Origin of the sequence: Hoylesella buccalis ATCC 35310 (genome assembly GCF_000177075.1) — a bacterium.
In the GTDB taxonomy this organism is placed as follows: Bacteria; Bacteroidota; Bacteroidia; order Bacteroidales; family Bacteroidaceae; genus Prevotella; species Prevotella buccalis.
Genome location: NZ_ADEG01000016.1, coordinates 1 through 88,363, shown reverse-complemented (window position 1 = coordinate 88,363; position 88,363 = coordinate 1). Strand labels below are relative to the sequence as shown.

The 88,363-nt window shown below is 42.4% G+C and carries 73 protein-coding genes, 2 tRNA genes and 1 pseudogene; 46 read left to right on the top strand and 30 right to left on the bottom strand.

Annotated features, from left to right (window positions below; all coding sequences use genetic code 11):
- The 4 genes from HMPREF0650_RS13220 to HMPREF0650_RS13685 all read left to right on the top strand — a co-directional run.
- Window positions 1–392: hypothetical protein (locus HMPREF0650_RS13220; RefSeq protein WP_040562057.1), on the top strand; the 392-nt coding region annotated here is incomplete at its 5' end.
- Window positions 367–2,496: an RHS repeat-associated core domain-containing protein gene (locus HMPREF0650_RS01620; protein ID WP_004347773.1), complete on the top strand. Its 2,130-nt coding sequence runs from the start codon at window positions 367–369 to the stop codon at window positions 2,494–2,496. The genes HMPREF0650_RS13220 and HMPREF0650_RS01620, both read left to right, overlap by 26 nt.
- Window positions 2,497–2,570: 74 nt before the next feature.
- Window positions 2,571–3,206, top strand: coding sequence for a hypothetical protein (locus HMPREF0650_RS01615; RefSeq protein ID WP_227960911.1), 636 nt, complete (start codon window positions 2,571–2,573; stop codon window positions 3,204–3,206).
- A 102-nt stretch (window positions 3,207–3,308) separates the two neighbouring features.
- A complete protein-coding gene (locus HMPREF0650_RS13685) occupies window positions 3,309–3,494 on the top strand; it encodes an IS1/IS1595 family N-terminal zinc-binding domain-containing protein (RefSeq protein WP_081454833.1) in 186 nt (61 codons plus the stop codon).
- 75 nt (window positions 3,495–3,569) lie between these two features.
- On the opposite strand, the gene HMPREF0650_RS01610 is transcribed toward HMPREF0650_RS13685, so the two are convergent.
- Together HMPREF0650_RS01610 and HMPREF0650_RS01605 are read right to left on the bottom strand one after the other, a co-directional pair.
- Window positions 3,570–3,989 carry a plasmid mobilization protein gene (locus HMPREF0650_RS01610; RefSeq protein WP_004347770.1) on the bottom strand — a complete coding sequence of 140 codons (420 nt, stop codon included), beginning with the start codon at window positions 3,987–3,989 and terminating at the stop codon, window positions 3,570–3,572.
- A gap of 345 nt (window positions 3,990–4,334) precedes the next feature.
- Entirely contained in the window at window positions 4,335–4,646 is a 312-nt protein-coding gene (locus tag HMPREF0650_RS01605; protein ID WP_040562066.1) for a helix-turn-helix domain-containing protein, read from the bottom strand.
- A gap of 184 nt (window positions 4,647–4,830) precedes the next feature.
- Between HMPREF0650_RS01605 and ileS the strand changes: the two genes are divergently transcribed.
- The 5 genes from ileS to HMPREF0650_RS01580 all read left to right on the top strand — a co-directional run bounded on the left by ileS (window position 4,831) and on the right by HMPREF0650_RS01580 (window position 12,309).
- The gene (gene ileS / locus HMPREF0650_RS01600; protein WP_004347768.1) at window positions 4,831–8,502 is read left to right on the top strand and encodes an isoleucine--tRNA ligase; all 3,672 of its coding nucleotides are present in this window, start codon (window positions 4,831–4,833) and stop codon (window positions 8,500–8,502) included.
- Window positions 8,503–8,573: 71 nt separating this feature from the next.
- Window positions 8,574–8,954, top strand: a complete 381-nt coding sequence (locus tag HMPREF0650_RS01595) for a TraR/DksA family transcriptional regulator (protein ID WP_004347767.1) — start codon at window positions 8,574–8,576, stop codon at window positions 8,952–8,954.
- 37 nt (window positions 8,955–8,991) lie between these two features.
- Window positions 8,992–9,645 (top strand): lipoprotein signal peptidase, encoded by a 654-nt coding sequence (locus HMPREF0650_RS01590; RefSeq protein ID WP_040562064.1) that lies wholly within the window; start codon window positions 8,992–8,994, stop codon window positions 9,643–9,645.
- Window positions 9,626–10,576 carry a DUF4296 domain-containing protein gene (locus HMPREF0650_RS01585; protein WP_004347765.1) on the top strand — a complete coding sequence of 317 codons (951 nt, stop codon included), beginning with the start codon at window positions 9,626–9,628 and terminating at the stop codon, window positions 10,574–10,576. The genes HMPREF0650_RS01590 and HMPREF0650_RS01585 overlap by 20 nt, the downstream gene beginning before the upstream one ends.
- A 101-nt stretch (window positions 10,577–10,677) precedes the next feature.
- Complete coding sequence (locus tag HMPREF0650_RS01580) at window positions 10,678–12,309, top strand: dipeptidase (RefSeq protein WP_040562055.1); 1,632 nt, start codon at window positions 10,678–10,680, stop codon at window positions 12,307–12,309.
- 885 nt (window positions 12,310–13,194) lie between these two features.
- On the opposite strand, the gene HMPREF0650_RS01575 is transcribed toward HMPREF0650_RS01580, so the two are convergent.
- The 5 genes from HMPREF0650_RS01575 to HMPREF0650_RS12970 all read right to left on the bottom strand — a co-directional run bounded on the left by HMPREF0650_RS01575 (window position 13,195) and on the right by HMPREF0650_RS12970 (window position 18,716).
- Complete coding sequence (locus HMPREF0650_RS01575; protein WP_004347763.1) at window positions 13,195–14,283, bottom strand: hypothetical protein; 1,089 nt, start codon at window positions 14,281–14,283, stop codon at window positions 13,195–13,197.
- Between the two features lie 80 nt (window positions 14,284–14,363).
- Window positions 14,364–14,828 carry a hypothetical protein gene (locus HMPREF0650_RS01570; RefSeq protein WP_004347762.1) on the bottom strand — a complete coding sequence of 155 codons (465 nt, stop codon included), beginning with the start codon at window positions 14,826–14,828 and terminating at the stop codon, window positions 14,364–14,366.
- A gap of 11 nt (window positions 14,829–14,839) precedes the next feature.
- Complete coding sequence (locus tag HMPREF0650_RS01565) at window positions 14,840–16,498, bottom strand: major capsid protein (protein WP_004347761.1); 1,659 nt, start codon at window positions 16,496–16,498, stop codon at window positions 14,840–14,842.
- Window positions 16,499–16,501: 3 nt separating this feature from the next.
- Complete coding sequence (locus HMPREF0650_RS01560; RefSeq protein WP_004347759.1) at window positions 16,502–18,250, bottom strand: rolling circle replication-associated protein; 1,749 nt, start codon at window positions 18,248–18,250, stop codon at window positions 16,502–16,504.
- Between the two features lie 193 nt (window positions 18,251–18,443).
- Window positions 18,444–18,716 (bottom strand): hypothetical protein, encoded by a 273-nt coding sequence (locus tag HMPREF0650_RS12970; protein ID WP_155813544.1) that lies wholly within the window; start codon window positions 18,714–18,716, stop codon window positions 18,444–18,446.
- Between the two features lie 305 nt (window positions 18,717–19,021).
- On the opposite strand from HMPREF0650_RS12970, the gene rplU reads away from it, so the two are divergent.
- Window positions 19,022–19,339, top strand: coding sequence for a 50S ribosomal protein L21 (rplU, locus tag HMPREF0650_RS01555; protein WP_004347757.1), 318 nt, complete (start codon window positions 19,022–19,024; stop codon window positions 19,337–19,339).
- Between the two features lie 20 nt (window positions 19,340–19,359).
- Complete coding sequence (gene rpmA / locus HMPREF0650_RS01550; RefSeq protein WP_040562051.1) at window positions 19,360–19,650, top strand: 50S ribosomal protein L27; 291 nt, start codon at window positions 19,360–19,362, stop codon at window positions 19,648–19,650.
- A 324-nt stretch (window positions 19,651–19,974) separates the two neighbouring features.
- Here rpmA and HMPREF0650_RS01545 read toward each other — a convergent pair whose 3' ends face one another.
- From HMPREF0650_RS01545 to HMPREF0650_RS01530, 4 genes and pseudogenes are all read right to left on the bottom strand, one after another.
- Window positions 19,975–21,324, bottom strand: a complete 1,350-nt coding sequence (locus HMPREF0650_RS01545; protein WP_050774823.1) for a DUF5016 domain-containing protein — start codon at window positions 21,322–21,324, stop codon at window positions 19,975–19,977.
- Window positions 21,325–21,326: 2 nt separating this feature from the next.
- Complete coding sequence (locus HMPREF0650_RS01540; RefSeq protein ID WP_004347753.1) at window positions 21,327–22,880, bottom strand: endo-1,6-beta-glucanase; 1,554 nt, start codon at window positions 22,878–22,880, stop codon at window positions 21,327–21,329.
- A 29-nt stretch (window positions 22,881–22,909) separates the two neighbouring features.
- Window positions 22,910–24,433, bottom strand: coding sequence for a RagB/SusD family nutrient uptake outer membrane protein (locus HMPREF0650_RS01535; protein WP_040562049.1), 1,524 nt, complete (start codon window positions 24,431–24,433; stop codon window positions 22,910–22,912).
- A gap of 20 nt (window positions 24,434–24,453) precedes the next feature.
- Window positions 24,454–27,440, bottom strand: a pseudogene (locus tag HMPREF0650_RS01530) (SusC/RagA family TonB-linked outer membrane protein).
- Window positions 27,441–27,723: 283 nt separating this feature from the next.
- Here HMPREF0650_RS01530 and susR point away from each other — a divergent pair.
- Together susR and HMPREF0650_RS01520 are read left to right on the top strand one after the other, a co-directional pair.
- Window positions 27,724–29,391 carry a SusR family glycan utilization regulator gene (susR, locus tag HMPREF0650_RS13405; protein WP_040562047.1) on the top strand — a complete coding sequence of 556 codons (1,668 nt, stop codon included), beginning with the start codon at window positions 27,724–27,726 and terminating at the stop codon, window positions 29,389–29,391.
- A gap of 144 nt (window positions 29,392–29,535) precedes the next feature.
- Entirely contained in the window at window positions 29,536–30,714 is a 1,179-nt protein-coding gene (locus HMPREF0650_RS01520; RefSeq protein ID WP_050774822.1) for a glycosyltransferase family protein, read from the top strand.
- An 83-nt stretch (window positions 30,715–30,797) separates the two neighbouring features.
- On the opposite strand, the gene HMPREF0650_RS01515 is transcribed toward HMPREF0650_RS01520, so the two are convergent.
- Entirely contained in the window at window positions 30,798–31,865 is a 1,068-nt protein-coding gene (locus tag HMPREF0650_RS01515; RefSeq protein ID WP_004347744.1) for a mannose-1-phosphate guanylyltransferase, read from the bottom strand.
- Window positions 31,866–32,056: 191 nt separating this feature from the next.
- Between HMPREF0650_RS01515 and HMPREF0650_RS01510 the strand changes: the two genes are divergently transcribed.
- From HMPREF0650_RS01510 to HMPREF0650_RS01495, 4 genes are all read left to right on the top strand, one after another.
- On the top strand, window positions 32,057–34,075 hold the full coding sequence (locus HMPREF0650_RS01510; protein ID WP_169308978.1) for a transketolase family protein: 2,019 nt from the start codon (window positions 32,057–32,059) through the stop codon (window positions 34,073–34,075).
- A 7-nt stretch (window positions 34,076–34,082) separates the two neighbouring features.
- On the top strand, window positions 34,083–34,523 hold the full coding sequence (gene rpiB, locus HMPREF0650_RS01505; protein WP_004347742.1) for a ribose 5-phosphate isomerase B: 441 nt from the start codon (window positions 34,083–34,085) through the stop codon (window positions 34,521–34,523).
- Between the two features lie 61 nt (window positions 34,524–34,584).
- Window positions 34,585–35,346 carry a copper homeostasis protein CutC gene (locus HMPREF0650_RS01500; protein ID WP_040562061.1) on the top strand — a complete coding sequence of 254 codons (762 nt, stop codon included), beginning with the start codon at window positions 34,585–34,587 and terminating at the stop codon, window positions 35,344–35,346.
- 12 nt (window positions 35,347–35,358) lie between these two features.
- The gene (locus tag HMPREF0650_RS01495) at window positions 35,359–37,953 is read left to right on the top strand and encodes a transglutaminase-like domain-containing protein (RefSeq protein WP_040562043.1); all 2,595 of its coding nucleotides are present in this window, start codon (window positions 35,359–35,361) and stop codon (window positions 37,951–37,953) included.
- A gap of 303 nt (window positions 37,954–38,256) precedes the next feature.
- Here the strand turns inward: HMPREF0650_RS01495 and HMPREF0650_RS01490 are convergent, their stop codons facing one another.
- Complete coding sequence (locus HMPREF0650_RS01490) at window positions 38,257–39,024, bottom strand: SDR family NAD(P)-dependent oxidoreductase (protein ID WP_004347739.1); 768 nt, start codon at window positions 39,022–39,024, stop codon at window positions 38,257–38,259.
- A gap of 101 nt (window positions 39,025–39,125) precedes the next feature.
- On the opposite strand from HMPREF0650_RS01490, the gene sppA reads away from it, so the two are divergent.
- The 7 genes from sppA (at window position 39,126) to HMPREF0650_RS01455 (ending at window position 46,196) form a co-directional block, all read left to right on the top strand.
- Window positions 39,126–40,895: a signal peptide peptidase SppA gene (gene sppA, locus HMPREF0650_RS01485; RefSeq protein ID WP_004347737.1), complete on the top strand. Its 1,770-nt coding sequence runs from the start codon at window positions 39,126–39,128 to the stop codon at window positions 40,893–40,895.
- Between the two features lie 92 nt (window positions 40,896–40,987).
- Window positions 40,988–42,166: a tetraacyldisaccharide 4'-kinase gene (gene lpxK, locus HMPREF0650_RS01480; RefSeq protein WP_004347734.1), complete on the top strand. Its 1,179-nt coding sequence runs from the start codon at window positions 40,988–40,990 to the stop codon at window positions 42,164–42,166.
- Window positions 42,048–42,857, top strand: a complete 810-nt coding sequence (locus HMPREF0650_RS01475) for a purine-nucleoside phosphorylase (protein ID WP_081454832.1) — start codon at window positions 42,048–42,050, stop codon at window positions 42,855–42,857. The genes lpxK and HMPREF0650_RS01475 overlap by 119 nt, the downstream gene beginning before the upstream one ends.
- A gap of 135 nt (window positions 42,858–42,992) precedes the next feature.
- Window positions 42,993–44,099 carry a thiamine-phosphate kinase gene (thiL, locus tag HMPREF0650_RS01470; protein WP_004347732.1) on the top strand — a complete coding sequence of 369 codons (1,107 nt, stop codon included), beginning with the start codon at window positions 42,993–42,995 and terminating at the stop codon, window positions 44,097–44,099.
- A 170-nt stretch (window positions 44,100–44,269) separates the two neighbouring features.
- Window positions 44,270–44,342, top strand: a tRNA-Phe gene (locus HMPREF0650_RS01465).
- Window positions 44,343–44,586: 244 nt separating this feature from the next.
- Complete coding sequence (locus tag HMPREF0650_RS01460) at window positions 44,587–45,819, top strand: site-specific integrase (protein ID WP_004347731.1); 1,233 nt, start codon at window positions 44,587–44,589, stop codon at window positions 45,817–45,819.
- Between the two features lie 2 nt (window positions 45,820–45,821).
- Window positions 45,822–46,196 carry a virulence RhuM family protein gene (locus HMPREF0650_RS01455; RefSeq protein WP_005645956.1) on the top strand — a complete coding sequence of 125 codons (375 nt, stop codon included), beginning with the start codon at window positions 45,822–45,824 and terminating at the stop codon, window positions 46,194–46,196.
- 346 nt (window positions 46,197–46,542) lie between these two features.
- Here the strand turns inward: HMPREF0650_RS01455 and HMPREF0650_RS01445 are convergent, their stop codons facing one another.
- Window positions 46,543–46,848, bottom strand: a complete 306-nt coding sequence (locus tag HMPREF0650_RS01445; protein WP_004347728.1) for a helix-turn-helix domain-containing protein — start codon at window positions 46,846–46,848, stop codon at window positions 46,543–46,545.
- A 46-nt stretch (window positions 46,849–46,894) separates the two neighbouring features.
- A complete protein-coding gene (locus tag HMPREF0650_RS01440) occupies window positions 46,895–47,206 on the bottom strand; it encodes a helix-turn-helix domain-containing protein (RefSeq protein ID WP_004347727.1) in 312 nt (103 codons plus the stop codon).
- Window positions 47,207–47,794: 588 nt separating this feature from the next.
- Here HMPREF0650_RS01440 and HMPREF0650_RS01435 point away from each other — a divergent pair.
- From HMPREF0650_RS01435 to HMPREF0650_RS01380, 12 genes are all read left to right on the top strand, one after another.
- Window positions 47,795–48,262 (top strand): DUF3408 domain-containing protein, encoded by a 468-nt coding sequence (locus HMPREF0650_RS01435; RefSeq protein WP_005645960.1) that lies wholly within the window; start codon window positions 47,795–47,797, stop codon window positions 48,260–48,262.
- Between the two features lie 279 nt (window positions 48,263–48,541).
- Complete coding sequence (gene mobA, locus HMPREF0650_RS01430) at window positions 48,542–48,964, top strand: conjugal transfer protein MobA (protein ID WP_004347723.1); 423 nt, start codon at window positions 48,542–48,544, stop codon at window positions 48,962–48,964.
- 267 nt (window positions 48,965–49,231) lie between these two features.
- On the top strand, window positions 49,232–50,053 hold the full coding sequence (locus tag HMPREF0650_RS01425; protein WP_004347721.1) for a response regulator transcription factor: 822 nt from the start codon (window positions 49,232–49,234) through the stop codon (window positions 50,051–50,053).
- Between the two features lie 80 nt (window positions 50,054–50,133).
- Window positions 50,134–50,754 (top strand): CatA-like O-acetyltransferase, family 2, encoded by a 621-nt coding sequence (locus HMPREF0650_RS01420; RefSeq protein WP_004347720.1) that lies wholly within the window; start codon window positions 50,134–50,136, stop codon window positions 50,752–50,754.
- Between the two features lie 97 nt (window positions 50,755–50,851).
- Window positions 50,852–51,691: an AraC family transcriptional regulator gene (locus tag HMPREF0650_RS01415; protein WP_004347718.1), complete on the top strand. Its 840-nt coding sequence runs from the start codon at window positions 50,852–50,854 to the stop codon at window positions 51,689–51,691.
- An 8-nt stretch (window positions 51,692–51,699) separates the two neighbouring features.
- Window positions 51,700–52,473: an N-acetyltransferase gene (locus HMPREF0650_RS01410; RefSeq protein WP_004347717.1), complete on the top strand. Its 774-nt coding sequence runs from the start codon at window positions 51,700–51,702 to the stop codon at window positions 52,471–52,473.
- Window positions 52,470–53,318, top strand: a complete 849-nt coding sequence (locus HMPREF0650_RS01405) for an RteC domain-containing protein (RefSeq protein WP_004347716.1) — start codon at window positions 52,470–52,472, stop codon at window positions 53,316–53,318. The genes HMPREF0650_RS01410 and HMPREF0650_RS01405 overlap by 4 nt, the downstream gene beginning before the upstream one ends.
- 280 nt (window positions 53,319–53,598) lie before the next feature.
- Entirely contained in the window at window positions 53,599–54,888 is a 1,290-nt protein-coding gene (locus HMPREF0650_RS01400) for an MATE family efflux transporter (RefSeq protein WP_154398054.1), read from the top strand.
- A 12-nt stretch (window positions 54,889–54,900) separates the two neighbouring features.
- Window positions 54,901–55,527 (top strand): CatB-related O-acetyltransferase, encoded by a 627-nt coding sequence (locus HMPREF0650_RS01395; RefSeq protein ID WP_005645966.1) that lies wholly within the window; start codon window positions 54,901–54,903, stop codon window positions 55,525–55,527.
- Window positions 55,524–57,833: a hybrid sensor histidine kinase/response regulator gene (locus HMPREF0650_RS01390; protein ID WP_004347712.1), complete on the top strand. Its 2,310-nt coding sequence runs from the start codon at window positions 55,524–55,526 to the stop codon at window positions 57,831–57,833. Before HMPREF0650_RS01395 ends, HMPREF0650_RS01390 begins: the two co-directional genes overlap by 4 nt.
- Window positions 57,826–59,148, top strand: a complete 1,323-nt coding sequence (locus tag HMPREF0650_RS01385) for a sigma-54-dependent transcriptional regulator (RefSeq protein WP_004347711.1) — start codon at window positions 57,826–57,828, stop codon at window positions 59,146–59,148. The genes HMPREF0650_RS01390 and HMPREF0650_RS01385 overlap by 8 nt, the downstream gene beginning before the upstream one ends.
- A gap of 204 nt (window positions 59,149–59,352) precedes the next feature.
- The gene (locus tag HMPREF0650_RS01380; protein WP_004347709.1) at window positions 59,353–59,592 is read left to right on the top strand and encodes a hypothetical protein; all 240 of its coding nucleotides are present in this window, start codon (window positions 59,353–59,355) and stop codon (window positions 59,590–59,592) included.
- Window positions 59,593–61,886: 2,294 nt separating this feature from the next.
- Here HMPREF0650_RS01380 and HMPREF0650_RS01375 read toward each other — a convergent pair.
- The 3 genes from HMPREF0650_RS01375 to HMPREF0650_RS01365 form a co-directional block, all read right to left on the bottom strand.
- Complete coding sequence (locus HMPREF0650_RS01375; RefSeq protein ID WP_004347707.1) at window positions 61,887–63,230, bottom strand: AAA family ATPase; 1,344 nt, start codon at window positions 63,228–63,230, stop codon at window positions 61,887–61,889.
- Window positions 63,231–63,627: 397 nt separating this feature from the next.
- Window positions 63,628–64,098, bottom strand: a complete 471-nt coding sequence (gene rlmH / locus HMPREF0650_RS01370; protein ID WP_004347706.1) for a 23S rRNA (pseudouridine(1915)-N(3))-methyltransferase RlmH — start codon at window positions 64,096–64,098, stop codon at window positions 63,628–63,630.
- Window positions 64,099–64,177: 79 nt separating this feature from the next.
- Complete coding sequence (locus HMPREF0650_RS01365; protein ID WP_004347705.1) at window positions 64,178–64,495, bottom strand: DUF4491 family protein; 318 nt, start codon at window positions 64,493–64,495, stop codon at window positions 64,178–64,180.
- A gap of 153 nt (window positions 64,496–64,648) precedes the next feature.
- On the opposite strand from HMPREF0650_RS01365, the gene HMPREF0650_RS01360 reads away from it, so the two are divergent.
- Window positions 64,649–66,397, top strand: coding sequence for a phospho-sugar mutase (locus HMPREF0650_RS01360; RefSeq protein ID WP_004347703.1), 1,749 nt, complete (start codon window positions 64,649–64,651; stop codon window positions 66,395–66,397).
- A 232-nt stretch (window positions 66,398–66,629) separates the two neighbouring features.
- On the opposite strand, the gene HMPREF0650_RS01355 is transcribed toward HMPREF0650_RS01360, so the two are convergent.
- The 11 genes from HMPREF0650_RS01355 to dinB all read right to left on the bottom strand — a co-directional run bounded on the left by HMPREF0650_RS01355 (window position 66,630) and on the right by dinB (window position 78,013).
- Complete coding sequence (locus tag HMPREF0650_RS01355) at window positions 66,630–67,070, bottom strand: Fur family transcriptional regulator (RefSeq protein ID WP_040562038.1); 441 nt, start codon at window positions 67,068–67,070, stop codon at window positions 66,630–66,632.
- A gap of 112 nt (window positions 67,071–67,182) precedes the next feature.
- Complete coding sequence (hisS, locus tag HMPREF0650_RS01350; RefSeq protein WP_004347699.1) at window positions 67,183–68,556, bottom strand: histidine--tRNA ligase; 1,374 nt, start codon at window positions 68,554–68,556, stop codon at window positions 67,183–67,185.
- Window positions 68,557–68,574: 18 nt separating this feature from the next.
- Complete coding sequence (locus HMPREF0650_RS01345) at window positions 68,575–69,849, bottom strand: adenylosuccinate synthase (protein WP_004347698.1); 1,275 nt, start codon at window positions 69,847–69,849, stop codon at window positions 68,575–68,577.
- 1 nt (window position 69,850) lies between these two features.
- Window positions 69,851–70,336 (bottom strand): Fur family transcriptional regulator, encoded by a 486-nt coding sequence (locus HMPREF0650_RS01340; protein ID WP_004347697.1) that lies wholly within the window; start codon window positions 70,334–70,336, stop codon window positions 69,851–69,853.
- Window positions 70,337–70,409: 73 nt separating this feature from the next.
- The gene (locus tag HMPREF0650_RS01335; protein ID WP_004347695.1) at window positions 70,410–71,018 is read right to left on the bottom strand and encodes a DNA alkylation repair protein; all 609 of its coding nucleotides are present in this window, start codon (window positions 71,016–71,018) and stop codon (window positions 70,410–70,412) included.
- Window positions 71,011–72,984: a dipeptidyl-peptidase 3 family protein gene (locus tag HMPREF0650_RS01330; RefSeq protein WP_004347693.1), complete on the bottom strand. Its 1,974-nt coding sequence runs from the start codon at window positions 72,982–72,984 to the stop codon at window positions 71,011–71,013. Before HMPREF0650_RS01330 ends, HMPREF0650_RS01335 begins: the two co-directional genes overlap by 8 nt.
- Before the next feature lie 18 nt (window positions 72,985–73,002).
- Entirely contained in the window at window positions 73,003–73,485 is a 483-nt protein-coding gene (locus tag HMPREF0650_RS01325) for a helix-turn-helix domain-containing protein (protein WP_040562060.1), read from the bottom strand.
- Between the two features lie 535 nt (window positions 73,486–74,020).
- Window positions 74,021–74,194: a hypothetical protein gene (locus HMPREF0650_RS13305; protein WP_004347690.1), complete on the bottom strand. Its 174-nt coding sequence runs from the start codon at window positions 74,192–74,194 to the stop codon at window positions 74,021–74,023.
- 36 nt (window positions 74,195–74,230) lie between these two features.
- On the bottom strand, window positions 74,231–75,208 hold the full coding sequence (locus HMPREF0650_RS01315) for a Gfo/Idh/MocA family protein (protein WP_004347689.1): 978 nt from the start codon (window positions 75,206–75,208) through the stop codon (window positions 74,231–74,233).
- Between the two features lie 31 nt (window positions 75,209–75,239).
- Complete coding sequence (pyk, locus tag HMPREF0650_RS01310; RefSeq protein ID WP_004347687.1) at window positions 75,240–76,706, bottom strand: pyruvate kinase; 1,467 nt, start codon at window positions 76,704–76,706, stop codon at window positions 75,240–75,242.
- A 218-nt stretch (window positions 76,707–76,924) separates the two neighbouring features.
- On the bottom strand, window positions 76,925–78,013 hold the full coding sequence (dinB, locus tag HMPREF0650_RS01305) for a DNA polymerase IV (RefSeq protein WP_040562059.1): 1,089 nt from the start codon (window positions 78,011–78,013) through the stop codon (window positions 76,925–76,927).
- A gap of 172 nt (window positions 78,014–78,185) precedes the next feature.
- Between dinB and HMPREF0650_RS01300 the strand changes: the two genes are divergently transcribed.
- The 4 genes from HMPREF0650_RS01300 to HMPREF0650_RS01285 all read left to right on the top strand — a co-directional run bounded on the left by HMPREF0650_RS01300 (window position 78,186) and on the right by HMPREF0650_RS01285 (window position 82,292).
- Entirely contained in the window at window positions 78,186–78,593 is a 408-nt protein-coding gene (locus tag HMPREF0650_RS01300) for a DUF4332 domain-containing protein (protein WP_004347685.1), read from the top strand.
- 493 nt (window positions 78,594–79,086) lie between these two features.
- Window positions 79,087–79,365 carry an HU family DNA-binding protein gene (locus HMPREF0650_RS01295; protein WP_004347684.1) on the top strand — a complete coding sequence of 93 codons (279 nt, stop codon included), beginning with the start codon at window positions 79,087–79,089 and terminating at the stop codon, window positions 79,363–79,365.
- A 289-nt stretch (window positions 79,366–79,654) separates the two neighbouring features.
- On the top strand, window positions 79,655–81,229 hold the full coding sequence (locus HMPREF0650_RS01290; RefSeq protein WP_004347683.1) for an Rne/Rng family ribonuclease: 1,575 nt from the start codon (window positions 79,655–79,657) through the stop codon (window positions 81,227–81,229).
- 97 nt (window positions 81,230–81,326) lie between these two features.
- Window positions 81,327–82,292, top strand: coding sequence for a C10 family peptidase (locus HMPREF0650_RS01285; RefSeq protein ID WP_040562032.1), 966 nt, complete (start codon window positions 81,327–81,329; stop codon window positions 82,290–82,292).
- Between the two features lie 230 nt (window positions 82,293–82,522).
- On the opposite strand, the gene HMPREF0650_RS01280 is transcribed toward HMPREF0650_RS01285, so the two are convergent.
- Window positions 82,523–84,835 carry a penicillin-binding protein 1A gene (locus tag HMPREF0650_RS01280; RefSeq protein WP_040562030.1) on the bottom strand — a complete coding sequence of 771 codons (2,313 nt, stop codon included), beginning with the start codon at window positions 84,833–84,835 and terminating at the stop codon, window positions 82,523–82,525.
- A 121-nt stretch (window positions 84,836–84,956) separates the two neighbouring features.
- Here HMPREF0650_RS01280 and pyrB point away from each other — a divergent pair, with 121 nt between their 5' ends.
- The 5 genes from pyrB (at window position 84,957) to HMPREF0650_RS12960 (ending at window position 88,278) form a co-directional block, all read left to right on the top strand.
- Window positions 84,957–85,904, top strand: coding sequence for an aspartate carbamoyltransferase (gene pyrB / locus HMPREF0650_RS01275; RefSeq protein WP_004347679.1), 948 nt, complete (start codon window positions 84,957–84,959; stop codon window positions 85,902–85,904).
- A gap of 28 nt (window positions 85,905–85,932) precedes the next feature.
- Window positions 85,933–86,388, top strand: coding sequence for an aspartate carbamoyltransferase regulatory subunit (pyrI, locus tag HMPREF0650_RS01270; protein ID WP_004347677.1), 456 nt, complete (start codon window positions 85,933–85,935; stop codon window positions 86,386–86,388).
- 119 nt (window positions 86,389–86,507) lie between these two features.
- Window positions 86,508–87,788: a serine hydroxymethyltransferase gene (gene glyA / locus HMPREF0650_RS01265; protein WP_004347676.1), complete on the top strand. Its 1,281-nt coding sequence runs from the start codon at window positions 86,508–86,510 to the stop codon at window positions 87,786–87,788.
- A gap of 161 nt (window positions 87,789–87,949) precedes the next feature.
- Complete coding sequence (locus tag HMPREF0650_RS13215; protein WP_081454830.1) at window positions 87,950–88,147, top strand: FeoB-associated Cys-rich membrane protein; 198 nt, start codon at window positions 87,950–87,952, stop codon at window positions 88,145–88,147.
- Window positions 88,148–88,207: 60 nt separating this feature from the next.
- Window positions 88,208–88,278 (top strand) — tRNA-Cys (locus HMPREF0650_RS12960).
- The last annotated feature ends 85 nt before the right edge of the window (window positions 88,279–88,363 follow it).

The following is an 88,363-nucleotide window of genomic DNA, read 5'->3' as shown; positions in this document are numbered from 1 at the left end:
ATTTATGCAATCCTGAAATACGTTTTTTTTCTGGAGGAGGAATAGAACCAGGACTGGATGGCATATACAATAATATGGAAGATTTGGAGATTTATGACAAGACTGGAAGAAATATTACAGATCTGTTTAAAGGATGGTGTATGAATAATAGTGGTATTATAACTGATGGAGTTGATACTTTCGAAGTATTTTCTTCTCCCTTTATTTCTTCTTTTATAGAATCGATTAATTCACATGATTATCAAACTAGAGGAACTAAGGTGGAGAGTTATAGGATTTTTTATGTAAATGTTAATTCTTCAAATAAGTTTGTTGCAAAAAAAATACAATTCAAAAACAGAATAGAAAATGTTGTGGAAGACACTAATGTTATATACAAAGTTAGATGGTGATGTTCCTGATTGGGAGTTAATTTTTTATGTCGGCATTGTATCCAATTGGAATTGTCAAAAGCGGAAAAGTGCAATAATAAAGAACGCCAAGGCAGGCACCATCATGGACAATGCCTACAGCTATGATGCCGTGAGCAACGTGCTGGGCATTCAGAACAACGCCCCGCTCCCGCAGAGCGGCAAGGCAGGCGGACAGATAAGCCACAGCTACACTTATGACCCACTGTATCGTTTGTCAAGCGCAACAGGTACTTACAAGGGTGCGGACAATAAGACGGCATCTTACACCCTTGCCATGGGCTATGACAACATGCACCGCATCACGAGCAAGAAGCAGCACCTCACGCAAAGTAACGTGCAGTTCAACGGTACCCTCAATGCAGGCTATGACCTCACCTATACATATAATAATGATGAGGGCAAGAAATTCCAACTGGCCAGTGTCCGTGACATCAACTACCGCACGGAAGAAACCCCGACGGACAGCACGAACATCAACAACGGACACAAGTACACCTATGATGCCAACGGAAACCTTGTCTACATCAACACCAGCCGTGTAAAGCATGATGGCAAGGAAGATGAAAAGGCAACCGAGCAGAAGTACAAGTGGGACGAAGAAAACCGACTCCTTGCAGCCGACGAGAATGGTTTTGTGAGCAACTACTGGTATGATGCCGATGGTGAGCGCACGGTGAAGACTAGTGGTGAGAATGAAGCTATCTTTGTCAATTCCGAGTTCTCGGGTGGCAACACCGGTACGGCACGCTTCAGTCTCTATGTCAGCCCATACCTCGTTGCTGGGCAAGGTGGCAAATATACCAAGCACATCTATGTGGGTAGCCAGCGTATCGTATCTAAACTCGGCGACCTCGCAAGCTACGGTGCGGACCCGAGACGCATCCCGTATGCAGGAAATGAGGCAGATGGCTTGACTATCAATTACAAGGATAAGTACAATCAGCAGTTACAATCCATTAAAGACAATTACAAAACGTTTGACTTACCTTATTCTGGAAAGGACAATGACGACTATGTCAATGGCAAAGGCTTTAGTAGTGATGACGACACGCCGGAGACTTCACAGGCAAGGGCGATGGTCAAGACGAGGGCTGGCGAAGCTGGCACTAACGAGCGGCTGCAGTTCTACTATCACCCCGATCACTTGGGCAGCAGTAGTTACATCACCAACTTAGACGGAGAAGTGTCACAGCACATTGAGTATGTGCCGTTTGGCGAAGTATTCATAGAAGAGCGCAACAACACTTGGAACACGCCTTACCTCTTCAACGCCAAGGAATTAGATGAAGAAACCGGGCTATACTATTACGGAGCCAGGTACATGGACCCAAAAATCTCCATGTGGTTAGGGGTAGATCCATTAATGGAGAAATATCCAAGTGTTACTGGGTATTGCTATACGATGGATAACCCAATAAGATTTATTGATCCTGATGGGAGAGATGGCATGGTTACAGGAAATGGGACAGAAACAGACCCATATATTATTACTGCAAAGTATTTCTATAAAAAAGGTACATTAGATGAAAGTCAAAAACAAGGTTTAAATGATGCGATTAATGCATACAATAACTTAGGAGGCGGTAGCGGAATTAAAGTCAAAGAGCAGAATAGAACCTTTTATGCTAAATACAATCTAAGTGCCGAAGAAGTAAAAGATGTGAACGAAGCAAGGCTTAATACATGCTTTGAGACAACCTCCGGGGAGCCACGATATTATGGAAATATCGTTGGAACTGAAGTTTATAATGGAAATGAATATGGTTCTGCCAATAATTTTAGAATAGACTTCAATGTAGAAAACATTAAAAAAGGTATTGAAGAGGGTATTGACTCAAGAGATATTAATACAAGTACAGCAATTCATGAAATTGGACATAATTTGGGTGCAGAACATTCTGATAAGACATCTGTCATGAAGCTATTGGATACAATAGAAAGAACTTCTATAGAAGGAAAGACTTTGAAAACGTACGATTTTCCTAAAGTAGATAAAAACTCTATAAAGGTACTCTTTAATAAGCGGGACACTCCTAAAGCAGATACGAGCAATGGTAGGCTTTGGACAAAGAAAGTGAATTAATAAAAAATACTTATCAATGGAGTATAGCATATATTGCTCCATTGATAAGTTAAAGTTTTGATTTCCTCTATTAGATGATAAAGACAATTATATTATTGGTAATAGTTTTCTATACATTTCCATGCTGGAAGATAAATGCTCAAAGCAGAGATACCTCAAATATCTTTGCAGGATATTACATAGCTGTTTACAATAAGAGCGATTTATCACATAAAAAGATAAGAAGACATCATAAACATTCTTATAACACAGCTGTTGATAGCAGATACAGAACTTATTTTATTCCGATAAAAATTGGAAAAAATAATATTAATCAAAAAAATATATGGAAAGAGGTAACGGACAATAAAAAAGAAAGCGATACAATCTTTATTTTTCCGGACTCTACGGATATAAAGCTATTCAAACAAATTGGGCTGATCGATAGCAATATCTCTGATAAAAAACATCTCTTGCTTCAAGAGATAAAATCCTTACCCTATTATAATACCGCATCAAACAAAGCATATCTATTCAAATGTCTTTATGTCAAAGGAACCTTTTTGCAACTAAGGATAGACACTATAGACAAGAATTGGCAAGATTATTTGTTAGATATATATTCTATTTCAACAAAGAAAAAGAAAAAACTACTTCTTGTTACAGGCATAGATAGTTTGCATTCTATAAAAAGCGATGGAACAGGTAATGCTCCAGATTGGGAGTTGTGAAAATTGGGTCTTGATTATCAGGACTATCTGATAAGTTAAAAATGCGAAGGCAGGAATTAGCGCTTTGCCTTCGCATTATTTTCGCAATTATAGCATAAGCAAATGAAGCAACAGGATAGTTTTGGAACTTTATGCTCCAGATTGGGAGTTGAGTTTCAATGTCCGCATTGCCACTCAAACAATATTATCAGAAGTGGTAAAAGTAGTACAGGTAAACAACGCTACCGATGTAAGAATTGCCAGAACAGTTTTATTACCGTCTACAACATACAAAGCCTATCTTCCTAACATTGATAACTGACCAAAGATGGATTGGACAATCACAGCACGATGCTAACGTTGGGTGTTATGATTTATCAGCATTCATTCTTGTTTACTCTCAAGGGATTTTGTCAGTTGTACTGCTTGTTGTTGAAGTCTAATAAGAAGTTGGGAATAGGTTTCGAGTTTGCTGAGCAGTTGTTGAGCAGTGGCGACAGAATGATAAGTATTGAGGGCTTTCACGGCTTCGTTGTATAGCACGCCTATCTTATGAGTCATGGCAACGATTTCGGAGAGTTTCTCCAAGTAAGGTTCTTTTGCAGGGTCTTGGGTGATGACCTTAAAGGCTTCACCTAAAAGTCTTGCTCGGACAAAATCACTTTTCGTTTTTGCTCCCGACTTGCGGTAGAGTCTGATAAGCTTCTGCTGGTCTTCAGAATTAGGTATCCTGATGTGCCATCTGTCCCATCTTGGGCAGGTGGCACATCTGCCGTCTGGCTTCTTTTGTTTCTGCTTTTTCATTGCTTTCTAATCACGACTTGGGAGTGATTTAATCCCCCTTTGGGGCAAGGGTCTTTGTGGTACAAATGGCAATTTGTGGTACAAAGACACACCTTGCCAGTATAAAGAAAGAGATAGTTTGTTATGTTCCATAAAGTAACCTTTCTGGGGTGCTTTTGATAGACGAGAGTTCAAAGTTCAAGAAGTAAGTCAAGAGATAAGTTTAGACTAATTTCTTGACTTACTGACTTTATGAGCTGACATATTTTTGACTAAAGTTAATTTTGACTTAGGTCGAAACTAATTTCTTGACCAAAGTCATAACTGACCATTTGACTTAAGTCGCGACTGAGTTCTTAACTTAACTCATAACTTACCTGTTTGCGGTATTGGATTATAATGCCTTTCAAGCATAGCTTGTATGTCGATCTGCCTGTAGAGTATCTTTCCTCCGATTTTGAAATAGGCAATCGTGCCATTGTCCCGATAGTCCTGAAGTGTGCGAGGACTCAACCGTAAAAGTTTGCACACCTCCTCGCCTGTCAGGTAAACCTCTCCACCCAACATCGGACGGGCAGTAGCGCAATACCGCTCCAATTTCTTCAATATTCCTTCCATCAGTTGTGAAAACAACTGCATCTGAGGGTCTTGCTGTGTAATGATTTCGTTCTCTGCCATAGTTCGTTCTGTGTTTGATTTCATTCATTGTTTGCATTCAGTAACTCTGCGATGTCGCTCTCCTTGTAATAGCACTTAACAAAAACATTGCAGCGAATTCAAAATATTCTATAATTTTGTGCATCATAAGATTTTTTGTTACCTTTGCGCTTTAAATAATAACATACTCTAACAGAATATACTTATGGCTAAAAAATTTGCCGAACATCAAGGGCTAGACTTGACCCATACAAACAAGGAAATCTTAGCAAAGTGGGAGGAACTGGATATATTCCACAAGTCTATCGATGAGCGTGAAGGTTGTGAACAGTTCATCTTCTTTGAAGGTCCTCCATCGGCAAACGGTCATCCCGGTATTCACCATGTATTGGCTCGCGCCATCAAGGACACGTTCAACCGGTACAAAACCATGCAAGGGTTTCAAGTGCTGCGCAAGGCTGGATGGGACACACATGGATTGCCCGTGGAGCTGGGTGTTGAAAAAGAACTGGGTATCAATAAGAAAGATATCGACAATAAGGATTCTGAACATTATATCTCGGTAGAAGACTATAACCGTAAATGTCGTGAAAACGTCATGAAGTTCACTGAAGAGTGGCGGACACTGACCGAAGAAATGGGTTATTTCGTAGATCTTGACCATCCTTACATAACCTACGACAACAAATACATTGAAACGCTGTGGTGGCTTTTGAAGCAACTTTACAACAACGGATTGATGTACAAGGGCTACACCATTCAGCCATATTCGCCTGCTGCGGGTACAGGTTTGAGTTCGCATGAGTTGAATCAACCCGGCTGTTATCGTGACGTAAAAGACACCACCGTTACGGCAATGTTCAAGACGGATAACGATACGCTGGCTAAGCTCGATGCCGAGTTGGCAGCAAGCACCTGGGGAGCAACTTATTTGGTGGCATGGACCACCACGCCATGGACGCTTCCGTCAAATACGGCACTCTGCGTAGGGCCGAAATTTGACTATGTTTCGGTACGCACTTACAATCCTTACACGGCAGAGAAAATCAACATCATCATAGCTGCCGATCGCTTGAATGCCTACTTACCGGCGAAAGGACAGGTGGCTCCAGGTGAAGAAATGCCCCCATATAATAAAGGTGAGAAGCTAGTTCCTTATCAAGTGCTTCGACATTATAAAGGAAGTGACCTGGAAGGCTTGCGTTACGAGCAACTGATGCCATGGGTGAAACCCGCTGAGAAAGTGGACGCCAATGCGGCTCCGTTTGTTCAGCAATACGCAAAGGCGCATCCCGAGAACGTGTTCCTGGGCGAAAATGGCAAAGACCAGTTTGTAGAGATGGCGAGTGAGGCTTTCAGAGTAATTCTTGGCGACTACGTTACTACAGACGATGGTACAGGCATTGTGCATATTGCACCAACCTTCGGTGCTGATGATGCCAAGGTGGCAAAGGATGCACGGATACCAGGTTTGTATTTAATCAACAAAAAAGGCGAAACCCGCCCCATGGTTGACCTGCAAGGAAAGTATTATCTTGTAGAAGAACTTGATGCAAACTTCGTGGAAAAATGTGTGGCCGTAGAAGCGTATGCACATCATGCCGGCGACTATGTGAAGAACTCGTATGATCCTAAGTTCAATCCCAATGGGGTGTGGGATGTGGAAGCTTCTGAAAAAGCTGAAGACCTGAACGTCATCATGGTCATGGAGATGAAGATGGAAGGGACGGCATTCAAAATAGAGAAACATGTACACAGCTATCCACACTGCTGGAGAACAGACAAGCCCATCTTGTACTATCCGCTGGATAGCTGGTTCATCAAGGACACGGCCAAGAAAGAACGGATGGTAGAACTGAACAACACCATCAACTGGCAACCAGCGTCTACGGGTTCTGGTCGCTTTGGCAATTGGCTTGAAAATTTGAATGATTGGAACCTAAGTCGCAGTCGTTTCTGGGGAACACCCTTACCAATATGGCGCGATGAGAATAAAGGCGAGAAATGCATTGGTAGTTTGGCCGAATTATACGATGAGCTGGAAAAGAGCGTGGCTGCCGGTTACATGAAGTCGAACCCATTGAAGGATCAAGGATTTATACCCGGTGACTATTCGCAAGCCAATTATGACAAGATAGACTTGCACCGCCCATACGTCGACAATATCGTGCTGGTAAACGAACAGGGAGACCCCATGTATCGTGAAAGCGACTTGATTGATGTTTGGTTTGACAGTGGTTCGATGCCCTATGCGCAACAGCATTATCCATTTGAAGGCGACATGGCCGAGGGCAAGACCATGCGAGATGCGCAGGATAGGGTGGTGACCGGAGAAGATGCCCGTAAGGCAATGGTTGAAAGCACCTATCATGGCACGCCTATTCCGCCCGCATTCTTCCCAGCCGACTTTATCAATGAAGGCGTGGATCAGACGCGTGGCTGGTTCTTTACGCTGCACGCCATTGCAACGATGGTCTTCGATTCAGTGGCGTTCAAAAATGTTATCTCTACAGGATTGGTTCTCGATGCCAAGGGCAACAAAATGAGTAAGCACCTGGGCAATGTCAAGAATCCATTCGACATGATTGAGAAGTATGGAGCCGATGCCGTGCGCTTTTACATGATGACCAACTCGGCCCCATGGGATAACTTGAAGTTTGATGAAGAAGGAGTTGACGAGGTGCGTCGCAAATTCTTCGGCACCTTATATAATACTTATTCATTCTTCGCCTTGTATGCCAACGTGGATGGTTTTGATCCAACTACGACACATTCAAACAGGGGCCAAGCACCCGAGATTGACCTGTGGATTATCTCGAAACTCAATTCCTTGATTAAAAACGTGGAGACCGCGTTAAACGGGTATGATCCTACTCGTGCAGGCAGAATGATTGATAGTTTTGTCAATGACGACCTCAGTAACTGGTATGTTCGTCTCAACAGAAAACGTTTCTGGGGGAAAGAAATGAGTGCCGACAAGCGTTCGGCATACCATACCCTGTATACCTGTTTAATGACCGTCAGCAAGTTGCTGGCTCCGTTCGCTCCGTTCTACGCCGATCGGTTATATCTTGATTTGGGAGGCAAAGCGGAGAGTGTGCACTTGGAACGTTTTCCTGTTGCCGATGAACAACTGGTCAACGAAGACCTGGAGGCACGCATGGACTTGGCACAGAAAGTCACTAGCATGGTGTTAGCGTTGCGTCGCAAAGTGAACATTAAGGTACGTCAACCATTGATGCAGATTATGATTCCTGCCATCGATGAAGAACAAAAACGCCGAATCAATGCGATGGCAGATTTGATTAAGCGAGAGGTCAACGTAAAGGAATTGAACTTCATGGAAGGTGAAGGTTTGCTGGTAAAGAAAGTGAAGTGTAACTTCAGAACCATGGGCAAGAAGTTTGGAAAACTCATGAAGGGGGTTGCTAACTTTATGAACAGCGTCACACAAGAACAAATCGCATCTCTGGAGCATGATGGAAGCATCAGCTTTGCTGTTGATGGCCAGGAAGTAACGGTTGAAAGAGATGATGTTGAAATCGTCAACGAGGATATTCCAGGCTGGTTGGTGTCCAACGAGGGCAATCTGACCGTGGCCTTGGAGGTTGAATTGACGGATGACCTGAAGAAAGAAGGCATGGCACGAGAGCTCATCAATCGTATTCAAAATCTACGCAAGGAAAGTGATTTTGAGATTACCGACCGAATTAACGTGACAGTTTCTCCCAATGAACAAACTGACGAAGCCATACAGGCATTTAGCGATTACATCAAAAGTCAGGTGTTGGCAGATAACGTTGTCATTGAACCGAATGATGGGGTAGAGGTTGACTTTGACGATTTCAAACTTCATATTTTAGTAAAAAAAGTATAGTTTCATAACAACAAGTACGGTAAGGAGCGCAGGTTTGTAAGTTTCTGGCTGTACGTTTGAATTCATTTTATATGGAAGAGAAGAAAAGGTATAGCGATGAAGAACTGGAAGAGTTTCGCGCTATCATACATGAAAAATTGAGTTTGGCCCGCAGAGATTATACAAGCATGATGAAACAAATCATGAATTCTGACGGTAATGACATTGATGATACGTCTCCTACGTATAAGGCTCTTGAAGAGGGTAGTGCCACACAAACCAAGGAAGAGCTGGTACAGATGGCGAACCGCCAGCAGAAGTTCATCCAAGGTTTGGAAGCTGCATTGGTGCGAATTAACAACAAAACGTACGGCGTTGATAGGATGACAGGAGAATTGATTCCGAAAGAAAGATTGAAAGCTGTGCCGCATGCCACTTTGAGCGTGGCATCAAAGAAAGCACGAAACCATTAATGCAGGCTGGCATTCTATGTATCGTAACCAGAAGTTGATGAAGAGATATATAACAGACGGAAAATTAGCGATTATCATAGTTGTGGCCATTTTGGTGATTGATCAGATTATCAAGATTTTGGTCAAGACCAACATGGCCTTGGATGACTCTATTCACATAGCTGATTGGTTCTACATCAGGTTCATCGAGAACAATGGAATGGCATACGGTATGACCTTTTTCAACAAGCTGACGTTGAGCCTTTTCAGAATAGTAGCCATCTCGGTGATTGCCTACTATATGTACAAATTGGTGAAACGTCCGCAACCAAGAGGTTACATCATCTGTCTAGCTATGATTCTTGCTGGTGCGATGGGGAATATCATCGATTCTATGTTTTATGGCTTGATATTTTCTCCATCCACACCTTATGATGTCGCTGAGCTTGTGCCTTTCGGTTCTGGCTATGCATCATTCCTACATGGTAGGGTGGTGGACATGTTTTATTTCCCCATCATAGAAACGACATGGCCACAATGGGTGCCGCAATTTGGTGGGAAAGAGTTTATCTTCTTCTCACCCATATTCAATTTTGCAGATGCATGCATCAGCGTTGGCGTAGTTCTTTTGCTGCTTTTCTACCGGAAAGAGTTAGAACTCATTGGAACTACCATGAAGGGAGAGGACCAAAATGAGGAATCACATGAGTGATCAATCGTCTAAATATTATTTGCTCTTTGCTTTCTTCTTGCTGGCAATGGTTTCGTGCACTCCCTCTGTGCCTGACCGTTACATCCAGCCAGACAAAATGGAAGACATCTTGTACGATTACCACATTGCCGATGCCATGTATCAATCGAACAGCGGAGAGCCAACAACCATGATTGCCTACAAAACCGCTGTACTGAAAAAGAATGGTGTGTCAGAAGCTGAGTTTGACAGTTCGATGGTTTACTACACAAGGCACACAAGATTGCTACAGAAAATATATGAATCTCTCTCAACAAGGCTGAGCAAGGAAGCACTGGCACTGGGAGCATCTGCAAGTGAAATTAATCAATATAGCTTGAATTCGGCGAATGGAGATACAACCAATGTGTGGACGGGGGAACGATCGATTGTATTTTCTCCTTACAGACCTTTTAATCTGAGCTCCTTCACGTTGAAGACTGATACAACCTATAAGGCTGGTGACAATTTATGGCTGAACTTTGATACACAGTTTATTTATCAAGATGGCTCACGAGAAGCTATAGCGATGTTGGCCGTTAAGTTCAATAATGACAGCGTCTATTCACAACACGTATATGTATCAACACCAAATCATTATACGCTTCAAATATCAGATAACAATCACGTCGGCATTAAGGAAATCAAGGGATATTTCATACTTAATAAAGGCAATTCGGCAGATGCGTATAGCACAACCTTTAAGCTGATGATTATCTCAAACATCAGTTTGATTAGAATCCATGCGCCGAAACCGAAGCGCACAGGAGAAGCTCCTTCTGACTCTATATCTTCTGAAGCGAGACACAAAGGCGGAAATGATTCTCTGAAATCAGCGGTTCAAACATCGGCATCATCACAAAGAATGCAAAATGTCAATGAAAAAGTACCAGCATCAGCTGCAATAAAATAGGCTTTTTTATAAACACTATTATACCTTATATGATTATGATGAGATTTATTTTTTCCAAGAGTGAGCATAACGTTAATTCGCTATGTACCAAAGTAATTTTCATGACGGTTTGTGCACTTGTCCTCAACCTACAGAGCGCTTTGGCCTGCACGAACTTCATTGTCGGAAAGAAGGCCTCTGCAGATGGCTCAGTTATCTGTTCTTACAATGCAGATGATTATGGGCTGTTTATTGGATTGTGCCATTTCCCCGCAGGTAAACATCAACCTGGCACGATGCGTGATATTTACGACTGGGATAATAACGAGTATCATGGCCAAATTCCAGAAGCAGCTGAAACCTATAACGTCATTGGCAACATCAATGAATATCAAGTAACAATTGGAGAAACAACTTATGGCGGAAGGGAAGAAATGGTTGATTCAACAGGCATAATCGACTATGGTTCACTGATATACATCGCGTTACAACGATCAAGAACAGCGCGTGAAGCAATCAAGGTGATGACCACTTTGACCAATCAATATGGATATAACAGTGAAGGTGAAACTTTTACTATTTGTGATCCCAATGAAGCATGGATCATGGAAATGATGGGGAAGGGGCCTGGTAGTAAAGGCACCGTATGGGTGGCCATGCGTATTCCTGATGACGCTATATGTGGACATGCAAACCAAAGCCGCATTTCGAAGTTCAACATGAAGGACAAGAAGAACGTCATGTATGCGAAAGACGTTGTTAAATTTGCAAGGGAGAAAGGTTGGTATTCAGGTAAAGATGCAGACTTTTCGTGGAAGGATGTTTATGCGAAACCTGATTTTTCTGGCAGAAGATTCTGTGATGCTCGCGTATGGAGTTTCTTCAATCATTTCCAAGATATGACTCGCTATTTGCCATGGGCAATGGGAAAAGATCCAAATGCAGAAGACATGCCTCTGTGGATTTTTCCGAAGAAGAAAGTGAGCGTACAAGATATCCAAACTTGCATGCGCGATCATTATGAAGGTACGCCGCTGGCCTTGGACAGTGTTGATATTGGAGGTGGAATTTGGCAGATGCCATACCGGCCTACACCGCTGATGTATAAAGTTGGTGACAAGCAGTATTTCAATGAACGGCCTACATCTACTCAGCAATCTGCATTCTCCTATGTCAGTCAGATGAGGGCCTGGTTGCCACGTGAAATCGGTGGACTTCTTTGGTTTGGCAATGATGATGGGAACATGGTTGCATATACTCCTATATATTGCGGAAATACAACGCAACCAGAGTGTTACAACACACCAGGTGCAGATGCTGTTACATTCTCAGATAAAAATGCGTTTTGGGTTTGCAATTGGGTCAGCAACATGATTTATCCGCGTTATTATCAGATGTTTGGAGACCTTAAAACAGTCCGTGATTCCTTGGAATCATCGTATTTTAACAATCAACAAGAAATAGAAGCTGAAGCTCAAAGACGATATAGTTCCAACAAAGTTGATGCAATTAATTATCTTAATGATTATTCAAACAAAAAGGCGCAAGAGATGCTTGGACGATGGAAACAACTTGCAGTTCATCTGATTGTTAAATACAACGATATGACAATAAAGCCAGAAAGAAACGGTCGATTCTTAAAAACAAAGACAGGTCTCGGAGCTAAAGTCAAACGTCCCGGCTTTCCCAAATCATTTGCAAAGGAACTTGTCACTCGTACAGGAACAAAATATTTGGCGACGGAAGAAAACTAACACTTTCAATATAAGGTTATTTTACATGCAAATTTATATATAACCGTTAGTAAGATAAATTAAAGTACTATATTTAACTAATATTAACGCAAATATACAAAATGAAAGATTTTGTCGATATTATGTGCTGTCAGTTTTCCAATAATAAACAAGGGCGGAGGAGAATGGCGGTGGCATTCTCATTTCCATGAAAACAATAAAAAGTTATTATGAGGTCGTTCCATTGCATTTCACTCGTGCGCATGATGCTGCGTAAACTCCGCATCTCGGGCGCACGTTTCGCCGTCAGCGGGAGTGGTGCTATCGCTATGGGGACTACCGTCCCCTATGCCCCTTGTATGCTCGTAAACTCGCTTAAAGACGAATTATTAAACATTAACCTAATTAACAATAATTATATTGACGTTAAATAAATATAAATATATGTAAATAATAATATTAACAAGAATTAAAGATAATATAGTATTTTGAGAATAACAATAGATAAATATAGGGATATTTAAAGAATTAAGTTAAATAATAATAAATATAAATAGTTAATTTAATAAAGTTTAATAAGTTATTGAGGTATGGTTAATTAAACATAAATAATATAGAAGTTATATAAGTTAAATTATATTAAGTTATTTAATAGTTAATAACTATTTGTAAAAAGATATAAATATGGTTAGAAGATGATAAAACAAAAATTACGCTATCTTCACAGACAACGTAATTAAACTTATTGAATTATTAAGTATGAAAAAGAATTTATCTATATTTGCAACATAAAACAAAATGGTATGAACAAAATAATAAAAGTGATATTGATAATTATTATGAGTATTATAGCATTCTATCTAATATTAGAACTAATAGTGACAGCATATATAACATACATGTATATTAAGGCTTAGGCTTAGCTGCCATACCTTTTCTTTTTGGTATAAGCTGAATAAACTTACTACCAAATTGGCCAAGTTTATTCCATTCATAATACTTATAATCTTTTGCTTTAATACCAGTCGAAAATATTTCACCTGTACGCTTAACTCGTTCAGTTTGTACTTGCTCGCCAATAAACTCAGCAGCAGCTTTCTTTTGAATAATTTCAGACTCGATTCTACCGATAGTAGCATAAACTTCTTTTACCTGAGCAGGTGCAAGATTATCAAGATTAAATTGTTCTAGTTTCTTTTTTACCTTGGTCAAATCTGATTCTTCTTCGACACGTCTTATTTCAGCTTTAATTTTATCTAATAATTTCTCATTAGATTTTAAAAGAGAACGGTCAGACACTTCTTTCAACATCAGTTGACGGCCAGATTCGTCAGTAATAGGTTGGTCGTTTTCGTCAAATGCAAGAGATTTAGAAATATTTTCTGTCATAATTGCCAAATTTGCCTCAACGGTATCTTTAATCATGAGTTGACGTGCATCTTCTAGCTGGGTATGAGTTAACTGAGCTTCCGCTGTAGGCAAGTCATAACCTGCATACTTTTGACTATCTTTGTACTTTTGTCTGCCAAGCATATATTCTGCTCGAGCAGAATCGGCAGCAATATTTCTTGTATTTTGTTTAGTTAACAAGATATCTGCAATACCTTTAACAGAATCAATTGCAGAGTTTGCAAACTCGCTGAAAGGGTCGGGTAGGTCAACAGGTGAAGTTGGTGCAACATTTTGCGCAAGTGGAGTACTTTGATTTACATTTGAAGACATAGCGCCGTTTTGGTACAGGTATGGGTTATAACCTGCGTCTTCTACACGTTGACGGACGTTACTTTCGTTGTTCCAATCTTCGTTGCGTTGGTTCATTTCACGTTGAAATGCCATCGCACGTTCATTAACTTCGTTTTGGTGCTGTTTTTGAGCTTCAAACATAGCCCACTGATTTTTAATAGCACGTTTCTGACGTCTTGATGCACCGAAAGCACCAAGTAAGCCGTTGAAAGCACCGGCAGCAGGTTCTAAAAAAGGAATAATAGGTGACATAGAATTGGGATTTATTAAAGTAGGGGGTACCCGAAATGACGGGTCCCCATACATATAAGGTGAAAGGAAATTTGACATAATTAATCAGTAGATTCAGAAGTTTCAGTACCTGAAGCAGAAGAATCTTCTTGCTTACTTTCATCTTCAAGACTTGTGTAAATCTCATTTTCGAAGAAATCACGTACTTTATCAATGTCCGTAAGTGTAGAATTGTATCTGCTTGGTAACATATCCATGAGTTCTTTATCACTTAGATTGTTACGCTTGCTTGCAGGCATCTTTTGCATAAAAGACAAGATACGCTCTTTCTCCATAGGATTAACATTTGGAGAAATAAGTTTGTCTACCATATTATCGGGGTTACCTGTAACAGGATCCACAGGGAAAAGAACATCAGCAAGTTTGTTAATATCCTCACACAGACTTGGGTTCTTAGGTTTTACATATACCTGGAAAGCAGCAGCTTTTTGTTCATTGGACAAATGTGGCATGTACACGTCAATATCTGTAAAAATAGACTGAGAAGAATTATTTACTTTTTCCATATCAAAAATTATTAAATACGAGGTTCACCATTTTCAGACATATCACTTACTTTTTGAACATTGAATTGGCATCCACCAAAAACACAATCTGTAATCTGTGTTCCATTGTAATTAACAGCAAAAATTGAATCTAACCATTTAGGGTTAATCTTTAAAGATGCAATATCAAAAGTTTCCAATGTTTCACCAGCACGTCCACGACCAACGGTCCAATAACTGAGTGGCTGACCATTTGCAAATTGACCATGGTTAATATCTAAAGAAGTCTTATACTCACTATAACGAGGTTGCCAACCTTTAAACTTTTCAGTTTGGGTACGTATATCCGAGATATAACGTGTCTGTAAAGGCTGCATACCTAAATCTTCAAATTCAGGCATAAAGAAATCACCTCGAGAAAGTTTAGTTACAAATGGGTCTATACGAGTTGCATCATATTGCATATCTGGAACTAAGGAATAAATACACATAAGAATACCATGCTCATGCGCATCAAATTCAATATGACCAGAACCACTACCTTGCGCTTTACCTGTAACACGGCCAAGGTAACCACCATGTTTAATACTTACACCTTGCTCAGGTGATGCTGTGGTACCACTCATTTGGGTAACATCACCAACTTGTATATTAGAATCAAAACCACCAATATAGTTAACTCTACCATCACGACCTTCACTTACTTCAAAGCCAAAATGCGCTTTAATTTGTTCTGCGTACGTTTTACCTGCACGCTGTGTTATACGCATCAATTTGTCAAGAGCAAATGCATTGCGAATAGATTGTACGGTAAGTAAATCTGAATCTAATTGAAAATTAACAGCATTAGAATCTGAATCTATGGATACCGAATCAGCATTGCCTGGAGTATTGTAAAAGCTATTAAGAGACGGGTTATCTAAATCAAACAAAGGTGTAGGACGCAAGTTAGTAAAATAATCTAATTGCGCATTACGATAACGAAGAGTACCGAAACGTTTAAACGCATTAATAGCGGAAATAGAATCGGTAATATTATCTAAACTGAAAGAAGAAACATCAACTGCTTCATAAGTAGTATTGCGATAAAAGTCGGAATAAATCTTTTGATAAGCAGCTAAACGGAAAATAGAAAGCTTTTCTGTGTCATCCAATAACTTACTAAATGCATCTATACGGGAAGAGCCATCAGCATTTACGTAAACGCCATAGCCCAACAAATCAAGTAAACGTAAGAAATTAAATCTACTTTTAAAACCAAAAATATCGGGCTGGTTTGATTGTTGATTAAGGAAACCACCTGGAGCATTAAAGAGTTCGTACAACTCTTTACGTTTGAAAGAGGGGATAACTAAAGGAGATTTAGATTTATACAAATCAGATTGAAGTACGGAGCGATAGTCGTTCATACCTGTAATAAATTGGTCAAACGGGTGCCAAAGTTGCGAATAAGGAACAAAGAAGAATTCATACACACTTCGCATAGACATGAACGCAGCGGAATTCATCGGCAAACAGCGCATAAAGTCTGTAGCTTGGATGCTGACATGGTCATGAGGAATCAAATCCAATGTCATTACAGGTAATAACATTCCAGCATGTGCAGTAAACAAATGTTTTTGCGACAGGTCAAAAGCATTGCGAGGACGATTCGCACGGCTTGCTTTAATTAAAGGAATTTTTTTTGACATAACTTAATAAATTAAACGTTGGTTATTAATAAAAGAGTTGTTAAACTTTTTTTGCTTGGTTGATTTTAAAAGACGTTGTTCTTGTTGATTGACAAAAGTCTTATAATACAGACTTTGTTCAAAAGTTTTATTTAAAGGTTTCATCAACAAATTATGCTTGCTTACATAACGTTGAACATAACTGATTACATTATTATTAGATTCTGGAAACTTATAAGATTTTACTTTACATTTAGCTGTCTGAATATCTTCGTACATAGTAGGATAGCAGTGGAGGAGGGCAGAGCGCATTCCAACAGACTTAATTAAATCGTCTTGTAACTCATAGAAGTTCTTTAAAGTATACATCTTGCGAAGTAACAAATACTTATCAAAAAGACACAGATAACTGACAATAGCATCTTCGTGCTTATAGTACTTTGAGAAATTAAGAACTTTGGTTTGCTTAAATGCATTTTTGCTGGCATACCAATTTTGGCCTGTATCCATATCAAGTCTATTATACTCTTCACTATGGTACTTACGAAGAAAACTACGATATTTAAGATAAGGATAACTATGTAAATAATGGTAGATAACACGCAAGCTATCAGGCGAAGTAAATCCACCAAATACTTGCAAAGCATGTAGGTTATTTTCTTTAACGATAAGGTCATAAATTTCATATGTTAAATGGTTTTTCCATTCTTCAAGGTATTTTGAATAGAACGAATATAATTGTTGTTTAACATCATTAGTAAGAGTGCTGTAGCACACACATTTTCGGAATATGGAAGACAAAGTAGTTTCGGGAAGTGGAACAATAACATCGTTGAATTGTCCTGTTTTATCATCAAAGACTTGTTTAGTAGTTGTATAAGTTCCTCGATTGATGTTTTCGAGTATTTCTTGCTTATCCACTTTATACGAGCCGATAACAGGATTTTTGCTTTGAACATGGAACGGCTTTGTCTCACGGAGTTGAAGTACTTGAGGTAGGTTATCATTGCCAGCAACATAGGACGCAACATAATAGGCTGTGTTAGGGTCGCAGAGCTTGATGTAATCGGAGGTAAGAGAAGGACGCGCAAACGGCCGAAACTTAAAACGGTTGCGTTCGCCTTGCTGTCTTTCATATTTACCCCAGGACATAACGATGAGACTTTTAATTTTATCCAATATTTTTTTGCTATCGAAGAATAAAATACCGTGGTAATGCGGACGGTAGGTTGTTGGTCCATATTCCGAAGAAATATAATATCTGATTTTGCTTTCATCTTTTGTAATATTTGGAATTTTAGAAATGCGCCAACGAAGACGCTTTAAGAAGTTCTGAATATCTTTTTTACAAACAACACCAAAATGGTAAATATCCTCATAATTTTCAATAGGAGGAATAAAAGTACTTTCATCAAACTGATAAAGGTTTTCATAATTATTATATTTGTTTATTGGACATGAATTAGAAAGCATATCGGAAGATGAATCGTCTACAAGACGGCCAATAGGACGATATTGTATAACTTCGTTTGAATCTTGAAAGACTTCATACTTGGGTAAATGCTCATTATCATAGGTTAAAGTGAAGAAAACACTATATTTATGTTGCTCAATTTCTGCTCGAGCACGATTTGATAGGGTAGTTGCTTTTTGATTTAAACAGGCAGTACACTTGTCGCATGAACAATACATCCAACCATGCAAAGAGGGGTTGTATACTTTGCGAGGGTTTAAGCAATTTCCAACTATCTTTAAATGTGAGGGTTCAATCATACTTTATCGCACATATCGTCAGGTTGTCGTAAATCAACTATTGTAAGGTCATCGCTGCCAAAATAGCACTGCAAGCCTGCAACATGGCCAGAGCCATCAAAGTAAAGTGCAGCATAACCACAGGAGCCACAGCGAGTGAAATTTTGATATTTTGGGGTTGAATTGATTGCACAAGGATCCATGTCAAACATAATTAACGCTTAGGGGTAGAAATAAATTTGACAAAAGGATTATAGTTAAATAAAGGATAGTAGCTATCATCAACGGGACAATAAGCTAAAACCGTAGCATATTCATCACGAGCAACATTACAAGCTATAGTTAAAGCATTATTAACAAAATGTTCAATCTTCATACTTTTAGCCAAAATTGCTTTGCGTGAAACAGGGACACAACAACGGATGAAAGTTTCATCTCTTAAGATGGCGACATAATAACTTTGAGCGACAGGATGCAAATTTCTCATAATTTGTTATATTTGTAAATGTTATTAAATTGCTGCAATATTACAAAGAATTTTCAAGATAACCGTTATTATGGTAAATACAAAAGATTCACTAGATAATTCACAGACAACTGAGCAAAAAGTTATGGTGAATCTAGCTTATTCTTGTGTTAATCTCTCTTAAAATTAGTGTTTAGTTCTCCCATTTCATCAGATTACAACGAAAAATGAGTACCTTTGCAGTTGATTTAGTCCGTTAAGGCCAGAATAAGTACTGATAAGTATCAGTCGCCTTGCGGAAGAAAACCGTTTTTTAATAAATAATAATGTACGCAATCGTAGAAATTAACGGTCAGCAGTTTAAAGTTGAACAAGGAAAAAAGCTTTTTGTTCACCACATCAAAGATGTTGAGAGTGGAAAAACTGTTGAGTTTGACAAGGTACTCCTGGTAGACAATGAAGGAGCTATCACTGTCGGCACACCTACTGTAGAAGGTGCAAAAGTAGTAGTAGAAGTTGTGAACCCTCTTGTGAAAGGTGACAAAGTCATCGTTTTCAAGATGAAGCGTCGCAAAGACTATCGTAAGAAGAATGGTCATCGCGAGCAGTTCACAGAAGTAGAAGTTAAACAAGTAATCGCTTAAATTTTAGGAGGAATTCAACAATGGCACATAAGAAAGGTGTAGGTAGTTCTAAGAACGGCCGTGATTCAGAATCGAAAAGATTAGGCGTAAAGATTTGGGGTGGTCAAAGTGTTATCGCAGGCAACATCATAGTTCGTCAACGTGGCTCTAAACATAACCCAGGTCAGAATGTAGGAATGGGCAAAGACGATACACTATATGCTTTAAGTGATGGTATCGTTTACTTCCAAAAAGGTCGTAAAGACAAGAGTACCGTTTCTGTTCTTTCAGAAGAAGCTTACGCAGAAATAATGAAAAAAGCAGAAGCTTAACAATTTTCAAACTTATTCCAAACAAACAACAGGTTTCCCAATTCTCATCCGAGGATTGGGATTCTTGCTTTAGAATCTTTCCCAACATTACAAGATACTATTTGACTTTCAGTGAGAAGTTGTGTAGCCCCGAACTCTAATCATAAGGAAGTATTAGTCTGTAGATTCAGTGAATATAAAAACAAAATGCTCTTTCAGTGGCCGCAGTTTCTCGTCATATATGTAATGACATAACGCAGCTATATTGCCAATCATCATAACCGTCTGTGAAAAGAAATCTTTGAGACCAAGGCCATGTGAGCTTTGGCCTCAAAGATTCATTTCTTATTGTTTTGCAACCTTCAGTTTTGCAGGCTTCATTCCTGCTGAACAGTCGATTGTGAAGACGTAGGTTTCTCCATCTTTGATTGTTGCATCATCGGCGATGGCGATATTGCCATCTTTCTCCTGAACTTTGAAGTTGGGATTGTCGGTAACGAGATAATGGTCGGAACCAGCTTTACCGAATTCCACACCCCAGTTGGGCTGACCGAAGAACTTGAAGTTGATATCTTTGGCATTCAGTTGCTGTCCGATGGTCAACGTCACTTGGTATACTTTGTCAGCGATGGGAGCCATGGCCACATCAACATCTACTCCAGTCCACCAGCCGTGGTTGATGGCTTTCCATGTAGGCTTGTTCACACCTTCGCTTCCGATAATCCATATACAACCTGTGCCGTCGGGTTGCAGTGAGGCTGGGTTGCCATTCTCTGCCAGCGGATGTATGCGGAAGTACTTCTTCTCGAAGTCTGCCGTGAGCGAGTAGCTTCCCGTGAGGGCTTTGAATGTGAATGTGCCGTCGTTGTTCCGGCTCAGGAAATCTGGGTCGTAATACCATTCGTCTGATTTCATTTCCGGTGATCCCTCAAACTCATATAGTTTTCCTCGCGACATATTCAGCACTTGTGTTTCGCCGCTTGCGGCAAACTGAACTAATGTGATTTGGGCTTCGTAGGTTGGTCCGTACTCGAAATACCGCATATCGAAGCTTATTTCTACATCTCCCGCATTCTCAGATGTGAAAGTGATGTCGCCATCGTTTCCTAGAGACACTTCCTTGCCATTCCATCCAAACAACAATGGCTCGTGTGTATTCCCAACGGCAGGAGCCTTGAAATGGCCCTTGGTAACCGTAGAGGGAGTATTGATGAAAGTGGTGAACAAGTAGGGATTCTCGGCTGACGGTGTCATGGCATAAGTTTTCCCATCTGCACAAACGAAATCGATGGATTTGAATTTCGGACGTTGGATGTCCACCTCAAGACTTTTTTCTGTTATTGCCAGAGATACATCCTGTAGTGTATAGCGAAGCTCGGCCGTACCATTGGGAATGGAACGGTAAAAAGGCACTTTAATACGTCCGCTGTATGTTCCCTCCGTCTTGGTTCTGACGGTTTGCGTGGCTACGACTTCCCCTCCATAACACAGTTCTACTTTAAGGGTGGAGAGGGGAACTCCCGTGCTGTTAGAGCAGTTTACATGATAATCTATACTGTCGCCCATCGTGGCGGAAAGCCGTTCGGTAGAAACCGTGATGACAGGATTCCCTGTCGTGGTTTCGTCATCATTACAGGCCACAAGTAGCGGCACTGCAATGATGAGAGCAAGGATATGTTTGATATATCTTTTCATTTTCAATCTTTTTTAGATGTTACAGAAGGATTCCATATACATGATACAACACCTTCAGCAGGAACTGTTACTTGGAAGTTGTATGCACCGTTGCTGACGGTTATCATCTGATCGTGGCCACCACTGTTGGCCAATACAATGCCGTAGGTGGAGTCGGGATTGCGGAATGTGGCATAGTCTACATCCTTGATGTGTGCACTACGGCTTGAATCTTCTATCCGAACGGCTCCGGGGCGCACCACGCTGGATATATGGCTAATGATGTAGTAGTGAGAATTGCGATGCAGCGTCTTGTAGTCCGATGCAATATCCACAGCGCCGTAGCAAGTCTGGCAGCCTCCGTCGAGGTTGGGCCCCATCTTCTCATCGAGCATCAGATTCCATACCAACACAGCCTTGCAGTGTCTGTTCACTGTTCCCAAGATGACGTTTTTCATATCGGGCAACAATCTGGCGGAAAGATTACGCCCGTTGTTCCAGGTACCGATGGAACTCTCAGAGAAGATGAGTTCCTTGTCGGGAGCCTTGGCATAAATATCATCTAACTCGGTATTGCTTCCACCATAGTCGTGATAGGCTGCACCAACTACATATTCAGACCCTTCGAACTCGTTGCCAAGCGCGTTGTATATCTTGACGGGATAGTCTTCCTGATCGGCCTTGTTGTCGTAGTTGTAGTTGTGGTCGAAAAGGTAGATCTTAGTCTTCAGCGCATTCTTTTTGAAAGCTTTGGCCAATTCTTTGACAAACTCTGCCTGTTCCTGCCAGGGCATATAGGTCGAGGCGCAGTTGGCTCTGTTGAGCGGCTCATTCTGTGGACTCACTGCATAGATGTTGATGCCTTCAGCTTTCATGGTCTGTACAAACTTCACGAAATAGTTGGCATAGTCGGTGTAATGATCAGGATTTACATGTCCGTCGGTCCATGAGTCGAATGGAGTCTTTGTCTTCAGGTCTTTCACTTTCATCCATTTCGGACAGGTCCATGGTGCTGCTACAATCTTGAGTTTGGGATTGATGGCCAGAATCTCCTTGAGAATGGGAATTACATAGTCAGTCTCGTCTTTATACAGGCGGAAATGCTCTAATCCTTTCTCATCGCACAAGGTATATTCGGTACTCGAAAAGTCATTGCATCCAATAGATATTCTCGCATAGCTCACACCGTATCCTTCGGTTTCCGAATAGGTGCGTTTCAGAAAATCGGCTCTGTCTGCAGCACTCATGTGAAGGAGATTGTAACATGTGCTGTAAGTGATGGCAAAGCCAAATCCGTCGATTTCTTGTCCCACTTTCGTATCATCGATGAGAATGGTCGACGGAGCTAAAGACTCTCCAGCTTTGAGCGAAATTTCCTTCTGAGCCAGCTGTATAAAACCGTCGGATGTTGTAGTGAATGTTTTCACCTTGTTGGCTTGAGGAACTGGAGAGGGTGTGGGATTTTCTGGCTTAACTTCAGGCTGAATATTGAGACCGCTGTCCACTGAGCATGCAATAGACAAGAAAAGGTTGGCACTGAAAAGCAGTGAAGTGATATACATATTTTTCTTTTTCATAAGTTTATTGATAATTGATGGGGTTGGAATTAATAGCCGGGATTCTGACGTAAGTTATCGTTCTCGTCAATAGCCGACTGAGGTATTGGGAGCAAATAAGAGTTCTCGTCAAATGGTCTTGCCTGTGGTAGGCGTCCTTCATCTCTGCTGTTGAGACTATTCATGACACTTTCCACTTTGTCGTTGCGACATAGGTCGTACCATCGCTCGCCTTCCATGGCAAGCTCCAACCGGCGTTCCAGTAAAACGGCTTCCTGCATTTTTTCTTTAGATGACGTGTATTTGGTATCCAAAACGGGGAGCTTGGCCCTTTGCCTGATGATGTTCACGAGCTTGGCTGCTTCAGCCAAATTGCCCTTGTTTGCATAAGCTTCTGCCTCAAGAAGGATGATGTCGGCCAAACGAACAACATATACGTTGTTGTAACCCGAACGCAGTTTAAACATGAAGGCATAGTGTGAAGACGGATAGTAGTTGCTCCACGAGCAGTCATAATAAACGATGGTCTGATTCTTTCTCAGCGTGTCGTTCTCGGCTTCAAAGGCTCTGATCAGGTCGCGTGATGGGGTTACCCATTTGGCCCAAGTGAAGCTATTGTCATAATCTTCCAGACATCGGCCGTACATCCATGATTCCCAGTTGCCGGCTCCGGGGAACCACTGAATCTCAAGTATTCCCTCTGTGGTGTTGCGCTTCATGCAGTCCTTGGTTTTAGCGTTCCATCCCCATAGGGTGGAAAAGTCTTTTTCCAAAGCCACGCCAGGCGTGTTTCTCACCTTTTCAGCGTAAGCAATCACCTTGTCATAATCACGCACGGCCTTCTCGGCGTACACCTTGCATAGGAAGGCCTGCGCTACGGTCTTCGACATCAGCGTGCGGTCGGTTGACGAAATGTCGGGGGCGTTTAGCTCTGCATATTCCAAGTCTTCGATAATCTGATGATAACATTCCTCTGTTGTGGAACGTGGTGGAAAGTAAGTGGGATAAACCTCTTTGATATTGTCGGAGGTAATGGTCTGCGCCACTTTCGTGATGACAGGCAGTGAACCCCACATCCTGACCATGCGGAACATCATCAAGGCACGGAATATTTGTCCTTCCGCACACCATTGACGATACTCTGCATCGCTAACTTCTCCTTTCTTGTGAAGCTGTTCTACACCATTGATGAGCACGTTGGCTTTGGCAATGTCTTCCAGATACCGGCTCCAGTCGCGGCTCATCGTTCCCGTGGCGGCATCCAGGGCATTGGTTTCCGTGGGAATGGTTTCCTGCCCAGTTGTTCCTCCGTAGGCATTGTCGGCATGGGCTTCCCCAAGCAGCAAATAGTCCAGATGCATGTGTTCCTGTCGGTTTTTAAAGAGTTTGTATAAAGCCGTTCGCTGGCTCAGGGCAGCTTCCCTATTCTTCAGTACGGCTGTAGTTGTGTCGGTTTGTGAGCCTTCGGTTAGTTCCGAGGCTTGGGATATAGGCTCTGTGTCCAATGAACAGGCTGTTGTGGCTGATAGCGCACATCCCATTAGTATTGTTTTGATATATTGTTTTGTTGTCATGATGATAGTGGTGTTAATGATTAGAATTCTACTTTAAGTCCCATGACAAACGAGCGGTTCAGGGGGTAAGTTCCCCAGTCGATTCCTTGCACACCACCGCTGTTCCCATACTGGTTTACCTCCGGGTCGCGACCGCTATAATTGGTCCATGTCAGGAGATTTGAAAAAGATATGTATGGCATGAGGCGGGTAAGGTGAAGTTTGTCGATAGCGTTCTTAGGAACATCGTAGGATAAGGATATATCCTTAACTCGCAGATAACTGCCGTCTTCAAGATAATAGGTGGAGTTTTGCTGATTAAAGCCTACTCTTGGAACAGACTTGTTTTGGCCTGGTACTTTCCAACGGTCCAGAACTCCTTTGCTTTGGTTTCTTCCGTTAAACATACCTTCACTTTCCATACGCGACACATTATAGATGTCGTTGCCTACGCTACCTTGCACGAGGATGCTCAGATTGAGACCCTTCCATGAGAAGGTGTTGGTCAGACCATAAGTAAAGTCTGGATTAGGGTCGCCGATATAGGTACGGTCACTAGCCGAAACAACACCGTCTTCATTTACGTCACGATAAATCATGTCGCCCGTTTCTTTATCCACGCCATCGGCCACGTAACCCCAAAAGGCTCCCAACGGATGGCCCACAGCGTTTCGCACCACGCTTTGTCCCACATTGTCGTTGGTGACTGCACCCCAGTACACTGGCACCAGCTCGAGACGGGTCAGCTTGTTACGGTTAAACGAAATGTTGAAATTGGTATTCCATTTGAAGTTACCCGTCAGGTTTTTGGAGTCTATGGAGAATTCCATTCCCTTGTTTTCAATTTCTCCTCCGTTATAGGTCAGATTTCTGGCAGCAGCACTTCCAGCCGGCAACGTAATGTGCATCAGCATATCACTGGTCTTCTTGTAGTACCAGTCAAAATAGAAAGTCAATCGGTTGCGCAACATGGTCAAGTCAAACCCAATATCCATTTGAGAGGTAGTCTCCCAGGTAAGTTCTGGATTGCTCAGTGAACCTTGTGTGCGGGTTGGAACAGCATGTTCGTTGCCCGTTTCCCACCATTGTATGCGTCCGAAGTTATAGAGAGCCAGATAGCCGTAGTCTCCCAGTCCGCTTTGGTTACCAGTTTGGCCCCATCCGCCACGAATCTTCATGTCGTCAATCCATTCTATGTCTTTCATGAAGTTCTCGTTGGAGATACGCCATGCGCCTGAGAAAGAGGGGAAAACACCCATCGATGTCCGGGAGCAAGTCTTGAGCTACCATCGGCACGTAGGTTGGCGGTCAGCATATAAGTGCTGTTCCAGTTGTATTGCAAACGACCGAAGAATGAAAAAATCTTCCAGTCGGAAGCAGATGAACCGGTGCCACTCCAACTGATTTTATTGGCAGCGTTGAGTGTGCGAAAGAGGTCGTCAGCATAGTCGGATCCATTGATATAGTTTTGGCTCCAGTCGCTCTGCGTCCATGAAGATCCGGCCATGGCGTCTAGTCCGTGTTTGTCGAAATTCTTTTTCCAATTCAGCACATTATCGATGGTCCATACCGTTCCTGTCGAACGCCCGTCATAGCCCGTACCGTTCTGGTTGCGACCCTCGCGTGTAAGTTTTGGGTCAAGAAAATTGGTGACGATTGACGATGACCGATCAAACGAAACGGTGCTTGTCAATGTAAGTTCTGGTATGAAAGTAACGATAAACTTTCCAGTTGCCAACAGTTTGTTGTATTGGCTCTTGTTGTCTTTGGTACGGGCTATATTCTCCAGTGGTCCGTCCACATTTACACCATAAAAGTCTGTGTAATACTGACCCGGGCGAGCTGGATCCCATATCGGAGCATACGTCGGCGTGCCCAGAATGGCGGGAACCACTCCACCCCGGTCGCTACTCGTTCCCGAGATAATGCCTGTTCCTTTAAAAGTATAGTCAGAATAAGCCACACTGCCGTTGAACGTGAGCCATTTGCTGATTTCGTTCTCAAGCGATCCCCGCATATTGTAGCGTTTGTAGCTGGAGCTCACAATCACACCGTTCTCTCCCGTATATCCTCCTGAAAGGTAATAGCGTAGCTTATCGTTTCCGTTGGTAATGGCCAGTTGGTAGTTCTGCACGTTGCCTGTTCGGTACACTTCCTTCTTCCAGTCGGTTCGGTCTCTAAGTTCTGCGGGGAGTTTCAGACTCAAAACGCCCTTCTCGTTCATATCATTGATGAGATCCTTGTATTCTTCTGCGTTGAGTGGATCTTGGTTGTCACGAACGGTATTGAAGGCATAATGTGCACTAAGGCTTACCTTAGCTACACCAGATTTTCCTTGTTTGGTTCCGATGATAACCACACCGTTGGCAGCTCTCGATCCGTAGATGGCTGCCGACGAAGCATCCTTAAGAATTTGGATGTTGTCAATGTCGTTGGCTGATAGATAGTCAATGTTGTCTACAGGCACACCATCTACCACATACAGCGGGTTATTGCTTCCGTTGAGCGAAGTGGTACCCCGCACACGTATCGTCGGCGCAGAACCGGGTTGGCCGTTGGCCTGACTAATTTGCAGTCCGGCTGCTTTTCCCTGCATACCCTGCACGGCGCTCACAATAGGACGTGTTTCCAGGTCTTCGGTGTTCACACTCGATACAGCTGTGGTCACATCTTTTCGTTTCACCGAACCGTAACCTATGGCCACGACCTCCGAGAGGATGTTGGCTTCCTCCTCCATAACAACATGCATATTGGGTTGTACACGTTGTTCCAAAGTTTTGTAGCCTACATAAGAAATGCTCACACGCGCAGAGCGGTTAGCCTCAAGGCTAAATTTACCGTCTATATCGGTTACGGTCCCGCTGCCGGTTCCTATTACCTTCACGGTAGCTCCTATAATGGGTTCTTGATGGGTATCCAGGACTACACCGCTCACTTTTATTATTTGTGCGACGGCTGTCATGGTAAAACACAGGAACGCCACAGAGAGCATGATGGCTTTTGGCCACAATTTCTGATTGTTTCTCATTCTAAATGTTTTTAGTTATTGACAGATGTTTAAGTTTTGTTTTGCAAATTTAATTAATAGAATCAAGCTTTGTTTACATACAAAGGTATCAATGTGGATAATTCTGTATGGTGGAAAATGATATATTATTGATATACATGATGTTGTGTTTTATGTTCAGGTGTTTTAATATAGAAATGATTTTGTTCTTTACAGCTTAAAGGCATCATAAAACAATGTAAAATGTTTGTTGAAACTGAAAAATATGGTATATTTGTGTGCCTATTAATTATATTTAACCGTCATGAAAATAAGACTTTTACTCTTATTTTTTATCTTCGCTTTGTCCCAGGAATCGTCTATGGCGCATTCCAATCGTTCCGAGACACAGCTTTCTCTTAACGAGCTCTATTCACTTTTAGACCGCTCCATCAAAAATTCTCAACAACATATCAAGACCAAAGAACATCGCCTTTCTGTTTTACGCCGGCAGTATGAGGGCATGAGCAATCTTCAAGCACGCTATGAGTTGGCGGACGGATTGTATCGTGAATATTATTCCTACAGCAACGACTCTGCGCTCGTATGGCTTGGTCGCGGACTGGAACTAGCCAAAGCATTGAAGCGCAAAGACCTTCTTAACAATCGTCGGCTGCTGTTGGCCAATCAGTATGGACTCTCTGGATTTTACAACGAGGCCATATTCCATTTTCAGCAGATTCCTCTTGAAAGGCTTAGCATGGAAGATCGCATAAACTATTATTTCGTAGGCAGTCATTTCTATGGCGATTTAGCTTTCTTTTCGAAAGATTCACAGATAGCGCAACAGTATTATCATATAGCAGACCAATATAGTGATTCTCTCAATGCCATCGCCCCCCACAATTCTATTCCATACTTATGGAGAAAGACCGAAAGACTCAACAACAGCGATCAATATCAAGAGGCACTGAAAACATCCACTCAATGGGAGAAACAGGTCAGCTACGGAACCCACGACTATGCTATCATGGCTTTCTTCCGCGCGGAGATCTACCGCAAGATGAAAAACCGTGATGAGCAGAAACGTTGGCTGGCCATATCGGCCCTGTGCGACATTAACAGTGCTGTCATGGACCAGAGTTCTCTGTGGAATCTCGCCAATCTGCTCAGTGAGGATGGCGATAACGACAGAGCCTATCAGTATATGGATTTCTCGTGGACTTGCGTTTCCCATTTCAGCACGCACATGCGTGGCTGGCTCGTTTCGCCCATCCTGACACTCATCAACAACAACTACCGCGACAGTCTGCAAAGTGCCAACCACCATCTCATGTTACTCATCGTTGTTGTCAGTCTTCTTTCCATTATTCTGCTCGGTATCATCTTCTATGTTCAACACAAACGGACACAGCTTGCCAAGGCCAGAAACGAATTGAAAAGCATCAACAGTAGATTGGAAATCCTCAACGAGCAACTTTCCAATGCTAATACGCTCCTTTCATCTACCAATCATCAGCTTTCCGATGCCAACAAGATGAAAGACGAGTACATCGGTAAATTCCTTTCCACGTGTTCCGAATATATCGATAAACTCGATAACTACCGCATCAAAGTCAATAGAAAGCTCAAGGCCAGACAATATAACGACTTGTTGAAAATGACGGAAACCGACGAGCTCAAATCCAATGAGCTGAACGAGTTATTCTACAATTTTGATACCGTCTTTCTTCATCTTTTTCCCAATTTTGTCAATGATTTCAACGCGTTGCTCCAACCCGAACATCGTATCCACATTCCCCACGGCGGACAGCTGACTACCGACCTGCGCATCTTTGCGCTCATACGACTGGGCATTGAGGAGAGTTCCCGCATTGCCGAATTCCTCAATTATTCACCTAATTCTATCTATAATTATCGTGCCCGCATTAAGAAAAAAGCCCTTTGCGACCGCAGTGAATTTGAGAAGCGCGTTAAGAATATAACGATGTAGGACGTACACCATATTTAAGTATCAATTAATAATCACAGTAGAATTAAAAACGTTCTTTTTTCTATGAAATGTTATCTTTTTTACACGGTTTTGTAACAACACTCCTTTATTTTTGTAAGCAAAATAAGATAACACAGAAAAAAAATGAAAGTCATATTCATTGTACAAGGTGAAGGCAGAGGACATCTGACACAAGCCTTGACTTTAGAGAAAGCACTTCGTGATTGTGGCCACGAAGTAACCGAGATACTTGTCGGTAGAAGTCGGTCTAGGGAAGTACCCTCCTTTTTTCTTCATCGAACACAAGCCCCTGTCTTTGGCTTCCTCAGCCCTAACTTTCTACCGTCAAAAGCAAACCAGAAGGTAGGACTTACTCGATCTATCATCTACAACATTTTTAAATCGCCTAAATACCTGTCGAGCATTCGATATCTTCATGAGCATATCCAAGCGAGTGGTGCCGACCTGGTCGTCAATTTTTATGAAGTCCTCACAGGATTAACCTATTTTCTTTTTCGGCCCGGCGTACCAGAAGTGTGCATCGGTCATCAGTACATGTTTTTGCATCCATCCTACCCTTTCCCGAAAAAACATAAAGCGAGCCAACGCCTCATGTTGGCGTTCACGCGAGCAACATGCCTGGGCGCCACGCGTAAGTTAGGCTTGTCGTTTAGGAAAACTGGCGATTACGATGAAGAAAACCTATCTGTTGTACCACCATTATTACGTGATGAGGCACTAAAGATACAAAGAGGTAAGGGTGATTACATGACGGGCTATATCATCAATGCTGGGTTCAGTGACTCGGTGATGCAGTGGCATGCCAATCATCGAGATATCTCGCTGCACTTTTTCTGGGACAAAAAGGATGCGGAAGAAACCACACAGATTGACGACACACTGACTTTTCATCGCATTGACGATCAGAAATTTTTATATTATCTGGCCAATTGTAAGGCTTATGCAACAACTGGTGGTTTTGAGTCGGTATGCGAAGCCATGTATATGGGTAAGCCCGCGATGATGGTACCTGTCCATGTCGAACAAGAGTGCAATGCGCATGAGGCCACGTTGGAAGGGGCTGGAATCAAGTCAGATAGCTTCAACATGGACCAACTTATTGCATTTAGTCAGCAATATATGGAAAAAACGGAATTTCGTACCTGGGAAAATGGCGCCAAAATGATGATTGTTGCGCGGTTGGAGGCAGCCGTGGAGCAATACAACAACACTGCAACCAACAAAGGCTACAGTCTAACGAGCTTTGGAAGAAAATCGTTAGTGAAGAGCCTTTTGCACAATTTTACCTTCAAAAATTACTGATAAATCCACCACTATATATAATAGGTGTTCATCAAAGTGAATGGAGGAATCATGGCATGTATCAACATGACTCCCCTATTTATTTAATTTTCTCCAGAAAATTGTTTGATGCGTTGCTCTTCTGCCAACTTACAAATCAATAAGACACCATCTTTTTCTGCGACAATGCAATCATCAAGTCCTTGGATGACAACTTGTTTGGCCTGTGTAGCATGTACGATGCAATTATGAGTGTCATACAAAGAAATATTCTCTCCGATGATACCATTGCCGTATAAATCGCGCTTGGTTTGCTGAAGTAGCGAACTCCAGGTACCTAAGTCACTCCATCCAAACTCTGCCGGACACACAAAGATTTCTTCAGATTTCTCTAAAATCGCATAGTCTACAGAGATGTTCTCACACGCACCATATCGTTCGTCGATGACGTTTTGTTCTTCTTTGGTGCCATAGATATCCATCATGCTCTCAAAAATCTTGGCCATTGCTGGCACATATACCCTGAAGGCGTTGACGATTGTTTTGACGTTCCAAATAAAGATGCCGGCATTCCAGAAGAAATTGCTCTGCTCGATATATTCTTGTGCTGTCTGTAAATCTGGTTTTTCCCTAAATCTGTCTACCCTGAAAAGTTCTTTATTGCGCAACGAACTGGAAGTTAAATCTGCTTGGATGTATCCGTATCCTGTTTCTGGTCTGTTGGGTCTCATTCCCAACGTGATGATTGCATCTGTTTCGTTGGCAAAAGTTAAACAAGATTTGATAACTCTTTGGAATTCAACTCCATTGGTGACAACATGGTCACTGGGCGTCACTACGATGTTAGCTTGTGGGTCACACGACTTGATACGCCAGCTAACGTATGCTATGCAGGGTGCTGTGTTACGGCGCATGGGCTCCTGAAGGATGTTTTCAACGGGGACATCAGGAAGTTGTTGACGCACCAGATGAAAATATTTCTTATTGGTCAAAATCCAAACGTGATCGGGAGAACATAGTCCACTGAATCTATCCAAAGTGAGTTGCAAAAGGGATTTACCAACTCCTAATACATCAATAAACTGCTTAGGTTTATCGCTTGTGCTCATGGGCCAAAAGCGACTCCCTACTCCACCTGCCATAATAACCAAATGGTTGTGCGTCTTTTCCATATATAACCAAATATTGTTTTCTCATGCAAATATAGTGATAATAAATCACAAACGACAAAAAATGATGTAAAAACGTGGACATTCAATCGCTATTCTCAAATCAATATGCTATCTTTGCAAGTGTATACATTATATCTGTATACCTTAAATTATACTTACATCGAAAAAACTAATATTATAACCATAACATGATGAATGACTTAAAAACTATGAACCGTGCGGCAGACAACATCAGAATTCTTGCTGTCTCCATGGTAGAAAAGGCAAACTCTGGCCACCCAGGAGGTGCTATGGGCGGTGCTGATTTTATTAACGTGCTATTTTCAGAATACTTGGTGTACGATCCAGACGATGCAACTTGGGCTGGAAGAGACCGTTTTTATCTTGACCCAGGTCACATGTCGCCCATGCTTTACGCCACACTTGCCTTGCAAGGTAAATATACGATTGATGAATTGAAGAATTTCAGACAGTGGGACTCGCCAACAACGGGCCATCCCGAACGTGACATCACTCGAGGAATAGAAAACACATCTGGACCTTTAGGTCAAGGACACACCTTTGCTGCCGGTGCAGCTGTGGCGGAAAAGTTCCTGGAAGCCAAGCTTGGAAAAACCATGATGCAACATAAGATATATGCATATATATCGGATGGTGGCATTCAAGAAGAGATTTCCCAAGGAACAGGCCGGTTGGCAGGTGCGTTGGGGCTGAACAATCTCATCATGTTCTACGATTCTAACGACATTCAGCTCTCGACGGATTGCGATGCTGTAACGCAAGAAGATACAGCAATGAAATATCAATCATGGGGATGGAACGTATTGACCATCAACGGTAATGATGTTACTGAGATTCGTCAAGCATTGGACGCAGCCCTGACGGAACAGCACCGACCCACGCTCATCATAGGCAAGACTACCATGGGTAAGGGGGCTTTGAAAGCTGATGGCAGCAGCTACGAGCGTAATGTGAAAACACACGGTGCCCCACTTGGCGGTGATGCTTACACTAAAACAGTACTTAATCTGGGCGGAAACCTCGATAATCCTTTTGAAATCTTCCAAGAAGTCCAAGCAATGTACGACAAACGCCAGGACGAACTGCGAGAGATTGTTGCCCAACGCCACGCTGAAGAGAAGGCATGGGCTGAGAAAAATCCAGAGTTGTCGGCACAAATGCAAGACTGGTTCTCTGGTAATGCTCCTCAAATTGATTGGAGCAAGGTTGAACAGAAACCAGGACAGGCCACTCGTGCTGCTTCATCAGTATGCCTTAGTGTCCTGGCCGAACAGGTTCCTAACATGGTTTGTTCGTCTGCCGACCTATCCAATTCGGACAAAACAGATGGTTTCTTGAAAAAAACGCAGAGCATGGTGAAAGGCGATTTCACTGGTGCTTTCTTCCAAGCTGGCGTCAGTGAGCTTACCATGACCTGTATGTGCATTGGCATGTACCTGCACGGTGGCGTCATTCCTGCCTGTGGAACCTTCTTCGTCTTCTCCGATTATCAGAAGCCGGCCGTTCGTTTGGCCGCATTGATGGAAGTTCCCATCAAGTTCATTTGGTCACACGACGCATTCCGTGTTGGTGAAGATGGTCCTACCCATGAGCCTGTGGAGCAGGAAGCACAAATCAGATTGATGGAAAAGTTAAAGAACCATCATGGAAAAGATTCCGTCAGAGTGTTTCGTCCTGCAGACGTTGAAGAGACAACAGTGTGTTGGCAAATGGCCATGGAAAACATGGATACACCGACGGCACTCATCCTTTCACGTCAGGCCATTGAGAGTTTGCCAGAAGGAAACAACTACCAAGAAGCACGTAAAGGTGCATACATCGTTGCTGGCAGCGACGAACAATATGACGTTATCTTGTTGGCCAGCGGCTCAGAAGTGTCAACTTTGGTTGCCGGTGCAAAATTATTGAGAAACGACAACATCAAGACGCGCATTGTCAGTGTGCCGTCTGAAGGGTTGTTCCGCCGTCAAAGCAGAGAATATCAAGAGTCCATTCTTCCGAAAGATGCAAAGATTTTCGGTCTGACAGCAGGATTACCAGTAACCTTACAAGGCCTGGTTGGAGCCAATGGAAAAGTCTTTGGACTTGAGAGCTTCGGCTATTCTGCACCTTATAAGGTGTTGGACGAAAAGTTAGGCTTCACGGCTGAGAATGTATACAAGCAGGTAAAAGAATATCTATCTGAATAATTTTGTCATGGATATCAAGACAGTTGGCCTCGCATGTGATCATGCTGGCTATGAAATAAAAGAGTTTATCAAGCAATACCTTGAAGAGAAAGGTATTTCGTACAAAGACTATGGCACCAACAGCACATCCTCTTGTGATTATCCCGATCACGCCCATGCCTTAGCCAATGCCATTGAGCGGGGTGACGTCTATCCCGGTATCGGTGTGTGTGGTTCGGGAGAAGGAATGAGCATGACGCTCAATAAGCATCAAGGAATACGTGCCGGACTGGCTTGGTCGCCCGAGATTGCTCACTTGACTCGTCTCCATAACGATGCCAATGTGTTGGTTCTGCCGGGAAGATTTGTTGACAAGGAGACGACAAGAAAGATTCTTGATGAGTTCTTTTCTACCGATTTCGAAGGTGGACGACATTCTCGCAGAATAGCAAAGATACGTATTCAATAGCATGAACATCAGGAGAGCCCGCCTTGGTTCTCTTGATGTTTTTATTTCTATCTACATCCTGATGAGCGAAAACGATTATCAATTCGAGATATGCGCAAACAGTGTTGAGAGCTGCTTGGCTGCTCAGGCTGGTGGTGCAAACCGTGTTGAACTGTGCGCCGGCATTCCAGAAGGTGGCACAACGCCTTCTTATGGTGACATCAAGATGGCCAGAGAACACCTTGACAAAACGCGTCTGCATGTGATCATCAGGCCACGTGGAGGTGATTTCCTATACTCATCGCTTGAAATCAAGTGTATGTTGGCAGACATTGACATCTGTAAACAACTGGGAGTAGATGGCGTTGTGTTCGGTTGCCTGACTAAAAATGGTGGCATTGACATAGAAAACAACCAGCTACTTTTATCGCATGCCAAAGGCATGTCTACGACCTTTCACCGAGCCTTTGATCGATGTAAGCATCCTTTCGAAGCTCTTGAACAGCTGATAGACCTTGGGTTCGACCGCATACTTACATCCGGACAACAGCCTACTGCGGAAGAAGGTATCGAAATGTTAAAGCAATTGCAACACAGGGCACAAGGAAGAATCAACATCCTTGCTGGTTGCGGCATCAACGAAACAAACATCGTACACATCGCCCAGTGTACCCTTGTCAAAGAATTCCATTTTTCTGCCAGAGAAAGTGTTTACAGCCAGATGGAATACCATAACCCATCCGTCTACATGGGAATGGCAGGTCAAGATGAAATGACCACGGAGGTAACAACAGAAAGGCGTGTGCGAAACACGATACAAGCACTTCTTCATTCAACAAGATAATCTATTCAACCTATGAAAAAAGCAAGCCTAATCCTATTGATGCTATTGTGTTTCCAACTTAGCCAAGCATCTTTAATTTTCAAAGACAACCAACAACGCCAAGAGGTCCTTCAAGCTTTTAATGAAAGAATGAAACGAATAGGACCTAAATTCTTTGACATCAATGGGTTAAAGTTGACAGATGACGAACTGGATGCCTTGCATTTTCTGTATGCTTACATGCCTGTAGCTGATATCACTGACTACCCTACTCGTTTTTACTTAGAGAATATCCGAAGTACTTTTACCACGCAACAAGCCATGCCCTGGGGAACAAAGGTGCCACAGCTGTTGTTTCGCCATTTTGTCGTGCCGCTACGTGTTAACAACGAAAACCTTGACGATGCCAGAAAGGTTTTTCATGACATGCTGAAAGACCGCATTCAAGGCATGAGTATGCAAGAAGCAATCCTGGAAGTGAACCATTGGTGCCACGAACATGTCACCTATACCCCATCCGATGCTCGTACGTTGTCTCCGTTAGCCTGCATGAAGAACGCACAGGGACGTTGCGGAGAAGAGAGTACTTTTACCGTTGCTGCGCTCAGGGCTGTGGGCATTCCGGCCCGACAAGTATACACCCCACGTTGGGCCCACACTGACGACAATCATGCATGGGTAGAGGCTTGGGCAGACGGCAAGTGGTATTTCCTGGGTGCCTGCGAACCCGAACCGGTACTGAACCTTGGCTGGTTCAACGCGCCAGCATCGAGAGCCATGCTCATGCACACACGGGTTTTCGGGCATTATGACGGACCTGAAGAGATTGTTCTACGCACTTCCAATTTTACGGAAATCAATTTGATTGACCATTATGCCGAAACCGCACGGGTAGACTTTACCGTTGTGGACCAAAATGGTAAACCCGTCAATCACGCACAGGTAGATTTCAAGATATACAACTATGCTGAATTTTATACCGCGGTAAGGAAATTTACGGATCAACAGGGCAAGACGTTCCTCACAGCCGGCAAAGGCGATCTGCTGGTTTGGGCATCAAAAGATGGATATTACGGATTTTCCAAGGCCTCGTTCGGCAAAGATCAACAAGTAACCATTCGTCTCAACCGATCGCAGAAGACAGATCTGGCTACAAAAATGCACCCGTTGGACTCTCTTGACATTGTTCCTCCGCCAGAGAAAGCACGAATACCACAAGTGACAGAGGAAATGAATGCAAAGAATAAACTTAGATTTGCGCAAGAAGACAGCATCAGAAAAGCTTACGAATCAAATTTCTATCAGGCTGTAGATGAGAGTGAGTTGTCACAATTGTTAGTGAAAGCGCGAGGCAACTGGCGGGTCATCAAGAACTTTTATGACAAGTACCCAGAGAAAGAAGAAAGAGCGCTATCGCTCTTGAAGACATTGAGTGACAAAGATTTGCGTGATATCTCCATGGACATTCTCGAAGATCATCTCTTGGCGAAGAGCAACCAATTGAGTCCGAGAGTTGAGAACGAAATGATCATCCTACCCTTCAAACAACAATTACAAAACGCCTTTGACCCTGCAACAACCAAAAAGTTTCAGCAAAATCCGGCATTGCTTGTTGAATGGATTCAAAAAAACATACGCATCAACCCAGATAACGAGGCCTTAAGAATTGCACAAACGCCCATCGGCGTGTGGAAATCAAGGTTTACAGATGCTCGCTCAAGAGATATTTTCTTTGTCGACTTGGCCCGCAGTATTGGTATCGAAGCACGCAAGGACGTGGTTACTTCTAAAGTTCAATATCGCCTAAATGACCAATGGATGGATGTTAATTTTGAAACAGAAAAACAGAAAACAGCTCCAAAAGGAAAGCTGGTTTTAAGCTATTTGCCATCCAAATATCTGGATGACCCTAAGTATTATAACCATTTCAGCATCAGTAAAATAGAAAATGGCATTCCAGTTTTGCTAAACTTTGATGAAGGTCAGGTTGACATGGGCGGCGGAACAAGCTGGAAGAATACCTTCAAGGATGGAACGAGCCTGGATGCAGGAACCTATTTTCTGGTCACCGGCACTCGCATGGCCAGCGGAAATGTGAAAGAGAGCCATCAGATATTCAATATCAAAGAAGGACAAACGACAACGCTCGACTTGACACTTCGCACCTCCAAAACAGAGATTAGCGTGATTGGCAACTTTGACAGCGAGTCGAAGTTTGTGAAAGATGCCCAAGAGGTTAGCATCCTGTCGCAAACAGGGAGAGGATATTTTGTGTTGGGCCTTATCGATGTGGGACAAGAACCCACCAACCACACCCTGCGCGACATTGCCAAGCTGAAAGACGAATTTGACCGTTTGGGCAGACCTTTTGTACTTTTGTTCGAGTCAGAAGCGGAAGCCAAGAAGTTCAAGTCAAGTGACTTCGGAGAGCTACCCAACAAGACTATTTATGGTGTAGACAAAGATGGTGCTATCAAGAAGCAAATCGTGGCACAAATGAAGCTACAAGATGCTCGACAGTTACCCATCTTCATCATAGCCGACACATTTAACCGAGTGGTATTTGCATCTCAAGGATATACTATTGGACTTGGGGAACAACTGTATAACACGCTGAACAAATTGTAATCACGGCATTATATAAAGATGTGAGAGACACGCTTCAGATGAGAGCTAACACTGCCGCTTTATCAAATATGAGAACCCGACTGAACGAATGTTGTAAACAAATGATATTCAATCTGTTATCTATTTCGTTTTAAAGTCATTGATATTGGAGGGCAAAGTCAATGACTTTGGAGGCCAAACTCATTGACTTTGCGCGATTAACTCAATGAGATTGTAACGTCATGTGTGTCAAGCAGTTTTCTAAGGAAACCAACAATGGCCCAACAGACTGTTTCGGACATACCTTAGACACTTCATTTTTCATCATCTTTTCAGTGGTATTCTCCTCCAAATCCAATTGGGTACCAACTTCCATAAGGCAACCAAAACAGACCACCGCCAATCGATGACGCGTACATGTTCATGACGCATGATGGCATGAAACATCTTGGCGGCAACTGTTTTCTGATTCATCAACATGGGATACGAGCCGCCATTGAGCAAAGGAGTGTCTACAAAACCTGGCCTAAGATCCGTAAATTTGATGTTGAGTTTACGAGAATTGGCCAATTGCTCAAGTGACTGAATGTAAATGTTTTGCATGGATTTGGTTGCACTGTATGCCGGTGCCGGCCCCAATCCTTTGGTTCCAGCAATGGATGATATCACAGCAATGTGCCCTCCCCCATGCACTGCCATATATCTGTAGGCTGTTCCCACCATCCTGACGAACCCCATGCCATTGGTGTTTACCGTGTTCAGCTCTATATCTTCCTGAAGCTCTTGGTTGATTTTTCCAACACCTGACACGTGTAAATACAAGTCTACCCCACCCATGCGCTCAATTAAATCAAGCAACTGGGCGGGTGCACCATCGCTACATACATCAATTTGGGCTGTATGAATGGTTGAAGTGCGCGCTTGCGAGCCATTGCTTGCGGGGAAGTTCCGAATAAGATTTTCTTCTCTCCACTTGTTCAAACAGTCGATACGTCGGGCCGCTATCCCGACAGTCCAACCGGCATCATAAAAGAGTTGTGCCAGTTCTTTCCCCATTCCTGATGAGGCTCCCATGATAATTACTTTGTTCATGATGACAAATATATGACAGATTACTTAAAAAAACGAAGTATTTCATGACATTATGGATAAAATTAAGTATATTTGCATTCAGTAATCAAAACTTTATCTCTATGAAAGATTTTTTCAAATATGTTGGAGCAACAGTCGTAGGACTGATCGTTTTTGGACTGATTGTGGTGATTTTTGGCACGATGAGTATAGTAGGTTTGATATCATCTGCGCAAGCTACTCAAAATGTAAGCAAAAACTCAATTCTTGTTTTAAATCTTTCAGGTAGTTTGGCTGAACAAGGTAGTGATAATGTTTGGGGAATGCTCACCGGAAACGAACTTGGTTCCGCAGGGCTTGACGATATTCTTTCTGCCATCAAAAAAGCAAAAAATAATGACAGAATCAAAGGAATCTATATAGAGTCGGGTATATTTTTGGCTAATTATGCCAGTAGACAAGAGATAAGAAATGCACTCTTAGACTTCAAAAAAAGCGGCAAAAAAATCATTGCTTACGGTGACAACTACACTCAGGGCAACTACTATCTGGCCTCTGTGGCTGACAAGGTTTTCCTGAATCCACAAGGCATGATTGATTGGCACGGCATTGGCGCTCAACCGATGTTTGTGAAAGATTTGCTGAAAAAAGTCGGTATACAGTATCAAGTCGTCAAAGTTGGAAAATACAAGAGTGCCACTGAAATGTACATCGCCGACAAGATGAGCGATCCCAGTCGTGAGCAAACGCAGGCTTACATCGACGGTATTTGGTCAGACGTGCTCAAGGCGGTGAGTGACAGCAGGAAAATCAACGTGGATAAGTTGAACCAATATGCTGACAGCTTGATAACCTTCAGCAATCCAAAGGACTATGTAGATGCCAAATTGGTAGATGGCTTGCTTTATACCAACCAGGTGAAGGACGAAGTTAAGAAGATGTTTGGACTCGACAAGGATGATCCTGTCAACCAAGTGGGCGTCACTGACATGCGTAGTGTCAAGGAAGAAACCGAAGGAAAACAGGTTGCAGTGTATTATGCATACGGCTCTATCGTCGACAATCCGGTGACTGGCAGCATGTTTGGTGCAGAACACATGATTGTAGGTTCGGAAGTTTGCAAGGATTTGGAGGCTTTGGCGGAAGATGATGACGTGAAAGCTGTTGTTCTTAGAATCAACTCAGGCGGCGGAAGTGCATACGCTTCAGAGCAGATGTGGAATCAGGTTGAGCAACTGAAGAAGAAGAAACCCGTAGTGGTTTCGATGGGTGATATGGCTGCATCAGGCGGATATTACATGGGTTGCAATGCCAATTGGATTGTAGCGCAGCCTACCACACTTACGGGCAGCATCGGTATTTTTGCCATGATACCAGATATGAGTCAGTTGCTTACACAGAAATTGGGAATCAAATTTGATGAAGTGAAGACCAATAAGAATTCTACGTTTGGCTCGTCAGCACGACCACTGAACGCAGAAGAAATCGGTTACCTCGCAAGATATATTGATAGAGGGTACGCTCTCTTCCGCCAACGCGTGGCTGACGGACGCAAATTGTCTGTCAATCAAGTTGAGGCTATCGCTCAAGGGCACGTCTTCGTAGGACGAGATGCTTTGAAAATCAAACTGGTAGACGAATTAGGTGGTCTGGATAAAGCGGTTGAAAAAGCTGCAAAGCTGGCTAAACTCGATGAGTTTTACACGCAAGACTATCCTGCAAAGGCAAGTTGGATGGATCAATTGACGGGTGCCATGAGCGGCGGCAACTATCTTGACGAGCAATTACGAGCCACATTAGACGAATATTATGAGCCTTTCATGTTGCTCAAGACAATGAATCAGCAAAATATGATTCAAGCTCGTATACCTTTTTATCTGAACATCAGATAATCAAGAACATCAAAACCACGGTCTTAACTCGCATCGAAACAGCGGCTATCATACATGATGCCGATTTGCATGAGTAAGACTCAATGTAATGAATGAGGACAGAAGGAGATTATATAAAGATTAACGAATGGCTGCTGCCACTGAGTTGGCTGTATGGAATTGGTGTAAGGTTGCGCAATCAAATGTTTGAAATGGGCATCCTGAAAGAACAGACATACGATATTCCCATCATCTCCGTTGGAAACATGACTGTGGGTGGAACGGGAAAAACACCGCATGTTGAATACCTGGTACGCCTCCTTGGTGACAGGATGAAAGTGGGTGTGCTGTCCAGGGGATATAAACGAAAAAGTAAAGGCTATGTACTGGCGCACGAAGATTCAACCATGCAGGCAATTGGGGATGAGCCGTTCCAGATGAAATCCAAATTCCCTAACATCTTCATTGCTGTGGATGAGAACAGAAGGAGGGGCATTGAGAACCTGGCATCTGATGCAGAAACGAAAGATGTTGATGTAATCATCCTCGACGATGCCTTCCAACATCGCTATGTAAAGCCAGGCATCAACATCTTGCTGGTAGACTATCATCGATTCATCATGAACGACCAACTGTTGCCAGCCGGTCGTCTACGTGAACCATTGAGTGGGAAAAACCGTGCAGATATGGTTATCGTGACTAAATGTCCTAAGGACTTAAAGCCAATGGAGTTTCGGGTTTTGACCAAAAACCTGGACCTCTACCCTTTTCAATCACTGTTCTTCACGACGATTAAATATGGTAGTTTGCAACCAATATTCGGAGGCGAAACTCGCTCTCTCCATACCATTAAGAAGACAAACGTGCTCTTGGTGACGGGCATCGCTTCGCCCAAGCAAATGTATGAAGACCTGAAACACCATTGTCAGCAAATTCATCCATTAAAATTTGCTGACCACCACCTGTTCACAAGGAAAGACATAGACAAACTAAATGCACAATTTGAAACAATCTCTTCACCTAAAATTGTCATCACAACCGAAAAAGATGCCACGCGACTGATCGCTGTAGACGGCCTTTCTGACCAAGTCAAGAATGCCATTTATTCATTACCGATACAAATAAGTTTTCTTCAAAACGATGAAGAAACATTCAATCATAAAATCATTAGTTATGTACGAAAAAATTCAAGAAACAGCATCCTGGTTGAAAGAAAGGATGACAACAAGTCCAAAGACAGCAATCATCCTGGGAACCGGACTAGGACAATTAGCTTCAGAGATAACAGATAGTTACGAATTCGCCTATACTGACATTCCAAACTTCCCCCTGTCCACGGTGGAAGGTCATTCTGGCAAGCTTATTTTTGGCAAGCTGGGCGGCAAGGACATCATGGCTATGCAAGGCCGATTCCACTATTATGAAGGTTATGACATGAAAGAAGTAACCTTCCCAGAGCGCATCATGTACGAGCTGGGCATTGAAATATTGTTTGTTTCCAATGCCTCGGGAGGAATGAATCCCGACTTTAAAATTGGAGATTTGATGATCATCGACGATCATATCAACTTCTTCCCTGAGCATCCACTTCATGGTAAGAACTTCCCAACAGGTCCAAGATTCCCTGACATGCATGAGGCTTATGACGGACAACTAAGAACACTGGCTGACAAAATTGCCAAAGAAAAAGGTATCAGAGTGGTTCATGGTGTCTACGTTGGCGTACAGGGACCGACTTTTGAAACACCTGCAGAATACAGGATGTATCATCGTTTAGGGGGTGACGCTGTTGGAATGAGCACCGTACCCGAAGTTATCGTGGCTCGTCACTGTGGCATCAAGGTGTTTGGAATGAGCATCATAACAGATTTAGGCATTGAGGGACAACCCGTCGAAGTTTCTCATGAAGAGGTTCAGGCTGCTGCTAACAAGGCTCAGCCGCTGATGACTGAAATCATGAGCGAAATCATCAAGAGAAGTTAACACATGCTCACCGTAAGCTGATGAGTGAGTTGACAAGTTACATCCACCCGCTCACATTTCTATAAAAGTGATTGGATACTCCTGTCAACTCACCTTGTAATCTATAGACTTTACAGCAAATTACTACTCAAGCGAATGACAGACATTTCAAAACTGGGTGAATTCAAACTCATAGATCACCTCACAAAAGACATCCAAATACAGAACCAATCAACAAAACTTGGTATTGGTGACGATTGCGCCGTGATGCACTATCCCGATAAGGAAGTACTGATGACCACCGACATGCTGATGGAAGGTGTTCATTTTGACCTCACCTACATCGACATGCAACATCTTGGCTACAAGTCAGCCATGGTGAATATCAGCGATATATTTGCCATGAATGGAACACCAAAGCAGTTGTTGGTGAGCCTTGCCATTGACAAAAGGTTTAAAGTTGAAGACATGGAGGCTTTTTATAGCGGCCTACAAATGGCATGCAACAAATGGCATGTGGACATTGTGGGAGGTGACACGACATCCTCTCGCACGGGTATTGCCATCAGCATTACCTGTATTGGGGAAGCAAAAAAGGAAGACATCGTCTATCGCAGTGGTGCTAAAGACACTGACTTGATTTGCGTCAGCGGCGATTTGGGTGCAGCCTACATGGGACTGATGCTGTTAGAACGTGAGAAAGATGTATATTACCAGCAGGTAGATGAACTCAACAAGAAGCTTAAAGCAGCGCAAAAGGAACAAGACAATCAACTTGTAGAACACCTAAAGAAGAAACTTAGCGAGCTTGGTAACTTCCAACCAGACTTTGCTGGGAAGGAGTATCTGCTGCAAAGACAACTGCAAACAGAAGCAAGAGGGGACATCATTGAAAAGCTCCAGACAGCTAACATCCACCCTACTGCCATGATTGACATCTCCGATGGATTGAGCAGTGAACTGCTCCATATATGCAAACAAAGCAAATGCGGATGTAGAATTTATGAGAAGAACCTGCCAATTGACTACCAAACAGCCGTCATGGCAGAAGAGTTGAACATGAATGTCACGACTTGTGCGTTGAATGGCGGCGAAGACTACGAACTGCTTTTCACTGTTCCCATCCCCGATCATGAAAAGATACAGCAGATAGAAGGCGTGCGAATGATTGGACATATTACCAAAGAATCATTGGGTGCCCAACTAATCACACGTGACAATCAAGAATTTACACTACGGGCTCAGGGGTGGAATCCGCTATAAATGAACTCTTTGTGTGTGAGCTGGCCATTGGAAACGCTTCGGATGACAGACGCATATATGCACTTTCATCGTGCGTTTTCTTTGTTAACAAATATTAATCAGTAACATTTTTTCAAGAAATGTTTCGGTGATTAGATAATATTTCTTACCTTTGCAACCGCAAAAGCAATGGTGCCATAGCTCAGTTGGTAGAGCAAAGGACTGAAAATCCTTGTGTCCCCGGTTCGATTCCTGGTGGCACCACTTTGAAGAAAAGCAAAAAGCAGTAAAATCTTGATTTCCAAACGAAATCGGGATTTTTTGTTTTTCGCAGGGACGCAAAAAACGGCAGAATGTTACCGTTTCCGGTGTTCCAATCGGTGGAGCAAGAAAGGTGGAACGCGAATCTCCACCGAACAAGATTATTTCTCTCTGATTTGCAATATTTTGCGTATCAAGAAAGCGTGTATGGTTTCCTACTTTTGTCCAACGAAAAAACTGTAGGAACATGAAACGAAACTCATTCAATGTGCTTTTCTTCATCAAGAAAGCCAAACTGCTGAAAAACGGGGAAGCCTCCGTGTGTATGCGCATCACCGTGAATGGTGCGCGAGTGGAAAACAACATCCGCATGAGCATTGAGCCTGCCCTGTGGAATCAAGCGAAGGAGTGCGCCAAAGGCAAGAGCCGCAAGGCTTGTGAACTCAATCTCTACATCGAGCAAGCCAAAATCAAGTTGCGCAAGCTGTTCGATGAACTGGAAGAGAGGAACCACTCCATCACAGCCAGAATCTTGCAAGAAAAGTTCTTTGGAGCTAACGAAGAAGTGAAGGAAGTCCGCACACTCATCCAAACCATACAGGAGCATAACGACCAATGCCGTGAACTTGTGGGCAAGGACTATGCGCTGATTACTGTCCGCCGTTATGAAAGCTGCAAACGCTATCTAGCAGAACTTATCAAACTGAAATATGACAAGGAGGATTTGCCCTTGTCGGAAATCAATGGTGAACTAGTACGTGCTTTTGAATTTTATCTCAAGACGGAAAAGGAGTGCCAACAAAATACGGTCATCCGTTATATGAAGTGCCTGAAGAAGATAACCAATCTCGCACTTGCCAACGAATGGATAACCAAAGACCCGTTTATCGGTATCAAGTTCCACGAGAAGGAAGTTATCCGTGAGTTCCTAACTATGGATGAGCTGCTCACAATCTACAACAAGGAGTTTTCTTTGGACAGGATTACGGTTGTGCGTGATGTCTTCACCTTTGCTGCGTTCACTGGGTTGGCGTTCATTGATGTACAGCAGCTATCTGCCGAACATATCGTTCAAGACAACAACGGCAATTATTGGATTCGCAAGCCTCGCCAAAAGACGAAGAATATGTGCAACATCCCTTTGCTCGATATTCCGATGCAGATTTTGGAGAAATACAAAAGCCATCCTACTTGCCAAAAGAAAAATGTATTGCTCCCTGTCCCCTGCAATCAGAAGATGAACAGCTACCTGAAAGAGATAGCCGATTTGTGTGGCATATCAAAGTGCTTGACCACGCACACAGCCCGGCACTCGTATGCGACCTCTGTGTGCCTCGCCAATGGTGTAAGCATTGAGAATGTGGCGAAAATGCTCGGTCATTCCAACATAAAAATGACGCAGCACTATGCCCGTGTGCTGGATTCTTCCATCTTCAAAGATATGATGAATGTGAAAAGTGCCTTATCAAAAAATCTTTGATTATGAACAGAGGAATAATAACAATCAGTGAAACGGGCGTAGTTATAGTGCCGACTGCCCCTATATGGATGACAAAGTTTGAGATAGCCGACATGTTCGGGGTATTCTCGTACGACATCCGCAAGGCGATACGAGCAATCTACAAGAACAAGGAACTGAATGAAGCCGAAACAATGCGATATATCAGGCAACCCGATGGTATCAGTTATGATGTGTATAATTTTGAAATGATTATAGCCATCGCTTTCAAAATATGTAGCAAAGGGACCCTTTTGTTCAGGCGGTTCGTAATAAATGAAATCTGCGCCACCAAGAAAGGGAATCCGGTCACATTGTTTGTTTCCTATGGCAAGGGCAGCAACCTATGGTATAATTGAGGTTCATCCCGTCAGCCACCTGTTCCCGATGCCCGGATGCAAAGGTAGCATGTGGCTTTGAGGGCATTGGCAAGGTCGGGCGGCAGAGCCGTTTCGGGCAGAATCTTCCTCAAACGGGTTTGAGCGTATTCAGCCCGAAAACCTTGCCACTGCCAGCCACACGCATTCGAGGCATCCGGCAACGGAAACAAGCGACTGGCGGGAAATCAGAAGAAATATAGGAACGGCTTACAGACGAAGATAAACATTGATGCTTCATCCGTAAGCCGTTCCTTTTCTTTTTATCGAAGTTCTATTGCTGCCGCAAACATAGGGGCAGACGGTCAACTGCGCTCCTTCAAGAAAATCAAGTTGCCGCCTGTCGATAGGCGGTGCGGTAACTTTCAGTCAACATCCTTTCGATGTCGGATTCACGGTAGAGGATTTTGCCGCCCAACTGGATATAGGCTATCCGTCCCTCATTACGGTAGTCCTGAAGTGTCCGGCGGCTCACCTTCAACCGTGCCGACACCTCCTTGTCGGTAAAGAAACGCTCTCCATCCAATGTCGGGCGGTAGTTGGCTGTCAGATGCTCTACGTTGTCCAGCAGGCGGTCGAGGCTGCCCATGAAGTGGATTATCCACTCGTTGTCTTTGTTAATCAGTTTGTTCATGTTACTCTGGATTTAGTGGAATTATTGTTATTACTCTATTCGGTTATCAGATTGTCCTGCCTTTGAACCTCGCTTCCATTCGCCTGGCCTCCACGATGGAGACGATGCGCTGCACATCTTCGGGACGGTAGTACGTCTTGTGGTTGATTTGGCTGTATGATAGCGTTCCGTTGTCACGCAAGGTCTGCAACGTGCGTGGGCTGATGTTGAGCATCTGGCACACATCCTGATTGTCCATCCACTCGCTCATTCTCTTTTCTCCGTGCCGATGGCAGATGGCATCCATACGGCTGACGAAACGGTCGAACTTGGCGACCAGTTCCTCGAAGGTTTTTCTTTCGATTGCTACGATTTCCATATTGTCTTTCTTTTAGTTATTACTGTTTCTTCTGCTGCAAAGGAATACATAATTTACTGTCCTGCAATGGATTTTCCGAAAGTGGCAGCGTGTTGCGTCAATAGGTAATCTTTGTCCGGGTTGCCGCTTTGTTGATTGTCCGTAAACAAGGCTCCTACCGTAATTTCTGCCATGCCATTTTGGACGGGTGTTATTCCTTTTGCCGCAAAGAAATACATATTCCTTTACCTGACAATGGCTTTTACTATTACTGGCAGCATGTGGCACAGGGTGGTAGCGGTTGGCATGGGCTGGAGGCTGTGGTTATTCTCTTATTTCTAAAAAATAGGAAGTTGGCAAGGGCAAAAATAAGGGCTTAATTCAAATTCGCTTGCGATTGAGCCTTTGCCCTCTCAGACATATACATCCGGCAAAACGGTGAAGTCCACACCGCTTTGTCAACCGCCATAAAGCAGAATCACACAAAATTGCCTAAGAGAATCCAAGTGCTTGACTGACTGCACTGGAGCATCTTACTTTGCTCCCGATAATCGGTCGAGGCACTGACCAAGACCACATTCAATAACTTAATCTATTTATTTTTTTACAATGAAGAGAGAACCAAACATTACAGAGCAGCAGGCTCGTGAAATCGTGGAAAAAATGGGACGCAGGGAATCCTACACTCCCAAGTCAATGGATGACCTCTACAGGCGTATCGGTCTGGAACCGGATGAGCCGGGGCAGCCCGGCAATACCGTCACGGAGGAAACAGAGACCGCTATGACGGATGAACCGTCTGGTGTGGTGGTCGAGGAGGCGGCAATACCGCAGAAGCGCGTCAGCAGCAAGCAGCGCAGATTGTCGTTGGAGGACTACCGCGCCACCTATCTCCAAGTCCCAAAGATTATCAACCGCAAGCCCGTGTTCGTCAGTGAGACGGTGCGTGACGAACTTGACAGGGTTGTCCGCTACCTAGGAGGAAGGGGCATGAGTGCATCGGGATTGATAGAGAACCTTGTCCGCTTGCATCTCGATGCCTATCGGGATGACATTGAGCAGTGGCGCAAACTCTAATGGGATTACGGAAAGTCAGTTAGGTCGGTGGATATACTTCACCGGCTTAACCGATACCCTAGATGAGTTATTACACTCGGAAACAAATCCGACAGGCGGAGGATTTTTGTGTCTTCAAAGACACAGCAAGATATGTTTTCAGTTACCCGAATAATTCTAAGTAACTGAAAACACCTTCACCGCCGTGGGCAGAATTATCCTCCGCAGTCGGATAATTTCGGGATTCCTTAATCAAAGATTAAACAATGGACAAGCCATAAAATTAAAAGAATAAGAAGAATGAAAAAGAAGAGCAAGTATGGGAGAAATCCCAAATTGAATCCGAAGACGCACTGCGTAATGGTGCGCTTCGACGATGTGGAATGGAACAGGTTCCTGACGATGTACGAGGAATCGAACGTGTATGCGAAAGCCGTCTTTCTGAAGGCGCACTTCTTCGGGCAGAAGTTCAAGGTGCTGAAAGTGGACAAGACGCTGGTGGACTACTACACCAAACTGTCGGACTTCCACGCCCAATTCCGTGCCATCGGTACGAACTACAATCAGGTCGTTAAAGAGTTGCGCATCCACTTTTCGGAGAAGAAGGCGATGGCGTTGCTCTACAAGTTGGAGAAACATACCATCGACCTTGTGAAACTGAGCCGGGAGATCGTGGAGCTTTCAAGGGAGATGTATGCCAAGTGGGAACAACAGAAGGAATAATTCTGTTACATACCCAAGATACACATTACAGATACGTAATTCGGTAAATGAACGCATTTTTACTGACAATTTCATTGTCAATCATGTTGTAATCGTGCATTCGGAACTTTAGGACAAAGATAAGTATCACTTGACAAACTTGAAAACTAAATTCTTATAATTGAAACGACTGTATCATTTATGATGGTGCAGTCGTTTTATATTCAAGAGGATAAATGGTTGCAACTGTTCACTTAGCTATCAATATGAAATTACTATCTTTGTAAAATGATTCAAGAGAAGTTCAAATTTTACAAGCCATGTAAGTTGCTGCAACCTTATATAAGATATTATTGGGTATTCAAGAGCAATCGACCGCTGGATGCCTTTACTTATCCTATCGGTTGCCCTCAAATCATTTTCCATAAGCAAGCACCGTTATATATCCCTGAACTGAATGTTACACAAGACAAACTGACTGTCAGCGGACAAGTTAATTTTTCATCCCATTTGTATGCTGACGGCAATACAGAAATGATAGTGGTTGTATTCCACCCTCACGCTATGAGTATGTTTCTGAACATACCGACTTCACTTTTTTATAATCAAGAAGTGTCCGGTTACAGCCTTGAAAACAAAAGTTTGAATGAACTGGCTACACGAATATTCGACTGTGAGAATAATTCTATTTGCATAAGCTATGTAGAAAAATGGCTGGTGTCACAAATTGCCGATAATTTAGCTGATACCACACACAGAATTAAAAGAATAGATGCCGCCATACAGCGAATATATATCACTCCGCAAATCTCTGTAAACGAATTATCTTCCATTGCCAGCCTAAGTAAAAAACAGTTTGAGCGGTTGTTTCATTCATTTGTAGGCATCAATCCCAAAGAATATACCCGTATCGTCCGCTTCCAAAAGGCTTTGGCGCAGATGCAGCATCAAGCGGGTAAAGAAATCAACCAGGCACAAATAGCATACACCAGCGGTTATGCTGACCAGTCGCACTTTATCCGAGAGTTCAAGAAGTTCTGCGGATATACGCCCATGTCTTTGCTGAAAATATCAAATCCATATTCCGATTTGTTCACCAATCCCGTATAAATGTCCCGTTTGTTCTATCCGGGTTCAAACGCTTCTCCTACTTTTGCCGTCTGATTCATTAAATGAAAATAGCATTAAGTATGAAAGAAGTAAATCCCCAAGAAACTAGCCGGGCATACGCCTTTGAAATGTGGATGAACGCACCCATGCCAATGGTGACGTTCTTTAAGACACTCAACGTGTCACGCCTTGTGAAAATCAGTCGGAAATCGGGCATGAAGTTTAATATGTTGATGTGCTGGTGCATCGGCAAAGCCGCAAGGAGCGTGAAAGAATTTTATCTGCTGCCCGTAAACGACAAACTGATGCAGTACGATACCATTGCAGTAAACACCATTGTCGCCAACAGAAAGGGCGAGGTAAGTTCGTGTGATGTTCCTTTCTGTGATGATTTATCTTTATTTAATCAACACTATCTGCAACTAACCAAACAAGTGGCTGAAAGTTGCGTCAATCACGACTTGACGGAAAGCATGGTTATCGGAACTTCCGCCTTGGCACAATATGAAATAGACGGGGCTGTCGGGATGTATAGCGGCATTTTTAATAATCCGTTTCTTATTTGGGGCAAATACAAACGTCGCCTGATGAAAACGACGCTCACCGTTTCTTTCCAGTTCCACCACACGCAAATGGACGGGGCGCACGCTTCCCGCTTTTTAGATGGGGTTCAGAAAGAAATCAACCAAATGAAAATATAGTTGAAAACAACTTTGGAAAATAAAAGGTAAAATTGGCGAGATTGGACAATCATATATCTATGAAAACTCTATAATTTTGCAAATTATATTGTTATAGATGAAAAATAGCACCGAAAATATATATAAACAGAAGGTCAATCAAGTAATTGATTACATAAATTCCAATTTGCATCAGCCATTACAGTTGAATGTAATAGCCGATATAGTAAATATGTCTCAACGGCAATTACTTCGGATGATGAGTTCTGCTCTGAAAGAACCATTATATACTTATGTGGCAAGGCAACGTGTAGAACGAGCCGTACTATATATGCAAATTGAAGATATGAGTTTACAGAATTTGGCTGGGTTAGTCGGCTACGACAATCCACAATCATTCTCCAAAGCATTTAAGAAACAATTCGGTGTTTCTCCAAAAGCCTATATCAGTAAATTAAAGAAGCGATTAAAAGAGTTTGTACATGATGGAAAGCAGTATGACTTACATTCTGATGCTTATGATTTTGAGGGATTAGATTTAGTATATATCCGTATATGGGGCAAGTATGGAGAGGAAGAGCCTTATGAAACAGCGTGGAGTAAATTGATACATTTCTTAAAGAAAAATGACTTACTTACATCCGACACACGCTTTATCGGGTTAAGTTTTGACGACCCTAATGTAACAAAATCTAATCAATGTCGTTTCTATGCCTGTGCATCAGTGCAAAAAGAAATTATACCCACTTGCGAATTTGGTACAATCCGGCTACCACAGGGTAAATATGCGGTCTATACGTTGCAGGGATATTATACTGATTTGCAGGACTGGTATAACATCATTAACGTAAGTCAAGAATATTCACTTCGTCATGGGATGTCTTTTGAGGAATATATCAATTATTCAAAAGAAAATAGAAATGATAACATTACAAAAATCTACATACCTATAAAATAAATAGAATCATGGAAAATAATTTACCTAAATATATAACGCTGACAGAAAATAATATAGATAAAGACCATATCTGTTGCGCATTCTCTGACAAAAAATGCTTGGCGGGGTATGAGTTGAAAAAAGAGTGGCTAACGAAAGAATTTGCCAATGGCTATGTTTTCAGGCGGCTTGATGCACGAGCCAAAGTTTTTATAGAATATGTTCCTGCTGAATATGCGTGGCTTCCGGTTACTGCTCCCAATTATTTAATGATTAATTGTTTTTGGGTTTCAGGGCAGTATAAAGGGCAAGGGCATGGATATAATTTGCTTCAATCTGTAATTGAAGATGCTAAAAAGCAACAGAAGAATGGATTAGTCACTGTTGTGGGTACAAAAAAGAACCATTTCATGAGCGATACGAAATGGTTATTGAAACACGGATTTGAAGAAATAGAAAGGCTTCCGAATGGCTTTTCATTGTTGGCGATGAATATTTGTGACAATGGTGTAGTTCCATATTTTAATGACTGCGCAAAAATCGAAGAATGTACCGATAAACAAGGACTGGTTGCCTATTATTCAAGTCGTTGTCCATACACGGATTATTATGTAAATGGAATGTTACGTGTTCTTGCACAAGAAAAGAGTATTCCTTTAAAAGTAATCAAGCTGGAAACGAGAGAACAGGCACAAAGTTCTCCCACACCAGCCACTATTTTTTCTCTTTTTTACAATGGAAAGTTTGTAACTACGGATTTAAGCGTTTGTACAGAATCTAAATTTATAAAATTAGTAAAATGAAAGAGTTGGCTAATAATATATTAGCCCAAATAGAGGTCGATATTTCGGAAATCGACCTCTACGGCTATAATATTATTGATGTTTCTCTTTCAATAGTACATAGGCTGCAAACAGCTCTCAATGATTTGAGGATGAAAATACAAACCTATATATTTCCAACCAAAGAGGACGAAATTTTATTTTTCAAAACTCAGAAACCGGAAATACTCGGTCGGTTGCTATTCTTCTATAAGATATACAAGATTGAAACACAATGTCCTAATGGTAGCGATGAAGTGATTAGGAATTATATCAATCGGGAACTGGATAATCTGACCTATTTCTTCAATCGCAATTTGGACTTTTATCAATACTACCGTTCACATTCCACTGTGTATGATGAATATTATTTTGTTCGTGGAAAAGCGGATTTACGATTATGTACCGATAGCGCACAATTCGATAAAGACCCAAATTTCTCAACAGGATATGATTATAAGGTGGCTAAAATCATAGCCAATGAAATGCTGCGCATCTATCTGAATAAACGATTGGTGAAACTGGGAACTAATAATCAGATAGAAGATAATCTACAAAGATGCTTCAAATACCCGTTCCGTTTCACAGGCAAAAAGTCATATCTTATCGAACTGGGATATTCTCTTGTATCTTCGGGCGACATAAACAATGGCAACGTGGAAATTAAAGAAATGATGAATTTCCTTAGTACAATATTCCACATTGATTTAGGGGATTATTACGCTTCATATATAGCCATGAAAGAGAGAAAAGACCGGACGGCATATCTTCATCATCTGATAGATAATCTTGTTAAGCGGATGAATGAGGATGATATGGAGTGTTAGCAAGAATTTAATTGATAATCCGATAATATAAGTTCAGGGAAAAACGCTATCTTTGCAGAACTAACAGAAAAATAAATAGTTGTTCAACAATATGAAATGGCAGTTGTGCATATAGCTACGCTCAACGAATAGCACTTCCAATTATTGCTATTCAGCAATAGACAGGCTTATGTTTTAAGTTTGCCTGTTATTGTTTTGTCATTATCCCTTATTATAAATCTATAAGATTGTCGTGCTGCTTAAAGCGGCAGGATGTATTGTATCATATTGGTTTGAACAAATGAATTATACCTATAAGAAAATCTGGCTCATCGCTTTTCCTGTAATGATGAGCATCCTTATCGAACAACTGATAAATATTACCGATGCTTTGTTTTTAGGGCATGTGGGTGATGTGGAATTGGGCGCATCTGCCCTTGCCGGAATATGGTTCTTGGCAATTTATATGCTCGGCTTCGGATTCAGCTTGGGGTTGCAAGTAATAATTGCCCGCCGAAACGGAGAACAGTGGTATGCAGAAACGGGAAAAACGTTCTTTCAGGGATTGTTTTTCTTGCTGATACTGGCGGTACTCCTCTGTATGCTATCCAAGATATTTTCTCCCGTTCTGTTGAAACATCTGATAACTTCGGATGATGTCTATAATGCGGTTATCCGCTATTTGGATTGGCGTATTTGGGGATTGTTGTTCTCTTTCCCGTTCCTTGCCTTACGCTCGTTTTTGGTAGGCATTACACAGACAAAAGCTCTGAACATGGCAGCTTTCACTGCCGTACTGGTAAACATTCCGCTGAACTGGCTCCTGATTTTCGGCTTCGATATGGGTATATCGGGAGCGGCTATCGCTTCTTCATCTGCCGAAATGTGTTCGCTGGCTGTATTGGCTGCATATATGTTTCGGCACATTGATAAAAAAGCGTATGGCTTATACTGGCGTATTGATATAACGGTATTGAAAGAGGTGTTTTCTATCTCTGTATGGAGTATGCTCCAGTTCTTTACAAGTGTAGCCATTTGGTTTCTGTTCTTCGTGGCTATCGAACGCTTGGGAGAAACGGAGTTGGCTGTATCGAACATTGTAAGAAGTGTTTCCGCACTGTTTTCCGTTATCGTCAATGCATTGGCAGGTGTCACCGGTTCTTTGGTGAGTAACCTGATTGGAGCAGGTGAAAAGAAACAAGTTTTTCCGCTTTGCCATAAAATTATCCGTTTAGGATATGCGACAGGCATTCCACTGATTACTTTTGCGTTGTTCTTTCACCAGCACATTATAGGGGCTTATACGGAAAATCCCGCTATCGTACAGCTTGCATGGCCGCCTTTTCTTGTTATGCTATTGAATTACTTCTTTGCACTACCCGGTTACGTCTATCTGAATGCTACAACAGGAACGGGAGCGACACGGACGGTATTCATTTTTCAGGTGATAACTACTATTGCTTATCTGTTCTGCTTATGGGGATTAGGTTATTGTAATGTCACGTTAGCGGCATATTGGGCAGTGGAATACTTATATGTGATACTGCTTGGTACACAATCCGTCATTTATCTTAAATATAAACAATACTAAGAACTGAAATTTATGATGAACAAGATATATCCCCGTAAAGGTGACACGCAAACCGTTTATTTGAATGCTGTCGTAAAAGACCCGTCTATCGAAATAGGCGACTATACCATTTACAATGATTTTGTTTCAGACCCGTGTCTGTTTGAGCAAAATAACGTATTGTATCATTATCCCATTAACCATGAACGGCTGATAATTGGAAAGTTCTGTTCTATTGCTTGCGGCGTAAAATTTCTGTTCAACTGTGCCAACCATACCCTAAAATCTTTATCCACTTACACATTTCCGCTGTTTTATGAAGATTGGGAATTGGATAAGGCAAATGTGGCTTCCGCTTGGGACAACAAAGGCGACATCGTAATAGGCAATGACGTATGGATAGGCTATGAAGCCGTTATTATGGCTGGTGTCCATATCGGTGACGGGGCTATTGTTGGTACAAGGGCGGTTGTGACGAAAGATGTGCCGCCCTATACCATTGTGGGTGGTGTCCCTGCCAAAGAGATACGAAAGCGGTTCAGTCCTGATATAATAGAACAGATGCAGGCTTTGAAATGGTGGGATTGGTCGGTAGATAAGATACGGGAGTTTTTGCCTTATCTGAAAGATGGACGTTGGGATAAATTACAGGCAGTATGAAATCTATTAAGAATCTAATTTCACTCGGCTATTTGCTGATGGCATTATTGGTTATCGGCATAATGTATATTTGGTATAAAGAATGGTGCGATTTAGAGAAATTGGAAGTTCAGAATCGTCATATAGATACTTTTCGCCAAGAATCGCACGAAATATTTGTTCTTCTTATTGAACTTTCTTTATCAGGCGAGACAGTATTGGAGTGGGAATATGCAGATTTGGAACATTACCATTATCAACGCATGGCAATGGACAGTATGCTATGCCGTTTCAAAACGATTTATCCGACAGAGCGCATAGACAGTGTACGCTATCTTCTCGAAGATAAGGAACGACAAATGCATCAAATCGTGCAGGTACTTGAACAGCAACAAGCCATCAATGATAAGATCACTCGTCAAGTACCCGTAATCGTACAGAAAAGTGTGCAGGAACAACCGCAAAAACCGAAGCGGAAAAGATTTCTCGGCATATTCGGCAAGAAAGAAAAGCCAAAGCCAACCGTGACCACAACAATGCTCCGTTCCCTCGACCGGGACATGATAGCCAAGCAACGGGCGCAAAGCCGCCGTCTGTCGGAACACACCGACAACCTTGTGGCACGAAACGCGAAACTTAACCGGCAACTGCACGGATTTATACGCCAGATGGATAAAAAGGTGCAAGCCGATCTGCAAAAACGGGAAGCCGAGATAACCGCCATGAGGGAACAGTCGTTTATGCAGATAGGTAGCCTGACAGGATTCGTCTTCCTTCTGCTGGTAATATCATATATCATCATACACCGTAATGCCAACCGAATCAAACGGTACAAACAGAAAACGACTGATTTAATAGGACAGTTGCAACAGTCGGTAGAGCAAAACGAGGCTCTGATAGCCTCCCGCAAGAAAGCCGTGCATACTATCACGCATGAACTGCGCACGCCGCTGACAGCGATAACGGGTTATGCCGGACTGGTGGAAAAAGAGAATGACATAGAACGAATCGGGCGTTATATTTGTAACATCCGGCAATCTTCTGACCGTATGCGCGAAATGCTCAACACCTTGCTGAGTTTCTTCCGTCTGGACAACGGCAAGGAGCAGCCGAACATTTCTCCTTGCCGGATTTCGGCAATCACGCACATTCTTGAAACGGAGTTTACGCCCATCGCCATGAACAAGGGGCTGGCTCTGACCATAACCAATCAAACGGATACAGTTGTCTTGACCGATAAGGAACGTATCCTGCAAATAGGCAACAACCTGCTATCGAACGCCATCAAGTTCACGGAAAACGGCGGAGTCTCTCTGACAATGGATTACAATAACGGTGCTCTGAAACTCATTGTCGAAGATACGGGTACAGGCATGACCGATGAGGAACAGCAACGGGTGTTCGGCGCGTTTGAACGTCTGTCAAACGCCACCGCAAAAGACGGCTTCGGTCTGGGACTTTCCATCGTACAGCGTATTGTGACAATGCTCGGCGGTACAATCCGGCTGAAAAGCGAAAAAGGCAAGGGAAGTCACATCAAAGTGGAAATACCCATGCAGACAGCCGAAGAACTGCCGGAACAGATAAATCAAATACGGATTCATCATAACCATACATTCCACGATGTGATAGCCATTGACAATGACGAGGTATTACTCCTTATGCTGAAAGAAATGTATGCCCAAGAAGGAGTACACTGTGACATCTGCACCGATGTAGCGGAGCTGATGGAATTGATACGGAAAAAGGAATACGTCCTGTTGCTTACTGACCTGAATATGCCGGATATAAACGGCTTCGAGTTGTTGGAACTGCTGCGCACCTCCAATGTGGGCAATTCAAAGACTATCCCGGTAGTCGTGACCACCGCTTCGGGCAGTTGCAGCAAGGAGGAACTTATGGAACGTGGTTTCTCCGGTTGCCTGCTCAAACCGTTCTCCATATCGGAACTGATGGAGGTTTCAGACAAATGCGCCATGAAAGGCAACCGGAATGAAAAGCCGGATTTCACCTCCCTGCTGTCCTACGGCAATGAAGCCGTCATGCTGGAGAAACTGATAACGGAAACCGAAAAGGAAATGCAGGCGGTCAGGGATGCGGAGCAACGGAAAGACCTTCAGGAACTGAACGCCCTGACACATCACCTGCGAAGTTCATGGGAGATACTCCGTGCAGACCAACCGTTAAGGGAACTATACAAATTGCTTCATAGCAAAGGTACATCAAATAACGAGGCTATCCATAATGCTGTAAAAGCTGTGCTGGATAAGGGTTCGGAAATCATCCGGCTGGCAAAAGAAGAAAGGAGAAAATACGAAAATGGATAATACAAAAATCATCGTGGTGGAGGACAACATCGTGTATTGCGAGTTTGTCTGCAACCTGCTGGCACGCAAGGGATTCCGTACCGTGCAGGCTTTTCACCTCTCGACCGCGAAGAAATATCTGCAACAAGCCGCAGACGGGGACATCGTTGTTTCCGACCTGCGCCTGCCCGACGGCAACGGTATCGACCTGCTGCGCTGGATGCGCAAGGAGGGCAGGATGCAGCCGTTCATCATCATGACCGACTATGCCGAAGTGCATACGGCGGTTGAAAGCATGAAACTCGGTTCGCTGGACTACATACCCAAACAACTCGTGGAGGACAAACTCGTGCCTCTGCTCCGTACCATACTGAAAGAGCGGAATATCGGGCGAAGCCGTATGCCCCTGTTCTCGCGTGACGGCTCGGCGTTCCAAGCCATCATGAAGCGGATAAGGCTGGTAGCCCCCACCGACATGAGCGTGCTGATATTCGGGGAGAACGGCACGGGCAAGGAGCATATCGCCCACTTGCTGCACGACAAGGGCAAGCGGGCAGGAAAGCCGTTTGTGGCTGTGGACTGCGGTTCGCTCACCAAAGAACTTGCGCCGTCGGCTTTCTTCGGACACGTCAGAGGGGCGTTCACGGGTGCGGACAGCACCAAGAAAGGTTATTTCCACGAGGCGGAAGGCGGTACGCTGTTCTTGGACGAGGTAGGCAACCTCGCACCGGAAACCCAGCAGATGCTTCTGCGAGCCATACAGGAACGGAGATACCGTCCGGTAGGTGACAAATCTGACCGTAGTTTCAATGTCCGCATCATCGCCGCCACCAACGAGGATCTGGAGAAGGCGGTCCATGAAAAGCGTTTCCGGCAGGACTTGTTGTACCGTTTGCATGACTTCAAGATAACCGTCCCGCCGTTGCGCGACTGTCAGGAGGACGTCATGCCGCTGGCAGAGTTCTTCCGTGAAATTGCGAACCGGGAACTGGAGTGTGATGTCATCGGATTTGACGGAGAAGCCCGCAAGACATTGCTGACCCATGCGTGGCCGGGCAATGTACGCGAGCTTCGTCAGAAAATCATGGGCGCGGTGTTGCAGGCACAGACGGGTCTTGTCACGAAAGAGCATCTGGAACTTGCCGTGACGAGGGCGACCTCACCTGTCAGCTTCGCCCTGCGCAGCGATGCGGAAGACAAGGAGCGTGTCTTACGCGCGTTGAAGCAGGCGAACGGTAACCGCAAGGTTGCCGCCGAACTGCTCGGGATAGGACGTACGACACTGTACAACAAACTGAAAGAATATGGATTGAAGTATAAATTTCAGCAACCATAGCCGGTAATTCGCTGAATTTGTATGATTTTGATTATCAGAATTTGGTTAATTCTCAAAATAATATTATCTTCGTATTGAGCTGTTTGAAATGATTGGGAATCATGCAAAATGATGAAGACAGGTGGTTTCTAAACCATTACCTATATCTCTATTATTAGCTTGTAATTTATTGATATCAATCATACATTAGTTAGTGCAACAAATGTGAAACAGCAAAATGTAAACAAATATATTAAATCCAATTTTTTCAGAATTCTCTTGTTTTTTGGAAGAGGAACAATGCAAGTGTCACAAGACGTTTTTCGTTTTGTCCCATTACAAAACTTTACAGATGAATCTTATATTGATTGGAGCAAAAGTATTTCTGAGATAGATACACAACTCTATGCTAAATACAAACTATCAGATGAAGAGATTTCATTCATTGAATCAATGACAAAATAATATAATATCATTTTATCAAGAATAAAGCTATGATAGAGAATGTCATAATGCTAAATAGAAAGATTTACCCCTGCTCAGGTAACTGTAGCAGAGGCAAATTCCTAAAAAAGGACTCCTCTCTCTTATTCATTACAAAATATAAAAATAGTAAATCACAATAGTATAATTTTAGCGTTCACTTTAAAGTGAACGCCATTTTTTAATCACCTTTTTTGTGATTGTGAGGTTTAAGAGATGGCGTATTGCCAGGAGTCTTCTTATTATCCCTTTGCCTTCTGTCTGGTTTACCTGTTGACACGGCAATTCTTTTAGGACCAGGTTTTATGCCCATAATCATTAAAATAAAGTGACGGCTCGGCTTTTTTTACAATATTACTTGCATACTTTTAAACGAATTATTACTTTTGCAGCCTATTAATGTTATACTCATTACCTATAGCCATCGTTCTTCAGGGATAATAATTCGCCTTGTTGGTTATCGCTTTGCTATATAACGATAACAACATTAATTGTTTTGATGATTTGAAAGTTCTAGCAGGTTTGACATACCTGCCAAAACTTTCATCATTAAAAATTAAGCGTATTGGATTAGTCTCCAAGTTACCGCTTTACCACAGTAGGGAGGCATTGTGTTGCCTTTCGCAATAGGTGCCGTCGTTGTAGGAAAGCCATCAACTTTCCAAACACCACTTACTGGACATTTTTCTCCTGTTTTTGCTGTCATATTATATATGATTTAGTGAATATTTGTAGGCACCTGACCAGCCATACTTGGCCACTTATTTAAAGGATAAGTATCCTCCAAGTAGAACTTGGTATAAACATCTTCCAAGACTCCCCCCTTGGAAGATGTTTTCGTTTGCAAATATATGACTTTTTTTCAATATTACAAACAGTTTACCGAAAAAAACTCAACTACAGGCAATATATTATCATATATCCAGCCTTTCGACCCTATTAATTACTGAATTTCTCTACAATAAACAACACAGAAAAAAACACAAAATAAGAAAAGACCTCCTGATAAATAAAAACGAGTTAATATGTTCCTTGCAGCCCGGTACTTATTGTTCCTACCCGGTTTTAGAGTAGAAAACCTTAAGGATGATAGCAAGAAACGCCTTTAGAACACCTAGATTGTAATAGACCGACTTGTGTAACAAACTTTAAATCAAATATTGTCCTCACTATACAAGCGTCAGTTTCCGAAAACAAATTACGGTTATCCCCAAAGGGGGGCGTGATGCTCTGCGGAGAACACAAAAGATAGTGGATGAAGATAAGTACGTAGTTGACTTCGACCTCGAACGCTTCTTTGACATGGTAAGTCATAGTAAACTAATAAAAATACTCAGTCGCGGCGTAAAATATGGAAAGGTGTAATAAATCTGATACACAAATATCTGCGTAGTGACATAATAAACGAAGAATTGTTCGAAATGAGCACCCAAGAGAGTCCCCCAAGAGGTTCTTTAAGTCCTCTACTGGGGAATATCATACCAATGAACTGGATAGGAACCTGAAAGATGTGAACATCCTATTACTTTATTAAGCAAACGCTGCGCTGATATTCAGTAAATCCAAACGTAGTGTCCAATGTGTAAAGGAGTCAATAACTCGGTTCATAGAAAGCAAACTCTTCCTTAAAGTGAACCGTAAAAAGATTGTTATATCGTATGTAAGAAAAGTAGAGTTCTTGGAATATCCTTTTTATGTAATGAGGAGAGAATGCCTTCCGAGTATACATCTTTAATTAAGATGAAAGCCAAACTCAAAGAGTTACCAAGTCTGTAATGGGGTACGAAATTAGGAAGTAGAAGCTCATTATATAAGAGTATAGATTGAATATTATATCTTACATAGATAAAACGTCTCGGTATTGATGCAAACGAATGGTTAAGGCACTGGATATGTATGTGCACTTGGAAATGCATGGAAGAAAGTCAAGGCAAAAGTTACGCTTCTAAAGAAACGCAGTGTTCTTGACTGGTAAGCACATCGGAGAGAAACACTCCCTTGGTTATTGGCATGCAACACACAGTCAATTGCTTCTAATGACAAGTTGCGTAGGATTAGTTTGTGGAACTAATTGACTACTACCTCAAAATAGAAATCGCTGTATACCGAACAGTGCGTACGAAAGATAGTTTTCGAAATCAGAAAACAAAAGTAGAAAAAAACATATCGAGAACTTGCTTCCAAACAGACCTTTAAGGTGTTATTAGTTTTTATTGATTACAAATTGATTTCGCTTTTTTGATTAACATATGGATTTACCGGATGACGATACCAAACTATCTCATAGCAATAGTTTTGTACATTCTCAACAGTTCTTCAAATAATGCTTCATCCATTTTGGGTAACTGCTCATATACATTCATTTTGCTTACATAATGATGTAAACTAGAATTCTTATGCAGTAATGATAAATTAATAGATTGAACATGAGCAGAAGCAATGTCATCCTTTACCAAAAAACGGATAGAATCTCTTCTTATAATATCAAAATCCAATAAACTATAATCTTGAGTTGATATTATTAGTTGAGCATTTTGTGCCGCCCCTAAAAAAAATTTCAGTAGCTGATTCAACGTATTTCTTTGAACTCCACTACTATAATCATCTAAAATTATCGTTTTCTCTTTTCTAATAGCCTCATCTAATACAATTAAAAATCGAAGTATCTCCTTAGTGCCATCAGATTGTTCTGATAGCGGCAAACGCCCTCTTCTATTTCCTGTTTTTTTATCCAAACGATGAAACGTATTCACAATGTGTTTTTCCTCATCCATCCTAAACAGCATTCTTAACTCTGCTTCTTGTTTGTCTGACAATGACTTTAGTTTTTGCAATAACTCAGCAGGATACTCTACATCAATTTTCAATTTCTCATATGACATTATATTAGTATCTACAGATTTTAAAAACGAACAAATGACATTTTTTAATTGTTTGCTATTTTCTGTTTTATCATCAGGAAGTTCTTCATTTAAATCAACATCTTCTAAATTAACAATTTCAAAACCTTCCATAAAAAATAACAAATGTGAATTTAGCAACGCATGAGAAATATTCGTTTTAATAATAGTACTAAATACTGAATTATTTTTCAATAACGAACTGCTGATAATATAATTCTCATTATCACTAATTTGTATTTTATCTGTAAAGTCAACTTTTACGATGTCACTAACCTTATCATACCAACGATGAAATAGATTGATATTAGTTTTGGTTCGTAATTCATCTAAAATCTCCTCATATATAGCATATTTATCCCATTTAATACTATATAAATACCGTGAATCATTAATATGATATACTATCTCTATTTCAGATGGCTTGTTTAAACATTCTTCGTCAAAAGCAAATGGCCTATAACGCAAAGATTCATCTTTACGTTCACGAATTTGGCCAATAAGATACTGTAATGCATCAAATGCGCTCAGAATTTTACTCTTTCCAGCACCATTATTCCCTAATAAAAATACTAGTTTTAAGATATTTATCTTGTTTTGAGTCGTAAACCCACAAAAATTATTATCCAACATTCTATTACGCTCTTTTTTCGCCGTAAATAGAATTGTTGTACGCTCCTTAAAGCAATAAAAGTTTGTGACAGTTAATGATTCAATCATAAGATATACTTTTTTATATGTGCAAAGATAATCATTTTCGAGCAACCATGCAACACAAACAGAAAAAAACTCAAGAAAATATTCTTAAAAGGCTCTATGTTGTATTTTTTCGGTTACTAATTTGCCAATTCGATTAAGTTTATTACTTTTGTGTTACGAAATCATCCGCTGTAATGATAAGCAAAACACAGCAAGTCACTGGTGGAGCAAACGGAGGAGATTACAGTTGAGTAGCTTTTGAAAATTAGTGATATTCAGCCACTTGGAAACAAATTACGATTTCTGGTGGTACCACAGAAGAAAGGTTGCAAATAAAAAGTCCTGAACATATGTTCAGGACTTTTTATTTGCACCTACTTGTTCTGTCGTCCGCTCATCAATAACACGATTTTAGCGGCTATTCGTGATGATAAGGCTCGCCTTTCAGGATGGTACAAGCTCGATACAACTGCTCAACAAAGATCAATCGGACCATCTGATGCGAGAATGTCAATTTAGACAAAGAAATCTTCTCATTTGCTCGCCCATACACTTCCGGAGAGAAACCGTATGGGCCACCAATCACAAAAACAAGTTTTCTAACCGATTGTTGTTTCTTTTCCATCCATGCCGCCAATTCAATACTCCGAAATTCTTTGCCATGCTCATCCAATAAAACCACAGTATCAGCAGCCTCTATCTTCTTAAGAATCAACTGCCCTTCCTGCACTTTTTGTTGTTCCACTCCCCTGTTCTTGTTGTTTTTTAGCTCAGGAATCACAGCTATGTTGAATGGTACATAATGACAAATCCTCCGTACATAGTCCTCTATACCTGCAATAAAATGTGGATTATCAGTTTTACCCACCACTATTAGTTCTGTTTTCATATGCTAAAAGGATTTCCTACCACAATCGTTCCATCACCATTCATGGAGAATTCGCTTATTTCTACCCGGCACAGGATATTTATTTCTCATCCGGGTTGATGATGTCATATTGATCTTTTCGCTTCGGATTCATTGGGAACCATCCTTTTTCAACTCGTTTCTTTTGAGAGAACAGCTCTCCAATCGTCCACAAACACGAAGCACCCAATACGCCAAGGAGCGATGAAAACATGACATCTTCAACAAAAAGTGACGCTATGACAGATAAAATGCCCATAACCAGGAATATCCACCAGGGACGAACGCCCCATTTGTACTCAACCTTAATCACCACGGGATGAAAGAGGCCGATGATAAGAAATGTTGACACCGCTATTATTAGTCCTTTGTAATACATGGTTATCGATAAGTTTAAAACTTGAAGTTGTTAATCAATCGCTATTTTGCAAGCTCTTTGCAAATGTACAAAAAAACGCTTAATGCCAGAAAATTCTCATTTAAAATTACTATCTTTGTCAAACAATACGTATAACTTAAACAGCATAAAGATATGGCAAACAATGCAGAACTGATTGCCCAGTGTGAACAGAAGGCAAAACAATGGTTGACTCCCGCATTTGATGAGGAGACCCAGAGAGAAGTGAAAGCAAAGATTGAAGCTGAAGACAAGACAGACTTGATCGATTCTTTCTACAAAGATTTAGAGTTTGGAACAGGTGGACTTCGTGGTATCATGGGTGCCGGAAGCAACCGTATGAACATCTACACGGTGGGCATGGCTACCCAAGGATTTGCCAATTACCTGAAGAAAAACTTCCAGGATCGTAACGACATATCCGTTGTCGTGTGCCATGATTGCCGCAACAACAGTCGTAAATTCGCCGAAAGTGTCGCCGATATCTTTACGGCCAATGGCATCAAGGTATATTTGTTCGACGACATGCGACCTACACCCGAGTGTTCATTCGCTATCAGGCATCTTGGTTGCCAAGCTGGTGTGAACATTACAGCCAGTCACAACCCAAAAGAGTACAATGGATACAAGGCTTATTGGGAAGACGGCGCACAAGTGTTGGCTCCACACGACATGGGAATCATCAATGAAGTGAACAAGGTGAAGGTAGAAGACGTTAAGTTTGAAGGTAACAAACAGCTGCTTCAAATCATCGGAGAGGACATCGATCAGGCTTATCTCGACGCAGTTAAGACCGTTAGCATCGACCCGGAATTGATTAAACGCCAACACGATTTGAAAATCGTTTATACGCCTTTGCACGGCACTGGTATGAAGATGATTCCGCGCTCACTTAAATATTGGGGCTTCGACAACGTGCATTGCGTTAAGGAACAGATGGTAAAGGATGGCAACTTCCCTACCGTTGTTTCTCCAAACCCTGAAAATGGCGAAGCATTGACATTGGCTTTGCGCGATGCAAAAGAACTAGACGCCGACATCGTGATGGCCAGTGACCCTGATGCCGACCGCGTTGGCATGGCATGCAAGAACGACAAGGGCGAGTGGATCTTGATAAACGGGAACCAAACATGCTTGATTTTCCTCTATTACATCATCACCAACCGCAAGAACATGGGCCTGTTGAAGCCAACAGACTACATCGTTAAGACCATCGTGACCACAGAGGTGATTCGGAAAGTTGCCGAGAAGAACAACATTGAGATGATTGATTGCTACACTGGTTTCAAGTGGATTGCTCGTGAAATACGCATTGCTGATTCCGGCAAGAAATACATCGGCGGCGGCGAAGAGAGCTATGGCTTCATGGCTGCCGACTTTGTTCGCGACAAGGATGCAGTGAGCGCCATGTGTCTCTTGGCTGAAATTTGCGCGTACGCCAAAGATCAAGGTAAGACACTTTACGATCTTCTCATGGACATCTATCTGGAATACGGCTTCTCCAAGGAGTTTACCGTCAATGTAGTGCGTCCTGGAAAGACTGGTGCAGACGAAATCAAGGCCATGATGGAGGACTTCAGAAAGAATCCGCCGACAGAGCTTGGAGGCTCAAAGGTCGTTATTTGGAAAGACTACCAGACGCTTGAACAGCGTGATATTAATGGAAATATTTCCAAACTTGACATGCCTGACACCAGCAATGTGCTACAGTGGTTCTGCGATGATGGCACCAAGGTGAGCGTTCGCCCATCGGGAACGGAGCCTAAGATCAAGTTTTATCTGGAGGTAAAAGGCACGATGAAATGTGCCGGATGCTATGAACGTTGCGATGCAGAGGCCAATGAAAAAATCAATGCCATCAAGAAAAGTCTGCATCTTGAGTAAACCAAGAAACGAATTGAGCTTCCTTCATTGGCGGCTCAATTTGTTGCTTCATATTCTATGTCATTGAGTGCGACAACCAAAGTCAAAGAGTTTAGCGGTTAAAGTCAAAGAGTTTGACCGCCAAAGTCAATGAGTTTAGACAGCAAACCCATAGAGATTAGCATCCAATCTCTATGGGTTTATATTTAACTATCATTCAGATAGTTACGAATTTAGATTATGTCGTTTTTTATTAATTAGAATGTTCTGCAATCTCCTTCTGCGCACATTCAGTGCAGATGCCTTTGTAGTATAGCTGAATCTCATCAACAATATTTCCGTGAATATTTCTATTCTGAACAAGTTTCGGTGCATCTTCTTCTGGCATATCTATCACCCTTTTGCATTTCTTACAATAAAAATGTACATGGGGCTCTACACAACCATCGTAACACACACGATGCTCGTCAATGGTTATCATTTGAGCAGCTTGATGTTCTGAAAATAAACGCAGCGTATTATAAACGGTAGTCTTACTTAGGGTTGGAATTTTGGGACACAAACCTTTATAAACATCCTCCACTGTTGGATGGGTATGATTTTCCATCAGGAACTCCATGATGGCCAACCGCTGTGCTGAAGGATGCACTCCAGCTTCGATTAACTTATTATATGCTTTGTTTTCTGATGTCATATTCGTACATTTTTTGAAAGTGCAAAGATACAAAAATCAATACAATTACAAGCATAAGAACAAAAAAGAATGGTGAAATCTTGCGGACTTCACCATTCTTCTGTTATAAATCTTACTTTCTTTGTTCAGAAAAGACATCCATAAAGTCAGAAATAGGAACTAATATTTGTTCTCCTGTTTCCATGTTTTTGATCGTTATCTTATTTTCCTGCATCTCGTTTTCACCAGCCATGGCCACGAATGCGATTTGCTTTGCATTAGCATAACTCATCTGCTTCTTCATTTTAACCGCATCTGGGTACATCTCTGCGCTGACTCCATGACTGCGAGCCTCATTGACCAAAGGCAAACAATAGGCCGTCTCTTTTTCGCCAAAATTGATGAAAAGAATTTGAGTAGAATTGGTTGTTTCTTTTGGATACAAGTCTAAAGCATTTAATACATCATAGATACGATCGGCACCAAACGAGATTCCTACTCCACTCAATCCTGGCTTGCCAAAAATACCCGTCAAGTTATCGTAACGACCACCACCTGTAATGCTGCCAATAGAAACATCCTTAGCCTTTACTTCAAAAATGGCACCAGTGTAATAATTAAGGCCTCGCGCCAAAGTCAAATCAAGTTCTATCTCGTTATTAAGCTGCATTGGTTTCAACACATCTAAGATATAGGCAACTTCTTCCACACCCTTCAGTCCTACCTGGCTGTCTTTCAGCACGTTTTTGATGACGTTGAGCTTTTCATCATTTGTTCCTTGAAGGGATATGATGGGTTGCAACTTCTCGATGGCGTCTGGAGAGATACCGGCGTTTGCCAACTCTTGGTTGACATTTTCAAGACCTATCTTGTCCAATTTGTCGATGGCAACTGTGATGTCTACTATTTTATCCGCAGCACCTATCATCTCAGCAATACCCGAAAGTATCTTTCTGTTATTGATTTTGATGATTACCCGCACGCCAAACCTTTGGAACACCTCATCAACAATTTGCATCAATTCAACCTCATTGAGCAAGGAATCTGATCCCACCACGTCGGCATCGCACTGATAAAACTCTCGATATCGGCCCTTTTGAGGTCGATCGGCACGCCAAACAGGTTGAATTTGGTAACGCTTAAAAGGGAATTGAAGTTCATCATGATGCATGACAACATAGCGAGCGAATGGTACAGTCAAGTCGTACCGTAGTCCTTTCTCACAAAGTTGCGATGCAAGTTTCAACGTATTTCTTTCCACAAGTTCTTTGTCGTCAACCTTACGCAGGAAGTCACCCGAATTAAGAACCTTAAAAAGCAGCTTGTCTCCTTCCTCACCGTACTTGCCCATCAGGGTTTGAAGAGTTTCTATAGCTGGGGTTTCTATTTGTTGATAACCATAAAGCGAATAAACGTCTTCAATAGTCTTGAATATGTAATTGCGCTTAGACATCTCCATAGGCGAGAAGTCTCTAGTCCCTTTGACGATAGTTGGTTTGTTAGTCATTTAATTTCTCTTTTGTCATTAGTTTCTTACAATCGTTTGATTACGATCAGGTCCGATTGAAACAATCTTGATTGGTGTTTCCAAAAACTCTTCCAAGAACTTGATATAATCTTTGAATTGCTGTGGAAATTCTTCCTCATTGGTCATTTTTGTTAAGTCAGTGTGCCAGCCTTGTAGCTCTTGGTAAATTGGCTTCACTCCTTCAAGGTCATAAGGAAGTTCCTTCGTCTGTGTGCCATCCTTCAGTTCATAACCAACGCATGCTTTAATCACCTTGAATTGATCCAGCACATCACTCTTCATTAAAATAAGGTGAGTCACACCGTTGACCATGATTGAATAACGTAATTGAACCAAATCTACCCATCCACAACGACGCTCTCTTCCTGTTACAGCGCCATATTCATGGCCGATGTCACGAAGTTTCTTGCCATCCTCGTCGAACAATTCGGTTGGAAAGGGGCCTGATCCTACACGTGTACAATAAGCCTTCATGATGCCATAGACGTTTCCAATCTTGTTGGGACCTAAGCCAAGACCGATACATGCCCCGGCACAAATGGTATTGGAAGACGTTACAAACGGATAACTGCCAAAATCAATATCCAGCATGGTACCCTGCGCCCCTTCGCACAAGATGCTTTTCTGCTCACGAAGAAGATGATTGATCTCATGTTCGCTGTCAACAATTTTAAATTGTTTGAGGTACTCTATACCTTCCATCCAATGCTTTTCCGTTTCTTCCAAATCGAAATCTGTAAAGTGAAGAGCCTTCAACATGTCCAAATGACGCGCCTTATGAGCCTCATATTTTTCCTGAAAGTTGTCAAGGATGTCTCCTACCCGCAAACCATTTCTCGACGTTTTGTCAGTGTATGTCGGACCAATGCCTTTACCTGTTGTTCCAACCTTGCCCTTTCCTCGTGCGGCTTCGTATGCCCTATCCAGCACTCTATGCGTAGGCATGATGAGATGAGCCTTCTTGGAGATATGAATACGGCTTTTCAATTCGTGGCCACTCTTCTCCAGTTCTTTAGCTTCGTCCATGAATAGATCAGGTGCGAGCACTACCCCATTACCGATGATATTGATCTTTCCCCCTTGAAAGATTCCAGAAGGAATGCTACGAAGAACATATTTTTGGCCCTCGAACTCCAATGTATGGCCTGCATTTGGGCCTCCTTGGAACCTGGCAACTACATCATATTTTGGTGTAAGCACGTCGACTACTTTGCCTTTTCCTTCGTCACCCCACTGCAAACCAAGCAGGACATCAACTTTACCTTTATTCATTTTATCTTATGTTTTTAGTTTTTTCTTTATTCATTTTCTTACGTGTTATCAGCGCTTGACAGGTACTACAAACCCCATAGATATACAGTGTGAATCCATCTTTCTTGAATCTTCTCAGTTTGGTTTCATTCACAGCCTCGACAATTGCCGGGGAGTTAACCTCCGAGACTTTGCCACAAACCGTGCAAATCTGATGGCAATGATCCTTATTGTCATAGCACGACTCATACACCGTGCCACCTTGCAGGCGATGACAAATCACAAATCGCAGTTTTCTAAACAATCTTAAATTGTTATAGAGGGTAGCCCTACTAACTCTAAAGTTATGCTCGATGAGATATTCATCCAACTCCTCCAAAGAGAAATGTCCCCTGATGCTATAAACAGCATCAAGGATAGCATACCTCTCTGGCGTTCTTCGAAGGTTGTTTGTTACAAGATAATCATCTAGAAGCTGTTTAACAGCATTTCTGATATCTTTTTTCATTTCCCGAACATTATAACTCTACAAAGTTACAATATTTCCTTGAAATATAGGTAATGTATGACTATATAAATCTTCACAATTGTAAATTCAACCTCTCTTCGGCCATGTTACGAAAATCTTCACCAAGCTCTGCGAATTTATTCACACAATTCAACGCGGCATGTCGAACGCCCAAGTTGTCACTATTGAGCGCAAGGGCCACTTCATCCATGAATTCGTTAATCCTATTTCCGTGGGGATTTTCTCCCTTCATAAAGAGTCTTGAGAGAATAAGATAGCCACACATCCGCACAATTTCTCCGTTGGATTTCATCCATTCGAAAGACAAATCAGCCGCATGGTGCAGGTGTTGGAACAAATTAAAACATGCGATTTCAGCCAAGTCTTGCGAATTGATATCCCCTACCCATTGCTTTGCGAGTGTCTCATCCATTTCTTCGGGCGGCATGATGAGAGTCGCCAGAATCTTGCATTCACGGATATTCTCTTGCCATAATACAACAGCAAGATCGTGATTCTTACCATACTGTTGAGCCATTTTTTGCAAGTCAGGCAGCGACACCCCCCAGTTTATCTTATAGTCCACCCCTTTCTGACGCATGGACTGTGATGCAACGCCGTTCATCAAGAGTCTGAATGAACGTTTGATTTCCCTTACTGTTTCGTTAATATCTTCATTCATCCGATTCTGATGTTTTAGAATACCTCATCATTTGATGAGCATACGATTCCGTATAATCAAGTTGTATGTCAACGATGTTCCCCTGATCATCATACTGAGGCTTCATCCAGGGATTGATAAATCCTTTGTAGGGAGCAATGTCTAGTTTTTGATAACGACTTAACACCTCTCTGTGCAAATCTGCGTCTATGTCAATGGCGTATCTCTCAACGATTGCCCTCGCGGCTTCAAAGTCACCTTCACTCTTGATTCGCTGAATCTCAGCCAACAGCTTGGCAAACAGCTGTCTCAGTTTCTGATAATCATTGATTTGAACGAAATGACGAACAGCGCCATCTTCAGCAACGCCCTGCTTTTCTATTATCGCAACCTCACCGTCGGCGTGCGCCAACACCCATCGCGCAATGAGGGCGCGATTACGCATGTGAGCTTCCTCTATTTGATGCCCTTCCTTGATTCTGACCATCTGTGTCAACAAGCCATTCATCATGTAGGTATAGTATTGAGATTTGTAGGCATCTGCATTTGGCATCAATCCCAACTCAATGAGCTTCTCGTCTGCGATGTAATAAAGTCCAAACAAGTCGGCCCTGGCTTCCTCAATGGTGTCACCATAAGCACCCAAAGCATCACCGGCAACAACCGGCAACAACCGTCCACTGCCATGTCCTAAGCATTCATGCAGATCAGTATGCAAATCATCACAAAGATCTCCATAACGGTTAATCAACCCCAGCGTTTCGTCATCGATCACAAACTCCTCATGCAGACCATTTCCTCGGGCCACATGATTGTAAGCTTCCGTGAGATTTCCGATTGTAACGCTCTTGGAACCATACCTGGCTCGAATCCATTCTGCGTTCGGCAGATTGATTCCTATGGCCGACGATGGATATTCATCGCCACCCAACATGGCTGCGCAAATGACATGAGCGGTCACACCTTTCACCTTTTCTTTCTTGAAACGCTTTTCTACCGGTGAGTGGTCTTCAAACCATTGTGCATTTTTACTGATGAGTTGGGTGCGCTTGGTAGCCTCTAAATCCTTGTATTCTACAAGCCCTTCCCAGGAACCTTTCAATCCCAACGGATCGCCATATACCTCTATAAAACCATTGATGAAGTCTACTTGTCCATCTTGTTCCTTCAACCACTCTATGGAGTATTCGTCGAACAACTTCAAGTCACCCGTTTCATAATATCGTATCAACAGCGAGATTATCATCTTTTGCTGTTCGTTTTCGGCAAATTCTCGTGCCTTGCCCAACCAGTAAACTATTCGTTTCAACTCCTTTTGGTACAGGCAGTTGGTCGTGTATGGTATCTCTTTGATGACACCATCCTCTTTCACCAACTTGGTATTCAGTCCATAAGAAACAGGCTCATCATCCGAAGGCTGTTTTTGGGCAGCGTAAAATTGCTCAACTTCCTCTTGACTAACGCCATCATAATAATTGCAAGCCGATGTCAACACCAAATCTTCTCCATCTGTCTTGTTGACACGCTTGGGCAAGATGTCGGGATTAAACATCACCGGAACAAGTTCATCAAGCAGCTCTTGCACCGTTTGACGGGATGACAATGGTAGGCATGAGGCATCTATCCCGGACACTACTTTTCTAAAAAAGCCTTCTGAAAATTCTGGAATCATCTTTTCACTGCCGTAGTGATGATAGATGCCGTTTGAGAACCAAATCCTCTTCAGATAGATTTCCAGATTCTTGAAGTCATCACTATCTCTCGAGCCAGAATATTCTTCATACACTGCCTCAAGCACCTTTCTTATCTTCAAGTTGTACTTGCCAAACTGGTCGGTCGTGATATCTCTTCCTGCCAATGTGGCTTTTGCTAAAAAATAGATATAAATCTTTTGTTTGAGCGTCAAGTTCTCAAACCCTTTCAGACGATACCTTAGCATTTGCAAATCTGCAAATCGTTCGTCTGAATATTTAAATTCATGTGTCATTCAGCGACAATAGGATTGTTACTTCTTTTTCTTCTTCGAACCAGATTTCTTTTTTCCCTTCTTCGGAGCCGATGCATCTGGTGGAAGCATGGCCAGGTGCTGCATCTTGTAGTCGCGAGGTGTACAGCCATTCAATTTATAAAAAGACGCATAGAAGGATTGTCGATTTGAAAAGCCTACCATATCTGATATCTCTTCCATATTCAAATCGTGATACCGTTTATCCGTCAGCACTGCCATAGCCTCTTCAATACGATACTTGTTGACAAATGATGTGTAGTTCATGTGAAAACGCACATTGACGACAGCCGAAATGTACCGCGTGTTAGTACCCAAGTCCTCTGCCAGTTTCTTTGCCGAATAATTCTTGTCTTTGTATTTCTTTTGGATGAGAATAACATCCAAAATTTTTTCCTGCAGCTCGTCCATCAATTCAGGGCTGACTAGAGAACGGTAGGCAGCATCCTTATCCTTTTTCTTAACAATGTTGTATTTTGCCATATCACCCAAATTAAAAAAATCCGAAACTGTTCTTTGTTTTGCAAATATATGCATATTTTTTCATTTCATCAAGTTTTTCAATAAAAATTTGATAAGATTTTACGATAAAAAAAGTTTTTTCCGACATTCACCATCGGGTGCGCGTGTAAATGATTAATAATGACGCATAAAGAAGATACCTAAGTACTTATATTTTGTGTGAAGAAAATGCTGTTTAGCAGAAATGAACAAAACTGCCGTGTTTTTGACGAATGGATTGTCAGCATTCATGACATTGTATAACGGTTTAGATGAGTGGGTATGATTTGCGTCTAAAAAAGCCGTCATTTCAATCAGAAAAGTTAACTTATTTCCGATAAAATATGGTCTACCCAGCATGTAAAAATATAGAGTGATGGTAGAGATTTAAGTTTGAAAATCAATCTCTATGACTTTATCCCCCTAACCCATTGAGATTGAAGGGCAAACCCATTGAGATTGGTGTCCAAACTCAATGAGTTTGGACACAAGGGGCAAAAGATTAATATAGTTAATGCTATTTCGTGTTCGGCTTATCGCCTTTTTTCAAAATCGTGATACCCTCTTCTTTTTCAGTAATCTTGATGAGTTTCTCGTAAGCGTAATTGCGAAGTCGCTCATATTCAAGTGCTTCTTCCAATTCCTTGATGCGTTGGCGATATTCGCTCTCTGTCAAATTTTTCTGTTTCATGATTTGTAGATATTCTTCTGGGACGGCCCATAGAATCTATTTATTAAATAAGGTATAGTCTCGCAATTGATCGATTACTTTCATCACTTGGTGAGAAATTTGCAAGTAATGCTTCATTTCATCAACCTGATGGGCGTGATAAATATCACGAAAATGCTCGAATTCAAAAGCCAACCGATGCTTTTTTGGCTGAATGTTGATGGTTTGCGATTTACCGTCCTTGCACAGTTCCAATTCAGACAGCGTACTGACGGGGCCTGTGACGACTATGCGACCCTCGTCACCCTGTATAGCTCCAAACGAATATCCGTCACAATCTTTAGCACCAATACAGGTGGCCACGAAATCAGGATAGGCCAAAATGGCTACTCCAGAGGTGTCAATCTTGTTATGTCCCACATTGGGATGATATTCCACACCCGTGGGTTCGCCAAACAATGACACTACAAAATTGATGTTGTAGACGTTGATGTCCATCAAAGCCCCACCATGGCATGCCGTATCAAATGCAGGCGTTAGCTGGTGATTTAAATACAAATCGTACCTGCTGGAGCGCTGACTGTAATTGCACGTTATCAATTTGATACGTCCCAGTTGCGCCAGTAACTCGTCTTTTATCAATCGATAATGGGGCATGTGCAACAGGGTAACGGCTTCGAATATATACAAATTGTCAGCTGATGCCAACTGCATCAACTCTTCTAATTCAGCAACAGACGAACAGCTGGGTTTTTCGATGATGACATTTTTCTTGGCCAGCAACGCACGTCGCGCATAGTCTGCGTGTGCATGGTTGGCTACGGCCACGTAAACGAAATCGATGTCACTGTTGCGGAGCATGGCATCATAATCGTTGTAGACCTCTTTAATATGAAACAAAGCAGCCAACCGCTCTGCCTTTGAAAGACTTTGCGGTCGGCTGCAAATGGCCTGAATCGTGATACCACTGATTTCTTGGACAACGGGAATCATTTCGTTGACGATTTTACCCGTTCCAATAATTCCGATGTTCATTTCATTTTTGTTCAAAGTTTGCCACGGTTGCTTATCGCTTCGCTTCTGTTTCGTCCTTCACATAGTGTGGAAGATGGAACTCGTAGGAGTTATCAAATACCTGCCCTACTTTATTGATTTCTAGCAAAGTGGTACCACCGTTCTTCCCGAAGCTGCCGCTGAGGTAGGCAATTTTATCCTCTGGTTTGATATATCCCTTTTGACGAAGCATCCTAAGGGCTGCCGTAAAGAGGTATTCAGAACTGGTATGTTCTTTTTGGTAAATAGGGATAATTCCATAACTCAAATTCAACAATCGTTGCGTTTTCTCTCTATAACAGATGGCTAAGATAGGTGTGGCACCACGGAAAGACGACAACGTGCGAGCCGTTTGCCCCGTCTCGCTGGCCGTGATGATGCCCTTCACGCCCAGTCGACGGGTAGATTCAATGGCTGAATGTGCCAAGAATTCCCGTTGGGTTTCATAATCATGAGCCATGGGATCGATGGTTGTTTCCCATGTTCTGTCGGCTTCGGCCTGCTCAGCTATGCGTGCCATAGTCTGAACAGCCTCTACAGGATATCGCCCAGATGCCGTTTCGCCACTGAGCATCAATGCATCTGTCCGAGAATAGATGGCGTTGGCAATATCGGTTACTTCGGCTCTCGTTGGTCGCGGATTGTTAATCATGGTGTGAAGCATCTGCGTGGCCACGATGACTGGCTTTTTCTTCATGACGCATTTGCGAATGATTTGGCGCTGAATGCCAGGTATTTCCTCGATGGGAACCTCGATACCCAGGTCACCGCGGGCAATCATGATGCCATAAGAGGCATCGATAATCTCATCGATGTTATCAACTCCTTCTTGATTTTCTATCTTTGAAATGATTTTGATGTCGCTGTGATGTTCGTCAAGGATGTCTTGCACGGCTTTTACATCCTGCGCATTACGAACAAAAGAATGCGCAATGAAGTCAATATCCTGCTCGATGGCAAAGAGAATGTTGTGTTTGTCTTTCTCGGTAAGTGCAGGTAAGTCGATGTGTCTGCCTGGTATATTCACACTTTTATGAGCCCCGAGTACGCCGTCGTTCATCACTTGTGCCACCACCATCGGCCCGATAATGTCGATCACTCTCATGTCCAGCGCTCCATCATCGATTAAGATATCGTTGCCAACTTTCAAATCTTTTGCAATATCAGCATACGAAACGTTAATGATGTCGTGTGTGCTATCTACGTCCGGCCTACCGAAAATCTTTACAACCTCACCTGTTTTGTACAGCAGGGGTTCAGCTACGTTCGTGGTTCTCACTTCCGGTCCCTTGGTATCAATCAACAATGCCAGGTTTGAAGAAACTGCACGAGCATTTTTGATGACTCCTTTCATCCCCTCAATAGTGGCGTGAGCAGTATTCATACGCACGACATTCATACCTGCGAAAAACAATTTTCGCAAAAACTCCTCACTGCAATTTCGATCACTGATCGAACATACTATCTTTGTTTGTTTCATGATGATGATGATTCATTTGATGTATGACCTGCACAAAAAAGAAGGTTCAGGCCAAATCATCAATGCAAATATTGCTTTTTTATTCTATGCAAAATTACGAAAGATATCTGATACATCCAAATGATTTCAAGTTTTTCAAAGCCCCATTCTTGCGGGTTTAGCACACAATATAAAATTTAACACGAGATGGTGTTCATAGTTATGAGAAAGATTCTTTATTAGGCATCTTGAAAGCCATCTATCCATCCTTCTTCCCATAGTATTTCCTTTTCACCCTTATCGTCCGCATGAGGGTTGTTGACAGACAGTCCCATCAGCCTGATAGCTCGATGGGAGTAATCCACTTCACGCAACAAACTCTTTGCCAGAGGCAGTATTTGGTCTTTGGTCTGCAAACAATGTTCTACCGTTGCGCTTCTGGTTATTTGCGTAAAATCATCAAACTTGATTTTCAAGGTCAGTGTCTTGCCTTCAAAATCCGCCTCTTTGATTCGTTCAATCAGTTCCAACACCGTGTGGTAAAGTTCAATCAAGACAGCCGAGCGCAGGGTGAGATCTTCCTGAAATGTACGTTCGCAGCCAACGGATTTGCGAATCCAATGGCTGATGACGGGCCGTTCATCATCGCCTCTGGCATCATGATAGTAGACACTGCCCATCTTACCAAACACGTCAATCAAATGTTGTTCAGAAACATGGCGCAATTGTTCGCCCGTAAAAACTCCCATTTTATGCATTAGTTGAGCTGTTTTAGGTCCGATGCCCCAAAACTTCTCTATCTTCAATTGACCAATAAAATCGTACGCTTCTTCATGACTAATCTCAAACAATCCATCAGGTTTTCGATAATCAGAAGCTATCTTGGCCAGAAATTTATTGAAGGACACGCCGGCAGAAGCAGTCAAATGAGTGGTTTCTCGTATCTTCTTTTTTATTTCAAGGGCGATGGTCCGCGAATCAACAATATCCTTTTTATTATCTGTTACGTCCAAAAATGCCTCATCTAAAGATATGGGTTCGATGATGTCTGTGTACTCACGAAAGATTTCACGAACCTGTATGGAAACCTCGTGGTACACCTCTCCTCTGTGTGGCACAATGATCAATTGCGGACACAGACGCTTGGCTTTGCACATGGCCATGGCCGAGTGCACGCCAAACTTGCGCGCCTCGTAACTTGCCGTGCTCACTACCCCACGCGGTCCGTCGTGACCTACCGCGACCGGTTTGCCTCTTAATTCGGGATGGTCACGCTGTTCTACCGAAGCGTAGAAAGCATCCATATCAATATGGATTATTTTTCTCATCATGCAAATCTACACATTTATTATATATTGCACAAGAACAACGCATGAAAGCTCACAATAATGACTCGTAAATTCTAACAAAATACAGCTGGAAATATTTTGATATCTAGGTATTTATCGTTAACTTTGGCGATACGAAAAGAAACCTTTCATAAACTAATTTTAAACAAAGATGACTTACAAGATTATTGACATCGAGGGAATCGGCAACGTAAATGCAAAAAAACTTGTTGAAGCAGGTATCAATACAGTGGATGATTTACTGCAAAAGGCAAAAAATCCTGCCGGCCGTAAAACCCTAGAAGAAACTACAGGGATAAGTGGTAAAAGTATTCTGAAGTGGACAAACCATGCTGACTTGATGCGCATTAACGGTGTAGGTCCACAGTTCTCTGAACTTTTGGAAGCCGCTGGTGTTGACACGGTGAAGGAACTGAAACACCGGGTAGCAGAGAATTTACAGCAAAAACTTGAAGAAATTAATAATAAGAGAAACTTGGTAAACCACGTACCCTCAGTTTCAGAAGTTCAGAAAATGATTGATCAGGCCAAAGAATTACCAGCAATCATGGAATACTAATTCCGCCTATTCGGCAGAATATCTTCAACATGGCACTGCATTTCATGCTGTTCATCTACAGCATGAGTGCTTTTTCTGCCCTATGTGGTCTATTGTCATCAGGTGAAGGTCAGCCACCAAAAAGATTTCAAAATCGCATTTAATATCCTTGAAAAACATGTTTCGAATTACAAGTTATTCTCACATCTCCACAATCTTAGGATAATGCAATGAACAGAGAACATGGATATGATGATAAAGCTTGTGACATAAAACGGGGAAAAACAGTAGCCCATTTTCCATAGCACAAAGGTAGATTCACAAAGGTGAAATGGGCATATTTTCTTAATGTAGATATATAAGTTCTTGGATAAGAACTACTTCTGAACTATTTTTATGAAGTATTTTGGCAAAAATAACTAAATATATTTCTCTATCACGCAAAAAACAACTATATTTGCAAATCAAAATCGAGGTACAAGATAAAAAATAACAACAAATAACAATAAATACAATGACGAAAGCAGATATCATCAACGAAATTTCAATGTCTACCGGCTTGCAGAAAAAAGAAGTAGCAGCTGTGGTAGAATGCTTCATGAGTACTGTAAAGGATAGCCTTCTCGAGAAAAGAGAAAATGTTTATTTGAGAGGTTTTGGTAGCTTTATTATCAAGCACAGAGCGGCAAAGACTGCCAGAAACATTCAAAAGAATACCACAATTACAATTGATGCACACGATTTGCCCAGCTTTAAACCATCAAAGAGCTTCATCAATGCGATGAAAGCGTAAGGCAACTTTTAAGTTGAGAATTATCCAATTGGTATTCTACATCTATTAATATAGATAATTTAGTACAAAACATATTATTTTTAAACATTTAAAATTATGCCAAACGGTAAGAAAAAGAAGGGCCACAAGATGGCTACGCACAAGCGTAAAAAAAGATTAAGAAAGAATAGACATAAGAGCAAATAACATTGCTTGATAGTCTATATAGACAGTGGGGCGCGTCAAAAAGTCCTATGAAGGATATTTGGCACGCCCTTTTTTGATGTAACTAAGCAAAGTAAGAAGAGAAATGACCAGCGAAGTTGTTATTGACGTCCAGGAGAAAGACATTGCCACGGCACTGTTAGAGGATAAGCGTCTGGTTGAATACCAGAACGAACCGCGCTCTGCAACTTTCTCTGTTGGAAATGTCTACATTGCAAAGGTTAAAAAACTTATGCCAGGTTTGAATGCCTGTTTTGTGGATGTAGGATATGAAAGAGACGCTTTTCTTCACTATCTTGACTTAGGGAGCCAATTTAATTCGTATGCGAAGTACTTAAAACAAGTACAAAGTGACAGAAAAAAACTTTATCCATTTGCCAAAGCTTCACATCTGCCAGACCTCCAAAAAGACGGTAGCGTTCAGTCGACACTGACCTTAGGGCAAGAAATATTGGTGCAAATTGTTAAAGAACCTATTTCAACCAAAGGTCCACGACTAACTGCTGAGTTATCTTTTGCAGGTCGCTTTTTAGTTTTGATCCCCTTTGGTGACAAAGTTTCCGTTTCTTCAAAAATCAAAAACGGTGAGGAACGCGCCAGGTTGAAACAACTCGTCCGCAGCATTAAGCCTAAAAACTGCGGCGTCATCGTACGCACGGTGGCAGAAGGAAAAAGAGTTGCTGAGTTGGATGGCGAAATGAAAGTGTTGACAAAGCGTTGGCAAGATGCGATTGTCAAAGTACAGAAAACCCAAAAACGACCTCAACTAGTATATGAAGAAGCGGTACGAGCAATCGCTTTATTAAGAGATATATTTAACCCAAGCTTCGAGAATATTTATATTAATGATGAAGAAGCATTTAGGCAGGTTAAAGACTATGTCACGTTAATTGCCCCGAGCAAGTCGGGCATTGTGAAGCGGTACACGGGCAAAGTGCCTATCTTTGATAATTTCAACATCACAAAACAAATTAAGTCTAGCTTCGGTAAGACCATCAACTACAAGCATGGTGCCTATCTTATCATTGAGCATACCGAGGCCCTTCATGTTGTGGATGTAAATAGTGGGAACCGAACACGAAAAGAAAATGACCAAGAAGCAAATGCGCTTGAAGTAAACCTTGGGGCAGCAGACGAATTGGCACGGCAGCTCAGGCTGCGTGACATGGGAGGCATTATCGTTGTTGATTTTATCGACATGCATCTTGCTGAAGACCGACAGATGCTCTACGAGCGCATGTGTAAGAACATGCAAAGTGATCGTGCACGTCACAACATTCTCCCACTGAGCAAGTTTGGATTGATGCAAATCACTAGACAGCGTGTAAGACCTGTGATGGATGTCAATGTTGACGAAACATGCCCCACGTGTAATGGCACAGGTAAAATTAAGTCTAGTATTTTATTTACCGATCAACTTGAAAGAAAAATTGACAAACTAGTCAACAAAATAGGAATTAAACGGTTCACTCTCCACGTTCATCCGTATGTAGCCGCATATATCAATCAAGGAGTGTTCTCCCTGAAACGTAAGTGGCAGATGAAGTATGGACTTGGAGTTAACGTCATCCCTTCACAAAAATTAGCTTTCTTGCAATATGAATTCTACAATTCAAAAAAGCAGTTTATTGATATGAAGGAAGAGATAGAAACAAAGTAAACTTTCTGATACAACGGGGATGAGCATGCCACAAGCGTGTCCATCCCTGTTTTTTTATTATTTACCATACAGCATATTCTACAAAAATACACTGTACATGATGAAAAAGAAATCCCTACTCACATTGATTTCATGTTGCCTGCTCATGGGCATCCATGCGAAAGAAATGTCGCAATATGAATGCTTCAGCCTCATGAAGGGCAAAATAAAGCCATCGGTGGCGCCCATGCTCAAGACAACCTGGGGACAGAATGCACCCTATAATCTACAATGTCCGCTGGCTCCTGGCAAGAACGTACACTGCAAGACGGGCTGCGTGGCTACTGCCATGGCACAGGTTATGAAATATTACGGCTATCCAGCGCGCGGACAAGGCAATGTGAGCTACGCATACAAGGGTGGCGACGGACTGACACATATCGTTGAAACCGACTTCAGTAAAAGCACCTACGACTGGGAGAAGATGAAAGATGCTTACACATACGGTGACAACAGCTCGGAAGAGGAGAAACAAGCAGTGGCAAAACTCATGGCCGACTGTGGTGCTGCCGTGAAAATGGATTATGGACAAGACTACAGCGGCGCTTATGACATGGATGTGGCACAGGCCCTGAAAGTGCATTTTGCTTACGACGAAGCTGTGACCTACCTGTCAACATTCCTCAACGAAGTAAATGACAGCACATGGTACACCACGCTGTACCAGCAACTTTCAGACGGCATGCCGGTCATCTACGGAGGAAGTTCGCCTTACGCGCAACATTGCTTCGTCATCGACGGCTACGACGAAAAGGGCAATTTCCATGTGGTATACGGACTGGGAGACGGAGATGGATTTGTGAATCTCAAAAAGATATCCTATCAGAACCAGTCGATGACATTCAATATCAAGCCACGGAAGGTGTCCAACGCAGTGGACAAACACCTCGCAGACAGCCGCACGCCTAAGGAGAAGGCACGCTACCGACTAGACGGAACCAGAATCAGCAGGCCGCAGCTGGGCATCAACATCATCGTGATGGATGATGGAACAGTGCGCAAAGAGATAATAACAGCGCCTTAACATGTTTTCCATTGCTGTCTGCTAAAACTTCGTTTGACTATGAAAAAAACAGGAGGTTGCATCTTAATCGTTTATATAATGCACCCTCTCCTATCCCCTGTAAATTTCTACTGAGCCAAAAGATTATTATCTTTACTAGATTATCGTAATTTTGCAACTTTATTCGCGCGTTGTTGAATTTGAGAATCGATAGTATGTTTACGGCAACATCTATGACTTCAACTCATCTATTATTCGTAAACCTCGTCAATACCAAACTCATCTACGTCCTTATCATCTCTGGCGCACGGATTATAGCCTTCAGGAAGCCCAAATGAAGCATCTGGTTTATATCCTAACGAAGCATCTTTATAAACTCTTTTCATGAAGTTAGCCCATATTGGCAAAGCCATGGTTGCCCCCTGCCCCATCCTCATTGAGTCAAAATGAATGTCGCGGTCTTCACCGCCTACCCAACATCCACTCACTAATTGTGGCGTGAAGCCCATGAACCAGGCATCAGAATTACGGTTTGTAGTACCCGTTTTCGCTCCTATCTCTCCATCGATGTTGTACTTGAAACGCAATCGACCTGCTGTTCCTCTGTCGACAACTTCTTGCAGAAGAACCAACATTTTGTTGGCACTCTCCGCACTGATTACTTCGCTCATACGAGGCTGAAAAGTAGCCAGCACATTCCCTTCATTGTCTTCTATTTTAGAAACAAACATCGGAGCAGTACGGATGCCGTGGTTGGCAAATGTGGTGTATGCGCTGACCATTTCTCCAACAGAAACTTCACAAGATCCTAAACAAAGTGCCATGGAGGGATGAATGTCTGGATTTTGAATGCCAAAGTCGTGGAGCATACTCACAAACAGCTGTGGGTTCAAACGGCTCATTAAGTATGCCGATATCCAGTTGTTTGAGTTGGCCAGGCCCCATTTCAACGTCACCATCGAGCCATATCGCCTCCTGCTGGTGTTTCTTGGTGTCCAAGGCTTGCCCGCCACCATGTAGGTTCTCTGCACGTTAGGGGCTTGGTCGCAAGGAGAAAAACCGTTTTCCATGGCCAAGGAATACAGAAAAGGCTTGATGGTTGACCCTACTTGCCGGCGTCCGTTCATCACCATGTCATACATGAAGTGATTGTAGTCAAGTCCACCCACGTATGCCTTCACATGACCCGTTTGCGGATCCATGCTCATGAAGCCCGCCCGCAGGAAAGACTTGTAATAACGGATAGAATCCATTGGCGTCATTGTCGTATCCACATCGCCATGATAGGTAAACACCGCCATGTCGACAGGTGTGTTGAATGACTTCTTGATTTCTTCGTCAGAGGCTCCCGAGGCTTTCAACACCCTATAGCGTTCACTTCCCATCATAGACCTATTCAAGATAGATCTGATTTCTTTCGGTGTCAGTGCTTTGGTAAAAGGTGCGTTGGGGCGTTTGGCTTTTTCTTTGTTAAAAGCTGGTTGCAAGAACTTAGCCACATGGTTATAAACAGCCTGTTCAGCATATAGCTGCATACGTGAATCTATGGTGGTAAACACTTTCAGACCATCCGTGTAGACATTATAAGGTTTGCCGTTTCTCTTAAAATTCTTATTGCACCATCCATAAAGGGGATCTGTATCCCATGCGATGGAATCGAAGACAAATTGATTCTGGTTCCAGGATGGATAATCAGAACGATCTGGACGCGAGGCCATCATATATTGGCGCAGGAATTCACGGAAGTAGGTAGCCAATCCATTCTTGTGATCTGTACGGTGAAAGTTCAGCTTCAACTTTTCATCTGCGTACTGGTGATATTCTGCTTTCGAAAGATAGCCGGCCTTCTGCATTTGCCCGAGCACGACATTACGACGTTCGGTACAACGTTCAGGATAACGAACGGGATTATAAAGAGACGGATTCTTACAAAGGCCGATGAGCATGGCCGACTCTGTGACTGTCAAGTCCTTGGGTTCTTTGTTGAAATATGTATTTGCAGCAGTTTTAATTCCTACTGCATTGTGAAGAAAATCAAAATAATTAAGGTATAAAGTGATGATTTCTTCCTTGGTGTAATTTCGCTCCAACTTCACCGCGATGACCCATTCAATGGGCTTTTGCAACATTCGTTCCAATGTACTTCGTGCCGTTTCCGAATATAGCTGTTTAGCCAATTGTTGGGTTATAGTTGAGCCGCCTCCAGCATTCTCTTGTCCTAATATCCCACGTTTGATGATAGCGCGCCCCAATGCAAAAAAGTCAATTCCCGAATGTTCATAGAATCGCTCATCCTCTGTTGCAACCAAGGCATGAACCAGATGTGGAGAAATCTTAGAATAAGGTATGACTATGCGGTTTTCCTTGTTAAAGTTCCAGGTACCCAGCACTTTGCCATCTGCCGAATAAACCTGGGTTGCAAAACGACTGATAGGGTTTTGAAGGTCTTCTACTTCAGGCATATAGCCTATCCACCCATTCCATATCGCGATAAACGCAATCAGAATGACGCAAAATACTGCGATCAAAGTTTTCCAAAGGAAATGAACAAATGCCTTTCTCATTCTCCGCAATACATATATATATTATTGATGCAAAAATACAACTTTTCTTTTAATTATCTCTCGTAAATAAAAATTAATAGCTAACTTAGCCGTCAATTCCAAAACATATCAAGTATACAAAATGGAAAAACGTCATTTTATCACCATTGCCGACCTCACTAAAGATGAGCTGATGTATCTGTTAGCCATGGCCGAGCAATTTGAAATGCATCCCAACCGCGAACTATTAAAAGGTAAGGTCGTAGCCACACTTTTCTATGAACCATCAACCAGGACCCGCCTTAGCTTTGAAACGGCTGCCAACAGACTTGGAGCACGTGTCATAGGCTTTTCAGACGCAAAGGCTTCCAGTGTATCCAAAGGCGAAACTCTCAAGGACACCATACTCATGGTTTCCAACTATGCCGACCTCATCGTGATGCGCCATTACATCGAAGGTGCTGCTCAATATGCCAGTGAAGTGGCTCCCGTTCCTATCATCAATGCCGGTGACGGCGCTCACATGCACCCTTCACAGTGTTTGTTGGATCTCTACTCCATCTACAAGACACAAGGGACGCTCGAGAACTTGAACATATATCTGGTGGGTGATCTGAAGTATGGCCGCACGGTGCATTCACTCATCATGGCGATGCGACACTTCAACCCCACCTTCCATTTCATTGCTCCTAACGAACTGTCCATGCCTATGGAGTACAAACTCTATTGTCAAGAGAACGGCATCAAGTATCAAGAGCACACCGCCTTTAACAACAGGGTGCTGGCAGACGCCGACATACTATATATGACACGTGTACAGAAAGAACGTTTCTCTGACTTGATGGAATACGAACATGTGAAAAACGTGTACATCCTGCGCAACGACATGCTCAAAAACGTTAAGGACAACCTCAAGATACTTCATCCACTACCACGTGTCAACGAAATTGCTTACGACGTGGATGACAATCCGCATGCCTATTACATTCAACAAGCACAGAACGGACTCTATGCCAGACAAGCCATTTTCAGTCATTGTTTAGGCATCACACTTGAAGACATCAAGCAAGATAAAACAATTATCAAATAAGTTGTAATACAACAATAATATTCTGATTATGAATAAGAAAGAGCGTTTAGTTGCAGCAATAGAGAATGGTACCGTTATTGATCATATTCCTGCGGGCAAAACATACCAAGTTGTCAATCTGCTGAAACTCCAATCATTAGGCACACCAGTTACCATTGGCAACAATTTTGTCTCCAAAAAGATTGGAAAGAAAGGAATCATCAAGGTCTCCGACAAGTTCTTCTCTGACGAAGAGATCAGCCGACTCTCCGTGGTAGCCCCGAAAATAGTTCTCAACATCATCAAAGATTACGAAGTAGTGGAGAAGAAAACCGTTGAGACACCGAACGAATTGCGCGGTATCGTGAAATGCAACAACCCCATGTGCATCACCAACAACGAGCCCATGCAAACCGTATTCCATGTGGTAGACAAGACACATGGTCTACTGAAATGTCACTATTGTGATAAAGAACAAGACATTAATAAAGTAGAACTCTGCTGAATCCTGTCCTGTCAAACTCACTAAAACAATCAATAATAGACCAAAAAAAACAAACAGAATGCTGTGAATTGCAGATTATTCTAAATGAAACATCTTTACTTAAACCAAATTAAAAAATCATGGAAAAAGATCAAGAACTTTTTAATCTCATTGAGCAAGAGCATCAACGCCAGCTCAAAGGAATGGAACTTATCGCCTCAGAGAACTTTGTCAGCGACGAAGTGATGCAGGCCATGGGATCGTATCTAACAAACAAATACGCCGAAGGCCTTCCCGGAAAGCGTTATTATGGCGGTTGCCAAATCGTTGACCAGGTAGAGAATCTGGCGATGGCACGTGTCAAAAAACTCTTCGGAGCCGAGTTTGCTAACGTACAACCACACTCCGGCGCACAAGCAAATGCCGCAGTTTTGCTGGCCGTATTGAAGCCTGGCGATACATTCATGGGACTTAACCTCGATCATGGCGGCCATTTGTCACACGGAAGCAGTGTTAACACATCCGGCATCCTCTATCATCCCATTGGCTATAACCTGAATAAGGAAACGGGCCGCATAGACTATGATGAGATGGAACAGCTGGCTCACCAACACCATCCGAAACTGATTATTGGAGGTGGCTCAGCTTACAGCCGCGAGTGGGACTATCAGCGTATGCGCAAGATTGCTGACGAAGTAGGAGCTTTACTCATGGTTGATATGGCTCACCCAGCAGGATTGATTGCCGCCGGATTGCTGAACAATCCCGTCAAATATGCACACATCGTCACCAGCACCACGCACAAAACGCTCCGTGGTCCACGCGGTGGCATCATTTTGATGGGTAAAGACTTTGAAAACCCATGGGGTCTGACCACTAAGAAAGGTGATGTCAAGATGATGTCGCAGCTGCTCAACAGTGCTGTATTCCCTGGAACGCAGGGCGGTCCTCTTGAACATGTCATTGCAGCCAAGGCTGTTGGCTTCGGCGAAAACCTGAAACCGTCATGGAAAGAGTATGCACTGCAGGTTAAAAAGAATGCGGCTGTATTGGCCGACGCACTCACACAACGTGGTTTCAGCATCGTAAGTGGCGGAACAGACAACCACTCGATGTTAGTTGACCTTCGCTCAAAATATCCCGAACTGACGGGTAAAGTGGCCGAAAACGCACTCGTTGCTGCCGACATCACCGTCAACAAGAACATGGTACCCTACGACACACGTTCGGCATTCCAAACCAGTGGCATCCGTCTTGGCACCGCAGCTATGACGACACGAGGTGCGAAAGAAGACATCATGCTTCTCGTTGCCGGACTCATCGAAGAGGTATTGAACGCACCTGATGATGAAAAGGTCATAGCAAACGTGAGACAGAAAGTCAACGAAACGATGAAGAACTATCCCCTCTTTGCTTATTAAGAGGCGTCACTAGGCTATTAACAGCCACCGAATCCTTTCCATGTCTGAAAGAAGAAAGCTTCCGAAGCATGGAAAGGGTTCGGGTTGATTCAGTATCTTGCTCATCCAATCAGCATAGAATGTTGATAGCTGGTTCATCAATAAAACCATAAAAACTCAATATGACACACGTTGTTCAATACACTATTCTCATTGTCATCCTCATCGCGGCTGTAGCTTATGCAGGACGAAGAATATACCTGACATGGCGACACAGCAACGACAAATGCTACGGATGCAAAGGATGTGCATTGCATGACCAAATACTGAAAAAACAAGCGTCAGCCCATCGAAAGCCCGCGTGTTATGAGAAAAAGTGAGACAAATGTTTGGAAGAACAAATTATTTACCTTATCTTTGCACTCGCAAAAATCAATCAGGGTACCTTGGCCGATCGGTTAGGTAACGGTCTGCAAAACCGTGTAGGGCAGTTCGACTCTGCCAGGTACCTCACAAATCAACGAATCACAATCTTTTCACGCTCGAAGAGATTGTGATTTTTTCGTTTATGCCCATATATGCACCCAACTTTCAGT

Bases quoted from the DNA above. Each gene is read 5' to 3' on its own strand.
- HMPREF0650_RS01460 (WP_004347731.1), top strand. From the start codon at position 44,587: ATGAAACGAAACTCATTCAATGTGCTTTTCTTCATCAAGAAAGCCAAA.
- HMPREF0650_RS01445 (WP_004347728.1), bottom strand. From the start codon at position 46,848: ATGAACAAACTGATTAACAAAGACAACGAGTGGATAATCCACTTCATG.
- rplU (WP_004347757.1), top strand. From the start codon at position 19,022: ATGTACGCAATCGTAGAAATTAACGGTCAGCAGTTTAAAGTTGAACAA.
- HMPREF0650_RS01495 (WP_040562043.1), top strand. From the start codon at position 35,359: ATGAAAAAAGCAAGCCTAATCCTATTGATGCTATTGTGTTTCCAACTT.
- HMPREF0650_RS01500 (WP_040562061.1), top strand. From the start codon at position 34,585: ATGAGCGAAAACGATTATCAATTCGAGATATGCGCAAACAGTGTTGAG.
- HMPREF0650_RS01435 (WP_005645960.1), top strand. From the start codon at position 47,795: ATGAAGAGAGAACCAAACATTACAGAGCAGCAGGCTCGTGAAATCGTG.
- HMPREF0650_RS01575 (WP_004347763.1), bottom strand. From the start codon at position 14,283: ATGTCACCTATTATTCCTTTTTTAGAACCTGCTGCCGGTGCTTTCAAC.
- HMPREF0650_RS01595 (WP_004347767.1), top strand. From the start codon at position 8,574: ATGGAAGAGAAGAAAAGGTATAGCGATGAAGAACTGGAAGAGTTTCGC.
- rlmH (WP_004347706.1), bottom strand. From the start codon at position 64,098: ATGAAAACAGAACTAATAGTGGTGGGTAAAACTGATAATCCACATTTT.
- HMPREF0650_RS01560 (WP_004347759.1), bottom strand. From the start codon at position 18,250: ATGATTGAACCCTCACATTTAAAGATAGTTGGAAATTGCTTAAACCCT.
- HMPREF0650_RS01400 (WP_154398054.1), top strand. From the start codon at position 53,599: ATGAATTATACCTATAAGAAAATCTGGCTCATCGCTTTTCCTGTAATG.
- dinB (WP_040562059.1), bottom strand. From the start codon at position 78,013: ATGAGAAAAATAATCCATATTGATATGGATGCTTTCTACGCTTCGGTA.
- rpmA (WP_040562051.1), top strand. From the start codon at position 19,360: ATGGCACATAAGAAAGGTGTAGGTAGTTCTAAGAACGGCCGTGATTCA.
- HMPREF0650_RS01280 (WP_040562030.1), bottom strand. From the start codon at position 84,835: ATGAGAAAGGCATTTGTTCATTTCCTTTGGAAAACTTTGATCGCAGTA.
- HMPREF0650_RS01425 (WP_004347721.1), top strand. From the start codon at position 49,232: ATGATTCAAGAGAAGTTCAAATTTTACAAGCCATGTAAGTTGCTGCAA.
- HMPREF0650_RS01590 (WP_040562064.1), top strand. From the start codon at position 8,992: ATGAAGAGATATATAACAGACGGAAAATTAGCGATTATCATAGTTGTG.
- HMPREF0650_RS13215 (WP_081454830.1), top strand. From the start codon at position 87,950: ATGACACACGTTGTTCAATACACTATTCTCATTGTCATCCTCATCGCG.
- HMPREF0650_RS01605 (WP_040562066.1), bottom strand. From the start codon at position 4,646: ATGGCAGAGAACGAAATCATTACACAGCAAGACCCTCAGATGCAGTTG.
- HMPREF0650_RS01410 (WP_004347717.1), top strand. From the start codon at position 51,700: ATGGAAAATAATTTACCTAAATATATAACGCTGACAGAAAATAATATA.
- HMPREF0650_RS01545 (WP_050774823.1), bottom strand. From the start codon at position 21,324: ATGAAAAGATATATCAAACATATCCTTGCTCTCATCATTGCAGTGCCG.
- rpiB (WP_004347742.1), top strand. From the start codon at position 34,083: ATGGATATCAAGACAGTTGGCCTCGCATGTGATCATGCTGGCTATGAA.
- HMPREF0650_RS01325 (WP_040562060.1), bottom strand. From the start codon at position 73,485: ATGGCAAAATACAACATTGTTAAGAAAAAGGATAAGGATGCTGCCTAC.
- pyrI (WP_004347677.1), top strand. From the start codon at position 85,933: ATGAATAAGAAAGAGCGTTTAGTTGCAGCAATAGAGAATGGTACCGTT.
- HMPREF0650_RS01385 (WP_004347711.1), top strand. From the start codon at position 57,826: ATGGATAATACAAAAATCATCGTGGTGGAGGACAACATCGTGTATTGC.
- mobA (WP_004347723.1), top strand. From the start codon at position 48,542: ATGAAAAAGAAGAGCAAGTATGGGAGAAATCCCAAATTGAATCCGAAG.
- HMPREF0650_RS12970 (WP_155813544.1), bottom strand. From the start codon at position 18,716: ATGAGAAATTTGCATCCTGTCGCTCAAAGTTATTATGTCGCCATCTTA.
- HMPREF0650_RS01355 (WP_040562038.1), bottom strand. From the start codon at position 67,070: ATGACATCAGAAAACAAAGCATATAATAAGTTAATCGAAGCTGGAGTG.
- HMPREF0650_RS01285 (WP_040562032.1), top strand. From the start codon at position 81,327: ATGATGAAAAAGAAATCCCTACTCACATTGATTTCATGTTGCCTGCTC.
- HMPREF0650_RS01610 (WP_004347770.1), bottom strand. From the start codon at position 3,989: ATGAAAAAGCAGAAACAAAAGAAGCCAGACGGCAGATGTGCCACCTGC.
- HMPREF0650_RS01565 (WP_004347761.1), bottom strand. From the start codon at position 16,498: ATGTCAAAAAAAATTCCTTTAATTAAAGCAAGCCGTGCGAATCGTCCT.
- pyrB (WP_004347679.1), top strand. From the start codon at position 84,957: ATGGAAAAACGTCATTTTATCACCATTGCCGACCTCACTAAAGATGAG.
- HMPREF0650_RS01345 (WP_004347698.1), bottom strand. From the start codon at position 69,849: ATGAATAAAGGTAAAGTTGATGTCCTGCTTGGTTTGCAGTGGGGTGAC.
- HMPREF0650_RS01420 (WP_004347720.1), top strand. From the start codon at position 50,134: ATGAAAGAAGTAAATCCCCAAGAAACTAGCCGGGCATACGCCTTTGAA.
- sppA (WP_004347737.1), top strand. From the start codon at position 39,126: ATGAAAGATTTTTTCAAATATGTTGGAGCAACAGTCGTAGGACTGATC.
- HMPREF0650_RS01415 (WP_004347718.1), top strand. From the start codon at position 50,852: ATGAAAAATAGCACCGAAAATATATATAAACAGAAGGTCAATCAAGTA.
- HMPREF0650_RS01620 (WP_004347773.1), top strand. From the start codon at position 367: ATGTTATATACAAAGTTAGATGGTGATGTTCCTGATTGGGAGTTAATT.
- HMPREF0650_RS01580 (WP_040562055.1), top strand. From the start codon at position 10,678: ATGACGGTTTGTGCACTTGTCCTCAACCTACAGAGCGCTTTGGCCTGC.
- HMPREF0650_RS01520 (WP_050774822.1), top strand. From the start codon at position 29,536: ATGAAAGTCATATTCATTGTACAAGGTGAAGGCAGAGGACATCTGACA.
- HMPREF0650_RS01455 (WP_005645956.1), top strand. From the start codon at position 45,822: ATGAACAGAGGAATAATAACAATCAGTGAAACGGGCGTAGTTATAGTG.
- HMPREF0650_RS01390 (WP_004347712.1), top strand. From the start codon at position 55,524: ATGAAATCTATTAAGAATCTAATTTCACTCGGCTATTTGCTGATGGCA.
- HMPREF0650_RS01535 (WP_040562049.1), bottom strand. From the start codon at position 24,433: ATGACAACAAAACAATATATCAAAACAATACTAATGGGATGTGCGCTA.
- HMPREF0650_RS01290 (WP_004347683.1), top strand. From the start codon at position 79,655: ATGACCAGCGAAGTTGTTATTGACGTCCAGGAGAAAGACATTGCCACG.
- HMPREF0650_RS01615 (WP_227960911.1), top strand. From the start codon at position 2,571: ATGATAAAGACAATTATATTATTGGTAATAGTTTTCTATACATTTCCA.
- HMPREF0650_RS01440 (WP_004347727.1), bottom strand. From the start codon at position 47,206: ATGGAAATCGTAGCAATCGAAAGAAAAACCTTCGAGGAACTGGTCGCC.
- hisS (WP_004347699.1), bottom strand. From the start codon at position 68,556: ATGACTAACAAACCAACTATCGTCAAAGGGACTAGAGACTTCTCGCCT.
- HMPREF0650_RS01340 (WP_004347697.1), bottom strand. From the start codon at position 70,336: ATGAAAAAAGATATCAGAAATGCTGTTAAACAGCTTCTAGATGATTAT.
- HMPREF0650_RS01540 (WP_004347753.1), bottom strand. From the start codon at position 22,880: ATGAAAAAGAAAAATATGTATATCACTTCACTGCTTTTCAGTGCCAAC.
- HMPREF0650_RS01375 (WP_004347707.1), bottom strand. From the start codon at position 63,230: ATGATTGAATCATTAACTGTCACAAACTTTTATTGCTTTAAGGAGCGT.
- HMPREF0650_RS01510 (WP_169308978.1), top strand. From the start codon at position 32,057: ATGAATGACTTAAAAACTATGAACCGTGCGGCAGACAACATCAGAATT.
- HMPREF0650_RS01515 (WP_004347744.1), bottom strand. From the start codon at position 31,865: ATGGAAAAGACGCACAACCATTTGGTTATTATGGCAGGTGGAGTAGGG.
- HMPREF0650_RS13305 (WP_004347690.1), bottom strand. From the start codon at position 74,194: ATGAAACAGAAAAATTTGACAGAGAGCGAATATCGCCAACGCATCAAG.
- HMPREF0650_RS01585 (WP_004347765.1), top strand. From the start codon at position 9,626: ATGAGGAATCACATGAGTGATCAATCGTCTAAATATTATTTGCTCTTT.
- HMPREF0650_RS01335 (WP_004347695.1), bottom strand. From the start codon at position 71,018: ATGAATGAAGATATTAACGAAACAGTAAGGGAAATCAAACGTTCATTC.
- HMPREF0650_RS01405 (WP_004347716.1), top strand. From the start codon at position 52,470: ATGAAAGAGTTGGCTAATAATATATTAGCCCAAATAGAGGTCGATATT.
- glyA (WP_004347676.1), top strand. From the start codon at position 86,508: ATGGAAAAAGATCAAGAACTTTTTAATCTCATTGAGCAAGAGCATCAA.
- susR (WP_040562047.1), top strand. From the start codon at position 27,724: ATGAAAATAAGACTTTTACTCTTATTTTTTATCTTCGCTTTGTCCCAG.
- HMPREF0650_RS01295 (WP_004347684.1), top strand. From the start codon at position 79,087: ATGACGAAAGCAGATATCATCAACGAAATTTCAATGTCTACCGGCTTG.
- thiL (WP_004347732.1), top strand. From the start codon at position 42,993: ATGACAGACATTTCAAAACTGGGTGAATTCAAACTCATAGATCACCTC.
- pyk (WP_004347687.1), bottom strand. From the start codon at position 76,706: ATGAAACAAACAAAGATAGTATGTTCGATCAGTGATCGAAATTGCAGT.
- lpxK (WP_004347734.1), top strand. From the start codon at position 40,988: ATGAGGACAGAAGGAGATTATATAAAGATTAACGAATGGCTGCTGCCA.
- HMPREF0650_RS01330 (WP_004347693.1), bottom strand. From the start codon at position 72,984: ATGACACATGAATTTAAATATTCAGACGAACGATTTGCAGATTTGCAA.
- HMPREF0650_RS13685 (WP_081454833.1), top strand. From the start codon at position 3,309: ATGAAGCAACAGGATAGTTTTGGAACTTTATGCTCCAGATTGGGAGTT.
- HMPREF0650_RS01315 (WP_004347689.1), bottom strand. From the start codon at position 75,208: ATGAACATCGGAATTATTGGAACGGGTAAAATCGTCAACGAAATGATT.
- ileS (WP_004347768.1), top strand. From the start codon at position 4,831: ATGGCTAAAAAATTTGCCGAACATCAAGGGCTAGACTTGACCCATACA.
- HMPREF0650_RS01365 (WP_004347705.1), bottom strand. From the start codon at position 64,495: ATGTATTACAAAGGACTAATAATAGCGGTGTCAACATTTCTTATCATC.
- HMPREF0650_RS01395 (WP_005645966.1), top strand. From the start codon at position 54,901: ATGATGAACAAGATATATCCCCGTAAAGGTGACACGCAAACCGTTTAT.
- HMPREF0650_RS01570 (WP_004347762.1), bottom strand. From the start codon at position 14,828: ATGGAAAAAGTAAATAATTCTTCTCAGTCTATTTTTACAGATATTGAC.
- HMPREF0650_RS01490 (WP_004347739.1), bottom strand. From the start codon at position 39,024: ATGAACAAAGTAATTATCATGGGAGCCTCATCAGGAATGGGGAAAGAA.
- HMPREF0650_RS01475 (WP_081454832.1), top strand. From the start codon at position 42,048: ATGTACGAAAAAATTCAAGAAACAGCATCCTGGTTGAAAGAAAGGATG.
- HMPREF0650_RS01300 (WP_004347685.1), top strand. From the start codon at position 78,186: ATGACTTACAAGATTATTGACATCGAGGGAATCGGCAACGTAAATGCA.
- HMPREF0650_RS01360 (WP_004347703.1), top strand. From the start codon at position 64,649: ATGGCAAACAATGCAGAACTGATTGCCCAGTGTGAACAGAAGGCAAAA.